The following is a 115343-nucleotide window of genomic DNA, read 5'->3' as shown; positions in this document are numbered from 1 at the left end:
AAGTAAGCCTATAATAGATGATAGAAAATACGATGAAATGTTCAATAGGTTGCTGGAGATTGAAAAGAAACATCCTGAAATAAAAGCCCCTGACTCTCCTTCAAATAGAGTAGGTGGATTGAAAAATGAAGGGTTTGAAAAAGTAAACCATTCAATCCCCATGCTTTCTTTAGATAATACATATTCAGAAGAAGAAATAATAGAATTTGATAAAAGAATAAAAAAGAATATAAAAAGCGATTATAATTATTCTGGAGAGCTTAAAATTGACGGTGTATCAATTTCTTTAATTTATGAAAGTGGCGTATTAAAGAGAGCCATAACCAGGGGAAATGGAATAACTGGTGAAGATATAACTCAAAACGTAAAAACTATAAGAACTATACCCCTTAAAATTTCAAAAGATATAGATATCGAAGTTAGAGGGGAAATTTTTATGCCCAACAAAGAATTTGAGAGAATAAACGAAGAAAGAGAGAATTCTGGAAAAGATGTTTTTGCAAATCCAAGAAATTCAACAGCTGGCACTTTAAAACTTCTTGACACAAAAGAAGTTGCAAAAAGAAGGCTTGATAACTTTATTTATTATCTAATCAATCCAGAAAAATATGGAATTAAAACTCAAACAGAAGCTTTAGATTTCTTAAAAGAAATCGGGTTCAAGATAAACAAACACAATAAAATGTTAAGAGATGTGGATGAGGTAATAAACTATTGGAAATATTGGAATAAAAATAGGAAAGAACTTGAATATGATACAGATGGAATTGTGCTCAAAATAAACGATTTTGAAATACAAAAAAAGTTAGGAACCACTGTGAGATCACCACGATGGGCTATAGCATTCAAATTTGAAGCCGAACAAAAGGAAACAAAGATAAAAGAAATAAAATTGCAGGTAGGTAGCTCAGGAATTATAACTCCAGTTGCGATATTGGAACCTGTAAACCTAGAAGGAAGTACTGTTCAAAGGGCATCTTTGCACAACTTTGACTATATAGACCAAAGGGACATAAGAGATAAGGACTATGTTTTGATACAGAAAGCTGGGGGAATTATCCCTCAAATATTAGAACCTATAAAAGAAAAAAGAACAGGTGAAGAAATAAAAATCCACCCTCCATCTAAATGTCCTATATGTGATAGTGAAACAGGTAAATTAGATGAAGAAGAAGTTGCCATAAGATGTTTAAATCCACTATGTCCAGCAAAATTAAAAAGAACATTAGAAAAATTTGCTTCCAATTCAGGTATGAATATAGAAGGTTTAGGTCCAAAACTTATTGAAAGGCTATTTGATTCTGGATTGATAGAAGATTTGGGAGATATTTATAAGCTTGATAAACAAAAAATTCTTTCTTTAGGAGAAGGGATAGGTGAAAAAACAGCTAATAATCTTATCAAACAGATAGAACAATCAAAAAATAGGCCTTTAGAAAATATAATTTATGCCATTGGTGTTCCAGGAGTAGGGAAAAAAATAGCCAAAGATTTGTCTAACAAATTTAAAAATATAGATAATTTATTAAAAGCCGCCAAAGAAGAACTAACAAATATAGATGGTATTGGAAAAGAATTAGCTGAATCTATAAAATCATTTTTTGAAGAAGAAATGACTAAAAGAGTTCTTGAAAAAATGAAAAAATATGGAGTTCAATTTTCTAAAAAAGAAGTTAGCTTTAAAAACAATGTTCTGCAAGATAAGATAATATCTCAAACGGGTAGCCTTAAAAGCATGACGAGAAAAGATTTTTCTGACTATGTGGAAAAAAGAGGTGGAGAATTTTCTTCAAATGTCACAAAAAATACAGACATTTTGGTTATAGGAGAAAATCCTGGTTCCAAGTTGCAAAAAGCTGAAAAATACGGAATTAAAATTTTAGAGGAAGACGACTTTTTTACTCAATTCAAATAGGAGGGACTTATATGAAAAAGCAATTGATTGAAGATATGAAAAAATATATGAAAGATAAGAACAAATTAGCACTTAATACAATAAAAATGGTCAATGCTGAAATAAAAAACCAAGAAATAGACAAACAAAAAGATCTTACTGACGAAGAAATAATAGCTGTTATAGAAAAACAAATTAAAAACAGGAGAGATTCTGTAGAACAATATAAAAATGCAGGTAGAGATGATTTAGCAGAACAAGAGAGCCAAGAAATCAAAATATTAGAAAAATATTTACCAGAGCAATTATCAGAAGAAGAAATAGAAAAAATTGTTGATGAAGTGATTGAGCAAGTAGGAGCAAAAGATAAAAGAGACTTTGGGAAGGTTATGGGGAAAATAATGCCAAAAGTAAAAGGAAAAGCAGATGGAAATATCGTAAAAAAATTAGTACAAAAAAAGTTGGATTAAAATGAAAAAAGTGTACCTTATATTATTTTTTTTGTTAATAAATATATTTATTTTTTCTTTTCAAAAGAGTGACATGATAATTGAATACAACAGATCAAACTGGTACCAAAACAGTGTGGTTGAAAAAATCACTCGTTTGGGAAGTTATTTCTATGATTTTGAAATTATAGATTCTAAAAAAACAGTTTATTTGACAAATCAATATGATTTTGAAGATTCCATGAGTTACGATGTAGATGTTTTTCTAAGAATAACAAATAATTCCACTAAAACTATAAATACTTATTATGAAATCGAAGGGAAAAGTTTTTATAAAAAAAGTGAATTAAAAGATTCCTCAGATTGGGTAGAACAATTTTCTGTGAATTTATTAGAGGAAATTTCTTTAAATAGGTTGAAATATGATAATACATGGGAAACACTTCAGATGACTTTTTATGAAGGTGTGGATGAATATCCAATAAAAAGAAACAGCACAATAGCTTTTATAAGTGATAGGTACAAGGGTAATAGAGAGGTATTTTTCTATGATTTGAATAAAGTAAAAATTAACAAAATACCATTAGAATTATCTTCAGAGTATTTCCCAGATATATCACCTAATGGAAATTATTTTGTTTTTCAATCAACGCTTTTTGGAAACTGGGACATTGTAATTTATGATAGGATTAAAAATGATTTTAAAAAAATAACAGATAAAACATATGGTTATTCACCATATTTTATTGATGATTATAAAATAATATATTCAGAGGAAATTGAAAATGAAGTAAAATACAATCAAATAGTTGAGTATGATCTAATCTCAGAAGAAAAAAAAGTTTTAACAGATGATAAAGAATTTTTAAAATATAGACCTTCATTGTATAAAAATAAAATTATATATTATGGAATAAATCCAGAAACTGCAGAGGTAAGAATTTACTTAAACGATGAAAAGCCTATTAGATTATTTGATTTATCAAGAAATCAAATGGATTCATGGTCAGATAACTCTGATAAAATTGTATTTTCTTACAATTTAGATGCATCTTATGATATTTTCTTCTTGTATGAAAACAATTTACTGAATTTAACAAAAGAAATTGATAGTGATTCATATTATCCAACATTCTCGGATAATGGCAAATACGTTTTTTTCTCATTATATTATAAGAATAAAGAACCCGATATATTCATAAAAAAAATATTTTAGTTGAGGTGAATTTAGTGAGAAGTATTTTTAATGACATAACGAAAGACTATTTTGAATTACTTTCTTATCCGCAAGAAAACTGGGATAAATGGTTTTATTATTTCAGTAATAAAACTAATGGACTATTTGAAAAAGTAATTTTTAGTATTGGTTATGATAAAAATTCATATATAAAATATTTAAAAGATAGTTTAGGCAGAAGGAAATTAGACAAAATAAATTGGTTTAGAGAAGAAACAATTGCCGAAGAAAAGTCAAATATTATAAATATGATAACTCAAAACTCAGAAAATTTTAATCTAAAAAGGGCTGATTTTTCAGTACTTATTTTAAATTTAGATGGTGAAAAACCTTACGTAGTTTTTGAAACATACAAGAAAAATATCATAATCTTAGATTATATATGGTACTACGATCATAAAAGCGAAATTAATTTAAAAGAACTTTTTAAAAAATCTGTGAAAGAATACAACGATAAATATGAACCTAATCAAAAAAAAGCTTTATTTTGGGTGGTTTATGATGAAGCAAAAAAGATAATAAATGGTAAAGACCTTGAATTCACCAAAGCTCTATATAAAATATGTGAATTATTAGATAAAAAGATAGATTATTATAATTGGACTGGATTTTATCTTGTTGACGGGAATAATAAACTCAAGGTAGGACCATATATTGGAGAAAAAACTGAACATGTAGAGATTGAATTTGGTCAGGGAATATGTGGCCAAGCAGCGAGTACAGAAAAAACATTCGTCATATCTGATGTGTCTAAAGAAGACAATTATTTGTCGTGTAGTCCAAAAACAAAATCTGAAATTGTAGTACCTTTATTTGATAAAAATGGGAAAATAGCTGGTGAGATAGACATAGATAGCCATGAAGTTAATCCTTTTGATGAAAAAGATAGTGAATTGTTAGAAGATATATGCCAGCTAATAACCGAAAGGTATTTGTAAATGGATTTAGAAAAATTAAAGAGAAAATTAGCGAAACATGAGCCAAGGTCATTGGGAATTAAAAATATATATTCAGTATTGATCCCCTTAATATACGTTGATGGGGAATTATCTTTATTATACGAAACAAGAGCACTTTCATTAAGTAAACAGCCGGGAGAAGTGTCTTTCCCTGGTGGAATGGTAGAAAAAGGTGAAAGCTATTTGGAGGCAGCTATAAGGGAAACTATAGAAGAGCTGAACATATATTCAGAAGAAATAGAGGTAATAAAAAAAGGCGATTATTTCATATCGCCTTATAATTTCATTATTAATTCTTACATTGGTTTTATAGATAGAGAACTACACACTATAGAATTTTCAAGAGACGAAGTCGATAGTTTATTTACCGTTCCGATAGAGTTCTTGAAAAATAACAGCCCTGCTATTCACTATGCGGAAATCATAACTAGTACAGAAGATGGATTCCCTTATGAATTAATCCCAAATGGGAAAAATTACAAATGGAGAAAAGGGAAATACCCAATCTATTTTTATCAATATAAAAAAAATATAATTTGGGGACTAACTGCAAGGTTAACTAAAGAGTTTATAGACTTATTGTGAGTTTATAAGCTCTTTTGTTTTTTTTAAAATTTCGTCATTGATTGTTTCAATAGGTTTAAGTCTATTTCCAGATACACAATTTATTATCTCCCATTTGTATTTCTTTGCTACATATAAAGCATTTTTATATGTATTTAAAAGATATTGTGCGTTATCTTCATGAATATCTTTTTTAGCTGACCCATTTATTTTATTTTTTCTATTTTTCATTAAAATAGATGAAATATCAGGTGGGACATCGAGAAAAAAGACTATATCAGGTTCTGGTATACAAATTTTATTGAATTCAAAATCATATAGCCAATCAAGAAAAAAATCTTTTTCTTCCTTGTTTTCAATTTTTGACGCTTGGTGAACCATGTTTGATGTCGTATATCTATCAGCTATTATGAGCCCTCCATTTTCATAAAAATTTTGCCATTTTGTTTTAAAAGAGGCGTATCTATCAACTGCAAAAAAAGATGAAGCTGCGAAAGGATTAACAGAATAAGGGTCCTTACCAAAGTCTCCGTTTAAATACATTTTAATTAAAGAAGAAGAATCACTCATATAATCAGGATATTCCACTTTTAAAACATTTATTTTTTTTTCTTTTAATCTTTTAAATAATAAATTTGTTTGTGTTTCTTTACCACTGGAATCTGTGCCAGATTCCAAAACAATAAGTTTTCCATTACTCAAAAAAATCACTCCTAATTTTTAAGTTATATAATATAAGGCCTTTTAAAATTTAAATTTTTCCCACCATTTTTTCTAACTTTGATATTAATTAATTGAATGTTTTTACTTTTTTCTCCCAATGCAGGAATGATTTCATAAGGTTCTAAATTATTTTTAATAGAATGATAAAAAAACGACCTAAAAGTATTATTATGTACGACATAACTTATGGTTTTTTTATTTTTAATCATTTTCCAAGAGTTTAAAACAAAAGATATAATATCGTCTTCACCAAATGTTCTCGCTATTTTTCTATCGTTTTTTAAACTTTCCCTTCCAGAAGTATAATGTGGAGGATTTGATATAATCAAATCAAAACTTTCATGTTCAAAATAACTGCTTATGTTTGCAATATTGTCGTTTATGAACTTTACATTTTCACACTTGTTAATGATTCGATTTCTTTTTGATAGTTCGTAAAGCTCTTTTTGTATTTCAATTCCAGTGAAATGGCAGTTTTTAAATAGTTTTGAAAGAACTAAACTCACATGTCCAATCCCTGATCCTATTTCAAGAATTTTCATTTTATCTTTTATAAGATTTAAACTAGAATTTGCCAAAAATACAGATGCCGAATTAGGAAGATGAGTATTAGAATTAGTTTCCAAAATTAAATTTCTAAATAAGTTCTCAACAGAACTAATCAACGGAATCATCTTCCAAATAAAGAGAGAAATTTATGTTATTAACATTTTCAACTATACTATTTATTGAATTAAAATAACTAAAATTCTGATTATAAAGTTCATTTACCATACTGTTTTCTATTACAGTTCTAGTTCTAAAATTTTGTTGAAAACTATTAATATTGCTATTATAAATCATAGTTTCATATGAATTTTTTATATTTAAATCAGAAAATTCACTATTAAGTATATAAATACCAGAAATATTTTCTAAATTGTTGCTTCCTTGATTTTTTATCACATTATAAAACTGAACCCTTGATATATTATTTAAATTAATTCTTGAATCAGTAGAAAATTTCGTATTTTCAAGAAATATTAGATTCCCTCTTTTCCCACTGATATTAATGTTTTCAATATCAGAGTCAGAAATAATTAAATTTCCTCCATCCATTACTATGATACCCCTACCTATGAGATTGCTGTTTACCAAACCTGGCATTATAAAAAGATTTCCTCTCACGATTAATCTTGAATCTGCAAAAAATCTTAAAGTAGTTCCAGATTCTATAAACAATGTTGTTCCTTCTTCTATCAAGATATCTGAAGCTATAATAAAAGGTGAATTTATCTGATTTAAGATAGAATTTTGTTTTATATTGTCTAAAATACCTGATTCATAGGGTTTTAAAGTATCGGTAAATTTTATAATTGGAGGCGAAGGGAGCCCTTTAGTATTGTTTTTTGAAACTTTTCTCACAAACGACAAATTTTCATCTTTAATTTCAAAAAAAGTTGAATTAGTTTTATATTTAGGGTACCAACCAAAATTATTTTCAAAAACTTCTATAATATATTGTGTTGATTCACCTTCAGGATTCCATGAGAAAAATCCAGAGTCAGAAGAAATCAACCTTGAATTAACGTTTGGACTTAAAGGGATATTAAGATCTTTAGATATTTTTAGAACTTTAGTATCAAAATTATTGGATGAATCAAAAGCATTAATTGTAGATGTTGATAGGTTAGATTCTAACAAATTATACGGATAAAAATAACTATCATCTTCATTATTTGCTACGAATATATTCAATTCTTTATCCCAATCATCATAAAATTTTAGTTTATATTCAGAAAATAAATTTATTTTTATCTCTTCTGAAATAATTTTTGGTGGTCTATCTATATTTGTATTGATAATGGTTGAAAAATTAGTTGTGTTCATAGTATTATCATAAAGGATAACAGATAAATTAATATCGCCGCTATCTTTATTAATGTTTTTAGAGAAAGAAGTGTTTACCGAAGACGCGACCAATGTGTCCCCTATTTTAAGTTCTGAATAATTATAATCATCAGAGTTTGTTTCGAAATTTATATTCAAAACACTTTTTTCTATAAAAATATTATTTTTGGTTATATTTGGGCCTTCATTATCAAAAAAAACAGTTGTAGAATATTGGGTTATTAATTCTTCATCGTCGTTAAAAAATTCTAATTTAAGATTTTTATTACCATACTCCAAATTTTTTATAAAAAATGACCCCGGTGAACTTTGAAAATTCACCGGAGATTCATTTATATAAACATTATAATAGTCATAATCAAAATTAGTGTTAAATTTCAAACTTTGATTAGGAGATATTCTTGTTGTTTCAATCATGACTAATTTTTCCTTGGTTTCGTTAGAACAGGAAGTAAATACTAATAGAGTTAAAATAATTAATAACCCCATTATTTTTTTCATTATTCCACCTCGTAAAAATATCTCATTAATGGAGAATCTAAAGGAATTGATATTACAGAATTATTCAATGATTCTTTATAAATAGTTGTAAGTCTTTGTAATTCATAAAAATCTGAATCTTCGTTGTAAGCATCAGCATAAATATTTAAAGCGCTTGCGTCTGCAGTACCCATTATAATTTTTGCATCCCTGTTTGCTTGGGATAAAATGATCTCTTTTTCCTTGTCTGCTTCAGCTCTTATTTTTTGACCTTCTTTTTCACCTTCAGCTCTAATTTGTGCTGCAATTGAATATCTTTCTGCATTCATTCTTTCATAAACAGCTTTTCTGTTGTCATCTGGAAGATCAGTTCTTTTAACTCTGACGTCAACAATATTTATTCCGTATGTTTTTAGAGATTCTTCACTTCTAACCTTGATCTCTTCTAAAAGTTCTAATCTTTTTTTTGATAAAATTTCTTCAAAAGTATATTTTGCAATAACATCACGTACATGAGAATAAACAACGTCATCAATTCTTGTTAATGCATTATTTATGGTTCTCATACTTTCAATAAAGGTTTGTGGGTTTGAAATTCTCCAAATAGAATAAGTGTCTACAACTATGGTTTTTTTATCCTGAGTTATAACTCTCTCAGTATCAATATCATAAAGCATTATTCTTTTCTCAAATTTTAAAACATTATCTACAAATGGAGTTTTAAAATAAATGCCTGGTTCAGTTATTATTTTTTTTATATCACCAAATCTTACAATAGCCCCTTGTTGAGTTTCATCTAAAATAACCAATGATGTAGAAAGGAAAACTATTACTAAAATGGCGATAATTCCCAAAGTTATCCAAGTTCCTATTTTTTTCATTTAGAATCACCACCTAAGATTTGATCTAAGTTTAAAAGTTTTAGAGTGCTGTCATTTTCTGAAATAACTTTAATTTTTGAACTCTGAAGCATATCGTTTATAGCGTCAAGGATTAATCTTTTTCTTGTAACGTCCTCAGAATTTTTATATTCATCAAGTATTGCAAGGAACCTCTGTGTTTCACCTTCAGCATCTGCGACTTGCTCAAAAGCATAGCTTTCTGCTTGCCTCAAAATCTGTTCTGCTTCACCTTCAGCTCTTGGTAAAATGTCATTAGAATATCTATTTGCTTCATTTATGATTTTTTCTCTGTCTTGCTTAGCATTGTTGACATCGTCAAAGGCTGCAACTACAGAATCTGGAGGAGTTACATCTTGCAAGAAAACACTTTCAACCATGATTCCTGAGTCATATAAGTCGAGCGTTTCTTGAACCAATTCAGCAGTTTTCATCGCTATTGAATCTCTTTCAGCTGTTAAAACATCATCTATATTGGATAATGCAACTCTTTCTCTTAAAATACTTTCTGTCGTGAATTTAACAAGATTATAATCATCAATAATTCTAAAAGCGGCCTTTTCAGGATCCCTTATTCTATATTGAACTACTGCTTCAATATGTAAAATATTTTCATCACCAGTTATCATATTTGATTCTTGATCTAATGTTGAATAAGTGGGGTTAGAACCACCTCTTGTTGTTCTGAAACCTATTTCAACCTTTTTAACACTTCTTGTATCAACAATTACATGTGATTGAAAAGGAATTGGAGCATGAATGTGTATGCCTGGTCCTTGTGTAGTTTGATATTTACCAAATGTTTTTACCAAAGCCACTTCAGATGAACCAACTTGGTAAACTCCTGTGGATAAATAAATGCCAATTAAAATTATGATAATTATACTCACAATAGTTTTTATATGTGGAGTTTGCCTACGTTTTGGCTCCTGATTTTTGTTTTCCTCAGGATTAAAAACTTCATATTCTGCCATTTTCACACCTCCCGGTATTATAAGACTATTATAACATACATATTTGAAAGAAATAATACATTATTAATTCATATTTATATATTATAATATTATTATACCGATATACATAGGAGGGGTATAAATGAAATTCAGATATTTTAAGCATGATGACTGTGGAGTTTGTAAAGCAATACTTCCAAAAGTTGAGAATGTAGCGAAAAAATATGATATAGAAATTGAAATAATAGATACAAAGAAACACCCCGATATTGCAGCTCAAAAACTTATCTTTACTGTTCCTGTTCTAATCGTAGAACATGAAAATAAAGAGTTAAACAGATGGGTAAGAAATTTTTCAATTCAAGATTTAGAAGAAGAAACAAAATATTATTTGGAGAGAATATAATCTCTCCTTTTTTTTAATTAATTTTATGATACTATTGTTATATAAGTGATTAGAAAAAAGGGGAGAGTATTTTGAAAAGCAATAATCCTTTGTCAGAAATTCTTAGACCAAAAAAAATTGAAGATATAATAGGGAACGAAAAATTAAAAAATATCTTTAGAAAATGGTTAGATAATGATTCTATAAAATCATTTGTAGTTTACGGTCCTCCGGGATCTGGCAAATCTACATTTATAAAAGCTATAATAAATGAAATAGAAAATGATTATGAAATTTATCAAATATCTGGAGCTTTAGAAGGGGCAAAGACTTTAAAAAGTATAGTCAATAAAGAGGATAATCTATTTTCTAAACAAAAAATACTTTTTATTGATGAAATTCATAGGCTGAATAGAGCTGAACAGGACACTCTACTCTTGAGTGTAGAGAATGGAGATGTAATTCTATTTGGAGCTACAACAGAAAATCCCGCAGTTAGATTAAATCCTGCTCTATTATCGAGAGTAAACGTTTTCAAAATAAAGGAGTTCAATGAAGAAGAATATGAAATAGTTTTTGATAGAATAGAAAATTTTTATAAAGATGTTAAAATAGATGAAAAAGCAAAGAAAGAAATAATTAATTACGCCAATGGCGATCTTAGAAGAATAATAAACTTCGTGGAAGCTTTAGTTGAAAGTGGAACAAAAAAAATCACAACACAAGAAGTTGATGACTTTACCGGAAAAACAATGCATTATGATGTTGATGATAAATATTCGTATATATCAGCATTCATAAAAAGTGTCAGAGGAAGTGATCCAGATGCAGCAATATTGTATTTGAGTTATATGCTTGAAAACGGAGAAGACCCAATGTACCTTGCAAGAAGAATAGTTATACTTGCGAGTGAAGATATAGGGCTTGCTGATCCTAATGCTTTAAATATTGCTGTTTCGGCAATGACAGCCACTGAACAAATAGGTTATCCGGAATGTGTTATTCCATTATCTGAAGCAACTGTTTATCTTGCCGCTGCACCAAAATCTAACCGGTCTTATAATGCATATTTAAATGCAAAAGAATTTATACATAAAAATAATTTTTCAGTTCCAAAGCATTTAATGAATGCAATAAACAAAAATATGAAAAAACAGGGTTATGGAAAAAATTATAAATATCCGCACGATTTCGGTGGATTTGTAAAAGAAAAATATATGCCCGAAAAATATGAAAAAGATATATTTTATTACCCGAGTAATAATGGTATAGAGAAAAAGATAGGGGAAAGAATAAAGAAAATATGGGATTGGTTGAAAGATTATTGAAAATTAAAGGGGATCAATCCCCTTTAATAAATTTTTCTTCAATAATCTCAAAATCATAATCATCAATTACCTTAATACTTAAAACTTTCTTTCCAAAATTTAAGGTGATTAAATCTCCATCTTTTACATCGTAACCTGGTTTTAATTCTCTGTTTTCTTTTAAAACCATTCCATTAACACATAAATCGTGGGCAATTACCCTTCTTTTAACTATTTTATTTTTCTTTAAAAACTTGTCTAAACGCATTATACAGCCTCCTCAATGAAATAATTTTCGTAAAAAAGATTAAAATTTAAAATACTGAAATATTTTTCAATAAAAGCAATTATTCGCAGTTTAAAACGTATATTTAAGTTTAACAAATAATTTAACACTTGACATTTAATCTTCATATTTATTATAATATATCTTAGATGAATTTAATACATTGGGGTGAGAATATTGAACGAACCAGTTTTGATTGTAAAAGATCTTAAAACTTACTTCGATATAGCTGAGGGAACTGTAAAAGCTGTAAACGGGGTTTCTTTTGAGCTCAATATGAATGAAGCACTTGGGGTAGTTGGAGAAACAGGTTCGGGTAAGTCAGTAACTATGAAGTCCGTAATGGGTATGATTAAGAAACCTGGTTATTTGGCGGAAGGTACACAAATTCTTTTTAATACAGATGAATTTTCTAAAAACGGGGAAAAAGAATATGTGAATCTTGCAAAACTCAATAAAAAAGCTTTTACAAGGATCAGAGGTAAACATATAGGTATGGTTTTCCAAGATCCGATGGCATCTTTGAATCCTATGTATACAGTAGCCGATCAAATGATCGAAACTATAGTATATCATCAAGATGTTACAATAGAAGAAGCAAGAAAAAGAGCAATTGATTTGCTCACAACAGTGGGTTTGCCAAACGCCGAAGAAAGAATAGACGATTATCCTTTCCAATTCTCTGGAGGACAAAGGCAGAGAATTATTATAGCTATTAGTCTATCCTGTAGCCCAGAAGTATTAATCGCTGATGAACCGACAACCGCTTTAGACGTTACCATACAAGCGCAAATTCTTGAATTGATGAAAGATTTGCAGAATGAATTTAACACAGCCATGGTTTACATCACTCATGATTTATCTGTTGTTGCAGAAATTGCAGATAAAGTATTGGTAATGTATGGTGGAAACCAAATGGAAATGGCAGATGTTTATACTATCTTTGATAGACCAATGCACCCATATACAAATGCATTGTTGTCATGTATTCCAAGGCATGACGTTAAAAAGGATGAGTTGAACCCTATAAAAGGTCAACCTCCAATAATGTTAAATCCTCCAGCATTATGTCCATTTTTACCAAGATGTCCGAAGGCCACTGAAAGATGTAGAAAAGAATGGCCAGAACTTGTAGAAGTAGAAAAAGGTCATTTTTTGAGATGTTTCAACCCTTATAAAACTGATAAAGTAGATAGTGGGGATAAAGTTGCAAAAACGGAGGATGATAAATAATGTTATTAAGAGTTAAGAACTTGAAAAAATATTTTCCCGTTAAGCACGGTTTTGTTATAGAAAGAACAGTTGGTCACGTAAAAGCTGTCGACAATGTAAATTTGCACCTTGAAAGAGGAGAAACTTACGGATTGGTTGGTGAATCGGGATGTGGTAAAACAACAATAGGTAAAACCATATTGCGACTTCATGACCCTTCAGCAGGTAAGATAATGGTTGATGACAAAGAAACATCTCATTTTTTCATGAAAAAAAGAGAAGCAAAAGAATTTTTAAAAAGAGAATATGTTGACAAAGCTGAAGGTTTAAAAAAACAGTACAAATCTGTAGATGGTGTAATGGCAAATACAGAAGAATACGAAAATCAATATTATAAATACTATTTTGATAATGGTGAAGAAAAGTTCTATGATTTTATGATGAAAGACATAAAAAAGAAAAGAATGAACTTCAGAAGAAATGTACAAATTGTTTTCCAAGATCCAACTTCGTCTTTAAATCCAAGAATGACAGTTGGGCAGGCACTCATGGAGCCTCTTTTATTTCATGGCGTTGTAAAAAATAAATTGCAGGCTAAAGAAAGAATATTAGAAATGCTTAGAACAGTTGGTCTTAAAGCTTACCACGCTGATAGATATCCTCATCAGTTTTCTGGTGGGCAAAGACAGAGAGTAGCTGTTGCAAGAGCTATAGTCTTAGATCCAAATTTAATTATTCTTGACGAACCAACAAGTGCTCTTGATGTATCAGTTCAAGCTCAAATAATAAGGCTGTTAAAAGAACTTCAAGATAAATTGAACGCAGGATACTTGTTTATATCACATGATTTAGGTGTTGTAAGATACATATCCAATTATGTTGGTGTAATGTATTTGGGTAGAATGGTTGAATATGGTGTTGGAGACGAAGTATTCGATAAACCCGAACATCCATACGCTCAAGCATTGTTAAATGCTGCACCAGTACCGGATCCAAATAAAAGAAGAGATAGAAAGCAATTTATAATAACTGGACAAGTACCTAGTCCTATGAACAGGCCAAAAGGTTGTTTCTTTAATCCAAGATGTAAATTTGCAATGGATGAATGTAAACAAAAATATCCACCATACTACGCCATAAACGATAAACATTTTGTAGCTTGTTACTTATATAAAGAAAATGAAGTAGTTAAGGGAGATTGATTTATAATTTTAAGGAATTTTGGATCAATTGAATAAAAAGTAATGTCAGTTAAATCACTTTTTGAAAATTACTCAGAGGGGAGGGCTTTTTATGAAAAAGCTTTTGGTATTTACACTTGTTTTATTAACATCTTTGTTCTTATTTGCAGAGCCTGAATGGCTCATTGAAAATGTAGAAGGTGGACAAAAAGGAGGTACTTTATATTTAAGTACAACTTCTGGTCCTAAAACATTGAACGAATATTGGGCTCAAGAAACATCATCTACAGATATTACAGATTATTTTAGGGAAACATTGTTACACACTGACAACAGAGCCCGATGGTCTGAACCAGGTTTGGCAAAAGAACACTGGATGGAAGAAACTGAAGACGGCGGAACAGCTTATCATTTTATAGTAAGAGAAGGTTTAAGCTGGTCAGATGGTACACCTTTTACCATTGATGACATTGTATTCACTTGGAATAATGTAATTGTTCCTGAAGGTATGCAAGCAGATGGAAATGATGTTTACAAAGATGAAGCTGGAAACTTACCTGAATTAACAGTAGACGGAAATCACTTGATTTTTACATATCCTACAAAATTCAGATTTGGTTTCGAAGCTTTGGGTGGACAATTTGCTATATTACCAGAACACAAATTCAAAGACAGAGTTTCAGATCCAGACACATTTGCACAAACATGGACAGTTGAACAAATTGATGACATTGTAGGTTTGGGTGCTTTCATCGTTACTGATTACGTAGAAGGTGTAAGAGTTGTATTAGAAAGGAACCCTTACTACTTTGCAAAATCAAAAGACGGAGTACAATTACCATACTTAGACAAAGTTATTTATCAAATCGTTCAAGATTTAAACACAGAAAGACTTAAATTCGAAGCTGGAGAAATTGATGTATTTGCACCAACAGCAGAAAATTTCCCATCAATCAGAGCACAAGCTTCAGAAAAAGGTTGGAAAACAATAGTTGGTGGACCAGTAAACAGTTCACAATTTATCGCATTCAACTTTAATGCTGAAGACCCAGTTCATAGAAAATGGTTTAGAAATACAAGCTTTAGGCAAGCAGTTGCATATGCTTTTGATAGACAATCAATAATAGACACATTGATGAATGGACTTGGAGAGCCTATGTACGGGCCAAGATCAAGATCATCAGCATTCTATAATCCTGAAATAGAAGAAATTGGTTACAGATATTCACTTGCCACAGCAAGAAGAAAATTACAAGAAGGCGGTTTCAGTTGGAACAATGAGGGTAAATTAATTGATTCAGAAGGTAACGTAGTTGCATTCTCATTAAGTACTAACTCAGGAAATAACACAAGAGAAGAAATTGCTAATATATTAGTTGATTCATTATCAAAATTGGGTATTGAAGTAACATTTAGACCAGTACAATTTAACACATTGGTTGGACAAATGTTTTCTGCAAATTGGGATGCTATAATTATTGGATTAACAGGTGGAGACGATCCTGCTTGGGGTTCAAATGTATGGGCTCTTGATGGCGGATTGCATTTCTGGAACTGGAGTCCTGAAGTTCAAGATTGGGTAGACCCAGAAGACTATTATGTTTCTGAAGCTGAAAGAAGAATAGACGAAATAATGAGAGTTAACAAATCAATTTTTGATGAAGAAAAATTACAAGCACTTTGGGATGAATGGCAAATGTTGATTGCTGAAAATCAAATACTTGTTTACACAGTTTCCCAAAACGTATTATTTGCTCACGTAGAAGAGTTACACATATATAACCCAGAACCAAATCCATTAGCAGGAGTATTATGGAGACCTTGGGGAATATGGAAAGAACAATAATATTAATATAAGTTAAGGGAGGGCGGGAGCTTTTTCCTGCCCTTTTAATTAATAAAAGGAGGTAGCTCATCTTGCTAAAGTACATCATTAGAAGGCTGATTATGGCAATTCCTGTTTTGATTGGGGTGTCAATTGTTGCTTTTTTTGTAATTCAAGCAGCTCCAGGAGATTTCTTAGATCAGTACAGACTGAATCCAAGTATATCAAAAGAACAAATTGACCTTTTGGAAACACAGTTTGGGCTAGACAAAGATCCTGTTACTCAATATTTCATTTGGTTAGGAAATATTGTTCAAGGAGACTGGGGATACTCATTTACATATAAAGTCCCAGTTTGGAATATTTTGTTTAGAAGGTTAGAAGCAACATTACTTCTGAGTATAACGACATTCATTTTTACCTGGGGGATAGGTATCCCGCTGGGTATTGTTGGCGCGCTAAAACAATATACATTTACAGACCAAGCATTATCTACATTTGGATTTATTGGAATATCAATACCTAATTTCTTTTTTGCCCTGTTGTGGCTGTTTATGGCAGCAGCGACGGGACTATTTCCGATTGGAGGTATTATTTCCTTAGGTTTTGATGATATGAATTGGTTCCAACAGATGGTAGATTATTTCTGGCATGTTATAGGGCCTATGGTAACGCTTGGTACAGCTGGCCTTGCTGGTACTATGAGGGTTATGAGAGGTCAATTATTGGATGAAATGAATAAAGATTATGTAGAATTTGCCAGAGCGAAAGGAATGCCAGATAGAATTGTTACCTACAAACATGCAATGAGAAATGCCATAAATCCCGTTGTTACTTCATTAGGTTTTAACATTGCAACGTTGCTTGGTGGAGCGGTATTAACCGAAAGAGTTTTTTCATGGCCAGGAATGGGAAGTTTGATAATTGAAGCCTTAGAACAACAAGACATATTTTTGGTTATGGCAAACTTGATGCTTAGTGCATTGTTATTAGTTGTTGGTAATTTGATTGCAGATATATTACTTGCAGCAGTTGATCCGAGAGTAAGAATAAGATTAGGCTAATGGAGGGATAATTTATGGCGAAGAAAAAGAAAGAACAAGAAAAGAACATTGAAAATAAGTCTAATGAAGAAATTTTTGAAAATGAATTTCTCTCTCAGCCTCAGCTGGTTTGGAGAATATTAAAACGACATAGACTTGGTTTAACGGCAATGTTTATTTTAATAGTGTTATATTTATTAGCAATTTTTGCTGACTTCTTTTCACCCATGGATCCATACAACAACCACATTAAATATAGATATATGCAACCAATGGATACTTATACAACTGATCAAATAACTGGTGAAAAGGTAGACAGACATGTTTATTTATATACATTGACAAGAGATCCTATAACAAGAAAAGGTTCTTTTGTAGAGGCTACTCACTTTGATAAATTTAGAGCATATGATCCTTTTGAGGATGTTACAGCTACTCTTGAATTAGGAAAATACAACGAAACTTATGGCGCAACAGTCACAAATATTCAATATTCTTTTAAAGAAATAATTAGGGCAAAAACCTCAGATGGAGAATTAATTGATCTAACTACATCAACAGATCCTCTTAAAAGTTTGATACCATTAACTTATTTCAAATCTGAAAATGTCAGTGGCAATCTTGAAAAAATTGATGGTATGTATGATGCTGATTTATTAAAAATGATGAGAGGTTCAGAAGTATTAGTAAATACTGACACAAGAGATTACGCTATAGAAGAATACAAAAATCACTGGCAATATGGTCCTAAAATTGCTGATAAAGAAATTGAAGAAATAGTTACTTATAAACAGCTTAATTTTGTTGAAGTTCAATTTTCTGATTTTACTGTATTTCCCCTTGAAATATATCCTGAAGATATAGAAGCGGTTAGCTTTAAGAGATATGATTTAGAATGGTTTGTAAGATCATGGGATTACAAATTATTAGGTTTTATCCCTACTGATTTGCATTTATTTGGTGTTGAAAAGAGTTTACTACCTGAATATAGTGATCATCTTTCTGATGATGGAATTTATTATCCATGGGGAGCAGATAAATACGGTAGAGATATGTTTAGTAGGATTCTATTTGGATCAAGAATATCTCTAACAATAGGTCTTATAGGTATAGCTATTACATTTACTATTGGATTATTTCTTGGTGGTGTTGCCGGTTTTTATGGTGGGTGGACAGATGAGATACTCATGAGATTAACCGAAATACTTATGTCTATCCCCGGATTCTATTTGATTATTTCGTTAGCAGCTGTTCTGCCTACGGGAATAAGTCCTGCACTGAGATATCTGTTTATCATCGTCATTCTTTCATTCATTGGATGGCCAGGAATGACAAGGGTAATCAGAGGCATGACTTTAGGATTAAAACAGTCTGAGTTTGTTGAGGCAGCTATAGCTTTGGGTTATCCACCAAGTAAGGTAATTTCAAGACATTTATTACCAAACACAGCAACTTATGTTATAGTTTCTGCTACACTACAAGTTCCTCAATATATTCTCGGTGAAGCCGGTTTGAGCTTCTTAGGAATAGGTATAACAGAACCTTCGGCTTCTTGGGGTCTTATGTTATCTCAAGCCCAAAACATAGAAGCGTTGACAAATTATCCTTGGTTATTATTGCCTGGTTTATTTATATTTTTAACAGTTATTTCATATAACTTGTTTGGCGATGCAATTAGGGATGCTTTAGATCCAAGATCATTAGGAAATTAATAACAAAATATAAATGTTTCAAATAGGAATTATACTTAAATTATTAGAATTTTGTAAAGAACACTAATTAAAAGTTAATAGGGTGGGATATTATCCCATCCTTTATTTTTAACTTCTATAAATATTTCTCAGGGGGTTGAGAAAAAATTTATAGGAGGGATTAGATGAGAAAGCTACTAACCTTATTAACGGTATTAGTATTGTCTCTAACGGTATTCTCAGTTGATTGGTTAAAAACTGATGTGAATGGTGAAAGAGGGGGAAGCCTTTATGTATCCACAACAACGGGCCCTAAAACATTAAACCCTTATTGGTATAGTGATCAAAATTCAGACGATTTTATCAGTTTATTTGCAGGAATGATGTTAAGTCAAGATGAAAATGGTTTTTTTACACATCCTTATTTAGCAAAAGACTACAACGAAAAGATCACTGAAGAAGGCAAAATGGAAATCACATTTGAACTAAGAGAAGGAATTAAATGGACTGATGGTGAAGATTTCAATGCTGACGATGTTGTTTTTTCATTTACCAAGTTGGCTTTTGATAGTAGTATGTCATACAACGGAAATAATAGTTATTTAGATTCAGAAGATAACTTACCAGAAGTGGTAAAAGTAGATGATTATACAGTTAAATTTATCTATGAGACACCATTAAGAACAGTTACAGAATCAATTGGATCAACTTATATTTTGCCTGAGCATGTTTTTTCTGGAATTGTTGGGGACCCTGAAAAATTTGCTCAAATGTGGACGGTTGAGCAAATAGATAAAATAGTTGGTATAGGCCCATTTATCATTGACGACTACAGAGAAGGCGTAAGGGTAATATTAAAAAGAAATCCAAATTTCTTTGCAGTAGATAACAATGGAACTCAATTACCTTATTTAGATCAAATTGTATATCAAATTGTTCAAAACAACGAAACAGAAGTTCTTAAGTTCCAAGCTGGTGAATTAGATTTATTATCATTATCGGCATCTAACTATGTTTCAATGAAAGAAAAAGAATCAGAAAGTAACTACTCAACCGTAATAGGCGGTTTAGTTCCTGGACCAAGTATTATTGGATTTAATTGGAATTCTCCAATAAAAGAACAAAGAGTTTGGTTTAGAAGCGATAACTTTAGAAGAGCTGTTTCTTATGCTCTAAACAGACAAGCAATTGTTGATAACAACTTAAACGGTTTAGGTGCAGCCGTATACACTGAACAAGTACCGGGTTCTATTTATTATGATGAAGAATACATAAATTCATTAGGATATAGATATTCATTGGCAAGTGCGAGAAGAGAATTACAACAAGGTGGGTTCACATGGGATAACAAAGGTAAGTTATATGGTCCAGAAGGGAACCACGTTAAATTTGATTTGACCACAAATGTTTCAACAACTGTATGGGTTGAAATTGGAAATATTTTATCTGATGCTTTAGGAAAATTGGGTATGACAGTTAATTTTAGACCTTTGCAGTTTAATACATTGGTTACAGAGTTATCTTCTGGTGAATACCAAAGTATGATTATTAGATTTTCTGGAGATTCTCCAGATCCACACAATGGATGGAACATGTGGCAGTTAGACGAAGCTTGGCATTTCTGGAACTTTTCACCAGAGACTTTAGCTGAGAAAGGTAATCCAGATTTATTAGATCCAGAAGATTATTATGTTCCTGACTTTGAAAGAAGAATTGACGAAATTTATCAATTAGAAAAAGTTACCCTTGACGAAGATAAAGTTATAGAATTGTTTACTGAAATGAACAACTTAATAGCAAAGCATCAACCACTTATATACACTTTTGCTCAGAACATTTTAATTGCAAAATCAGATGATTTACACCTTATGATAGAAGAACCAAAACCATATGTTGGAACATTATGGAGAATATGGGGTGTATGGAAAGAACAATAAAAACAAATTAGCCTCCCTCATAGGGAGGCTTTTTTAGTAGGAGGAATAATATGAAAAGAATATTTATTTTTTCTGATTCCCATGTTCCTACAAGAGCGAATAGTGAATTATTCCAAAAATTTGATTTTAATAGCTTTGATTATATAATCTCTGCTGGGGATATTGTAGATGACAACACATATTTTGAATTAATAAATCAAAAACCAGGATTCATAGGTGTTCATGGAAACATGGATGAATATTTTATTAAGAAAAAATTACCCCAGAAAAGAACCCTTCAAATTGAAGGTATAAGAATTGGAATCATTCATGGTCATCAAACTGGAATTGCCAATGCAGATAAACTAATAAAAATGTTTGACAAAAAAATTGATATTATGATCTTTGGCCATTCACACAAAAGATTTGATAAAAATATAAGCGATATAAGAGTAATTAATCCAGGAGCATTGTGCGACGGATATTATATAGTTATGGAAATGAAAGTAAAAGAATATAAAATAAATTTTGAAAAAATAGATATATAAGATATAATTTAAATAGGAAGTATTAAACTAAAAGTAAAAAATAGTTTTAAAATTATGGAGGTGTTCATATGTCAGGTAAAATCTTAGGTATTTTAGAATATGCTTTATCAAAAGAAATGGAAGGTATGAGTTTTTATGAATCAAAGTCCAAAACAGTTCACAATGAAGAAGTTAAAAAAACATTTTTAGAACTTAGTAAAATGGAATCCGATCATGTTGATTATATAAACAATTTAATAAATAAAATCAATGAAGACGAACCTTTGAGATATAACGGAGAAGATATAGGAGATGCTTTCAGAGATAGGCAAAAAAAAGAAATTGTAAATCAAGGTGATTTCAAAAAGTTAAAAACAGACATTCCCGTTTTGAGAATGGCATATTTAATAGAACAAGATTTTATGGAATTTTACAATAAAGCTTCAGAAAGTGTTGAAGGAAAAGAAATAAAAGAAATATTAAGACATTTAGCTCAATGGGAAAAAGTACATAGAGATAGAATTTACGATTTATATCAAAAATTATCAAAAGATTTTTGGGAACATATGGAAACAGATCCAATTTTTTGATTGATTAAAAAAAATACGAGCTTAAGCTCGTATTTTTTTTAACTAAATAATTTGTTTTTTAATATTGAGGTTCCTTCATCTTCTATTTTATTTAAATTGATGAATTTTTCGTCACCGTCAAGAGATTTAATCCTTATTTTTTTCTTTTTTAAGTCATGGTATGTTGTAATCCTTCTAACAGTTTCAGAAGAGGTTCTCATAACTATAGATTCTGTTATTGCTTTTCCCTTTATATATTTTACACCCTTGAGAAAATCTCCGTCTGTTACACCAGTAGCAGCGAATATAACGTGTTCACCACCAACTAACTCTTCCGTTATATATATTCTATTCAAATCCCATTCTTCCAAATTAATTTTCTTTCTTTCTTCTTCATCTCTTGGCCAGATTTTTAGTTGCATTTCACCGCCTAAAGTTCTTAAAGCTGCTGCAGCTAATATAGCTTCAGGAGATCCTCCTATGCCAACATACATATTGACACCACTTTCAGGCATGCACGTAGCAATTGCTCCAGCAATATCCCCATCACCTATAAGCTTAATTCTTGCTCCTATTTCTCTTATTTCATCAATTATTTTTCTATGTCTTTCTCTATTTAAAACTACAACTGTTAATTCAGAAATTGGTAAACCTAAAATTGCAGCGGCTACTTTTATGTTTTCCTTCAAAGAAGCATTCAAATCAAGTTTTCCTTTTAATTCGGGTCCTACTGCAAGCTTGTAAGAATAAAATGTCGGTAAACATAAAATCTTATCGTTCTCAGCTCCGACCATTACACTCAAAGCATTTGGAAGGCCATAAGCAACCAATCTTGTCCCATCTATGGGATCGACGGCTATATCCATTTCTATTGATTCATCATCCCACATACCTACTTTTTCGCCATAGTACAACATAGGCGCTTCATCCTTTTCACCTTCACCTATAACAACTCTTCCTTTAATATCAATATAATCAAGCATTCCCCTCATTGCATCAACAGCAGCGCCATCTACAGCTTCTTTATTACCAAAACCTAAATACAAACTGCTCATCAAAGAAGCAGCTTCTGTAACCCTTACTAAATCTAAAGTTATTTCAGGATATAACTCTTTAGCCATTGAACTTCCCCCTTCAATTATGATATAATATAGTTAGTCAAGTTAACTATAATATATTATTTTCATAATGAAAATAATATATTTGTTATTACAACTATATTATAGCGTAAAAATATAAAAAATGAAAATATTATTGTAATTATTTTATGTTAAATATGATAAAATATATTTGGAGGTGAGATTATGGATTTCAAAGAACTACAAAAAAAATTAACCATAAACCGAAAAAACGTATGGGAAAAGAATTCAAAGGAACAAGTTTTTGAATATGCAGAATCTTATAAGAAATTCATGGATATTTCAAAAACCGAGAGGAAAGCAGTAAAAAACTCTATAGAAATTTTAAAAAAAGAAGGTTTTAAACCTCTTGATTTTTATGAAAATGAAGGAAAAATAAAGAAAGGGGATAAAGTTTATTATATAAACCGGGGTAAATCAATCTTTGCTTTAGTTTATAATGATGAAATTTCAAAGGGTATTAATGTTGTTGGAAGTCACTTAGATGCTCCAAGAATAGATTTTAAACCTCAACCTTTTTATGAAGATACTGAAATAGCTATGGCAAAAACACATTATTATGGAGGAATTAAAAAATATCATTGGTTTAATATTCCTTTAGAATTGCATGGTGTTGTTATAAACTCGAAAGGCGAAGAAGTTGAAGTATCTATAGGAGATGATGAAAAAGATCCTATTTTTATAATTTCTGATTTATTACCACATTTAGATAGAAATAAGAAATCTTTACCAGAAGCTTTTGAAGCTGAAAAAATGAATATGATTTTGGGAACAATTGCTATTTCTTACGAAGATGAAGATAAAATTAAAGATCCAGTGAAACTAAACGTATTGAATATCTTAAATGAAAAATATGGACTAACTGAAGAAGATTTTATTTCAGCAGAACTCGAAATTGTTCCAGCATTTAATTCAAGAGATGTAGGCTTGGATAGAAGCCTTATTGCAGCTTATGGTCATGATGATAGAATATGTGCTTATACTTCATTAACGGCAATTAGTGAAGTGAAACCAAAAGGGAAATCCCCAGCTATTCTATTAGTTGATAAGGAAGAAATTGGTTCAGACAGTAATACAGGTGCAAAAAACCATTTTTGGATTCCTATTTTGAAAAGATTGCTTAAGTTAGAAGGTAAAGATGTTTCAGTTGCAATTGAAGAAGCGTTAGTAAATTCAACTATGTTGTCATCAGATGTATCTGCAGCACTAGACCCAAATTATAAGGACGCTCATGACTCTTATAATGCTCCTAAACTAAATTATGGAATAGTATTGACAAAATATACAGGCGTGAGAGGAAAAGGTGGCACAAACGATGCTAATGCCGAGGTAGTAGGTAGAATTAGAAAAATATGGAATGACAATGAAATTCTATGGCAAACTGGAGAATTGGGAAGAACAGATCTTGGAGGTGGAGGAACAATAGCAAAATTTTTCGCTGAAAAAAATATGGATGTAATAGACGCAGGGGTTCCTTTGTTAGGAATGCATGCCCCTCTTGAAATTGCTTCAAAAGGAGATTTATACGAAACACACAAAGCGTATAAGGCATTTATGGAGAATAACTAATGAAAATCTTTGCAGGTAATCCTGTAAACAGCTTAGAATTTGATCAAATTACTTATACTATATCAACAGAATCTTGGTCCTTTTCGGACTGGGATTCTGTTTGTACAGTTTTAGATAAGGATAATTTGTACTTATACTTCAAGGATAAGAAATACGAAATTAACAACGAAAATTTTTTATTCAATATAAATGGTACAAAAATAATATATGGTAAATTTTATGAGTCATTAAATAACAATTTTTATTTATATTCAAGCTTGATAAGAACTGATTTAGTCGTTTTACACTTAAAAATCCTCAACGCTGATAACATATTGAAAATGTTAGAAACAATAAAAAGTTATGTTTATTTTTATAAATTACCAACACTTGTTTTAATGAGAAATGGTCTAAATATAAAACTTTATAATTATTATATAAAAGAAAATAAAGTAAGTTATGAAAGTGAACATTATTTTGTTTTGGACATTGACAAAAATAACAAATTTGTTGTACTCAACAAGGAAAAAGAAATTTTAATAAAAAAATACAGTAGATACATTAAAGAAGTTGAGAGAAATGTTGATAAAAAAGTTTAAGATTATCTATGAGGAATATAAGCTAAAAAAATATGTGAAATTGTTGAAAACTAATTCTATTGAAATGCCAAAAAAAATAAAAAGAGACGTTTTATTTTTAGAAAATTATAAGGATAATTCTTCTCTAATTAAAAGTGTACAAAAAAACCTGGAAAAAGGGATTTTTTACTACGTTTTTTTTATCAAAAAAAAGAATTTAAAAAGTTTTGATGTTAAATTGATATCTCAGATTGTTGATTTTTTTGGGATTCATTTGTTTTTTATAGGTAAAGATTATTATTATTTATATCAAAATATGGTTTATAAAAAGGGATTACAAGTACATTTACAGAAAAATATTGATAAACGCTTTGTTTTTTTAGAAGAGAAAAAATTACTTGATATTACAGCTTTGAGTATATGTAATTTAACTGAAAATTCTATTGTATTTACAAATAGTTTAGATGAAGAATTGATGCAAAATTTTTCAAATGCTACTTTTTCAATAGTAATTAATGTTAATGGCAAAATTTTTAAACCCATTGCTTTTAACAACATAATAGAACTAAAAAGCAATTATTTAAAATTAAATTTTGAAGAATTAGAAAGTTTGAAAAACAAATTAAAGCAAAAAGATGTATTTGGAGAAAAAGTATTGAAATTAATAAATAAGTAAAAAAATCGGTGATTTTAAATCACCGATTTTTTATTTTGTTTTTTTTGCTATATTTACTTTTGTCATGTTTTTTTCGATATATGCTTTGATCTTTGTCCTTTGAATTTTATCATCTTCATTTTTTAATCTTTCTTCAGCTTGTTTAACAGCCTTCATAGCGTTATCCACATCAATATCTTCAGGTTTTTCAGCATCAGTTGAAATAATTGTTAAATTATCGCCATCCATATCAACTAACCCACCCAAAACTGCATAATATACTTCATTATCGTTTTCTTCAACAATCTTAAGTGGAGCTAATTTTAGTTTTGCAACTATTGGGAGTCTATTCTGCAAAACTCCCATACCACCGTCTACTGTATCATATTCTACATATTTTGCTTTACCTTGATATTTTATTCCGGAGGGAGTTACTAATTTAACGTTAAACATTAAAAACCCCCCTTTTAATTTTCTTCATTCATTTTTTTCGCTTTCTCAATTGCCTGTTCAATAGTTCCTACCATAAAAAATGCATTTTCAGGTAAATCATCGTATTTTCCAGATAATATTTCTTTAAATCCTTTTATTGTATCTTCAACTTTTACATATTCTCCAGGTATATTTGAAAATTTTTCAGCAACAAAAGTAGGTTGAGTTAAGAACCTTTCAACTTTTCTTGCTCTTTGAACTGTTAACTTATCTTCTTCAGATAATTCTTCTATACCCAAAATTGCTATAATATCTTGTAAGTCATTATATTTTTGAAGAACTTCTTGAACTTCTCTTGCCACATTGTAGTGATCTTCACCTACAACAGCAGGATCTAAAATTTTTGAAGTAGAATCCAATGGATCAACTGCTGGATAAAGACCTTTTTCTGCCCTACTTCTTGAAAGGTTTACATTAGCTTCAAGATGAGAAAAAACAGTTGCAGGAGCAGGATCAGTTAAGTCATCTGCAGGAACATATACAGCTTGAACAGACGTTATAGAACCATCTTTCGTTGAAGTGATTCTTTCTTCAAGTTGGCCCATATCTGTCGCAAGAGTAGGTTGGTATCCAACAGCAGATGGCATTCTACCTAAAAGTGCAGAAACTTCAGAACCAGCTTGTACAAATCTAAATATGTTATCTATAAATAAAAGAACATCTTTTTTTTGTTGATCTCTAAAATATTCAGACATTGTTAAAGCAGTTAATGGGACTCTGAATCTAGCACCTGGTGGTTCGTTCATTTGGCCAAAAACCAAAGCAGTGTTTTCGATAACTCCTGAATCATTCATATCCAACCAAAGATCATTACCTTCTCTGGTCCTTTCTCCAACACCAGCAAAAACAGAGATACCTTGATGTTCTTTTGCTATACTTCTTATTAATTCCATAACTAATACAGTCTTACCTACACCAGCTCCCCCAAAAAATCCAATTTTACCTCCTTTAGGGAAAGGGGCTAATAAGTCTATACATTTTAATCCTGTTTCTAAAATTTCTATGTCTGTATTTTGTTCATCTAAACTTGGTGATTCTCTATGGATAGAGTTATATTCTACATTTTTAACTTCACCTTGTTCATCAATAGGGTTACCTAACAAGTTAAACATACGACCTAAAGTACCATTACCAACAGGTACTTGTATTGAATCTCCAGTGTCTATAGCATCAAGGCCTCTTTTAAGGCCATCAGTAGAATCCATAGCAATACATCTTGCAGTGTCATCTCCTATTAATTGTGAGACTTCAAGGATAAGTTCTGAATCAGTGTAAGGGTTATTTATTTTAAGAGAGTTATTAATTTCAGGTAATTCACCTTCATTAAATTTAACATCAACGATTGGCCCTATAACGCTGACGACTTTACCTACTATGTTAGACAAATTATTTCACCTCCGTTCATCAGCTATCTTGCAATGCTTGAGCTCCGTTAACAATTTCTATTAATTCTTGTGTTATAGAAGCTTGTCTCATTTTGTTATATTCTAAGTTTAGTTCTTCAATTAAATTTTCAGCATTTTCTGTTGCATTTTTCATTGCATTTTGCCTTGCATATAGTTCTGATAATTTTGTTTCGTAAATATACAAAAAAACTTGTGATAACAAATAAAGATAAGATGCTTCTTCGAACAAAACTGTTGAATCTGGTTCATATTCATATCTTGAATCGATTTCAGCTTCATATTTTATGGGTAAAAGATCTACAGTTTTTGGTAATTGTATTAATGGGTTTTTCAATTCACCATAAACTACTTTTATGTCTGAAATACTTTCATCTTTTAAAAAATCTAAAATATCATCAAGTATATATTCAGCATTTACTTCGTTAGGAATCTCATATAAGTTTGTTCTTGATAATAAAACTTTGTTAGTCCCTTTTAATTCAATGTTACCTCGAGTACCTACTACATAATACCCTTTAAAGTTGTCTATTTTTTCTGCTTCTTTTTTAGCTCTGTTGGCTAAATCAGAAGCAAAGGATCCACCAAGTCCCATGTCAGGAGTTATTGTAACTATAACCGTTTCACCATTTTTTCTATTATAAATAGAATCATCTTGAGGCGAAATTTTCTGAATAATTTTTCGAGCTTCTTTAGCGTATTCCCTAATAGGGTCTATACCTTTTTTTATTTTATTTAACCTTGCCGAAGCAACCATTTGCATAGCTCTTGTTATTTGTTTTGTAGAATTGGTAGATGCTATCCTTCTTTTTATAACACGTAATTTTCCTCTACTCAATTAAATCACCGCCATTAGGCATTGAAAGATTTCATAAATTGTTTAATAGAAGAATTAAGCTCTTCTTTAATATCATCTGTTAGTTCTTTCTTTTCAGCTAATTTATTCATTAAATTTGATTTTTCTGTTTTCATAAAAGACAAAATTGATTTTTCAAAATTGCTTATATTTTCTGTTTCAATTTCCATAAGGTAGCCTTCGTTAGCCGCATAAAGTAGCACAACTTGTTCTTCAACTGATAATGGAGAATATTGTTTTTGTTTTAGTAATTCCATCAACTTTTCACCTTTTAACAACTGTTTCTTAGTTGACTCATCTAAATCTGAAGAAAATTGAGAAAAAGACTCAAGTTCTCTATATTGAGCTAAATCAAGCTTCAAAGATCCAGAAACTTTTTTGATAGCTTTTGTTTGAGCAGAACCACCAACTCTTGAAACAGATAACCCTATGTTTATAGCAGGTCTAAATCCGGAATAAAATAAACTTGGTTCAAGGTAAATCTGGCCGTCTGTTATTGAAATAACATTTGTAGGAATATAAGCTGATATATCATTTGCTTGAGTCTCAATAATTGGTAATGCAGTTAAAGACCCACCACCAAAATCATCATTTAATCTTGCCGCTCTTTCTAATAACTTTGAATGCAAATAAAAAATGTCTCCTGGATAAGCTTCTCTACCAGGTGGTCTTCTTAACAACAATGAAATTTCTCTATAAGCAGATGCATGTTTTGATAAATCATCATAAACAACTAAAGCATCCTCTCCCTTGAACATAAAATATTCTCCAAGAGCTGCACCTGCATATGGAGCCAAATATTGTAATGAGGCGGGATCAGAAGCTGAAGCAGAAACTATAGTTGTATATTCCATAGCCCCATGTTTTTCTAATTGGGCTATATTTCTTGCTACAGCAGATGATTTTTGACCTATTGCAACATATATACACTTAACATTTTGACCTTTTTGATTGATAATAGTATCTATTGCAATTGCTGATTTACCAGTTTGTCTGTCACCTATTATCAGTTCTCTTTGACCTCTACCAATAGGTATTATAGCGTCAATGATCTTTAAACCAGTTTGTAGAGGAGTATCAACAGGCTTTCTTGTAATAACCCCTTGTGCTTTTCTTTCTATTGGGAAAAAATCATTTTCTTTTATTTCACCTTTGCCATCTAAAGGTATACCCAAAGGATTAACTACTCTTCCAAGTAGATTTTCTCCAACTGGAATTTCGATAACTCTATTGGTTCTTAAAACCTTATCCCCTTCTTTAATTTCTTTGAAATCATCAAGGGCAATAATACCTATATTATCCTCTTCTAAATTCATTGCAAGCCCATAAACAGTTTTATCAGACTGAGTATGTATTTCAACTAATTCGTTGGCCATTGTTTCTTTCATTCCGTAAGCTCTAACTATTCCATCACTTACTTGCATAACCCAGCCAACTTCTTTTATTTCGCCGCTTTCATAGCTTTTAATTCTTTCTTCAATAACCTTTGTTAATTCATCAGGATTAATTCGCAAAATCAATCACCCCCATTTACGGCATAAATTTCTTTGACACTATTCAAATATCCTTTAACAGAATAATCAAACAGTTTATCATCGAGGTAAATTTGGATTCCTCCTATTAGGCTCTCGTCAATAGTCAAATCCAAATTAACATTTCTGCCAGTTTTAGATTTAAGGTTATTTTTAATTGTATCGATAGTTGACTCTTCTAATTCTTTAGCTGAAATTAAATCTACTAAAACTATGTTTTTCAGTTCATAAGAAAAATTAATCAATAATTTTGAAACTAGAGGCAAAAGATTCTGCCTCTTTTTTATTACAATGAAATTTAAAAATTTTTTAAATACTTCATCTTCTGTGTTAGCTTTTTCTACAATTTTTTTTGTAATCAAATCATCTGGAAGTAAAGGGCTATTGATTAAATCATAAAAAACCTGATTCTCATTCATCTCGCTAATGATATTCTGAAGGTTTGATATATAAGTATCCAATTCATTTAATTTTTTATTTTCAGAAAGTAAGTTAATTAGTGCGTCAGAATATCTTTTAGCTACTGAATATGAGTTTCTCATAAATTATCACCTTGATTATTCAAGGTTTTTAATGCCCTACTTACAAGCTCTTCGTTTGTTTTTCTGTCTATTTTTTCTTTTAAAATCATAGAAGAAACATTTAAAGCCATTTGAACAACTTTAGCTTGAACATCTTGCATTGCTTTTTCTTTCAGTTCTACAGCTTCTTTTTCTGCAGAAGCAATAATTCTTTTCTTTTCAGTTTCTGCTTCTTCTTTTGCTTTTTTTGTTATATTTTTAGCATTTTCTTCGGCGTTTTTTATTATCTCGTCTTTTTTGTCTCTCACTTCAGACATTTCTTTTTCATTTTTTTCTTTTAAATTTTGAGCTTCTACTCTCAATCTTTCAGCTTCATTTAGGTTTTTTTCGACTTCTTCTTTTCTTTTATCAGTCATATCAAAATAAGGTTTATATAATAGTTTATACATAAATAGCATGAAAACTAAAAAACCCAATAAGTTTATTATTGAAGTCAAATTAAATGATAACAATATACTTCACCCCTTTTTTGGGTTTTAATCTTGAATCTTACGGAAGAACAAATAATAATACTAATGAAACAACAAGTGAGTAAAGACCTGTTGACTCTGTAACAGCCATAGCTAAAAGCATTCTGGTTGTTATAGTACCTGACATTTCAGGTTGTCTTGCAATTGAATCCATGGCGTGAGCTCCAACGTTACCTTCTCCTATACCAGGTCCAATAGCTCCAATACCCATAGCCAATCCTGCGCCTAACAATTTACCTAAGTAATACAATCCCCAACCGATTGCTCCGCCTTCTGTAATTAAACTTTGAAGCATTTGTTGTAAATCCATATAAATACTCCTCCTTTTTAGGTTTTATTCTAATAATGATCCTATATAAGCAATAGCCAATAATGCAAAAACAAAAGCCTGAATAAGGCCAACAAACCAACCAAAAAATCCCCATAAAAATACAGGGAGAACAAAATATTTAAGCATATAAGAAATAATCAATACCAATATGCTTCCACCCATGATATTGCCAAAAAGCCTTAATGAGTGAGAAATTGGTTTTGCAAGTTCACTGATTAAATTCATTGGAAACATAATAGGAGTTGGTTCGAAAAATGATTTAAGCCATTTTCCAAATCCTTTTGACCTTATTGCAAAAAAATGGCTAATAACAAAAACCATTAAAGCAAAAGTCAAATTAGTGTTTAAATCAGATGTAGGAGTATACCAAGTGTTAGTAAATAGCTCGATACTTAGTCCTCCATCACCAGTAGGAACTACATCTATACCGGGAATTCCACTTATTACATTTGCGAAAGCAATAAAAAGAAATAAACTCATAGAAATAATGAAAGTAGATTTTCTAAATTTTTTGTCAGGAACTGAATCTTCTACCAACTCCCAAAAATAATCGAACATTAATTCTATTAAGCTTTGTTTTCTACCAGGGATTCTTTCGAATTTAACAGTTCTTGCAAAGAATATTAAAATCAAAATAATCAGTCCAGACATAATTAAAGTCATTGGATTTATCTGTGTCCAGATACTGCTACTCTCTCCAAGATTAACACTCCATCTCTGGGCTACGCCTGTTAATTCTTGGTCATAAATAAAAAAATTAACAATACCCAAAGCTACATAAAGAATAAAAAAAACTAAAATACTACGGTTTAAACGCTTTTCTTTTACCAATTAAAACACCCCCGGGTATTTCCATATTATTTTTCGAAAAAAGGAACAATTTTCAAATTAAATATTCCAACTATAACAGGCACAATTGATTTTTCTGAAAATATAGCTGGTATGAATAATATTATACCATATAAAATATACCTAAAAATATAACCTTTATCTAACTTTTTCTTTTTTTTAACGTCAATATTATAAACCATTTTTTTTATGTCACTACCGATTAACCAAAATCCCAAAATAGCTCCCAAGGATCCCCAAAATATCCAAAAAGAATATAAACCATAAAAAATCAATAAAATTAAAAATTCAATTATCGAAATTATTATCGTTTTTATCGTCAGTCTTCTTAGAAGTTCTTTCAGCTTTGTCATATTTATCAGCCTCTCTGATAAGATCTTTAATCCCAAAATATAATCCTGATGCGATTCCTAAAAACATAAAAATGATCTTAAAAAAATTTTGGTTGAAAAATTCATCAAAAATCCAGCCAAGACCTAACCCTACAAATATATTTGATAAAACAGTTATACCAAACATCAAAATCATATTTAACTGATTAAAACCATTTAAATCAAGTTTCATATTATTTTCCACCCTTTGAATTTGGTTTCAATAAAAATTATACATTTTTTTGCCTATAAATTCAAACCATACCTACATAGAAATATATTTCATGTTATAATATAGGGGGTGATATTATGCATAAATATGTAAAATTAGCTTTCGAGGTAATCAAATCACAGTTTGAAAAAGAGAGTGTTTCTGATTTCAGTATTTATAAAAATGATGAAGATTTTAAGATTAAAAGAGGATGTTTTGTAACCATTCATAATAATGACGATTCTTTGAGAGGCTGTATAGGAACTATTGAGCCTTATTATGAGAATCTTTATGAAGAAATTTATCATAATGCGATTTCAGCAGCTTTTAAAGATCCTCGTTTTGATGAACTGAGAGAAAAAGAATTAAAAAATATAAAGATAAGTGTAGATGTTTTAGGAGATTTGAAAAAAGTAAACAAAAAAGATGAACTAAACCCGCAAAAATTTGGGATTGTATTACAAAAAGGATTTCATAGAGGTGTTCTTCTTCCTAATTTGGAAGGAGTGGATACTGTCGAAAAACAAATTTATATAACAAAGATGAAAGCTGGTATAAATTCTGATGATTTTGATATTTTTAAATTTGAGGTAAACAGGTATGAATAAAGGAGCTGAATAAAATGATAGAAGCTAAATTTTATGAAAGTGAAGATGATATAGTAGTTTGCAATTTGTGTCCGCATCATTGTAGAATTCAAGATGGGAAAACAGGAATTTGCGATGTAAGAAAAAATCAGGACGGCAAATTAATTTCATTAAACTATTCAGAAATAACAGCTTTTGGATTGGATCCTATTGAAAAAAAGCCTCTTTTTCATTTTAAACCTGGTGAAGAAATTTTGTCTTTAGGTACCTGGGGCTGCAACTTGAGTTGTCCGTTCTGCCAAAATTTTGAGATTTCAAAAACCTCTCCTCAAGAAAAAAAGATAATTCAACCATTCGAGATCGTAGGCTTAATGAAAAAATATAAGGTTAATGGTGTTGCTTATACATATTCAGAGCCAGTTGTCTGGTATGAATATGTTTTAGAAACATCAAAATTAGTAAAACAAGAAAATGAAAAAAATTACAATGTTATGATTACTAATGGGTTTATAGAAAAAGAACCATTAAAAGAATTGTTGCCTTATATTGATGCTTTTAATATTGACTTAAAAACATTTGACGAAAAAATATATAAAAAGGAATTAAAAGGTGAACTAGAAAATATCAAAAATAACATTGAGTTTTTATATAAACAGGGAAAACATGTAGAAATAACCACTCTTATAGTTCCTGGTATCAGCAACGATCTAAAATTGTTAGAAAATGAATTCAAATTCATATCGAGTGTTTCTCAAAAAATACCATTGCATTTAAGCAGATATTTCCCAAGATATAAGTACGATCAAATGCCAACAGATATAGGCATTATGAAAGAATTTTATCATTTAGCAAAAAAATATCTTGACCATGTTTATTTGGGAAATGTTTGGAACAAGAATTATGAATCTACATATTGTTCAAAATGTGGAGAAACTTTAATAGAAAGAAGTGGATACAATATAAAGTTTAAAAATTTAGATAAAAATGGAGGTTGTATTAAGTGCGGGTTAAAGGAGATAGAAATCTAACAATATTCGTTTATATTGGTATACTAATAGTAGGTATAGGCTTAATAATATTTTTAGTTACATCAAAGCCGACTCCTACTTATTCTGATAGAATGTATGATGTCCTTGGAACTGTTGTAAATATTAGGGTAGCTGGAGATAAGGTAAGTTCTGAAACTCTTTTGGATATAGCTGGTAAAGAATTAGATAGAATTCACAATAAGTTTTCAACTAATGTAGAATCCAGCGTTGTGAATCAACTTAACAAAAATGGTAGTTTAAAATTAGATGAAGAAAGTTTGTTTTTGTTTCAATCCTCTCTAAATTTAGCTCAAATAACAGGAGGGGCTTTTGACCCTACAATCAGGCCAATAATAAAAATTTGGGGATTTGATGACACTAAGGCTCAAAAACAAGTTCCGACACAGAAACAAATAGAAAAAAATCTTGAAAAAGTTAGCTATAAGCTTGTAGAAATAAATGAAGAAAAAAGCACTATAAAGTTTTTAAAAGAAGGGATGGAAGTAGATCTTGGGGGTATAGCAAAAGGTTATGCAGTAGATAGGGTGATTAAAAGGATTAAACAAATAGATCCCTATGCGAGTGGTTTTGTTGAAGCGGGAGGAGATGTTGGGGTTATAGGTCCAAAGAACAATAACTTGTCATGGGTTATTGGCTTAAGAAACCCTTTTTCTTCGAATCCATATGATAGTGTTGAAAAAATATATCTAAAATCTGGTGCCGTTGTGACCTCTGGGAATTATGAAAGATATTTTGTTGAAGATGACGTGAGATATCATCATCTTATAGACCCAAAAACTGGTTATCCTGCAAGAGGATTGGCAAGTGTAACTGTCATATCTGAAAGTGCTATGATAGCTGATGCTTATTCTACTGCTCTATTCATTATGGGGTTCGATAACCCAGCGTTGGACTATTATGAGGAGGAATTTGGAGTACAATCTTACCTTATTTCAACAGATAATGATATAAGAATGAGTGATGGATTTGATTACTTTTTAAATAAAGGAAGATGATGTATGCAAAAATCTAAAAAAATATCTTATTTAGCTATACTTACAGGTCTTGCGTCAGCTATATATTATTTTGAGGCTTTTTTACCTCTTCCTGTACCAGTTCCAGGGGCAAAATGGGGTTTTTCAAATTTTCCTGTTTTGATGGCGACAGTGAATGGTTATGGATATTCCAACACAATATTTATTGCCTTTTTGAAAACTATGATTGGGTCCTTGCTTTCTGGGAAGATACTTTCTCCAACTTTTTTATTAGGATTTACTGGTAGTATAGTGAGTTCTTTTATTATGGTATTTGCTTATAAGAACATAAAAAAAATAGGCGTATTAGGTGTTTCGGAGTTAGGAGCTTTTTTCAGTAATGTATCTCAAGTTATAGTAGCTGCTATATTTGTGGTAAAATCATCTGGTATATTTTGGTATTTACCTTACATGGTTATTTTTGGAGCAATTAGTGCCTTTATAAATTCCTCTATAGTATCTGTTATTAAAAGGAGTTTAGATGGATGATTAAAGGTAAAAAGATTGTTTTAGGTTCGTCTTCGCCAAGAAGGCAAGAGCTATTGAAAATGATAGTTAAAGAGTTTAAAATTAAGAAAAAAGAAACCGACGAGTCATATACAAGCTCAACTCCCGAAAAAATAGTGAAAGAGATAGCAGAAAAAAAGCTAAATGAAATAGAAATAGATGACGATGAAATTTTAATAACAGCAGATACGATAGTATATTTTGATGGGGAAATATTACTCAAGCCAAAGTCAAAAGAAAATGCGATAGATACTTTAAAAAAGATGAAGAATAATTGGCATCAAGTTTATACTGGAGTATGTATTAAAAAATATGACACTATTTATGATTTCATTGTAAAAACAGATGTTCATTTTAGATCTTTTTCAGATGAAACAGTCCTTTATTACGTAGAAAATTATAATGTTTATGACAAAGCTGGAGCATATGGAATACAAGATTTTGGTGCAGTTTTAATAGATGAGATAAGAGGGGATTATTATAATATTATGGGGCTACCAATATCAGAACTTTACCAGAGGCTAAAAACTTTATAAACTAATGGGGGGATAAAATTGGGGGAAAATCTTCTTCCAAGAGAAAAATTGTTAATTTATGGTGAAGAATCTTTGGAAGACAAGGAATTATTGGCAATAATTCTAAGAAGAGGGATAAAAGAAAAAAATGTTTTCGAATTATCAGAAGAAATACTTGATAAGTATGGAGATTTTGTCAAACTACAGAAATTAGATTTAAACGATTTAGTGAAAATAAAAGGCATAGGAGAAGTCGCTGCTATAAACTTGAAGGCTGCTTTGGAAATGGGTAAAAGATACCATCTTCAGAAATTAAAAGTAACATATAAAAAAATTAAATCACCACAAGATGCATACGAGATTTCGCAGGATATGATCTACTATGAAAAAGAGTTTGTAAGAGTTTACTTGTTAGATTCAAAGCTCAATGTAATTCATTCAGAAAATATAAGTGAAGGAACTGCAAATAGCTCTATAGCACACCCAAGAGATATATTTAAAATTGCTATTAAACTAAATGCTGTATCAATTATATTGGTGCATAATCATCCTTCAGGTGACAGTTCTCCAAGTATTCAAGATATAGAGTTAACTGATAAGATTAAAGAAGCGGGCAAAATATTGGGTATAAAACTAAACGATCATATCATTATAGGAAATAACCAGTATTATAGCTTTAATCTTTCAAGAAAGGTGGAAAAAGATGCCTAATGAAAACGATAAATTAAAAAATATTTATAAATTAAGAAACCAATTTAAAAAAGATTTGAGTAAAAAAGGGATTAACTACGAATCAAACGAAGAAATGAAAAAAAAGAAAACAACGATATATAACTATGATTTAGAGAGTAATACATTAAATATTCCTATTATTAAGTTAAAAACATGGATGGATTTTGTTATTTATGATATTAACATATCAGATGAAAAACTCTCTCTCTATTTTGAAAACAGGCTTTCTTCAAAGTCACCAAGTGAGTATAACAATCAGTTTGGATTGATGCACCTTCTTAGAAATGATTTTGAAAAAGCTGAAAACTTTTTTTTATCAGGAAGAGATATAGAATCACTTTTCAATTTAGGGGTGTTAAAAGTTTTTAGAGGTGACCAAGATAAGCTTAAATTTGCCAAAAGTTTAGTTGAAAAAAAGAAAAATAGCTATTATCCTTACTTTTTGATGGGGTTAATTTTTTTGAAGGAAAATAAATTTGAATATGCCTATAAATTTATTAAAATAGCGGGAGAATTGTCTAATTATACTTTTGTTAATATGGCGATCAATTTGTATAATAAAAATTTTAAAGAAGTTGGATCTTTAATTTCAAAAGCATTTTTAGAGGGTAGAGCCAAAAAGACTGTATCTCTATTTATTTATTATAACTCTCAGTTTACAAAAGATGTTGACAAATCAACATCAGCTTTATCAGCAGTGAAAAAAGACGAATTTCCTTGCACAAAATGTATTCAAGCGTTTAATTCTAATAAAAGTGACTACTCTATAGAAAATTATTGTTTGTTTTCAAATAAAATATTTTCATACGTAGACCAAAATAAAATAAAAATTGGGGTAGCTGATAACTTTGAAAATAATTTTTTGAAATTTTACAACATGAAAAATTACAAAGGGGCAGATTCTATTTTTGATAAAATGGTTGAAATGTTTGGTAGTTTAGATATAGTGTTATTTAAAACTAAAGTCAATTTAGTTAAAAAAGGATTGAAAACAAATGGTTTTTTCAACGAAGATTCAGGTTATAGAATTAGGTTAAAAGGGCCTAATTACTCTGAAGAATTGAACAAGATTATAGATGGTTTTTCAAGAAAATACAGAAGTTATTTTGATTTTATAATAGATATTCCTTTTTATGAAAGTTTGAGGTTATTATATGGGTGGAAAACTTGTAAGAGAATATACAAATAAGGAGTGAAAAACATTGAATTTAAAAGATTTGAATGCGGCTATATCTAAAGAAGTAGAAAGAGTAGAAAATGAATATAAACATGAGTACAGAAATATAGAAGTAAAACCTGAAGATATTGCAAATATGATTGATCACACATTGCTACATGCATATGCAACTGAAAAAGACGTTATAAAACTTTGTGAAGAAGCAAAAGATAATAAATTTTTCTCAGTTTGTGTAAATCCAGGTATGGTCAAAATTTCAAAAGAAAACCTTGAAGGTTCAGAGGTTAAAATAGCAACGGTTATAGGGTTTCCTTTAGGAGCCACGTCTTCAAAATCAAAAGCTGAAGAATCAAAAATAGCCGTTTCTGATGGAGCAGATGAATTAGATATGGTTATCAATATAGGGTGGTTAAAAGCAAGACAGTATGACAAAGTATTAGAAGATATAAAAGCGGTAGTTAAAGCTTCTGGAGACAAATTGGTAAAAGTTATAATAGAAACCTGCTATTTAGATAAAACTGAAAAGATAGCTGCTTGTGTATTATCTAAAATGGCTGGAGCTGAATTTGTTAAAACATCAACAGGATTTGGAACCGCTGGAGCAACTGAAGAAGATGTTTCTTTGATGAAGTTTGTCGTTGGTGAAGATATGGAAGTTAAAGCTTCTGGCGGAATACGAGATTTTGAAAAAGCTTCAAAGATGGTCAAATCAGGGGCTACAAGAATTGGAGCAAGTTCTGGAATAAAAATAATTAAAGGCTAACATATAAAATATTAAGGGTTGCTGTAAAAACAGCAACCCTTATTTAAGCCTTAATAGGCGGATTATGGTTAGATTTATCTAACTGTTACGTTTGAAGCTTGTGGACCTTTTTCGCCTTCAACAATTTCAAAATCTACTTCTTGGTTTTCTTCTAATTTCTTATATCCATCCATATCTACTGCTGAGAAATGAACAAATACGTCTTTACCATCTTCTCCTGTGATGAAACCATAACCTTTTTTTGCGTCAAACCATTTAACTGTACCTTTCACGTGAATACCTCCATTTTTTACAACCGCGCTACCAAATGTAGCATGCAGTTAGTTACTTATTTATATTATAGCAAATAAAAAATCTAAAATCAAGTGATAAATGTTTAAATTTTATGCATATTATGTTTCATTTCTATCAATCAATTATAGCAATTGAAAACTCTGTTATTAGATAGGCTTTCAAAATTTTATACTTATCTATTTTTTCTAAATCCAAGTGATTTTCATAGAATTGTTCAATAGAATCATAATTTTTTGGTTTCAATTTTACAACCATATTAAATTCCCTGATATCTTTAATTTCAAAATCTTCTTCAAACCCAAAAGATTCAAGATATTTATTAGTAGTATTTCTCAAATAAGACATTATGTCTTCTCTGAATTCTAAAAAGTCTGGATAATTCTTTCTAATTAGGAGACCTATTTTCATAGCTACGTTTTTTTTGATAGATATCAATTCATATATATTGTTGTAGTTAAAATTAACTTTTTTACCAAAAAACTCACCTTTCAAATATCCCTCTTCTGATTTATCTTCTAATATATCCTCACCTACTGCCAAGGCAAACGGAAAGATCATAATAGTTTTCAAATAGTTATCATAATCAATAGACAGCTCTTTCTTTTCAAAGGATAATTTCTCATTAACTTTTTGTTTTACTTTATCTTCAGCTTTTTGAAATTTCATAGAAGCTTCTTTTAGCTTTGATATTATTTCTTCTAAATCGTCGGGATTGATATCTTTTAAAAAGTCTAAATTAAAATTCCTTAATTCAGGGTTGTTCTCTAAAATTTTCTTTATCATTTCGTTATAATCATCATTATCATACATAATTAATACTCCTTATTCAAAAGATTGTTAAAGTTTTCTACAAACAAAACCCCAATGATAAACAGTATCACCATCAACAATAAAAGGCTCAGATTCACCATATTTAGTTGCTTTCCCTAAAAAACTTACCTCCTGTTCATTGAATCCATTTTTAGAAAAAGATTTTTTTATAAAATCTGATTTGTATTTTTCTCTAGCTTTTTTATTTATAGTATTCAGTGTTTTTGAATTATCGTTGAAATGTATATAGGTACCGTACCATACACCGTTTTTCTTTAACAAGTGTTTGGTGTCTCTAATTGGATAAAAATCTTTATCCAAGGAATCATCAGCAGTACCGTAAACATCCAAGAGTATATCTGCCATATCGTTTTTTAGTGGTATATCTTTAAAATCACATGCAATAAAAATAATGTTTGCTTTTTTACCAATTGCTTGAAGGTACTTCTTGGTTGATTTTAGAAATTCCAAATTATTGTCTATAGCTATGTAAACTGATCTTTCATCTAAAGAATCTATAAGCTTTTTTAAAAAAAAGCCTGAGCCTGTACCTATTTCAAGAATTATTTTATCACTTAGATCAGTTTGGTTTAATCTCTTGTAAATCCAAGACATACCCTTATAAATCAAATTTGCAAAAGACATATTTGTTTTTTTAACAAAAATATTTCCTGGGTTATCTTTTTCAAGATTTTTAGGGGTAGAAGTTTCTGCGGTACCTGTAACCAAAATTCCATCTATTACTTCAGCTTTATATCCACATTCACAATTAAACTCTCCATTAAATAATTGGTTGTTTTCAATATTACCTTTGACCAAATTCAATTGTTTATTACAATTTGGACAAGAAAAATTTTGGATAAAAATGACAGGGATTCCAAACTCAACATTTTTTTCTTTATAATTGTTTTTAATTTCAACAATTTTATTTTCAATATTTTTAATTGATTTATCTATTTCCTTCTTCTCTTTTAACAACTCATTCTTTTTATTTTCAAAAAAAGACACATAATAATTCAATTCATCATCGTTTATAATTTTTGTGAATCTTCTAACTGAAAAAATACTTTGGATTTGTGAAATAGAAAACCTCATGTTTTTTAAACTGATAATTTCTTCCAGATCTTTCTGACATTTTTCATCGAAAGAAAATTGGTTGTTGACTTTTTCAGGTAGTAATAAACCCAATTCAACATAATACCTGACCGTGTCAATTGTCAAATTATTATTTTTTGCGAATTTTCCAATTTTCATATTCCACCCCCAAAGATTCATCAGCACTTAATAAATATTATATCATTTTAAAATTAAATAAAAAATAATAAGAATACTTAAATATTAACCTTTCTTGATTTTTATATTATTATTAATTAAAATAGTAGTAAGACAAAAATACTGGGAGGGATAAAAATGAACATAAATTTTGATGTAGTGAATTTAAAAATACCTGAAGACACAAATATCATAGTTGGACAGTCTCATTTTATAAAAACTGTGGAAGATGTATACGAAGTACTATCAACAGTTAACCCTAATTTAGAATTTGGGTTTGCATTTAATGAAGCATCTGGGCCTTGCTTAATAAGATACGAAGGAAATAACGATCATCTAATTGATACAGCAGTAGAAAATGCAAAAAAAATTGCTGCAGGCCATGTTTTTGTTTTGATTATAAAAAATGGATTTCCTATAAGTATAAAAAATCAGCTAATGAATGTGCAGGAAATTTTAAACATATTTGCAGCAACAGCTAATCCTTTACAAGTTGTAGTTGCAGAAACAGAACAAGGTAGAGGTGTTTTAGGAGTTATCGATGGATATGTTCCTAAAGGGATTGAAGAAGAAGAAGACAAAAAGAAAAGGTATGATTTCTTGAGAAATATAACAGGTTATAAGAGGTGATAAAGTGAACCTATTTGATTTGGAAAAACATATAAATGAAATACTTAAGGTTGAACAGTTTGATGATTATTGTAAAAATGGAATACAAGTTGAAGGTAGACATGAAGTAAAAAAAATAGCTATTGGGGTTTCTTATAACAACACTTTTTTTGAAAGTGTAAAGTCTTGGGGACCAGATGCCATATTGGTTCACCACGGTTTGTTTGGAAAAGGGGTTATAGATATAACTGGATACAAAAAGAAAAGAATAGAAAATCTTATTAAAAATGATATATCATTGTTGGGATACCATCTACCTCTTGATGCAAGCTTTGAATACGGAAATAATTCAGAATTTTTAAGAAAATTGGGAATAGAAATAGTTGAAGAATTTACATTTGGGTACAAAGGTAAATTAAAGGAGAAAGTTGAATTTCAAAATTTAATAAAACAAGTAAAAGAAATTATTAACAATCAAAAACTTATATATTATGAAAATAAAAAATATTCAAAAAATATTACAGTTGTATCTGGTAGCGGAGCTAATTTCATAGAAAAACTCGACCCCGAAGTTGACACATATATTACTGGCTCAGTGGAAGAGCATACAAGAGATATTGCAAAAGACATGGGAGTTAATTTCATAAATGCTGGTCATTATTCTACCGAAACTTTTGGTATAAAGAGATTGGGGAAATATTTGGAAGAAAAATTTGACTTAGAGGTAAAATATTTCGAATATTACAACGAAGTTTAAATAGACGAATTTATGTCTTATCCCAATTTAAATGCATAAAGCAAGGGGATTAAACCCCTTGCTTTACTTTTGTCTATAAGACTTAAAGTATTTGTCTCTCAACATTTTCAAATCTTCATCGTTAATATAATGTATACCTTTACCAAGTTTCAAAGCTTCAATGTAGATCATGATATTCTTTTCTACTATATGAGCTGCAGAAATGACTTCATTGAAAGAGTTTCCGACTGTAACCAGTCCGTGATTTCTCATAACAACTGCGTTATTATCTCCTATCTTATTAACAGTTTCAACTGCTAAATCCCTTGTTCCTGGTAATTTATAATCGGTAACTTTTATATAAGGCCCTAAAATCATTGCACTATCTTCTATTAAAGAAGGGATTTCATCCATAGTCACAGATGCAATTGAAGAATATTTTGGATGTGTGTGTAAAATGATGTCCACGTCCTTTCTTTTTTTATAAATTTCAGAATGCATCATCCATTCAGAAGACGGAACTCTATCGCCTTCCAGAATATTTCCTTCTAAATTAATTATAACCAAATCGTTTGGAGTCATCAACTCATAAGAATATCCAGATGGGGTTATGATAATTTTATCTTTAACTTTAATTGAAAAATTCCCCCAAGTTCCTTTTACTAAGTTATCATTTGCAATTTTTTTACAGGCGTTGGTTAATTCTAATCTTTCATCCAAAAAACTTTTCATTAAAAATTCCTCCCATATTAAATCATACTAAATAATTATGGTATAATTTTAATTACGATACAATTATAAATCAAATACAATTTAAGTCAAATTTATAAAATTATATGAATAAAATTAATGTCTTTTGGAGGCATATTATGAATAAAAAGAATGTTTTATGGATGATTTTTATAGTTATCATATTATTAATAACTGTATTTATTTTTACTTTAAATGGGAATCAAGAGAATTTAAATTTAGAAAATTCCCAAGAAAATGGAAATACAGCTGAGACTATTTTTGAAGATGATTATAACCCAGAAAATGAAGCAACAACAGACATTTCAACTCAATCAACAATTATTGACAAACTGAAATTTACTGAAAACAGTACTATTACAACTGATCTTGTTAATGAAGCAACAACAGACAGTTCAATGCAATCAAAGGTTGATAAACAAGAGCCAACAGAAAATAGTACTAAGATTACAGATGTATCTGATGAAAATGTTTTTCTAAACATGTATTTCACTTCAAATATAAAAGGAGACTTTACAACATATGACTATGAATACGATAAAAAAGATTACGATGGAAGCTTTTCTCAATTGGCGAAATTAATAGAAGAACAGGTTGAAGAAGAAGATATTCTTATAAATTTGGGTGATACTTTTTCAAAAAATAGCGACAAAGAAATGGTAAACGCTATTTTTGAATCTTTTGAAGATCTAAACTACGATTTGTGGATAACTTCTAAAAATGATTTTAATGTTATAAAAGGTTTTGATTTAAAATTAGATTTATTGTTAACCCCACATGCTACAAAATCTTTTAAAAACATTGTTTTTGGAAATGAAGTAGAAGAGATTATCTCTTCGGAAGATATTCAAATTTTAGTTGAAAGGTTTGAGGACAAAAATAGATTCATTATAAATAACAAGTATACTGATTCATCAAGAGAATTTATTATAAATAACTCTTCTGAAACACTTTTTAATATATATTACAACATAAAAAAAGATGAAGCAACAATTAACAAGATCCCTGTAAAAAATGACGATAGAGTTATACTACCATTACATAGAATAGAAGAAATTTTTATTCAATATCATGAAAATTCTTTAGAGAGCTTAACGAAAATTATAGGGGAAGTTGTTAATCAAGACTTTTTTTATGAAAAAGGGTTAGATCAAATAGATAGTTATTGGTTAAAACCAACAAAAATTACCGATTTTATCAATGAAGTTCAGCTATACTATGCAAATCAAATCTTTGAAAAAGAAATAAAAATATCTTCAACCCCTATATATACTGAAAATTTAGAAATAAATAACGAGATATCTAAAAGGTACATAAACAAATTCTACCCAAAGAAAAATACTTTATATATAGTTGAAATGACTGGTAAACAGCTAAAAGATTATTTAGAATGGTCTGTTGAATTTTACGACACCTATAAAAAAGAGCATTTAACAATAACTCGCTCAAGTAAAGATCATGAGCTTTACGATATTTTCAAAGGAATAAATTATAGAATAGATATTAGTAAAGAATATGGAAACAGAATTGTAGATTTGACAGATTATGGAAGCAACACTATATATGATCAAGAAAAATACTTATTGGTTACTAATTCAGAAAGAGCAGAAAACGAATTTAGTAAGAATGGAGAAATATTCACTGAAGAATTACCTAAGGTGGTTTTGAGCTCTAAAGATGTTGAAAAATACAAAAATTATTATATACCAGATTTTATAGAGGATTATATAATAAACGTTAAAAATGGTATATTAAAAGAGTTCCCAGATCAAAATTGGGAAATCATTGGAACAAACTGGAATAAGATTCACAGAATTAAAGCGGAAAAGATATTCAATGATGGCAGCTTAACTATAGACAACACAGTACCTTTAACTTACAATGATATAAAAGATATGGCAGAACAAATTACTCTGAAATATTCTGTAGAGTCTGGTGATTGGCTTTTAAAGATATCAAGAATATACGGGGTAGATTATAAGTCTATTGCTGAGAAAAACAACATAGAAAATCCTGATTTGATATTTCCAAACCAAGTGTTTGTAATTCCAGAAAATTGAATTTTAACAATAAGTTTATTTTTAGTTAATTTTAAAATGTTATTTTAAATATAAGTAAATAGTTAGTATTACGAACGGAGGCGCAACTGAAAAGAGTAACATATCTGAGCTTGAGGAAGCTATGAAGATATGTGAAAGGTAAAGTTGCCGAAGGAAAGAGAAACTCAAAACTCTTTTCTGGGAGTACAGATAATACCTGTACTACTGTCACGTTTTACGTGGAGAGCCGTCAAAATGATAATAAATATAATTTATTATAAACTCTCCTTTTTAATAGGGGAGTTTTTTATTTTTCGGAGGTGTAACTATGAAAGTAGCAGTAGTAGGTGCAACAGGAGAAGTTGGTAGAAAAATAGTAGATGAGTTATCAGATCTGAATTTAAAGGACTTAGATTTGTATGCAAGCAAAAAAAGTGAGGGAGAAATTCTTGAATACAATGATAGAGAATTAGTAGTTAAAGAACTGAAAGAAGAATCCATGAAAAAAGAATATGATTATGTTCTTTTTTCGGCTGGTGGAGACATATCAAGTCGCTTTGCTCCAATTGCTGCAGATAGCGGTAGCGTGGTTATAGATAATTCATCAGCATTTAGGATGGAAAAGGAAATCCCTCTGGTTGTACCAGAGATAAACAGTCATAAGTTAAAAGGTTATGGAGGGATTATAGCAAACCCAAACTGTTCGACAATTCAAATGCTTTTGGCTTTGAATAACGTTCAGAGAGAGTTAAAAATAGAGGAAATCAATGTTTCTACTTACCAAGCTGTATCTGGAGCTGGAAACAAAGGAATTCAAGAATTAATTTCTCAAGAAAAAGGACACAAAGTTTCAAAACATTTTGAAAAGGAAATTCATAGAAACGTAATTCCAAAAATTGGTGATTATGAAGAAAATGGATTCACAACAGAAGAAATGAAAATGGTTAATGAAACTATAAAAATATACGAAGACGATGAAATAATAGTCATTCCAACCGCAGTTAGAGTTCCGGTAGTTTATGGTCATTCAGAATCCATAACTTTTAAGACAAAAAAAAGTACAAATATTCAATTAGTTGAGGATTTAATAGCAAATTCAGAAAATGTTGTGTTTAATAATGAAATTATAACTCCACTGGAAATTGAAAACGATAAAATGACTTATGTATCACGGTTGAGACAGTTAAACGAAAGAACATTTTTAATTTGGGTCATGGCGAACAACGTTAGAGTTGGTGCAGCAACAAATGCTGTAAGAATAATGAAAAAACACATTGAAATAAATGGAGTAGATTTATGAAAGATGTAAGCATCCCAAAAGATGTTCTGTCTGAAATAGCAAATAAAAATGGAACACCTTTCAACATTTACGATGAAAGTACTATATTAAGTAAAATAGATAAGCTAAAAAATGCTTTTGTTTGGGCTGATTACAAGCAATTTTTTGCCATTAAAGCGAATCCTAACCCACACATACTAAAAATAATGAAAGAAAATAAATGTGGAGTCGACGCAGCATCTATTAATGAGATAAAATTAGCAATAGATTCAGGGTTTGAAGGTAAAGACATCATGTTCACTTCAAACCTTACAACATTGGAAGAATACGAATTTGCAATTAAAAACAACTGTATAATAAATATCGATTGGTATGAAGATATTTTTGAACTTTTTGAAAAAAAGATGACCCCAAAAAAAATAAGTTTTAGATTAAATCCAGGTGGCGTTAAAAACAAGATAATAGGAGATTCTACAGAATCAAAATTTGGATCAACAAAAGAGCAAATTAAAAAGGCAGTAAATTTTCTTTATAAAAAAGGTTTTGAAAAAATCGGGTTACACACAATGGTAGTTTCAAATGAAAAAAATCCCAAGATGTTTTCAAACTATACAGAATCAATATTCGAGTTTGCAAAAGATATTCAAGATGAATGTGGAATAATAATTGACTTTGTAAATATAGGTGGTGGAATTGGAATTCCTTACAAGCCAGAAGAAAAAATAGACTTGGAAGAAATTTCCTTAAGCATAAAAGAAAACTACGAAAAATTTTTTAAACATACTGATAAAAAACCAAAAATATTTACAGAATCCGGAAGATATGTAACAGGTGATTCAGGATACTTAGTAACAAAGGTGATAAAGAAAAAGAAAACTTTTAAAAATTTTTTGGGGGTTGACGCTACAATGGCAGATCTCATGAGGCCTGGGATGTATGGTAGTTATCACCATATAACCAATCTATCCTTTGAAACTAATGAAGAAGAGAAATACGATGTTGTCGGGTCACTTTGTGAAAACAACGATAAATTTGCTGTAAGTAGGGTTCTTCCATTTACTTCAGAAGGAAATTTACTGGCAATACACGATACAGGTGCACATGGACATTCCATGGGGTTTAACTATAATGGGAAACTCAGGCACGCGGAATATCTATATACCAAAGATAAAAAGATAAAAAAAATAAGAAGAGACGAAACTTACGAGGATTATACAAAAACAATTATAGGAGGTCTTTAATATGTTTAGAGGTGTTGGAACAGCTTTAATAACCCCTTTTAAAGACAATGGGGAAATAGATTACAAAAAATACGAAGCTTTGCTTGAATTTCAAATACAGAATGAAATAGATGCTTTGATAGTTTTAGGAACTACTGGAGAATCTCCAACAATTTCAATTGAAGAGAGAAGAGAATTAACTAAGATAGCTGTCAAAATGTCCAATGGTCAAGTACCAGTTATAGTTGGGACAGGTTCAAATGACACCGAAAAAGTACTTAAGCTCAACAAAATAGCTGAGGAAGATGGAGCAGATGGTTTGTTAATTGTAACCCCTTATTACAACAAAACAAATCAAGCAGGACTTGTAAAAAATTATAACTATATAGCAGAAAATACAAGTCTACCAATAATACTCTACAATGTCCCTTCAAGAACAGGGGTTAACATATTGCCTGAAACTGCAAAAGAACTATCCAAAATAGAAAATATAGTGGCAATTAAAGAAGCAAGTGGTGATATGAGCCAGGTTTTGAAGACAATAAATCTTTGTTCTTCCAAAATGAAGGTTTTATCTGGTAACGATGATCAAGCTTTTCCTCTAATTCTTTCAGGAGGAGACGGAGTTATATCAGTATTTTCAAATTTGGCTCCAAAAGCTATGAAACAGATAACAACTAATATATTTGAAAGCGATTATCAAAAAGCAAGAGAAATTTTTTATAAATATTTGAATTTGATGAATTTGATGTTTATAGATGTAAACCCCATTCCAATAAAATTTGCGATGTCAAAAATTGGATTGTCAAACAACAATCTAAGAAAACCTTTATTTAAATTATCAAAAGAAAAAGAAGAGTTAATATTACAAGAAATGAGAAAGTTGGGAATGATATGAAATACGGTCTAATAGGTTATTCTGGGAAAATGGGAAAAGCTATAAAGGAACTGTTTGATAAAAATGGGCATAAATTAGTTTATTGGAAAGATTCTGAAAAGGAAGAAGAAATAGAAAAACCTGAAATAATAATAGATTTTTCGATTAAAAGTGCTTTTTTAGAAACGCTAAGAATTATAGAAGAGAAAGAAGTCCCTCTAATAATTGGGACAACGGGATTAGATGAAAATGATTTTGAAAAACTAAGGGAAATATCAAAAAAAGTACCTGTCATACAGAGCTTTAACTTTTCAATAGGTATAAACATTATGACAGAACTTTTGAAAAAGATGAACGACTTTATTGACGATTCTTATGATATTGAGATTACCGAAACTCATCATAGGTTCAAAAAAGACAAACCATCTGGAACAGCTATTTTGTTAAAAAACATTATAGATAAAGAGGTTGAAGAAATCCATTCTAAAAGACTTGGTTCGGAATTTGGTGAACATGAAATTGAATTTGCAACCACTGGGGAAATAATAAAACTAACACACAGAGCATATTCAAGAGAAGCTTTTACAAAAGGTGTGTTATTAAGTGCCAAAAGAATAAATAATTTAGAAAATGGACTATATACATTCAAAGAAATTTTAATGAGATAAAGGAGAATAATTATGAACTCAAAAGAAATAATAGATTTTATATCAAACTCAGAGAAGAAAACGCCAATAAAACTCTATATAAGAGGAAAAAATTTGGATAAAATATTATCTACATACGAATACTATGGAGATGAAATTTCGGGAGTTGTTTTTTGCGAGTATAAAGATTTGGCAGAAATAAAGGAATCTTTAAAAGATGATTTAGATAGCTATAGAGTTGAAATGGATAGATTGAATTCTGCTATTCCATTGGCCGATTATTCTAAATTTAACGCAAGAATAGAACCTGGAGTACACATAAGAGATATGGTTGAAATTGGTGATGGCTGTGTGATAATGATGGGAGCTGTTTTGAATATTGGTGCTCAAATTGGTAAAAACACTATGATCGATATGAACGTTGTTTTGGGAGGTAGGGCCACTGTAGGGGAAAATTGCCATATAGGAGCCGGAACTGTTTTGGCAGGAGTTATAGAACCTCCCAGCGCTGATCCAGTAGTGGTTGAAGATGATGTTTTGATTGGTGCCAATGCAGTAGTTTTAGAAGGTGTGAAAATAGGTAAAGGTTCTGTTGTGGCAGCGGGATCTGTTGTTGTAAACGATGTTCCAAAAAATACCTTGGTTGCAGGAGTCCCTGCAAAAGAAATAAAAAAAATAGACATGAAAACAAAGGCAAAAACTCAAATGATTTTAAGTTTGAGGCAGTTATAGGGAGTGTTAATTTGAATATATTAGTTCAAAAATATGGTGGAAGCTCACTTTCATCTGCTGATAAAATTAAAGCTATAGCAAAAAAAATATCAAAAAGGTTCGAAGAATACGAAAAAATGATAATTGTTGTTTCTGCCATGGGAAAAACAACTGATGAGTTAACAAATTTAGCTAAAGAAATTTCAGATTCTAAAAACCCCAGAGAAATGGACATGTTGTTAACTACTGGAGAGCAAATAACAGCATCATTAATGTCCATAGCATTATCTGACTTAGGTTTAAAAGCAAAATCTATAAACGCTCATCATGCTGGGATTACCACAAATGAATCATATACAAAGGCTATAATACAAGATTTTGATAAAAATAAAATAGAAAAGCATTTAAAGGATAACGATATTCTTGTTTTGACAGGTTTTCAGGGGGTTACAGATGATGGAGATTACACCACTTTGGGCAGAGGCGGTTCAGATACTTCAGCAGTAGCTGTAGCCTCTATATTTAACACAGATTGTGAGATATACTCTGATTTCCCAGGTATATACACAGTTGATCCAAAAGAATACCCTAAAGCAAAAAAGATATCTGTTATTTCATATGATGAAATGTTGGAAATGTCAAAATTAGGAGCTAAAGTGTTGCATTCAAGAGCAGTTGAATTGGCAAAAAAATACAAAACTAAGATATATTGTGGAGCATCATTTAGCGATGAAAAAGGAAGTGTAATAATGGATGTAGGTTTTGAAGCTCCTGTGGTAACAGGATTGAGCCTTGACGATAACCAAATACAAGTAAATGTTTTGAATTTACCAAATAACTATAAATTTGTAAACGATATTTTCGAATCGGCATCAAAATACAATATAAACATAGATATGATAAGTATCATATACCATGAAAAAAGTATTGATATGTCGTTTTCTGTAGTAGATGAAAGCATAGAAGAAGTAAAAAATTATTTAGATAAATACACATCAGAACATGATAGAATAACAGTGGAATATAAAGATAAACTCACTAAATTATCTATAGTTGGATTGGGAATGAAAAAAGAAAAAGGAGTGGCATATAGGTTCTTTAGTAGACTGAATTCCATTCCAATAAAGTTGGTTACTACTTCGGAAATAAAAATTTCTTGCTTGATAGAAGAAAAATATAAAGAAAAAGCAGTAAAAGAATTAACTGAGGAATTTGAATTATGAGATATTTAGAAATGTACACTCCATATAAAATAAATGTAAAAAGTGCTGAAGGAATATATATATATGATATTAATGGAAATAAATATATAGACACATTCTCCGGAATAGGTGTAATGGCGCTTGGACACACAAACAAAAAAGTTAATGAGGCTATAATAAAAAAACTAAAAAAACATTCTCATTTGTCTAATTTTTTCCTCGATGAAAACACAGAGGAGGTTGCTGAACTTCTCACTGATAAAGATGAAAAGGTGTTTTTTACAAATTCGGGTACAGAGTCAATGGAATTTGCGCTAAAAACTGTTAAAAAGATAATTGGTGATTCAAAAATTCTTTATTTTTCAAACTCTTTTCATGGAAGAACACTGGGGGCATTGTCTGTGAATGGATTTGAAAATTTAACTAAGCCATTTAAACCTTTATTGCCAAACACAATAAAATGTGAGTTCAACAATTTAGAAGAATTGAAAAATATATTTTCTAAAATTAAAGATATAAAGGCTATTGTTTTTGAAGTGATCCAAGGTTCAGGAGGAATAAAACTAATAGATAGAGATTTTATTGATTTAATACGTGAATATTCATTAAAAAATAATTCTATTTTAATTGCAGATGAAATACAATCCGGACTGTACAGAACAGGATACAAGTATGCTTTCGAGGAATTTGATGTAGAACCAGATATAATTACCCTTGCTAAAGCACTTGGTGGGGGGATACCCCTTGGTGCAGTTGTTATGAAAGATAAGATAGCAAAACATCTTGAAAAAGGAGATCACGGTTCTACTTTTGCCCCGAATCCTTTGGCCATCGCAGCTTCAAAAATTGTTTTAGAAGAACTTCAAAAAATAAATGGAGAAATAAATGAAAAAGGGACTTATTTAATTAAAAAATTAGAAACAATTAAATCTGATAAAATTAAAGAAATAAGGGGCAAAGGTTTAATGGTAGGGATAGAGTTAAAAGAGAGTGATGAAGGCTTAATTGAAAAAGGAATAAAAAATGGTCTATTAATAAATGTTTTGCAGAATAAAGTAATTAGACTTCTTCCAGCTTTGAATATAACTTATTCTGAGATAGACAAAATTGTAGAAAGATTGAGGTGTATATTATGATATTATCTCCAAAAGAATTTAGGGAAGAATTGCATAAAATTCCAGAAGTCGCTTTTAACGAATATAAAACAACACAATTTATAGTAGATAACATAAGAAAGGCAAAAGAAAAATACAACTCCAACTTAGAACTATTTCGTCTTCTTGAAACTGGTTTGATATGCGTGTATACACAAAATTTAGGAGAAGAATACACTCTTTTTAGAGCAGATATAGACGCTCTTCCAATAAAAGAAAAAACAGGTGTAGATTTCTCTTCTAAAAACAACAACATGCATGCATGTGGACATGATGTGCATTCATCTATTCTTTATGGAACTATTTTAGAAGTTATGAAGAATGACATTAAAAAGAATCTAATATTTGTTTTTCAGCCTGCTGAAGAGCATGGTGGTGGTGCAGAAAAAATATTAAAAACAGGTTTTCTTGATAAATATAAAATAAAAAACGCTTTTGCGTTGCATGTTACTGATGAATACGACCTTGGTACTATTTCATCCACAAAAGGAACATTGTTTGCTTCTGCCATGGAATTTGATGTTGATTTCAAGGGAGTTGCAGCTCATTGTGCCAGACCAGATAAAGGCAAAAACGCTTTAGACGCAGCAAGAATGTTTTTAGACCAAATAGAAAAAATGCCAAAAAATCCAGAAATTCCTTTGGTTGTTGGTGTTGGTAAAATGCAAGCAGGTAATGTTAGAAACATAATTGCTCCTACGGCTAAAATTGAAGGAACTTTAAGAAGTACAGATTCAAAATCTTGTGAAAAGTATAGAGAAAATATGAAAAATATTCTAAATGGGATAGAAAATATAACAGGTGTTGAAACAACATTTGATATGGGCTCATTTTATAAAGAAGTCATTGTTGATGCGGAATTATATGACAAGGTAGAAGAAATTTTGAAAGACGAATATAAAATAACTGATGTAGGATTCAAATTTACAGGAGAAGATTTTGGATTTTTTACCCAAAAATATCCTTCTTTTATGTTTTGGCTTGGAACAAACGAAGGGCAACAATTTGGTTTACACAATCCACAATTCTTACCTTCTTCAAAAGTGATAAATATTGGCATAGATATATTTCAAAAGATAATAAAAAACATTTGACTGATAAAATTATAAATAAAAAGTAAATATTATGATATAATGTGTTAAAAAAGGGGGTATTTTATGAAAAAAACATTTTTAGTAATTTTTATAGTACTTCTATTAACAATGGTCAGTTTTTCAGCAACGATAATACTCGAAGATGGGATGTATTTTATTGGGGAGATAGAAGAAGAAAATGAGGAAAACATAGTTGCAATTATTGACGGGTTTCGTTATCAAATAGATAGAGACGATATTTTTCAAATATCAGAAAAAGATTTAACTGTAGAAGAAATAAATGCTCTTTTGAATCCCTCTGAACCAGAAGAAAAATCTGAAGTTGTTCAACAAAAGCCAAAAGTAGAACCACAACTCATTCCTCAAGAACTTATAGATGATTTAAAAAGAAGAGGGCTCGAAAGAAGAACTACAGCTATAGCGGTAGATCCATTAGCCTTGTTACTAAACAAGCATGTTAAAATTGATTTGTTGACCTTTTCAAATAGTATGGATAACGGCGGTTGGATGCACGAATTTGAAGTATACGATGATGAATTCAGCTCTACTCATGTAAAACACGCTTTTTATAGAATTGGGGTATTTTATAGTTTTGAAAACATATTCGAAGGGATAATGATAAAAGCTCTTGTTGGTATGGGTAGGGACAACTTAATTGCTTTAGACGTTGAAGAAACCACAAATAATGTTGACCCGGATTCTCAACATGTCATATTTTCTTTAAAACCAGGAATATCATACTATTATTTGATAAACAACAGATTTATAGTAAACGGTGGTTTAGAATATCATTTTAACTGGGTTGCTGAACCAACAGCTCAATTACCAGAAACAATAACAGGTTTAAAATTAGACGTCAATATAGGAGTTGCTTTTTAATACAAAACCCGCATTTATGCGGGTTTTAATTTATATATCGCCTCTTTTTAAATTCTCTTGTCTACTATTACCTCACCAATAGCAAAGTCTTCTGGAGTAGTTAATTTTACATTCATTTTGTCACCTTTAACAGTATAAACGGAATTATATTTATTCAAATATATTGAAGCATCATCAGTGAAATTGTGTAAATTTCCATCTAATTCATCATAAGCCGAAAAAATTTTTTCAAAATTAAAGGCTTGTGGCGTTTGGTGAATCTTGATTTTATTCCTATCGATCATTTTTTTAATTATCCCTTTTTCCACAAAAGATAAAGTTTCAGTAGCATCTATAACAGGAATGGCAGAATCATTTTCTTTAACTCCTCGATATACATTATTCAAAAGTTTTTCACTGATAAAAGGTCTTGCTGAATCGTGAATGAAAACAAATTTTACATTATTATAATTTTCTTTAATGTATTTTAAACCGTTGAATACACTTTCTTGTCTAGTTTTTCCGCCTGTTACTAATTTTATATTTCCCATATTTCTTATCTCTTCTTCTGTTTTTTTGTAAAATTCGTCATTGGTGACTATGATAACTTCATCTATATTTTTGTTGTAAAAAAGTTTTTCTACAGATATTTTTAATATAGATTTATGTTTTATCCTATAAAATTGTTTAGGGTATTTTAAACCCGAACGATCTCCTCTCCCAGCTGACATAATTAATCCGATATTCAACGTTAATACCTCCTTTTTAAAAAAGTTTTTAATAATTAATAAAAATATATTATAATGTATATGATAATTATAACAATTGAGGTGAAAAAATGATAATTGCAGTTTTAGCTTTAAACATATTAGTGGTTTCTTTTTTGGTCATTGCAACTGTTAAAATTTCAAAAATCGAAGATATTTCTCCGTTATATAAGTATATTCCTTCAATAATAGGTTTTGTTTTCACAACCTATTTTTTTACTAAAATGAGTGATCCGCAATCAGAATATATTTTTCAATATTTTGTACAAACAGTTTTGTACTTTTTTTCTTCTTTCATTTCCATAATTATAGCTTTCATAAAAGATTTTAAAAAAACAAGATAATGGATGGTGATAAAGATGAAATTAATAGGAATAGATTTAGGAGGAACAGAAATAAAGGCTGGTCTTGTTGATGAAGATAAAGGCCTTTTAAAGAAAACAAGCAGGCCTACAGAAGTATACAAAGGGCCTGATAAAATTGTTGAAAATATTTATGAAGTAGTAAAAAGTCTTTCTCCTGATCTTGATATAGATGCAATTGGAATAGGATCACCAGGTTCTATAGATAGAAAAAAGGGTATAGTAAGATTCTCTCCAAATTTTCCCGAATGGCATGATTTTAAACTATCCAAAAAACTAAATAAACTAACAAACAAAGATGTGTTTGTTGAAAATGACGCAAATTCATTTACCTTAGGCGAATGGTATTTTGGCAAGGCAAAGGGGATGAAAAACTTTGTTGCTATAACATTAGGAACTGGGGTTGGATCAGGCGTAGTTACTCATGGGGTTTTTATGACAGGAAATGACGGAATTGGTGCAGAATTAGGTCATATTGTAGTTATTCCAAATGGCCCTTTATGTGGTTGTGGAAATAGAGGCTGTCTTGAGTCAATAGCTTCTGCAAAATCCGTAGCAAGACATGCAAAAGAACTTGCTATAAGATACCCAGATTCTTTGGTTCTTAAAATGGCCCAAACAATAGAAAACATTGAATCTAAACATGTTTTTAAAGCTTTTGAACAAGGGGATTATCTTGCAAAAACTGTCGTACAAGATACAATAGATGCTATGGCAAGAGCTTTTGGCGCTTACATACACATATTCAACCCAGAAATGATAGTAGTAGGTGGGGGAATGTCAAAAGCAGGAGAAACGCTTTTTAAGCCTTTAAGAGAAAGGGTAAAGAAATACATTATGAGAAGTTTTATTGATACTTATAGAATTGAACAGTCAGATTTAGTAGAAAATGCAGGAATATTGGGAGCAGCATCTGCAGCTATTTTTCAAACAAGGGAGGAGAAATAATGCAAAGAACCATAACTAATTATTTAATCGGAGCAAATGTATTAATATTTATTTTAATGTTTGTATTCGGAGGTCTTTCAGCGTTCAACGATCCAAGAATTCTTTTGATTTTTGGTGCTCAATACGGTCCGCTGGTAGCAGAAGGGCAATGGATAAGGTTGATAACGAGTATGTTTGTTCACGGTGGATTTTTACATATTTTGTTTAATATGTTTGCTTTATTTTATTTTGGAAATGTAGTGGAAAAAGTATACGGGCCTTATAAATATTTTTCTGTTTTCATTATATCAGGTGTTGTTGGAAATATTTTAACACAATTAATTATACCAGGTAGTTTTTCAGTTGGTGCATCTGGAGCTATATTTGGGTTAATAGGTCTCTTGTTTGGAGCTGGTTTTAGAGATGACACACCGACAATGCTAAGAGGAATGACGGGAACTGCATTATTACCAATAATTTTAATTAATGTTTTTCTTGGATTTACGTCACAAAGTATAAACAATTTTGCCCATATAGGCGGTCTTGCCGCGGGGTTTACTTTTGGGTGGTTGACACCAATAAGATTTTCCACCTCTTCTTGGAGGATTTGGAGATATATACATTATTTGTTAATAGGAGTTGTAGGAGCAAGTTTTATAGCTTTAATAATATTTGATTTTATAACATTTTAATTGGAGATGATCTACAAATTAACGGCATTTTTCATGCTAAAAGTCTATATTTTGCGAGGCATGTACTAAATATTAAACTTGTAAATTTATATAAAGTAATCTTTTATCAATTTTCAAAAATTACATAAAATAAGTAAAAAGAAAAATATAAAAAACAATTTAATCCCTCTAAAATTAGGGAGTTGAATTTACAACGAGGTGGTAAAGTGAATAGAGTTATTCAAGCTGGATTCGCAAATAATAAAGTAAGAGTTGTTGCCGTAGATTCAACAAATATGACAATTCATATGCAGAAAATACATGATTTGTATCCAATGTCAACTGTTATCTTAGGTAGGGTTTCAACTGCTGCCATACTTCTTGGGACTTGGATGAGTGAAAAAGAAAAAGTATCTATATTTTTTGATGGAGATGGTCCAGCTGGTGAAGTAGTTGCAAAATCAGATAACAATTTAAATGTAAAATCTTATATTAAAAATAAAAAAATAGAAGCCATGTTTAAAGAAAACGGCCATTTTGATGTTCAAAAAGCAATAGGCGAAGGGAATCTTCACGTTATTAGGGATATGGAATTAAAGGATCCAGTTACTTCTAATGTGGAGATCATTTCTGGGGAAATAGCAGAAGATATTGCTTATTATATGAATCAAGCAGAACAGATACCTTCTGCAGTCTCCTTGGGGGTTCTTTTGGATAAAGATGGAGTCAGGGCTTCTGGCGGAATAATGCTTCAAATTCTTGATCAATCAATGAACGAAAATGAACTTATAGATTATGAAAAAAGGTTTATGAGTATACCCCCTATTACTTCTTATCTTGATAAAGGCAATGACTTAAGAGATTTGATAAATATTTTTGGAGAATCGGATTACATTGAAGAAAAAAATGCCCAATACAAATGTGATTGTAATGATGAAAGAGTAAAAAATTCTTTGGTAAGTTTTGATATAGAAGAATTAGAAGACATGAAAAAACAAGGTGGAATAAAAGTTAAATGTGAATGGTGTTCAAAAGAATATAATATTGATGAAAAAGATTTAGAAGAAATAATTGTAGGGAAGGGGAGTAAAAATGCTTGAAGAGATAAAGGGAACTAACAAAATAGATGAATACAAAAAAGTTTTAGAACAAAAAAATTCTGAAATAAACGCCTTTATTAGCGATGTTTTTGTTGAGGGAAATAAAGAAGGTCCTTATTATGGAATACCTTTTGCTGTTAAAGACAACATGAATATAGAGGGAACTAAAACAACTTGTGCCTCTAAAATATTGAAAAATTACAACTCGGTTTATACTGCCACAGTTGTTAAAAAGTTATTAGAAAAAGGTTTTTCTGTTATAGGAAAGACAAATTTAGATGAATTTGCAATGGGTAGTTCTAACGAATATTCAGCTTTTGGTCCAGTAAAAAATCCAGTGGATTTAGAAAGAGTACCTGGTGGAAGTTCTGGAGGTTCTGCTGCAGCTGTTGCAGCAGACATGGTGCCGTTTTCTTTGGGTTCAGATACTGGAGGATCTGTTAGACAACCTGCATCTTTTTGTGGTGTTGTTGGTTATAAGCCTTCTTATGGAATTCTTTCAAGATATGGGTTAACAGCCTTTGCTTCCTCATTAGATCAAATAGGAGTATTTAGTAAAAATGTGAAGGATGTTGCTCTAATTACTGATATTATGAAAGGTAAAGATGAAAAAGATTCGACTACAATAGATTTTAACAAGAGTTTATTAGAAAATATTAACGACGAAAAGTTAGAAGGCAAAAAATTTGTAGTACCAAAATTTGTATACAACAAAAATGCAGATAAAAAGATAATAGAACATTTTGATAAGATTATTTCAATGTTAAAATCAAAAGGAGCAATTGTTGATGTAGTGGATTTAAAAGAGTTGGAATACTCTATTTCTGTATATTACATTGTTGCTACCTCTGAAGCCTCATCAAATTTATCAAGGTTTGATGGAGCAAGATATGGTTCAAGAACAGATGCAGAGGGCTTAACTGAAATGTACCAAAAAACAAGGGATGATGGTTTTGGTATAGAGGTAAAAAGAAGAATTATGATGGGGACTTTTAACCTTTCCTCAGCTTATTACGACGCTTATTTTTCTAAAGCTTCAAAAGTAAGGAAAATAATCGAAAAAAAGATGGATGAAATATTGAAAGATTACGATAGTTTTATACTACCAACAGTTCCAGTTTTACCTCCAAAATTAAATGAAAAATTAACTCCTTTGGATTATTATATGATGGATTTATTTACTATACCTGCTAATTTAGCTGGATTACCAGCTATAAGCGTACCAGCAGGGAAAATAGATAATCTACCTTTTGGATTTCAATTTGTTGGAAAAAGATTTGAAGATCAAAAAATGCTTGCTATTGCAAATTCTTTTGAAAAAGAAATCCAAGGAGAGGTGAAATAAAAATGTATAGAACAGTAATTGGACTAGAAATTCATACACAGTTATTAACTAAAACAAAAGCTTTTTGCAACTGTTCAGCTGATCACTTTGAAACTGAAGTAAACAAAAACGTTTGTCCAGTGTGTTCTGGCCAACCAGGTTCACTTCCAGTTTTGAATGAAAGCGCTGTTAAACTTGCTGTTATGGCAGGGGTTGCATTAAATGGTAAAATCAACAAGATTTCTAAATTTGATAGAAAAAATTATTTCTATCCAGATCTTCCAAAAGGATATCAGATAACCCAGTATTTTACTCCAATAATAGAAGACGCTTTTATTGAAATAAATGGCCACAAAATAAGAATAAAGAGAATACATATGGAAGAAGATACTGGTAAAATGTTGCATGAAGGTGATGCCATTTCTTCAGCTTCAGAAAGTTTGATAGATTATAATAGAGCTGGAATACCTTTAATAGAGATCGTTACTGAACCAGATATAAAGTCTCCTTCAGAAGCCAGAGAATTTATGGAAAGACTAAGGAATATTTTGAGATATGCAAACATATCCAGTGGAGATATGGAAAAAGGTGCTCTTAGATGTGATGCGAATATTTCAATAGTTAACGAAGAAACAGGAGAATCAAGCAAAAGGGTTGAGGTAAAAAATATAAATTCTTTTAAATTTGTTGAAAAAGCGCTCGAATACGAAAGAGAAAGGTTAATTGAAATAATGGATAAAAAAGAACCTATGGTTCAAGAAACCAGAGGTTGGGATGCTAACAATAAGAAAACTTTTTCAATGAGAACTAAAGAAGAAGAAGCTGATTATAGATATTTTCCGGAGCCAGATTTACCAATTTTAGAGGTTGATGATGAGTTTATAGAAGAGGTAAAAAAAGATTTACCAGAATTACCAAAGCAAAAACAAGAAAGGTTTGTAGAACAATATGGCATACCTGAATATGATGCAGGGGTATTAGTTTCATCAAAAGAGTTGGCGGATTTCTATGAAGAGTGTGCCAAAAAAGTTCCAGACGGTAAATTTTTAAGTAATTGGTTCATGGGAGATATGACCAGGATAATGAAAGAAAGAGAAGAAGAAGTGGAAGATTTAAAATTGACTCCAGACCATTTTAAGAAACTCTTTGATCTAATAAAAGATGGAAAAATATCAACAAAAATTGCAAAAGATATTTTTGAAGAAGTCTATGATGGAAAAGATCCTGAAGATATTGTAAAAGAAAAAGGATTAGAACAAATAGATGACGATAAAATGCTTGAAGATATGGCCAGAGAAATTTTGGCTAACAATGAAAAGAATGTGGAAAAATATAAAAATGGAAAAACGAATCTTTTGGGATTTTTTGTAGGGCAGGTAATGAAACAAACAAAAGGAAAAGCAAATCCTGCCAAAGTTAATAAAATATTTGTTAAATTACTAAACGAATAAACCGGGTTAAAACACCCGGTTTTCACTTATAATAAATAAATGGAGTGATAAAAATGAAAAAATTTTTTTTATCTTTATTTTTGTTATTTACTTTGCTGGTAAATTCTCAGATTATACTAAATATTAAAGATGATATAACAAAAGAGAATTCCTTAAATTTCAGCCCAGCAATTCAATATAATTATAAAGAGCAGAAATATGATTTTCAAATAAATTTATACGACAATGATTTTTTATACTCTGAAAACCAAATATTTGGTAGAACTATAAAAATAAAAAAAGGGTTCAGATATTTTAATTTTTTCATAAATATCCCGTTAAACAGCGAGCCTTTTGGCATGGGGTATGAAGAAAGAAAGAAAGATAGTTTATTTGGAGTGGTAAACTCTTTAAAATTTACACGAACAGAGGTATTTACTGGTGGATATAGCATTAAAGACTACAATCTCTTAGAATTTTTTGTACCAAGTTATTTAAAAGGTTCGTTTTTTGTGGCAAAAAATGACACGAACTCTTTTATTAAATTGAATTTAGAACTTCAGCGATGGTTTAAAGTTCCATTCAGGATTACAGGATCTGACGATTTTAGCATTGATTTAAAGTTAGTCAATTTTGATAAATATAACAATGAAGGTTTGGGCTTAGGCATTTCATATGACGCTGGTTTCTTTCCAGTATTCTTTACTGATTTTACTTTACCAATATTTAATCAAGATTTTTTAATAGGATTAAAAGCTGAACTTAAACATGATTTTGGATATGAAATTTATGTGGTTAATAAAAATTTAAAGTTCCCAGTTTTATTTTTAATTGATGAAAATTCGGGAGGGTTATTCTTTGAATTTTAGGGATATAGGTATTTATGTTCACGTTCCTTTTTGTTCTAACAAATGTTTTTACTGTGATTACTCCTCTGTTATTACAAAGAATAAGAATATGGGAAAAAATTATTTTGAAGCTTTATTAAAGGAAATTAAATTATATGAAAATCCAGATTTAATGGTTAAAACTATTTACATAGGTGGAGGAACACCAAGCCATGTTAGCTTTGATTATATAGAAGAAATAAAAGAACAATTGGAAAATACTTTTGATCTTTCACATTTAGAAGAATTTACCATCGAGATGAATCCTGAAGATGTTAAAGATGAAATTTTAGCTAATTACAAAAAAATTGGAGTTAATAGAATATCTGTTGGAATACAAAGCCTTGATAATAATATACTGAAAATGGTAAATAGGCAAAATGACGCAAAAACAGCTAAAAATGCAGTAAATAAAATAAAAAAATATTTTGATAATTATAATTTAGATTTCATATTGGGATTACCAGGTGAGACTATCAAATCTGTTGAGAAAAATTTAAATTTCATATCAGAAAAAAATCCTCCACACGTATCTTATTATATTTATGATAACAATCATGAATCTGTACTTAACAGAATGATAAAAAATAAAAAAATATCTCTCCCAAAATATGAAATGGTTGAAGATTTTGCAGATTTGATTTATGATTACTTTGAGAAAAATGATTACAAACGTTATGAGATTTCGAGCTGGGCAATTTTTAACAAAGAGTCGCTTCATAATAAGATTTATTGGCAAAATTTGGAGTATATCGGGTTTGGTGTTTCAGCAGGAGGGTATTATAATAGTAGTAGATATGTAAATACGAAAAATTTTTCATACTATATAAAACAAGTTTCTGAAGGTAAAAAGCCTTATGATTATTATAAAAAAAATGATAAAAAAGAAGATTTAATAGAGACCTTATTCATGGGTTTGAGATTGATAGATGGTATTCCTTTAAAAAAAATCAAAGATAAATATCCTGAGTATTTTGATGTAGTCGTTAACTTTTTAAAAAAAGACAATTTTTTTATAGTTGATGAAAATGTCAGGTTAAGCAAAAAAGGGCTCGATTACTCCACAAGTTCTTTTGTAAAAATATTAGAATTGGAGGATTTGATAACATGAAAATGTCAGAAAGAGTTGAAGATCATTTAAAAAATTTAAAAATAAAAAAAATAAAAAAAAAAACAATCAAACATGGGATGAATACTTCATGGAAGTTGCTTTTCTTGTGAGTCAAAGATCATCTTGTACTCATAGAAAAGTTGGAGCTGTAATAGTCAAAGATAAAAGAATATTGGCTACAGGCTATAATCAACCTCCAAGTAGATTTCCTCATTGTGATGAAATAGGCTGTATAAGAGATGATCTTGGTATTTCAAGTGGAGAACATCAAGAAGTTTGTTATGGTCTGCATGCTGAGCAAAATGCTCTTATGCAAGCTGCTAAATTTGGTATTAGAACAGATAATGCTTCTATTTACGTGACACATCAGCCTTGTTCAGTTTGTGCAAGATTAGTTATAAACGCTGGAATAAAAAAAGTTATATATAGGAACCCTTATCCAGATTCTTTGACAAAACTTTTTTTTGAAAAATCAAAAATTGAAACTTTTATAATGGGATAACTTTTCAATAAATTACGGAGGTGCAGTTAATGCCATCAGCAAAATATTTTAACTATCTAAGAACAGATAGAATGTCGCATGTATGGTGTCCTGGCTGTGGAAATGGAATCATAATGAAATCATTCATAGAAGCAGCTAACAAATTACAACTTGATAAAAATAAAGTCGCAGTTGTTTCTGGAATAGGTTGTTCTTCAAGAGTTACAGGATATTTGGATTTTAACACTATGCATACGTTACACGGAAGAGCAATTGCATTTGCTACTGGTGTAAAATTGGCTCGGCCAGATTTTGATGTCGTTGTTATGGGTGGAGATGGCGATATGTTAGCTATTGGTGGAAATCATTTTATTCATGCATGTAGAAGAAATATGGATATTACAGTGATACTTTTTAACAACTCTATTTATGGTATGACAGGAGGTCAATATTCTCCAATGACTCCAAGTGATTCAATGGCTTCAACCGCCCCATATGGTAATTTAGAAAATCAATTTGATCCAGTAGAACTTGCAATAACCTCAGGAGCAACATATGTTGCAAGATCAACTGTATATCATTTTATGCAATCGGCAAAATATATTGAAAATGCGTTGAAACACAAAGGAATGTCTGTAGTAGAAATAGCTACAAACTGTCATACATATTTTGGTAGATATAATAATATGCCAAAACCATATCAAATGCAGGAATACTTTAAAAACAATAGTATTACATTGAATAAAGCCAAAGACATGTCAGAAGAAGAACTTCAAGATAAAATAGTGATTGGAGAGTTTGTAAACAAAGAAAAAAGAGACTATATTTCAGAATATCAAAAACTTCAGAAAAGGTTTTCTGAAGGAGGCGATGAGGAATGAATTTATCAATATCTAATCCTAGAGCTATAAGAATATCAGGAGAAGCCGGACAAGGGAACATCTTAATGGGGATGGTCTTGGCTCAAGCTTTGGTAAAAGAAGGCTATTGGGTAGTGCAGACACAACATTATGGTGCTCAGGTTAGAGGTGGATTATCATATTGTGATGTTTTATATGATGAAGAACCTATAGATTACCCTAAAGCTGATATTTTCAACATAATATACATAATGCATGATTTAGGAGTTGAACATATAGAATTTTTGAAAAAAAATGGAATAGTTTTTTATGATGATGAATTTGTAAAAAAGATGCCTCAAACAGTTAACAGAACAACTAAAAAGATTATTAAAGTTTCAGCATCAAAAATAGCTTACAAAGAAATAGGCAGCTTAAACGTTGCAAACATGGTTGGATTGGGGATATTGTCTAAAGTAACAGACATTATTTCTTTAGATACATTAATAGCTACAATGAAAGAAAATGTAAAGTCAAGTTACCATGAAATGGATGAAAAAGCTTTAAGATTAGGATATGAATCATTGGATAAAAAATATAAAATAAAGACCGACAATGTAATCACAAGATTAGGCAGAGGTTATGAATAATTGAAAAAGTTCTACAGGTCTTTTACTTACGCTTTGAAAGGCATAAAAGAATTATATAAATCCCAAAGAAATTTTAGAATTCAAACTAACATTGGGTTATTAGTCATGATAATGGCATTTCTACTTGATTTACCCGGAAATGAAATAATGTGGTTGAGTTTTGCCACTATGATTGTTTTAGTAATGGAAGGGTTAAACACTACAATAGAAAAAATAATGGATTTTATTAATCCGGATTATAATCCTGTTGTAGGGATAATAAAAGATATATCGGCTGCGATGGTTTTGATAGCAGCCGTTTTTTCAGTAGTTATAGGAATAGTTATTTTTGGTAACGCTATTTTCGGTTTGAGTTCGAGATATGGTATAATTATAGCGATAATTTTCCTGGCCTCAATTAAACTATTTTCAAGGGAAAAGGGAGGAAAAGGTAGTGGAAAAGATGATTAAAGTATTAATCGTAGATGACTCTGCATTCATGAGAATGGTATTAAAAGACATAATAGACAAGCAACCAAATATGAAAGTCATAGGTTTGGCCAGGGATGGATTAGAAGCCATAGAAAAAGCAACTAATTTAAAACCTGATGTGATTACTTTAGATGTTGAAATGCCTAAATTAAATGGGCTTGAAGCTCTTAAAATTATTATGAAAAAATCACCTACAAAAGTTCTAATGGTTAGTAGTTTGACTTCAGAAGGAGCTTCAATTACAATAGAATCTTTAGAAAATGGGGCAGTAGATTTTATACAAAAACCAGCTGGAAGTACTTCTTGGACTTTTAGACAAGTTCAAGATGAATTGATAAAAAAGATAAACGAATCATCGGATATAAATATAGATACTTTAAAATTAATGAAATCTGATAAGACTAAAGTAAGAAAACCTGTTAAGTTGTTAGGAGATAAAATTTTATTAGTTGCCAGTTCAACTGGGGGCCCAAGATCTTTAGATAAGGTTATCCCTAAGTTGCCTGGTGAAATAAACGTTCCGATTTTGGTAGTTCAACATATGCCAGCTGGATTCACAAAGTCACTTGCCGATAGGATGAACAGAATATCTGATCTAACTGTGAAAGAAGCAGAAGATGGTGATGTATTACAAAAAAATTATGTTTATGTTGCCCCTGGTAATTATCATATGGGATTGAAAAAAATTAATTCTGGTAAAATACAAATATTTTTGGACTCTTCAGAAAAAATTAATAACGTTAGGCCAGCTGCAGACTTTACTTTTGATCAAGCTGCAGAGATATTTAATTCAGGTTGTGTTGGTGTTATTTTAACAGGTATGGGCAGAGATGGTGCTAAAGGTGCTTTTAAAATTAAGCATTATGGAGGAAAAATAATTGCTGAATCGAAAGAGACATGTGTGGTATATGGAATGCCCAAAGCTGTAGTAGAAGACGGTTATGCTGATTATATATTACCAAATCATAAAATAGCCGAGAAATTAATTGAAGTCTTGGAGGAAAAATAATGCATTCTACAAGAAAGAAAAAAGCAATTATTATAACATTATTGCTTATAATATCATTAAATATTTTTGCCTATGACTATTATGTTCAATCTGGAGATAATCTTACAAAAATTTCAAAAAAAACTGGAATTGATATACAGGTTATAGTTGAAAAAAATGAATTTTTATTAAACCAAAAATATTTGCAAATTGGTCAAAAAATAAATATTCCAGAAGAAAATGTTTTTGAGTATACAATAAAATATGGAGACAATATCTATAAAATTTCAAAATATTTTTTCATTAAACCAGAAGAGATTCTACATGCAAACAACATAAAAAATCCCAATCAAATTTTTTATAATCAAAAACTTAAAATACCATTTGATAAAATTGGTGAATGTTTTAATGTTTCTTCAAATTGGCCGGTTATGGGTTACGTGACATCAAACTATGGATATAGAATTCATCCGGTATATAAAGTTAAAAAATTTCATGAGGGGATAGATATTGCTGCGCCAAAAGGGACACCCATATTTTCCACTGCAAATGGAATTGTAGAGGAAATAAAAGAAGATAGTGGATATGGAAAACATGTTATCATAAAAAGTTTTGATAAAAAATATATTTACGCTCACATGAGTGAATTTAATGTTGTACCTGGTATGGTTGTTAAAAAGGGAGATATGATTGGAAAAGTTGGAAACACAGGATTATCTACAGGTAATCATTTGCATTATCAAATTAACAATATATACAACTCGTCCCTTGATCCATTAAACTTTTTAGGTGATATAAGATATGCTTACATATATGAAGAGAGCTACTTAGCTATGGGTGGAGAATAACATGAAATTAAAAAAAAATATCTTAATCATACTAATGCTTCTTTCTGTGATAACTCTTTTTTCTCAGAATGTTTTTTTTCAATGGAGAAGTTTGGATGAGGATTATTATGTTGAAAAGGATGGAAAGTATTATTATGATTTAGAAATGATGACACATAAAGCTAACAAGAACCTTACAGTAAATAATGATACTCTCTATTATATATCGAATGGCAAATGGAAAGTTTTCATATTCCCAAAGAATAATATGATGATAATAAATTCTCAAGAGTCTTACTCTTTTTCTGAAGAAGACAAACATTACATTGATGGTAAGTTGTATTTATCTGCTGAAATTATTGCAAAGGCACTTAACCTTGAATTAATAAATTCCTCTGCTGGGATATTTTTTAACATTCCATTAGCAAGAGTTGATTCTATTAATACTTATATTAAAAAAGAATCCGCAAGAACAATTATTGAGTTTTCTTCTGAAGTTAATCCAAAAATATATCCTTTGACAAATGAAACAGGATATCTTGTGATAGTTGAAAATGCACAAATTCCAGGTAATTTTATTGAAAAAGAATATAACAATAAAATTGAGTATATAACAGCTTATCATCAAACGTCTACTATTGTTTGGATAAAAATCAAAATTAATGTAAAACATTCTGTAAAAAAAACATTTGAACCTTCGAGATTGATACTGGATTTCGCATTTGAAGAATCGGAATTCCCAGTCGTGGTTTTGGATCCCGGACATGGTGGCTGGGAACCAGGTGCAGTGGGATTAGGAAAAACACTTGAAAAAGATTTGACTTTAAAAGTAGCCAAAAGAGCAAAAGAAATGTTAGCAAATTATTCTATTGAAACGTATCTAACAAGGGATTCTGATCAATATATAGATTTACACGGTAGAGCAAAATTTTCTAACGATAAAAATGCTGATTTATTCATTAGCATACATTTAAACTCATTTCCAACTTATCCTTCAACAAGGGGATCAGAATTATATTATTTTGATTTTTCAAAATCCACTTATGCCAGAATGATAGCTTGGAAAGAAAATTTAGACTTTAACAAAGATAAAGATTTGTTAGAAAGTTGGACCAACATTAAAGAAACTTCAATTTCTGATAGTTTTGATTTTGCTGAGATCTTAGAAAAACACATAGAAAATAAAGGATTTAAAAATAGACGAATTGAGCCAGCCGAGTTTGCAGTGCTTAGGTACACAAGGAGCCCAGCAATACTATTTGAACTTGATTTTTTAAGCAATGAAGCTGTTGAAAAAAAATTCAACGATGGTGATTATGTTGAAGATTTTGCTGAAATAATAAAAGATGCTGTAATTGAATATTTTGATATAAAATAAATAGTGCTAAGATTCATCTTAGCACTATTTATAATATATGTCGATATCAATATCTCCGTAATCCCTTGATTCGTCTAATTTTAAATGTTTAAGAAAATCTACAGAATAATTTTCATGCTTAGATCTTTCAAGAATAAAATATCCACCATCTTTAAGAATCAAATGGTTAACGTCTAAAAACTTAACCAATTCATTGCAAAAGCCTAAGTTAAAAGGGGGGTCTGCAAAAATATAATTAAAACTCATCGCATTATCAATTAATGAGGGAATAACAGATCTAAAATCTCCTTTTATTGCAGAAATTTTGTCTGTAACTTTTAATTTATTTGCATTCTTTTTTATAATTGATATGGATTTCCCATTTACATCTATCAAATGAGAATGATTCAAACCATTACTTATAAACTCAAAAGATACTCCTCCGCTTCCAGAAAATATTTCCAGCATATTAGAACCATTAAAATCAAAAATATTAGTTAAAGTCCTTCTTAGTTGACCAGGAGTATATCTGGTTTTACTGCTTTTAACTGTATCAAAAGTTAAACCTTTCATATAACCAGTTTCAATTTTTAATGACATATACTCACCTCAAAATGCTTTTATCAAGTCGATATTGTTTTTATATCTTCTTTTTATTTCCTTATTAATTTTAGACATATCCAAATCTTTTTCTAATAAATTATCAACTTCTCTTTTCACTTCATCTATAATTTCTAAATCATTTATAATATCTAAAAATTTAAAATCAGGTAACCCATGCTGAAGGGTACCAAAAAATTTACCAGGGCCTCTCCATTTTAAATCTATGTTGGAAACTTCAAAACCATCTAAAGTATTTGAAAAATCAAGTAACCTGTCTTTTGTATCTTGATTCAAATTTCCATTTACAACTAAAAAACAGTAAGCTTGTTTATTAGATCTTCCCACTCTACCTCTCAACTGATGAAGTTGAGATAGGCCGAATCTATCTGGGTGTTCTATAACCATAACGGTTGCATCTGGAATATCAACACCGACCTCAACAACTGTTGTTGAAACTAAAACGTTGAATTCTTTGGAAACAAATTTATCCATAATTTCTGTTTTTTCTTCGGGTTTCATCTTCCCATGCAACAAACCTATATTATAATCAGGAAAAACATTTTTTAAACTTTTATACATGTCAGTTGCATTTTTCAGATCTATTTTTTCAGACTCTTCAACTAAAGGGTAGATGAAAAAAGCTTGATTATTTTTTTTCAATTCTTTTTCAATAAATTCGTATATTTTATTACTTTTGCCATCGGTAGTTAAAACAGTTTTAATTGATTTCCTCCCTTTTGGCATTTCTCTTATAGTACTTACATCCAAGTCACCATACAAAGTCAAAGCAAGGGTTCTTGGTATAGGTGTGGCAGTCATAACAAGAATATCTGGTGAAAATCCTTTAGAAATTAAATCTAATCTTTGATTAACACCGAATCTATGTTGTTCATCTATAACAACAAAACCTAAATTTTTGAAAGTCACATCTTCTTGTATTATAGCGTGTGTTCCAATAATAATGTCTATATCACCATTTGAGAGTTTTTCTTTGATTTCATCTTTTTCTTTATTGCTGGTTTCTCCCAATAATATTTCTACTTTAATACCTAAGGGGTCCATGTGATTTTTTATTTTTTTATATTGTTGTTTTGCTAATACACTTGTAGGAACCATTATAGAAGATTGGAATCCAGCTTCATAATTGTCAATTATAGCAAGCTCAGAAACGACTGTTTTACCAGAACCCACATCCCCTTGCAAAAGTCTATTCATAGGTTTTGGATCTTTCATATCATTTTTGATTTCTTCGTAACAATTTTTTTGAGAATCAGTTAGGACAAAAGATAAAGAACTCATAAATTTTGATGAAAGTGTCCCTTCAAACTGTTTAGGAAATCCTTTTATGTTATTTTCAAACTGTTTTTTTGCCGAAAGAATTGCGACCTCAAAAAGAAATGCTTCATCAAATTTTAAAGACGATAAAGCCCTGTTTTTATGGTAAAAAGACTTTGGAAAATGAAGCCCTTTAATTCTTTTTTTTAGATTTAAAATATTAAACTTATCTAAAAAAAACTTTGGTAAATATTCTTGATAGTTTGTATCATGTAATAATATATTTTGAGTTATTTTTCTCATTACTGCTTGTGAGACGCCATATGTTAAAGGATAAACAGGCATAATCTTAGCCTCAATTTCGTTTATGTTATTTATTATCTGAAATTCAGGCGCTTTCATTTGTTTTTTCCCAAAATTGTTTTCTACTTTTCCAAAAAAAGCTGCTGTGACACCAATTTTAAAGTAAGATTTAACATAATTTTGGTTGAAAAAAGTAACTTCCATAACTCCAGTGTCGTCTTCTACGGCGTAACTATATATTGTTAAACCTTTATTAATTTTATTTTCTTGGAAATTTACTATCTTTCCTAAAACAAAATATTTATAACCATCTTCTAAAGAAATAATTTTTGAAATTTTTCTTCTATCTTCGTAGTCTCTTGGAGGAAAATAAATTGCATCGTAAATGTTTTCTATACCTAATTTTTTCAAATAAGAAGCTCTTTTTGTACCTACATTTTTTACATATTTAATATCGGTGAAAAGAGAATATTTTGATACACTCTCTTCAAAAGAATCTACCAAGTATTTTTCTTTAAGCTTTAATACTGCATCTTTTAAACCTTTTAGTCTTTTGTTCTTTCTTTCTGTATCAAGAATTCCCAAAGGTTTAACATAAGATAGTATCTTTTTAATATCTTCTTCCATATTGTTTATCTTAATAAGTGACGCATTTTTTTTACTTAATGAAATAAAACTGGGATAAATATCATCCCAGCTTTTAATATTTTTATCTTTTTGTCTTAAAATATTTTCAATTTCTTTAATATATGATTCTAAATCTAAATTCATTTTATCTCTTCTTTTTCTCCATATACAGCAAGTCCTATTACTTCGGGACCGCTGTGACAAATAATGGTAGGAGGTAATTGGTCCTCAATAATTTTATAATTATCATATTCCAATTTTTCAAAACTTCTCATGAATTCATCAAACATCTTGTCCATATCTGGTTTGTTATGATCTAATCCCCATGTTTTATAAATTTTTATGTTGTAGGGTCTATCTTTCAAAAATTCTACAGCATTTTTGGCCATTGCTGTGAATACTTTTTTCATCCCTCTAATTTTTGCTAAGGGGTATATTTGTCCTTCATCAACACTTAAAATAGGTTTAATATTCAAAAGAGTCCCTGCTAAACCTTCTGCCTTACCCACTCTTCCATTTTTTATCAAATATTTTATATTTGGTACACTAAACTGAAAACCCACATTTTCTTTTATTCTTGGTAATAGTTCCTCAATTTCTTCAATAGATTTCCCTGAATCTAAAAGTTCTAATATTCTTATTAAAACCATATAAGAACCAATAGAAACAGTTTCTGTATCAATGATTTTAATATTACCATTATTCATCGTATTTTTTGCCATTTGACATGAATCTATCAGCCCAGACATTTTTGAAGAAAAATGTATATCAATTATATTTTCATAACCTTCCTCAAAAATTTTTTCGTAATATTTTTGTATCTCTCCTACCGCTGGTTGAGCAGTATGAAATTCATCTACATTTTCTATTTTACTATAAAATTCACCTTTAGATAATTCTTCATAATCAGTATATGTTTTTTCATCTAATACTATTTTCATTCCCATTACACTCAAATTGTATTTATCTATGATTTCTTGGGTAAGAGAACAGCCAGTATCAGCTATAATTTTTGTTTTATTCACTCGATTCATTCCCCCTTTAAATTTTGGATTTTTTCAATTTTTATTATGTTGTTGATCTTAATAATTTTATACCCATTTAATATTATATCATTAACTTCATCAGATCCAATATAAGGTAATATTTTAGAAATACTATTATACTCTACATAGAAATTTAAAAGGTTAGAATCATTTTTTAAAACTTCTATATTTTTATAAATTGTAAATGTAATCAAGAATATAGATAGACTCATTATTGTTAAAAAAATAGTTATTTTATACATTCATCGCCTCTGAAAATATCTATAACTTTCTAAAAATCTTTCAATTCTATTTTTGTATCTATTGTAAACGTTGCTATCTTTTGATAAATTAACGTAGTAATTATAGACATCTTTGTAAGAATTAACAACATTATCTACTAAAGATTTTTTGATATTTGTATTTTCAATGTTGAAATAAAGATCTTGTAGAATAGATAAAGAGCTATCTGGTATACCTCTATTCAGATTTGCCATGTGATAATTAGCCCAACCATCTCTTTCCATGAAATAAAATATATTTTGCATAATCTTTTCATTATCTATGTATTTTAATAGGTTTATATTCATAGAAATGATTTCTGCGTAGGTATTTTCCCATTCTGGGAACCTATTCCAACCACCAGGTAGTATTTCTATGGTTTTAATGTTCCAGTGATTAAAAGAGTTGTAGTATTTATCCATTAATTCTCTTATTTCTTGATTTTTATCAGGTATTGAATTAATCAATGTATCTAATTGTATTATCATATTATAATATAATTTAGCTATTAGTTTATATGTATTCTTTTCAGTAAAATATGCAAAAGAAGTTTTCAAATAAGTTATTTCATCTAAAATGCCTTGTAAAAGGACTAATTTTGTTTTAACATTTTCGTTGGTTATATTCTCTGAATAAATCATACTCAAATCTTCTCTTAGATATGCTTTTTCAAATGGCATGAGATCTATGCTTCCTTTATATTTTTCAATTACATGCCTATATTCATCCTGTTTCAAGTTAAAAGCATCAGGTAAATCATCATAACTTACGTCATCATATCTATAAGGAGTCTCAACAAAAAGTTGAGCCAAATAAAACATCGATTTACCAAAAGTATGGTTTGAATCAAGAGATTTTAAGAAGAAATCCATAGATTTTTCATATGCATCTCTTGCTTCTAAACTATAATTAGACTGAGCATTTTGCACTTCTTTTGCTCTTTCTTCAATCTCATCAAGCGTTTGAGTGATTTGAGTAAATTGTAAAGATCCTGGTGCATAGTTATTCAGTTCATTTTTGTATTGGCTATATTGTTGCTCAAGATTTTTAAGTAAAGTAGGGAATTGATTTTTTAATGCGTTATCAATTTCATTTAGTTTGTTATATTGATACTGTGCTTTTTTAAAATATGCTTCAGAAGCAGTACTTTGAACTTTCAAAACAGTAACTACAATACCTATTACAACTATAGGTATCAATATATATTTTATATTGGTTTTAATTTTAAATAATTTAGTTTTATCATTAAACTGATCAGAAACTGCTATAGATAAAATAAATAAAACTAATAATAGATTTGGGTGCATATGTAGTGCAAATTCTGTTCCAGCATGAGCGACAGTTACAGTAACGCTCCATCCTAATAAAATAAATAACAACAATTTATTTAAATCTAAATTATTTCTTAAAGTTTTGAAAAAATAGATAATTAAATATATCAATAATAATGAAATTGCCAAAAAGCCTATAATGCCAGTTTCCCCTAAAGCTTGTAAATAATCATTATGAGCTCTTTTGAAATTATTCCAAGCATATAAATACCTTTGCGGTTCTTCTTGCTGTAATTCAGACATATATTCTATTGCGTATAAAGGATAGGTCCCTATTCCTGAACCAATAAATTTATGAATATTATGGTCTGGATCGCTAAACTGCTTTATAGCAGCGTTCCAGGACAAAGATCTTTCATCCCAAGAAGAAATAGAATTCATAGCAGCAAATCTATCAGTAGCAACTACTTCCCCACCTTTATTGAAAGGTGTTTCAAAATTAAACATCATAAATAAAAATATAAAAGCAAAAACTACGATAAAAAACCAGCTTAAAAATTGTTTAGACTTAAAATATTTAAGATCTTCTTTGTTTTTTTTAGCTATAAAGAAAGATATTAATGCAACAATCATTCCTACAACTGTACCTAAATATATTGAACGAGTTTGTGCAAATAAAACAACCCAAATACTCATAAATAAAGTTATAAAAGAATATATTTTTAAGTAAATTGAATTATTTGGTTTTAAAATGAAATAAATGGAAATCGGTATTAATTGTGCTAAGTAATCTGAAACAAAGTTGGGATTACCTATAGTAGTTCTCAAACTTATTCTTGCTGAAGGATCTCCAATATTTCCAAAAAAAAGGTCAAATCCAAAGAACTTGTTCAGTAAACCGTCGAACGCAATAATTGTTCCAGTTATCAAGAAAACTAACAATCCATGTTCAATAAAACTGAAGTCCTTACCAAATTTGTTGGTTACAAGAATTGAAAAAAATACAAGTATAATAGTATATAAAGATACTTCAAGCGAAAACCTAAAATAATGGGGGTTTTCAATATATACTGAAATAAGAGACAAAATTGTAGAGAGACCAAAAACTCCAAACAACAAATGAGGAATTTTGAGTTCTATTTTATTGAGATAACTATTTTTAAAAAGGTAAAATATTAATAACGAAGTGATCATAAAAGCAAAAACAAGATGTTTTTGAGTAGAATATTCATATACCCAATTAGGCACCATTACAAAAGGGACAAGCAAAAAAGTTAAAAATAAAAACAGTATATCTCCAGGTATTTTTTTTGTATTCAAAGTAATCCCTCCTAAAGTGATTTAACACCTTTATATATTACCATATTTAAAGCAAAAAAACAATAAAAAAAGGCCTAAAAAGGCCTTTAATTAAGTGAATAAAATTAATTCACTAAAAAATTTTCCGGGGACAGAAACACTTCAAGAGGGAGGGTAACCATCCAAGCGTTCTGCAATAAAATTATATCTCATTAGAAGTAGCTTACAAAACCCGATTATATTTATTTAAACGTGATTTAAAGTCAAAATATGCTGTTATTAGCAAATAATGAAAAAAATTTCATATTTTAAAAAAATATGAAAAAGATATCATTTTTTAATTATATCCCAAAAAATATCTGTTAAATGAACTGATTTATCGAATTTAATTCCATTAGAAAACAAAGCCACATTATTTATGGTATGTCCAAAAGTTGACCATTTAATACCTGCTAAATCATTATAGTGATTAAAATAATTTTGAACAAAATCATCAAAATAAGAAACATTATTATCGGAAAGAGCCTCATTATAATTTTCTTCATTCAAAAAATAAACATTAGATTTTTTCTGAAAATCATCAAAATCATCACTATTATTAATCATTGATATAAGTTTATCGTAAGATATCTTTTGACTACTCAGGTTGTTTATATTTATAAAACCATCACCCAAAGAAAGACCACCAGTTTCATGATCTGCAGTGAAAAGAATAATTGTATTATCTGGATTTTTATTATAAAAATCTATGGCTGGTTTTAGAGATTTATCAAAAGCAATTATTTCTTCAATCATTGACAATGTATCATGAGCATGAGAAGCGTGATCTATTTTTCCGCCTTCAATAAAAATAAAAAACTTTTCTCCTTCAAATTTTTTTAGAGAATATTTTATAGCTTTCTCATAATAATCTTTTTCATCCTGGTCGAATATAAAAGGATTGTTTGAATAAGAGGTCAGAATTATTTCATTTTTAGGTTCAACAGCTTGGATATCAATTTTTCTTTTATACATATATCCTTTTTTTAATATTTCTTCTTCGGTAAAGAAAGCTCGGCCTCCTCCAATGAAAAGGTCGAACTGGCTTTCTAAAAGTTGATTTGCTATAGATATATAGTTATTCCTGTCATTTGATTTGGCGTATATTCCTGCTGGAGAAGCATCAACAATTGAATTAGAAGTTATAACAGCTATTTTATAATTTGTATCTTTAAAATGGTAAGAAACAGGGTTTAGTTTATTTCCATCTTTATCGATGTTTATTTTATTATTGTTTGTTTTTTCAAAACTCATAAAAGAGGTTATGGCTGCTGCTGAATCAGTAACGCCATCTAAAGATTCTGTATTTAAGATTGATAAATTTTCAAGGGAATTATAATTTAGAGTTTTACCATATTTTTTGATGGAGTATTCGTTCGCTAATTTTAAATGGTTAATGCCCATCCCATCCCCAAGAAAAAAGAAAATATAGTCAGCCGAAAAAACTGTAAGGCTTAAAGTTATCAAAAATATAAATACAATTTTTTTCATAAAATCATCTCCGTGACTATATTGTTAATGAATCTCCTGGATTCATAATTTCGCACTTAATATTTAAAGATTCTACTTTATTTTTAAAAGATTTAACATCAGCTTTTATAATATCCCATGTATCATAATGCATAGGAATAACCATTTTTGGTTCTATCATTTTAACTGCTAAAACTGCATCTTCTACGTCCATAACAAAATTTCCACCTATTGGTATCATTGCAACGTCTATTTCCTCTTTTTTAAGTAGTTCCATGTCTTTTGTCAAACCAGTGTCACCGGCATGATATATTTTTTTGCCTTCTATATTTATTAAAAATCCTCCTGGATTTCCTCCGTCGATAATAGTGTTGTTATTAGTTATTCCAGAACCATGAATTGCGTTGGTCATTTTTAAAGTACCAAAATCAAATTTTGTTCTTCCTCCGACATGCATAGGATGTCCTTTTTCCAAACCATTCATTACCAAATAATTTATGATCTCAGCGTTACTTATTACGGTGGCTCCATATTTTTTTGATATTTCCAAGGTATCTCCCAGATGGTCATCATGTCCATGAGTCACCAAGATATAGTCTAAGTCTTGAAGTTCTTCCTCGTCGTATTTTGCTGCTGGATTTGATTTCAAAAATGGGTCGATAATAAAATTCTTTTCAGATTGAATTTTAAAACAAGAATGCCCAAAAAATTTAATTTTCATTTTAATTCCTCCTCCTTATAGGTTTTTACTAATTGATTGAAAATTTCATCGTTGATATAATCAAAATTTTCTAAAATATTGTTGAAGAAATAACTGTATTTATCTATATCATAGTCAAAAGTTTTTAAAAAATCTAACACATCAGTACTATATGGTGGAATATAGTAATTAATCTGTTTTAATTCTATCTCATTTAAGTATCTGAGATGATTAGTTAATTTTAAATATAGAACTGAGTTAGACTCGGATATAATTTCGGGCCAAATGTCTGAAGTCTCATGATCTATATTTTTATCAATTATAACATGAGTAATTTCATGAATGATATCTTTTTTATCATTTATAAATATTACATTTGGTTTTACATGAAAAGATCTAAAGTTATCTGCCTTCAAAAAATACTTATTTGTAAAAATAAATTCGTTTACGTACATTTCAAAGAATTTAATCGAATTAAAAATAGCTTCTTTCATCCATTTTTCAGTGAAAAAAACATTTTCTTGATTGTAAAAAGAGTTATTTTTGGAATAGAAAAAATAGGCTTGTTTACTGTTAAATTGATCCTGAATTTTGTTTTTACTATAAGTAAATCTGGAAGAATAATTTGAATAGTTCAATATTAAATAATCTTTATATTTAATATTTCTAAAAAATAAAAATTTATCTTCAACAAAATTATTGTTATTCTCGGTTTTAAAATAAATTACGTTGATACCAGTGGAAAAAATCTTTAATTCATTATTTTCGTTTTCAATAACAATATTTATTGGGAAAAATACCAGCAATACAACTATAAGATTAATCGAAAATACTATTTTTTTATTCATTATTTTTTCTTCTTAAATATATAAATAAAGAAAAACCAATTATAAACAAGATTATACTCATTATAACATTAGTTTTTAATCCCATGAAATATAAACTATCTGTTCTTAAAAGTTCAATGAATCCCCTTAATACTGAGTATAGCATCAAATATAAAGCTGTAACTTCACCTTTAATTTTTCTTTTATAGTTAATATAATAAAGTAAAAACAAAAATATAATTGAATTTCCTAATGACTCATACAAAAAGGTCGGATGAAAATATTCAAAATTTTCATATCCAGGCATCCTATGCTCTATTGCAACAAACATTTTCCAAGGTAAATTTGTAGGGGTGCCGTATGCTTCGTGGTTAAAGAAATTCCCCCATCTACCAATGGCTTGTGCTAAAGGTAGTACAAAAGTAAATATATCAAGAGCTTGAAAAAATTTAATTGAAGAATTCTTTTTAAATTTAGTATATAAATATACAGATAATATAGCCCCTAATATGCCACCGTGAATTGCCATTCCTCCATGATTGATCATTATGATTTCAAAAGGATTACTTAAAAAATAATCTAAGTTAAAAACAACATAATAAATTCTTGCGCCAATCACACCAAGAATTACACCAAAAATAACAGCAGAATAAAAATCATCTTGAGAAATGTTTTCTTTTTTTGCTCTGTTTTCAGCAATTAAAGTTGCTATTAATATTGAAAAAGCTATTAAAAATCCATACCATCTTATTTGAAGATTACCAATACTTATTAACACGGGAGAAACGTAAACATCACCAGAAAAAGTTTTTGGAATTACAAATATGCCTAACAATAAGTAAGAGAGCAATATTGAAAGAACATAAACAAAATAATTTTTTTTAATCAAAATAATCACCTTCAAAATATAATTTTTTTCTGGTATAATTATATCATATTGCGGATATAGCTCAGTTGGTAGAGCATCAGCTTCCCAAGCTGAGGGTCGCGAGTTCGAGTCTCGTTATCCGCTCCAATAAAATAAAGCAGCCTTTAAGGCTGCTTTATTTTATTTTTTCATTGTTTATTTCAAAAAAGTTTGTTTTGAATATGGATTCTATTTGTGCTTGTGTATATTCTTTTCGTCCTTTATCTTTATTGGTAGCTTCTATATCTTCAATTAAAGAGATCAAATCGTTAAAATTCTCAGCTTCCCTTAAAATTTCATTTTCTTCTTCATTTATTATTTTGTTATATTTATTTTTTAAATTTTGATCAGGTTTTATTGAGTCAGACGAATCTTCCCAATTTTCTTTTACTTCATCTAAAGTAACCTCTTCTGGGATATATTCGCTTATTTCTTTTTCTGGGGCATCTTTATTATCCTTTTGTTTTTCATCAATATTTATATTATCAACATCTTCTTCATTTTGATCAGAAGCATCAACATTTTCATTTTCTTCAGGAGATTCGTTATCAAAATCGTCCAAAATATTTTCAATTTCGTCTAAGTTTACATCTTTAATTGAATCGTCAATCATTTTTTTAAGTTTATTAGTTTTGCTTTCTTCTTCTGAAGAACCATCAGAATTATAAGACAAATCTTCATCTATTTCACCTAATAGTTTTTTAAGGGCCTTTGATTTTTGCCAAATAGTTTCTAAATTATCAAGTTTAAGATTGATAACTTCTTCCAAACTAATTGGTTCGATAATTTCTTCTGTGCTTTCGGCTTCTTCAATTTCATTATCGACATTTTTTTTGGTTGATGAAAAATCAAATGATGAAAATCTTTTTAATAAGAACCAAACTGCTACCGCACTTAAAATAGATATTATAAAGATAATAATAGTTATTGTAATAAAACTCCCAAAATTAAAACTACTTTCTTCATTTTTTGTAGCTGCATTTGTAGGACTACTTAGTATTAAATTATTAAGATTAAGCTCTTCTGTAAGTGTATTGTTTTCAATATTTCTTATAGATTCTTTAGCTAAAGCATTATCAGGAAAAAGCGACAAATATTGATAAGAAATATCGTAATCTTTATTTTGAAATGCTGAAAGCCCTAAATATAATTTTATTTCAGGTACTTCATCTTCAATTTTTGGGGATTTTTCTAAAGCAGAACTCAAAAAATTTTGAGCGCTTTCATATTCTCCTGATCTATAAGCTTTAAGTCCTGACAAATATAAATTATATGCTTCACTATAAGAAGCGTAGGTAGAAATAAATATAGACAAGAACAGTATTAATAAAACTAAAAGCTTGTTAGATTTCCTTTCCATAATTCAAAGCCCCTTGATGTTTGACGAATACCATAAACAGTATCCCCCATTATAGTGTAATTAAAATTAGAATAATCAAATCTTTGATAATTTCCGGGGAAATTTTTGTTTGGGATGTCTAAATAAGTTAATGTATCACTTCCAAAAACATATAAATTGTCATCGATGGTTATTAAATCTAATCTGCCAACATCTCCATCACCCAAGATTTGATAAAAAGATCTATCCCCTTTAACATATATCAATTTGTAATCATTAGTGGATACATAAAAGTCACCATTTATAATTTCAATGTTTTTTATATAATCAAAATTAGACCCAGTTATATCCACAATACTTTCTTTAGTGATAAAATCATTCAAATTATCCTTTGTTAGTAATGAAATTCTATTTTGAAAAACCAAATAATTTACTCCATTATACTCTTCTATTTCCATAATTTTTGAATTATTTGAAATTATTTCTTTGTCTAAATAAACAGTCGAATTTTGAACATTATGAAAAATCCTTAGTAATCCAAAGTTAGGCAAATAATAAGCTTCATCACTTTCAATTAATGCTTCTTCAATTTTAATAAATTCTTGAGAATTTTGATCTAAGACAAAAACACCTTCTCTTGAAGTCACAATAAATCTATTTTTATATTCGTAGGAATTTATAATTTCTGTATTCAAAAGAACATTTCCATTTATGTCATAAATTCCACTATCTGTACTTATTAATACTTTCGAATCAAATGTATGTAACGAAGGATTTCCATAATTCAATACCTTTTGGAATTCAATATTTTTAATTAAAGAAAATTCAGAATAATTTATTGGTAAATTGAATTCTGGGTTTTGTTGATCTACAATATTATTTTCTTGTGAAACATTAGTTCCATCAGAATTTTGTGAATAAAGCTGTTCATAAGTTTCAATAAATTCATCATCTTTAAATTCTTTAATGTCTGGAGCATCTAAGTTATCTTCTAAAATTTTTTTTATGTTTTCTAAAACATCCGGCTTAGAATAAAGATCATAAAACTTGTAATCATATAATAGTTTAGTCTTTGCTTCAGGGATTAAAGCACTGTTAACAGAAACAATTCCATCACCTTCACCATTTATAAACTCTGGGTAAAGTCTTGATAGGGAAGATTGATTAAGGTCCATTTTAATGCCGCTATTTTTACCGGCTATGGTTATATAGTTAATATCTTCTCTCATACCAAAAGAATTCAATTTATTCAAAAAATCAGAATTAGGAATAAGGTCATAATAATAGCTGTTTATTTGTTCAAGATAGAAATTAGAATTATACTTAATGTTAAATGACGTTTCTTCATCAATTTTTAGTGTTTCCATAAGTAAATTTGAATCTTTCCCATATATCAAATTAAAAAATAAAGGATTTGCTAAATTTGTTCCATCATTTGGTGTAGATAACAAAACTATATTTCTTACATTGTCAATGCTTTTATCTGATTCAATCGCATATCTTGCAATTAGTCCGCCTACTCCGTGAGCTATTATATCAAACTCTCTGTTTGGTAGCCTTTTTAACTCTTGGGCGAATCTTTTAGCTTCAAATTCAATAAAAGATTTTGAGCCAGTTCTCATTAAGAACCCCTGATAAGAATCGTAATAGGTTTTGCTTTTAGTGTTGACTAATGGGTATTTATACTGCCATATTGTTCTTTCCTTAAATAAAACAGACCAAAAATTACTCCCATAAGGATTTTCAGAAGTATTTGTATTTGACAGATAACCGGTAAAATTTACGTCTGTACCTGGTATTAACACCAAATCAGGTTTATAGCTAGCCGGTTTTTCAGTTAAAGTTTTCATCCCATAATCAGATTCTTGAGGGGATTTTACGATTAAACCTATTTTAGAAAAATGAAAAGTTTCAGCTTCTACATAATACGAGTTATCAATTTGAATTATTCTAGAACCAGGTAGTTCACTTATAACTGGCGGTTCATCTTCTGAAGCATAAGCAATTGAAAAGTTGGTAAAGTTATCTCCAAAATATAAATCATTAGGTATCTTATACCTTATTTTCATAGGGACAAGAGAAGATTCTTCAACCCCATCACTTGGTAATACTGAATATATTTTACCTTGAAAATTCGCCATTGAGGTAAGATTTTGATACTCTATGGAATCTTCTGGTATTTCTTTTATTATAAATTGTTTGTTCCCACTATAAGCGCTTTTAGGAATCATAATCTCTAAATCTTTGGCCTTTTGTTCAGTTGAAGAAACATTTTCACTGTTAAAAATCATTGGCACTAATAAAATTCCGCCTATAGCTACAATTATTATTATAGAGGATATAATTATAACCTTTCTATTTATCTTATACCTCAAACGCTTAACTGAAAGTATTAATCTTGATATGATGTTTTTTAATCCGTTTTGTTTTTTTTCTTTATTTTCATTTTGGTTTTCTTCAGCCATTGATAATCACCCTATTTTTTTTCTATATAAGACTTAATATTTGACAATTTTTCATAGAAAGATTTTAAATTATTTTCAATAAAAAGATTCCCGATTTTTTCAAATAAAGAGTCAGCGTATATTTTTGATTTTTCTCTTCCCAATAACTTTATAATTGTTGACTTGTTTTTATCAGCATTAATATCTTTTCCCAATTCCTCTTTTGTAGAATGGATATCTTTTAAATCATCATAAATTTGAAATGCTATTCCAAAATCAACACCAGCTTCAAAATATTGATCAACATGTTTTTTACTGGATAATATAAAAGGCAAAGCAAAACTAAGACCAAATAATTCTCCTGTTTTTTTCCTGTACATATTTATTATTTCCTCTTTTGAAGGAGTTTTTCCTAATTTTTCAAATAAAACATCTTCTGTTTCACCTTCTATAAGGGTTAATGTGGATTTTGAAAAAAGTGAAAAAATTTGGTTTTTTATTGACAGATCAATTATTTTTAAATCTGACACAATCTTTAAGGGAAGAACAAAACCATAATCTCCAGATAACAATGAAAGATAATCTCCGAATACCAAATGATTGGCCTTTTTACCTCTTCTTAAAGTGGCATTATCTATTTCAGGCATATCATCATGAATTAAAGAAGTTGTATGTAAAATTTCGACTGAAAAGCATAATTTTTCTACTGAATCGAAGTCATCTATTTTTAAAATATTAGAAATCTCTGAAATTATCCACGGTCTAAGTCTTTTGCCACCATTTTTTAAACTATAGCTTAAGGAATCTTTAATATCTTTATTGAAATTAATATTTTCAATAAAATAAGATAATTTTTTATCGAAATAATTTTTATAACTGATCAAAAAGTCCATACTTTCCCCCTTAAATAATTATATACATTTATTCATCGCCTTTATTGAAATAATCTTTCATATTGTCTATGTTGAATTCATCTAACATTTTTTTTAGATCATCTCTATCTTCTTCGATATCTCCTAAAAAATCAACTTCTACAGCGTTATTTATAGCTATATCATCATCTAAGAAGATGGAGGTTTCATTTTTTACTGCAAGAATAATAGCGTCAGAAGGTCTTGAATCGATAATAACGCTTTTTTCTTCAGAATTCTTAAGGTAAATGTTGGAATGATAAATGTTTTTTTCAATTTTAGTTATAACAATTTGTGTTATACTGTAGCCCATTTTTTTTAAAGTATTTATATATAAATCATGAGTTAATGGTCTATCAAATTTTTCTTTCTTTAATGCCATAGCCAATATTCCTGCTTCACAAGGTCCTATCCAAATTGGTAAGGCTAAATGTGTTTTTTCCAGGAACAAAAAAATAACTGGAGTATTAGAAACTTTATCCAACCCCATAGTTATTTTACTAATTATTTTCATTTTATCCCTCCTGAAGAGAAGTTGAAATGTTACTTTTTATGTGTTGCCTTAGTTCACTTTCACTAGCAAACTTTTCTGGTTCAATAACATCGAAAATTTTTATTTTAATCTTTGTTGGCTTAAAAAGAAAAGATCCTTTTTTACTAAGGTTGAAAGAACCGTTTATAGATATTGGTAAAATGTTTACTTTATACCTATACGGTACCATTAATGTACCTTTTTTGAATTCGCCCACATCACCTGTTTTAGTACGAGTACCTTCTGGAAAAACCGTTATAATAGAACCATTTTTTAGGTTTTTAGCAAATTTTCTTAATGAAGCAGCCCCAGATTTAGGATCTTTTCTATTTATCAACACACTATCTAAGGCATTAATATACTTTCCTACAATTGGCATTTTTGCCAACTCTATCTTTGCAACAAAACCACTTGGATAGACATAACCAAAAATCAATGGTATATCAAAATAACTTTGGTGATTAGATACTATAACATAAGGACCATTTTTAGGTATTTTATCTTTTCCATCCACTTCAACCTTACAAAAAAAGGATTTCATGATTATCCTACCAAACTTTTCAACAGTTTTTCTTACAAATTCTTTTGATTTCTCTTCTGAAGTTCTCTTTAAAAATCTTGCTTTTAATAAGCCGTAAGATCCATAACCAAATACTAAAACCAATATGACTATATAAAAATATAAGTTTAAGAAAAACAAGCCAATATTTTTTATAAAATTCATAATGTGCCTCCTAAAATATTTTCAAAATCATTTAATTCTTGAACTTCTTCTTTGAAAATTCTGTATCTTTTTGTTTCATTTAATGCCTCTAATTCTAATGAAAATAAATTATCAATTTCATTTTCTATTTTCTCTAAAACTGGTATCTTTGATTTTGTAGCTGGATTAGAAGGGAGAAAAATAGTGCACGAATCAGTTTGAGGTTTGATAGATGTATCATAAAAACCATATGATTTAGATAATTTTATTGTTTCTTCTTTGTCAAATCCTATGAGAGGCCTCAGTATTATTTTTTCTGTAGCATCTGATATAGAACCCAAATTCTCAACTGTTTGAGAAGCTACTTGTCCTAAACTTTCTCCAGTTATCAATAATTTTGTCTGTGTTAAATCTGATATTTTTGTTGCGATTCTCATCATAGATCTTCTTTGTAAAACTACTATGTTTTTACCAGCAATTTCTTTGTAAGCTTTTTGAACCTTTGTTAAAGGAACCATGTACAAGTCAATAGGGTTTGAATTATAATATGATAATTTTTTTGCTAATTCAATTATTTTTTCAACCGTCTTACTTCCTGTGAAAGGAGGACTATGAAAACTAACAGCATTAATCACCATACCCCTTTTCTGCATCAAAGTTCCAGCTACAGGGCTGTCTATTCCTCCTGAAAGAAGCAAAGTTCCTTTTGAAGATGTTCCTGTAGGCAAACCTCCTGCACATTTGATTTTTTCAGAGTATAAATACACACCCTCTTGACGAATGTCTATATATAAAATCATGTCAGGGTTTTTAACATCAACTTTTAACTCTTTAAATTTTTCAAGAACTTTTTCACCAATTAATGCTGCAAATTCTATGCTTGTATATTCGAAAGATTTGTCTGCTCTTTTTACTTCGACTTTGAAAGTTTTAATTGAATGACTTTCTATATAATCATTAACTAATTCATAAGATTTGTTTTTAATATCTTCCATATTCTTATCAACAAGATGAACAAAAGAAATAGAATGAATACCAAAAACTTTATTTAAATTGTCTTTTATTTTGTCTTTGTCATAACTTTTTAAATTTTTTTTAGGAGTTATATAGAACCTATTGTTAATCCTTTTGATCTTAGTTTTTCCCTCAAGCATTTTTTCTATATTTTCTTTAAGTTTATTCATGAAAATTCCCTTATTTTTATTTTTTAAGGAAATTTCATTTGTTCTAATAAGAATAAAATCCAATTTATTAACCTCCATATTTAGTGTCAATAAAATTATAACATAACACTATTAATATCGGTATAGAAAAAGACTATTATCAAAAAAGTAAACATTTAAACACAATATAATTAAAATTATGTTACATATATACTCCTAAATTAATGTTTATTAATAATCTTCTAAACAAAGACTATAAGCTAAAATTGTAAATATAAAGTAATTAAACTGTTTTAAATACGACAAAATATATCAGCGTTGACTAAAAAAATAAAAAGAAGTATAATTTTTGTAAGTGACTGTTCAGTCAATTGTTGTGAGGTGTTAATAATGGATATTTCTAAAGCTAAAAGCAAAAAAGAAATCATAGCTGACAAGACAATAGAAATCATACTTAATAAAGGACTATCCAAATTAACAATGGATGAAGTTGCCAAATCATGTGATTATTCTAAAGGAACTTTATATAATTACTATTCTAATAAAGATAATTTAATTGTATCGGCATTTATTAGATTAATTAATAAATTTACCTATAGAATTGATGATATTGAAGTTGATGAGAATCAAGCCATAGAAAAAAAAGCCGAATTTTATTCAGAAATTTATTCAAAAATATTTACTTCGTTGACAAAAGAAGAAATACTTAGAACATTTGAGATAATTCTTGGTTCTGTAAATAACAAAAAGAATTTTTCATCTTTAAAAAGTACATTTACAAAATATTTTACAGTAGTTTTGGATAAATTTGAAGATTTATTTGATTCAAAAAATAAGGCTTTGATGATTCAATCAATGTTGGTGGGACTGCAATTGTATAAAGTTTTTGGTGTTGATTTTGACAAAGAAACATTAACTAAAGAATTAAAAGATATTATTCTAAAATTATGTGAATAAATTTTTTGTGGAGGTGTAAATAATGAATATTTTAGATTCTATGAAAACTATGATGATGAAACAATCATCAAAACTTGTTGCCAATGTAGTTAGAAAAGCAGATGTAGAGCAATTAGGTAAATTATTTTGGACTCTTTCTAAATTTGCTAAAGAACCTGCAAAAAGCGGTTTAAGGCATTTAGCTGAAGGTGCAGACAGAGGAGATCCAATGATAAAGAATTGGTCTGAACTCTTCCAAAGAGCTAATCCAAAAGTAGTCGAAAAAGTTATTAACAATTTAATAATTAACGAATTTGCAGTTGGTGAAAAAGTTAGGCAAGAAAAAATGCACGAACATAAACTTGTTTTACCAAAATTGGCAATTATATCTCCTACATATGCTTGTAATTTAAGGTGTGTTGGTTGTTATGCCGCATTGTACGGCCACAAATATCAATTATCAAAAGAAGAAATAAGAAGTACAATAAAGCAGTTCAATGATTTGGGAATATACTTCTTTGTTATAACTGGTGGAGAACCTTTTGTTTACCCTCACCTTTTCGAAGTGTTAGAAGAGTTTAACGATTCTTATTTCATGATCTACACAAATGCAACTTTAATAAATGATGAAAATGCTAAGAGATTGGCTGAATTGGGAAATGCAACACTTGCTATATCAGTTGAAGGTTATGAAGAAATGACCGATTGGAGAAGAGGTAAAGGTGTATTTGAAAAAATAAAACATGCTTGGGAATTACTAAACAAACATGGAGTTATCTTTGGTTCTTCAATAACTGCAACAAGAAAAAATCACGAAATGATAATGGACGATTCTTTCTGGGAGTATTTAAAAGATCATGGTGTTGCTTTTGCTTGGGTATTCCAGTTTATGCCAGTTGGAGCGGACGCTTCATTAGAATTAGTTCCAACTCCAGAACAAAGATTAGAAAGGTTTAGGAAAACTGAAGAACTAAGACTTGGAGGCAAATTCTCTTTTGTAGCCGATTTCTGGAATCATGGGTTCTTAACTAATGGTTGTTTAGCAGCAGGTTCTAAATACCTACACATTAATGCAAAAGGATACGCTGAACCATGTGTTTTCCAACAGTTCGCAGTTGACAATATAAGAGAAAAATCAATTTTAGAAATTTTAAAATCTCCATTCTTTGAAGCATATAAAAGAACTATTCCATATTCAGATAACTTGTTTAGACCATGCCCTATTATAGACAATCCTAAAGTATTCAGATCTATGGTAAAGAAATTCAACGCTATTCCACAACATCCAGGTTCTGAAAGAGTTGTTAATGAATTAGGCCCTGAATTAGATGAATTGGCTGCAGAATGGAAAGTCTACGCTGATAAATTGTGGTACGAAGAAGGTTATTCAGAAAAATGGCCATCAAAAAGAGGCGTTTATAACTATGAAACAAGAATGAAAAAATATGAAAAAGACGAAGAAAAATTAGCCTTAGATAAAAAATAATTTTTAAATTATAAAGCCGCTTATGCGGCTTTTTTTTATATATTATATTATTGTTAATATTCATATGATATAATTTAAAGAAGCAAAAATAAGGAGGTTTTTAAATTGGAATACGATCTGCTAGCATTAACACTCAATCCATCGTTAGATAGAGAATTTGTTATAGAAAATTTTGATAGTGGAAATCTTTTTAGAATAAATAATCCCTCAAATTCAGATATGGAAGCAGGAGGTAAAGGTATAAACGTATCTTTAATGATTTCTGACCTCGGAGTTTCTTCTATAAATATGGGATTTCTTGGAGGTTTTATAGGTAACGTAATTCAATCAAAACTTTCTATAGTAAAAAATATAACTACAAATTTTATATATTGTACAGAAGAAACAAGAGAGAATATAGAAATCATAGATCCTTTAAAAAATACAATTACTGAGATAAATTCAATGGGACCTTTTATAAATGAAAATGATTTAGCTCATTTCATGAAAAGATATAAATCTGTTATCTCTTTAGTTGATCATGTATTGGTATCAGGTAGTATTCCGCCCGGGTTACCAATTACAATTTATTCTGATTTAATAAGTTATGCCAAGAAGCAAGGGAAAACAACATACATGGAAGCTAATGGCCCACATTTTGAAGAGACTATTAGAAATAATTGTCCTATGGTAGTAAAACCCGACTTGAGAAAAAGCACAAGAATACTTGGGAAAAATTTAGAGACTATTGAAGACTATCTGGAAGTAGGAGAGAAAATAATAGATTACGGGGCAAGGTTAGTTATAATGAGCTATCATGTTTTTGGAGATATGGTTTTTACAAAAGATGGGACTTGGTTATTCACCGCTACAAAAGAAATTGAAAGATCGCATTTATTTGGTGCCGGGGATGCTTTTATGTCTGGAATAGTTACATATCTTATAAAAAAGGGGTATGACTATTTAGAAGCCGCAAAATTTGGTATGGCGGCAGCTATTTCTTCAACAAATTATATAGGAAAGATTTTAGGGGCTGAAGAAGAAATAGAAATGTGCAAATCAAAATTTAAAGTAGAAAAAATAAGATAAGGAGGGATGATTAATGACTGCGTTAGATATCATGCAAAGAGATTTAACAGCAATCATGAAAGATGAATCAATAGATAGATTTATTATAATATGTAAAAGACATGGTTTATCAGCCTTGCCTGTTGTAGATGATAATTTTAAATTAGTAGGATACCTTAGTGAAAGTGGAATTATAAGTGCATCCCTCCCTGGTTATCTAAGTTTAATGGAGAGTAGTGCTTTTATACCTGATTCACATCAATTTTTTACTGGATTGAACAAAATTCTTTACAAACCAGTATCTGATTTTATGGTGGATAAACCTTTTAAAGTAAATGTCGATGACACTGTTTTGCACGTTGCAGATGTTATTATAAAGAACAAATTAAAAATTATCCCCGTTGTTGATGATCAAAATAGATTGGTTGGAATTATCAGAAGAATAGGGCTACTGAGCCAAGCTGCAAGAGGTGAATTAATACAAGAAAATGAATAAAAAAATATCTTTTATAACTTATGGTTGTAAACTAAATCAGTCTGAAACAGAAAAAATGGCTGAAAAGTTGAATTCTAACTATAATATAACATTTGAAGAAAAAGATGGAAGAAGTGACATATACGTACTAAATACTTGCACCGTAACTGCAGAAGCAGAAAGAAAAATTAGACAAACAATCAGAAGAATAAAAAGGAAAAATTCAAATATAAAAATAATTGCTACTGGATGCTACTCTCATACAGATGCAGAAAAGCTAAAAGAAATTGGGGCAGATCTGGTATTGGGAAACTTAGAAAAAAAATATATTGATCAGAACATTGAAAAAGAAGGAATTTTTGTAGATAAAGCCTATTGGCTAAGGAAACAAGACAAAATAGAAATTCCTAATTTTCCGATGGGAAATAGAACAAGAGTATTTCTTCCAATAGAGGAAGGTTGCTATAACGCATGCACTTATTGTAGAATAATATTTTCAAGAGGTACAAAGATTAGAAGCTTAGATAAAGAAATTATATTCGATAAAATATCAGATTTTATAGATCAAGGGATAAAAGAAATAGTTTTAACAGGAATTAATTTAGGGTATTATGGATATAGAACTGATTATAATTTTAAATGTCTTTTAAAAGATATCGAAAAAAAATTTGGAACTAAAAATATCAGAATAAGGATAAGCTCTTTATATCCAGATATGATAGATGAACAGTTTGCTAAAATAGTTAACGAATCGGATATTTTTGAAAATCATGTACATCTTTCTCTTCAACATGTTTCTAATGATGTTTTAGAAAATATGGGAAGAAAATATAGAAAAAAAGATATAAACAATGCCTTTAAAAATTTAAGAAAATATAATGAAAATTTTTCTATAACAGCAGATATAATAGTTGGATTTCCTGGAGAAACTGAAGAAGACTTCCAGGAATTGATTAACTTTGTGAAAAAAAATAAATTACAAAAAATACATGGGTTCAGATTTTCTGCAAGGCCTAATACAAAAGCAAAGAGACTTGAAAATCAAATTCCAGGGAATATAAAGAAAGAGAGAAACAAAATTCTATTTGAAGCCTCAAAATATTCATCAAAAGATTATATTTTAAATATGATAGGCAAAAAAGTTAAAGTTCTAATAGAGAATAATAACAAAGGTTACGATGAGTATTACATTAGCCATAAAATTAACGGTCAAAACAATGAAGAGAATAATTTTAAAGAAGTTATAATAAAGCAAATAAATACTGAAGGGGTGGCATCAGATGTTTTTTAATGGAAAAGAATGGATAGAATACCCTCTTATAAATGCCGATGACCAAGCTTTTATGAGTGGAATTTCAGTTTATGAAGTTATCAGAACTTATTCAAAAGTTCCATTTGCTATGAAAAAACACTATAAAAGATTGAAAAGATCAGCAGATTTTATGAACTTTGAAATTCCAGAATTTGGTGATTTACTGGAAATAATCAACCAAGCAATTAAGGTTCATAATTATCCAGAATATAGATTTAGAATATACGTAACCCCACAAACTTCTTTAAAAAAGACTGTATATTGTTTTGTAGAGAAATTAGAACATAAAAATGAAGTCTTTGAGGATGGAGTTGTTGTTAATATAGCAAGAGAAAGAAAACCTTTCTCTCCTGTAATACCCTATTACGTAAAATCTCCGCTAAACGGTTTTATGAAGTATATTCACAATAAGTATGATTATTTTTATGAATCTATAATTCTAAACGAGTATGGATATGTTACAGAGTGTACATATTCAAATATTTTTTATGTAAATTCAAATGTATTAATAACTCCCCATATTTCTTCAGGGGTATTGCCTGGAATAACAAGGAGTAATATAATAGGACTTGCAAAAAGTTTAAGCATGGAAGTTGAGGAAAAACAAAATGTTGAAGCATGGGAACTTCTTTCAGCGGATGAAATCTTTTTGACACATACAACAATGGGGGTTGTGCCTGTTAGAAGAATATTCCCAGATTTCACTTTTGCTGTTCCAGGATTAGTAACAGAAACTCTTATGGATAATTGGAAAGAATATATATTAGAAGATCAAACAAATTGGGAAGGTGTTTGACTTGGAAGAAAAAATGGGAGATTTTTTGAAAAGACTTTCAAAAAAAAATCCCATAATAAAAAAGTCATATTCGATAAATGAGATAAAAAAAATCTGGGAAGAAATTGCAGATGAAAATTTAAAAGAAGATACTGAAATAAAAGATTATTTCAGTAGAGATAAATTATTAATTATTTCTTGTAAGAACAACGTTGTTATGCAAGAAATAGTTTTTAATTCTAACGAAATCATTGAAAATATCAACAAAAAATTAAGTCAAGATATAGTAAATGAAATCAAGGTAATTCGGAGGTGTAACGATGCTAAACGATGAATATTCAGGTGAACAAATTAAGGTTTTAAAAGGGTTAGAGCCTGTTAGAATGAGACCAGGAATGTATATAGGTTCTACTTCTCAAGCTGGGCTGAACCATATGGTGTATGAAATTATAGATAATGGTATTGATGAGCATATTAACGGTTATGCTAAAAATCTAAAAGTAGTGTTAAATACTGACGATAGTGTAGAAGTAACAGATGATGGTAGGGGTATTCCTGTAGATATGCATCCTACAGAAAAAAGATCTACTTTAGAGGTAGTTATGACGGTTTTACACGCAGGTGGTAAATTCGATAAAAAAGCTTATAAAGTTTCTGGAGGATTGCATGGTGTTGGTGCTTCAGTGGTTAACGCTTTATCCGAATATATGATTGTAAAAGTATTTCAAAATGGGAAAATATACTATCAAAAATATTTAAAAGGAGTGCCTGAAGAACCGGTAAAAGTTATCGGAGATACAGATAAAAAAGGTACGTATATTAAATTTAAACCTGATGCAGATATTTTTGAAGACAGAGAAATAGCAGTTGACGCACACTCAATTGAAACAAGATTAAGAGAAATAGCCTTTCTAAATCCCGAGCTAACTATAGAATTTGAAGATAAAAAGAAAGAAAAACATCTCACTTTTCATTTTTCTGGGGGTTTAAAAGAGTTTTTAGAATTCAATTTAAAAAAGAAGAAGAAAAATGCAATTTCAGAATCTATCGGTATAAGTGGTGCATATCAAGTAAAAAAAGGCGAACCAGATATGCAACTAGATCTTGAAATGGTTTATACAAATTCAGATGAAACGAGTATAATTTCATTTGTCAACAATATTAGAACCATTGATGGTGGGGAACATGAATCTGGATTTAAATCTGCTTTAACCAGATTATGTAATGATTATGCGAGAAAATATGGAGTTTTGAAAGAAAAAGACGAAAACTTCACTGGCGATGATGTTAGAGAAGGGCTAGTAGCTATTTTGCATTTAAAAATGGCGGAACCCATTTTTGAAGGTCAAACTAAAGGTAAATTGGGTTCAAAAGCTGCAAGAGAAGCAGTCAATCAAATAGTAAATGAATATCTAACAATATATTTTGATTCACACCCAAAAGAATCAAAACAGATATTTGAAAGAATTAAAATCGCTACAAAAAGAAGATTAGCAGCTAAGAGAGCAAGAGATAGTGTTAAAAGAAAATCAATTTTTGAAAACTCAACTCTTCCAGGTAAATTAGCCGACTGTATTTCTAAAGACCTTTCAGAATCAGAAATATTTATAGTCGAAGGAGATTCTGCTGGAGGTAATGCTAAACAAGCAAGAGATAGATACTTCCAAGCTATATTGCCACTAAGGGGTAAAATAGTTAATGCTGAGAAAAAAGATCTTTTAAGACTTTTGAAAAATGACACCATTGTCAACATTACTACAGCTCTTGGAACAAGCATTGGTGATGAGTTTGATATTTCCAAGCTAAGATATGGTAAGATTATCATCATGACAGATGCCGATGTTGATGGTGCTCATATTAGAACTTTATTACTCACTCTCTTTTATAAGTATATGAGAAAATTAATAGAAAATGGGAATGTATATATAGCAGTTCCTCCACTTTATAGAATTGAAGTTGATAGAAAACAAATTTATTTATTTTCAGAAGATGAGTTAGAAGTGATCAAAGAAAAATACAAAGATAAAAAATGGAAATTGCAAAGATATAAAGGTTTAGGAGAAATGAATCCAGAACAACTTTGGGAAACAACCATGGATGTGGATAACAGGAAACTTCTTAGAGTTAAAATAGAAGATCTTGAAATGGCCGATGAAACTATTAATATTTTGATGGGTGATGATCCATCGTTAAGAAGAACTTTTATAGAAGATAATGCATATAAAGTAAAGGAATTAGATATTTAATGAAATTGTCATATTTTATGGCTAAAATTGTTTTTTTACTTTTGTTCATTACAAGTGTGATACTAATCTTATTCCCCCTGAAAAATAGGGGGAATAATTTATATACTACAGAAAGTGAAAGAGCAAATCCCTATTATATAACTGAGTATAAAAATAGGTTTTTTTATCATGACTTTTTTGGTAGGGTAGTTTTCGTAGATGACATCAAAATTCCCAATATTCCAATCATAAATTTTTCAGATGATATAAATAATGAAATTAAAATTGTTCGAAATATAGAAGGGAAAAATAATATTATTAAAATTGATTTTCTCAAAAATGAAATTATTTGTTATAATAAAGTTAGAATAAAATACTATAAAAAAGAAGAATTGACAGAATTTTTCAAAGCAAATTTTGATTTGAGTAATATAGAATCAGGGAACTATCTATTAATAAATGAAGTTTTGATAAAAGAAGACTAAATAGGGGGGGTATAATGCCTAAGAACTATATTATTGGACTTGATATAGGAAGTTATTTTACTAAAGGGGTGTTATTTGAAGAAGAATTTGATAAATACACTCCGTTAGCATATGAAAAAATAAAAACAGACGGAATAATAAATGGAGAAATACAAGACGTTGAAACTATAAGAAAAACAATTCAGAAGATAATTAATAGACTACAACAAGGCCTTCCAAAAAAAGTAAAAGGAATAGATATAGTCGTTGGTTATTCAACGAATTCGTTATACATTACACAAGAGAATTTTACAGTTGAATACAATCAAAAAACTGAAATAAAAGAATCAGATTTGAAGAAAATAAAAAACAACATAATTAGCAAATATGAAGATGACAGTAAACTTATTTTAGATTCCAATTTTATGAAGTTTATAATTGACGATAAAAGTGTTAGAAATCCTATTTCTTTCTTTGCCCAAAGGTCTTTGTCTACTGCTTTAAACGTTGTTTGGGTAACCGAAAATTCATTTGCTTTATTAGTTAACGTATTTAAAAACATTGTTGATGAGTCTGAAATACCATTTTATGACACGACTCTATCTTCTGCTTATGCTGTAACTACTGCAAATGATAGAGATATTGGAGTTACAGTTATAGATTTTGGATACCATATGTGTAGAATAATTATATTTAAAGATGGAATTCCAAAACTATATTATGCTTTCCCTTATGGAATTAAATATGTTTTAAAAGACATCTCAAATGTTCTTAAAACATCTGAAGAAGAAGCACACAGACTATTGATTGAGGAAGGAGTGTGTTTAATAGATACCAAAACAATAAAAAAAGTTGATTTTGAATCCATTTCAGGAAGAGGCGATTCTTATATATCTCAAAACTTGTTGAATAAAATTATTTTTGCAAGAGTTAGAGAGATAATATCAAGATTGAATGGAGAACTATCTAAAATAAGCTATGAAAAAACTTTAGAAGTAGGGACATGGCAAGGCGGAATAGTATTCACTGGCGGGGGAGCTGAAATTAAAAATATAGAACAAACTATAAAAGAACTAATGGGGGACAATTTCAGAAAAGGTGTTTTAACAAACAATAGCCATTTTGAAGTTAATCCAGAATTAAAGGCAAATTCTGAATTCATACCGGTGTTTGGTATTTTAGAAAGATATAGAATTGACAAAAATGAAAGACAAGCAGTTGAAATTTCGTCAAAACAATCATCAAAACAAAAAAATAATGAAAAAAATAGAAAAGAAAAAAACAAGCAAAAAGGCTTTTTCAAAAATTTAATTGATAAGCTAACAGGTGGTGAAGATGATGCCTTTTGAGATGGATGAAATACAAAAAAAAGGACCTTTATTTAGTAAAAAATCCAATTATAAAATAAAAGTAATCGGTGTTGGCGGAGCTGGAAACAATGCAATCCAAAGAATGATTAAAAAAGGTGTTGACGATGTAGAACTTATTGCAGCCAATACAGACGTTCAGGTTCTTGAAAATTTGGATGCAGAAAATAAATTACAACTTGGAAAAGAACTAACCAGAGGGCTTGGAGCTGGAGGAGACCCTGCAAAAGGGAGGGAATCTGCAATTGAAAGTAAAGAAGAAATAAAGGAATGGCTTCAAGAAACTGATTTGCTTTTTATTACAGCTGGATTAGGTGGAGGAACAGGAACAGGAGCTTCGCCCATTATTGCCGAACTTGCCACACAGATGGATATACTAACAGTTGCTATTGTTACCATGCCATTTCATTTTGAAGGGTCGACAAAAGAAAGATTGGCTCTTGACGGGCTTCAAAATTTGAAAAGGTCAGTTGACAGTTTGATAAAAATATCCAATGACAAATTAATAGACAATGGTGAAAATATCCCTATAGATAAAGCTTTTGAAAAAGCTGATGATATTTTATATCAAGCTATAACCGGTATATCTGACCTCATTACTAAACCAGGAATGATAAATCTTGACTTTGCTGATGTGGCATCGGTATTGAAAATTAAAGGTTCTGCTATGCTTGGTATAGGTGTTGCAAAAGGTGAAAGAAGATCAGAAGAAGCTATAAAAAATGCTTTAAATTCTAAATTATTAGAAGACCAAGTAAGAAATGCAACCGCTGCATTGGTTAATATTGCTGGTAAAAACCCAACAACAGAAGATGTTAGAATAATTAACGAAATTTTGAGATCTTATGCCATTGATGATGCCAAATTGAAAATGGGAATATCGACTGTTGAACTTCCCCCTGAAGTAATAAAAGTTACTGTTGTAGCATCAGGTTATGACAAATTACCAGGAGAAGATAATTATTTAGATTTATACGAGCAACCAGCTCTTTACAGACAATTTGGAAAAACAATTGTTGCTGATGAAATAACAAAATTAAACAAATATCTAAATGAAAACAGTGATTATGAATAACGATTTTTATAGTTTATATGAAGAATTAGACACTTATGATTTTAAGGGTGGAATAGATCAATTAGGTTTTAACTTTTCCGATAGAAGAATAACAGATTACCATTTTGAACCATTGAAAGAGAATGTAAGAGTAAAAATAAGATACTCTGGAAAATTGTTGAACTTTAAGACTATAACCAAAGAAAATTATGACGAATTACTCAACTTAATTCTATTACAAACCGGGAAAGATATCATAAACGATACCAAAAACACAGATGGTAGCTTTGAGCATAACGGATTAAACTTCAGAGTTTCATTTATGAAATCCGTAAACGGTATTTCTTTAGTTATTAGAAGACTACAAAATATTAAAGAAGTTGAGGTTAAAATACCTGAGAATTTAGAAGAGAAAATATTGAATTCAATAAAGAGCAAATCAAAAGTAACAATATTTTCAGGGCCTACAGGGGCTGGAAAATCTACTACAATGGCTTATATTATAAACAAGATTAAAGATGATTTTAAAGTTCACTCAATAGAAAGCCCCGTAGAATACATAAACGAAAATATTATTCAAATAAACGTTGAAGAAGAAGATAAAGTTGATGTATTAAAATACATATTAAGACAGGATCCAGAGATCATTCAAATAGGTGAAGTACGCGAAAAATCATTTGCTAAATTGCTTTTCGAATCAGCAGTTACTGGGCATTCTTTGGTTGCGTCTCTCCATTCTCAAAATGTTTTTAAAGCTCTAAGTAGGCTAAAAGGCCTTGGAATAAACGAAGAACAAATATTGAGTAATTGTGATCTTATAATAAATCAAAGATTGATACCTAAAATCTGTCAACAGTGCTCAGGTAGTGGTTGTGAAAATTGCTATCAAACAGGGCAAGATGGTTATGTGACTGTATTTGAATACTTAAGAATTTCTGATGGAATTTTTAAAGATTATAAAAAATTGCCTGACGGTATCTATTATTCTTTTAAAGATCAACTAATAAAATTATTAGAAAAACATCAAATAAGTTATGAGTCATATCAAGAAACAATAGGCTCATATAAAGGATGATAACATGAAATATTATTCAAAAAGTCCTAAAGAATGGGAAGAGTACGATCAAGAAAAGAGAGAAAATAAAAAAGATAGGTACAAAACAATCAGAAAATATACATCTTATTTAATAATATTTATAGCTATTATGGCTCTGATTTTCACATTTTTTGGTCCAAGATTATCGAGATTTAACCTTTCATACAACATAGTTATAGATGGTATAAGTTTTAACTTGGTGACCGAAGATCAGTTTTTATATCCAGAAAAAATAACTTCAAATGTAAATGTTCAAAATACGACAAATAATGATAAAACGATAAAAATAGACAATTTCTATTATGAAATAATTAAATCAGAAAATAACGAAACTATATTCGATTTTGAACATAATGAAACTGTAACTACAATCTTAAGCCCATATCAAACGAGATTAATCTTTGATCTTGAAAAAGAGACAGAGATATCAGAGTTAGAATCAGGAAAATACATAATAAACACAAGCTTTGAGTTTAATGGACAAAAAGTAAATCTAAACAGGGATTTCAATTACAATCAGGATTTTAAACTAAACTTTTATTCAGATAGGAACTTCTATTTAGAAAGTGAAACTCCAAAGTTTGTAGTTACTTTTCAAAATAATTCAAAAGAGATGTACAATAAAGAAGTTTTTGGTAAGCTTATTTACTCAAAAGATGGAGAAAATATATACGAACGCCAGATAAACTTTGGTTCTTTAGAATTGCAGCCATTAGAGTCATCTCAATTTGAAATAACTTCTAATAGGCTATTTGAAAGTGGTATTTATAGAGTAATGTTTGATATAGAGAGTATGGATAAAAAGATAATAACTACTTTAAATATAGCTAATCAAATTAATTCAAACCCAGAAAATATAGCTATTAACGATTTTACACTACAAACTTTTGAACAGGGTCAAAAATTGTATTATAAAGCTTATTTGGATAACAAAGTAAAAAATCCTCAAAGTCTTATTATGAATTCATATGGAATAAGGATTCAATACAACGGAGAAGAATTATACAATTATAGAAATGATGAATCAACAAGGATATATATCTCAGAATACGGTTCTACTGAGATATTTGATCTTGAGAATGTAAAAGAGATAGAGCTAAACAAAAAAGGGAGGTATTTTATAAACTTTTTTGTTGAGGTTCAAGGCAAGATTATAACAACTCAAAATAGTATAGAGGTAAGATAAATGTATGGATATATATCGTTATACTTTCACCCAAGTGATGAAGAGAGAAAAACGTATTTGAACTATTACTGTGGAATTTGCCACAACTTGAAGAAAAACTATGGGAATATTTATAGGCCAACTATAATAAAAGAAGTTGTTTTATTTGCAATGATGCAAAATGAAGCAAAGAATGTAGAGGAATTTAGATGTCCACTGATGAGATTTCAAAAAAGGTATAAACCAAAAGACGATTCTTTTATGGACAAATATAGTGACTTGAATCTTTTGATAGTTTATGGAAAGCTTCTTGATTATAAATTTGAAGGACACAAAATTGCAGATTATTTTTTAAAAGGTATTGAAAGTAAAATTAATGAAAAATATGATGATGATTTTATATTGGATTATTCTAAACTGATAAAGGAACAGTCAGAAATAGAAAAGTATTCAGAGGATATGGATGAATTAGCAAGACCTTCAGAAAAGATATTAGAAAAAATATTAAATCTATACTTTCCAGAAAAAGAGAATTATATACTTGCTAATACTATTGGATATTTAATATATTTGATAGATAGTATTTATGATTTTAAAAAGGACAAAAAGAGGAACAATTTTAATGCTATAAGAAGAGTTTATAAAGTCGATGATTTAAGAGGTTTAAAAAAAGAGGAAATAGAAAAAATTCTAACAACTTTTGATATTTGTGCTAAGATTATTATAGACAATTACGAAGAATTTTCTGATTTTAATCAACATTTGGTGAAAAAACTTTTGGCATTTTCTGTAGCATATCATAGAAAAGAAATAACCAATTTAATAGTTGGGGGTGAAAAATATGAAAAAAATGATGATGGAAGATTTAAAAAAGGGAAAAATAAGCAATTTGTATTCAAATTATAAAAATGATGAAGAATTCAAAGAAGATGTAGAGGATTTCAGATCTGGATACTACACTTATAGAAGTAATGATTGTGGGCAATGTTTGCAATGTTTAGGTGGTGCTGTTTGTGCTGATACTATGTGTGAATGTCTTGGTGGAGATATTTGTAGTTTCTTTTAATCATGAAAATATATCAAATCAATATAGTTAAAACTTCTATTTTTGTTGTAGTATTCTATTTATTGTATTTATCTAGTCAGTATATCAGATTAGCCCCAACAATAATACCAATATTAACACCAATTTCAATATTATACTTAGATAAAAAGTACGGTTTTATTTTTTCAGTATCTTACATGTTTTTGCTTTTTATTTCTGGATTTCAAATTCAATCATTGTCCATATTCTTTTTATTTTTGTTGCCATTGATATTATTTAAAAACCTAAAAAAATTTTTAGTATATGCAATTATTGCTTTAATATTATCGATATTAAATTACTATATAATTTTTGAATTTTTCACTGAATTGATCCCTCAATTCATACTTAATAACGCTTTGTTAAAAATATTTGGTTATATAGCTTATTATGTTTTTCTGTTAGCTTATCCTTTTTTATTGAATAGGTTAAAAATGGAAATAGACAATATTATCAACAAATACATGGGGCAAAAAGGAGATTAAAAATGAAATGAAGTCTCCTTTTTTTTTATGGTATTACCAAATATGTTATAATATAATTGAAAGTAATATACTTCTGTTTAAGGAGGTTTTTATTATGTATCCAGAATATTTGATAAATATTGATAAAGTATCTAAACTTTCCGAAGAAGAAAAAGTTGCTTTAAAAGAAGTAACACAAAAATATAAATTTCGTTCAAATGAATATTATTTATCTCTTGTTGATTGGGAAGATCCTGAAGACCCAATTAGAAAAATTATCATTCCACAGATGGGAGAGCTTGAAGAGTGGGGGAGTTTAGATTCATCATCTGAAAAGAATTATACTGTTCAAAGGGGATTTCAGCATAAGTACAGAGATACCGCTTTGTTATTAGTAAACGATGTTTGTGGGGGATTTTGTAGATTTTGCTTTAGAAAAAGACTTTTTATAAACCCTGGTGAAGAAGTCTCAAGAAATGTAGAAAAAGAAATTGAGTATATAAAAGACCATAAAGAGATAACTAATGTTTTGTTAACTGGAGGAGACCCACTTCTTTTATCAACAAAAAAATTAAAAGATATAATAACAAAAATTAGAGAAATAGATCATGTTAAAATAATAAGAATTGGTTCTAAATTATTTTCATTTAATCCTTATAGAATTATAGAGGACGAATCATTGTTAGATCTCATCGAAGAAAATTCTACAAGAGAAAAAAGAATATATTTTATGATGCATTTTAACCATCCAAAAGAAATCCAAAAACCCTCAATCGAAGCGATTGATAAAGTTTTAAAAAGTGGAGCTATTGCAGTCAATCAAACTCCTTTGGTAAAAGGGATTAACGATAATTCAAAAGTTTTATCAGAATTATTTAAAAAACTAAGTTTTTATGGAGTACCACCTTATTACGTTTTTCAAGGTAGACCTGTTAAAGGTAATAAACCGTTTATTGTTCCAGTTGAAAAAGGATTTACTATATTTTTAAAATCCATAGCTTCTATTTCTGGATTGGCGAAACGGCCCAGATTTGTGATGTCACATAAAACTGGAAAAATAGAAGTGTCTTCAATGACAAAAGAAAATATAATATTTAGATACCATAGAGCAGTCGATGAAGATAATTATAAAAAGTTTTTTGTTTATAAAAGAAACCCAAACGCTTATTGGTATGATGATTATAAAGATTTAAAAGAAATATATCAATTTTAACATAAAGAGGATATCTTATAGATATCCTCTTTGTTTATTTAATTTATGATGATATAATTTATACATATTTAAAGAAAAATTAAAATATTTCATCAATTCTTAAGAAAGGGGAGATCTTATGAAATCCATGGGAGAAATGTTGTTAAGAAATGAAGATTTTTCTGAGATCGTAATTGGGGACACTGCTATAGTAAGGGGAATGGTTGAAGCAGGGACAAGAGTTGTATCAGCTTATCCTGGTTCGCCAACTCCAGAAATTGCAAATGCAATTAGTTCAATAAAGCGTGAAGACAGGCCTTTTTATTTCGAGTTTTCAACAAATGAGAAAGTAGCCTTGGAACTTGCTTTTGGAGCTTCTATTAATGGGCACTTGTCTACAGTATTTTTTAAAAGTGTTGGATTAAACGTAGCTGCAGATTCATTTGTTCAACTATCTCTTTTAGAACTTATTGGAGGGATGGTTGTCGTCATAGGAGACGATCCAGGAGCCAATTCATCTCAAAACGAACAAGACAACAGACATTATGCAAAAATGACATATATGCCTGTTTTAGAGCCATCTAATGTGCAAGAAGTATATGAAATGTACTTAGATGCTGTTGAAATTTCACAAGAAATGAGAATGCCTGTAATTTTAAGATTGACAACTCACACTTGTCACGCAAAAGAAAAAGTCAATTTTCACAAATTTGAAGAAAAATCTTTCGATAAAACCCCAAAATTTGACCCAAAGAATGGGCCTTATGTTCCTATTACTGAAAAAGTACATCCAATGAAAAGAAAAGCCTTAAAAAAAATAAAAGAAGTAAAACCAAAACTAAGTAAACTGAATAAATTATATGATAACGGAAATAAAGAAAAAGGAATAATAACGATGGGTGTCCCTTATTTGTCAGTAATTGACGTGTTAGAACAGGCTGACTACAAACCTGATATTTTAAAATTAGCTGCAATTCATCCACTCGATGAAAAACAGATCATTGATTTTTTGAAAACGCATGATCATGTAAAAATAGTTGAAGAGTTGGATGATGTAATAGAAAAAGAGGTCAAAGTAATTGCATATGAAAACAACATAAGAGTAAAAATAACAGGTAAAAAAGATCTTGAAGAATGGATTGGAGAATACACACCTGAAAAAGTATATGAAGTTCTTCGAAATGAATGGCCAGATATACTTCCAGAAATGAATTATGAGGAAAACGCACCATCAGTTTCAGTAAGACCAGCTCAACTTTGTCCAGGTTGTGGTCATAGATCTGCTTTTTATGCAATCAAAAAAGCTTTAGATAAAGAGGATATTACAGTAGCAGATATTGGGTGTCATACACTCGGATTTTTGCCTCCATATGAAATGGGACAAGTTCTCTTATCGATGGGGCATTCTATGGGAACAGCATCAGGATTGTCTTTATTTAACGACGAAAGAAAAGTTGTTGCTTTTTTGGGTGATTCAACACTATTCCACGCTGGATTACCAGGAATAGTAAACGCCGTATTCAATAACCATAATGTTACCCTTGTTATTATGGAAAATGGAACAACAGCTATGACTGGGCATCAAAACCATCCTGGTACTGGTCATAACTTCAATGAAGTAACAGATAAAATACAGATTAAAAAAATGCTTGAAGGCTTTGGAGTTAAAAACGTCAAAGAAGTTGACGCTTACTCTCAAACAAAATTATATGAAATGGTCAAAGAAGCAACGAAAGAAAAAGGATTTAGCGTGATTATTGCGAAGCACCCTTGTATGTTGAAATTTACAAGAGAACAGAGAAAAAAGGGTACATTCAAAGGAAATAAAGTTTACATTGATCAAGAGATTTGTGATCATTCCTATGTTTGTGTTGAAGACTTTGCATGTCCTTCATTCCAAAAAGATGAAAATGGAGATATTCACGTTCATCCAGATTTATGTATTGGTGATGGATCTTGTATCCAAACTTGTCCAGTAACCGCTATTAAATATGAAAAAATGTAATTGAGGGGGATAAAAATATGAATGATGTATTCAACGTATATATGATTGGTGTGGGTGGCCAAGGGATAGGCCTTTTAAGTGAAATATTAATTCGCTCAGCAGATTATGCCGGATTAAATGCAAAAGGTGTTGATACTCATGGTTTGGCTCAAAGAGGGGGTACAGTTCAATCTCATTTGAGAATAGGTGATAAAGTACATGCCTCTTTAATTAGAAAAGGAACTGCTGACCTCGTAATATCATTGGAAAAAACTGAAGCGTTAAGAGGGATGAATAATTTTTCTAAAAATGGTGGCTCCTTGATATATTATGATACTTCTTGGCAAACTGTTTTTGTAAGGTTAGGTAAAGACAAAGAAACAACACATGAAGAAATAGAAAATGAGGCAAAAAAAAGAAACATTAAATTATACAGGATATTTGATAAAGATCTAAAAGATGCAAGAATGCAAAATATAGTTATTTTAAAAAACATATCAAAAAATGAACTAATTCCTGGTATAAAAGAAGAGCACTATTTAAAAGCCATGGAAGATCTAATGGGGGGAAACAAATTAGAAAAAAATAAAAAAATTTTTCAAAAATAAAAATTAAAAAAGAAAGCCTCGATTTTTAAAAATCGAGGCTTTCTTATTTATCCTCTTATTATATCAATAATTATATCTCTTGCTTTTCTCATTGAATCAATAGGAATATATTCAAATTTTCCGTGATAATTGTGTCCACCAGTAAAAATATTTGGGCAGGGTAATCCCATATAAGAAAGTCTAGCTCCGTCTGTGCCACCTCTTATAGGGATTTGTTTGAATTCAACATCATTTTTTTCATAAGCTTTTTTAGCCAAATCTATAATATTTTTATTCTTAAGAACTATATTTTTCATGTTGTAATAAGAATCTGTAATGTTTATCTTCAAAACATCTCCATATTTTTTGTTTATAAAGTCCGCATGTTTTAAAGTCTCTTTTTTTCTATGTTCAAAAAAATCTTGATCATGATCTCTAATAATCATAGTTAAAGAACTGTGTTCTGCTTTACCTTCAAAATTAACAAAATGATAAAAACCTTCGTAATTCTCAGTGTGTTCAGGTTTTTCAAATTCAGGAAACATATTTATAAATTCATTTGCCACTAAAATAGCGTTGATCATCTTGTCTTTCGCTGTTCCAGGATGAACGCTATTCCCAAAAACTTCTATTTTTGCAGTGGCTGCGTTAAAATTTTCAATACTGAACTCGCCAATAGGTCCTCCATCTATTGTGTAGGCAAAATCAGCACCAAATTTTTCAACATCAAATTTATCAGCACCTTTCCCAATTTCTTCGTCTGGAGTGAAGCATATCCTTATCTTTCCATGTTTTTCATCAGGATTTTCTAAAAAATATTCTAATGCAGACAAAATTTCTACAATACCTGCTTTATCATCCGCTCCTAAAAGAGAAAGCCCATCAGTAATTATCAGTTTTTGTCCAATATAATTTTTTATTTCTGGATAATCGACTTCTTTTAAAACAATATCTTTTTCTTCGTTTAAAACTATGTCTCCGCCTTTGTAATCGATAATTTTAGGATTAACATTTTTTGCTGACATATCTGGGGAAGTGTCCATGTGGGATATAAAACCTATTACATCAGTTGCATTTGGATTATTAGAAGGTAAAGTAGCCATCAAATATCCGTTATTATCCAAATCTATATCTTCCAAACCAATCTCTTCTAAATACTTTTTCAATATTTTGGCAAAAGCTATTTGAGAACTGGTGCTTGGAAAAGAATTTGAATAATCATCAGATGTGGTTTCAATTTGTACAAATTTTAAAAAATTATCGATCAATTTTTCCATTTTTATCATCCTCCAAAATAAATTTCTAATTATAAATAAGTTAAAACATTAAAATTATACCTTAAAATAGTTTTATAAACAAACTAATGTAAATGTCAAAATATTGTCAAACTACTGTTTTTATGTTAAAATATAGAGAGGATTATTAAATATTTATTAAAAAATTTTTGGGGGTGAAAAAGTGTTTCAAAAACAGATAATGATGAGAAGAGTAATCTACTCATTAATACCAATTTATCTATTTGCAATTTATCTGTATGGGATAAGGCTCTTATGGTTATCTGCTTTTGTCTTTGGGGCAGGTATTTTCACAGAATGGATCATGGAAAAAAGAAGAAATAAAAAAGTCTCAGAAGCAGTTTTAGTAACATGTTTTTTAATAGTGTTATCTTTACCTCCACTTACACCTTGGTGGATTGCTGTAATAGGCACTGTATTTGGTGTTTTATTTGGTAAAGAAGTTTATGGTGGATTTGGAAGAAACATTTTTAATCCAGCAATTACAGCCAGAATTTTTATTTACATTACATTTGCAAATGTAATGGCATCTGGTTGGATAAAACCAGGAAACTTTGGAGTTGATGCAGTAACTTCTGCAACACCTTTATCTTTGTTAAGGGCTGGAGAACAGGTTTCAAATATGGATTTGTTTTTTGGAATAAGAGCCGGTTCTTTTGGTGAGAGTTCGATATTGCTAATTGCTTTAGCTGCAATATACTTAATATGGACAAAAACAGCGAGTTGGAGAATCATACTATCTACGTTCTTATCAGCAGCAGTATTAACTGGTGCTCTTTATTGGGCAGGAGTAGATAGTGCATTACCGCCTATTCAGGCTTTAATGTCTGGCTCATTAATTTTTGTAACAGTTTTTATGGCTACAGATCCTGTTTCGGCTCCAAAAAAATCTTCATCTCAGTGGTTTTATGGAATGATAATTGGGGTTACAACTGTTCTTGTTAGAACATTTTCTCTATTTCCAGAAGGGACAAGTTTTGGCATTTTAATGGGAAACACTTTCGCTTCTCTTTTAGACCAAATTAATCTAAAAAAGAAGGTGAAGTCATGAATAAACAAGGAAAACTATACACAATAATATTTACTTTCATAGTGAGTTTTGTATTTGTTTTTGTTTTGGCTTTTGCTAACGATGTAACGAAAGAAAGGGTTGAAATTAATGAAAAACTTTTTGAGGTTAGGGCTTTTTTGAACGCTATGGATATTGTTTATGGTACGGATGAAGAAGCATTAGACATTTTTGAAGGGTTAACCGAAGAAAAAATAAAAGAAACAACCCTCTATTCAACTACAGTTGAAAATGAAAAAATATATGCATACCGATTTAGCGGTAATGCTCTTTGGGGAACTGTTAATGGAGTATTAGCCGTAAATGAGGACGTCACACGAGTCATTGGGCTGGATATTATTTCTCATAATGAAACACCTGGATTAGGTGGAAGAATAGAAGAAAAATGGTTTAGGGATCAGTTTAGAAATGAGAAAATCTCTGAAAATGGAATATCAATAAACATTGGTGGAGATGGAGATTATAATCATGAAAATTCAGAATTCGACTCTATAACTGGTGCAACTAACACGTCTCAATCAATGAAAACTATAATAAACAATGCAATAAAAAAATTGAAGGATCTTCTTGGGAGTGATGAATGATGGCTAATAATACTGCAAGAGGAATTTTAAAAGATAATTTGTGGACAAATAATGCGATATTTGTTCAGATTTTAGGAATATGTAGTACTTTAGCTGTTACCAACAAATTGGAAAATACACTAATAATGGCAATTGGAGTTATATTGGTAATGGGCTTCACAAACCTTACAGTATCCATTATAAAATCTTTGATTCCAAGGAAGGTAAGAATGATCGTTCAAACTTTGATTATATCTTTTTACGTTATAATTGTAGACATAATTTTAAAGGCCTATCTCCCTGAAATAAGTAGAGCTTTAGGTCCTTATGTTGGGTTGATTATAACTAACTGTATTATCATGGGTAGAGCAGAAGCTTTTGCACAATCAAACAAACCTGTTATATCGTTCTGGGATGGAATAACTTCTGGAGCAGGTTACATGTATGTTTTATTGATTATAGCTTTTGTAAGGGAACTTTTAGGATTTGGAACCATCTTTGGGATGAATGTTTTACCAGAAAGTTTCATAAAATGGACAATAATGGTAATGCCACCAAGCGCATTTTTCATGCTGGCTATTTTGATTTGGGTTTTCAAAGGCATTATGGAAAAAAAGGAGGCTAAATAATGGCACCTGATATTAGTCCTTTTATACTATTTTTTGCTTCTATATTCACAAGTAATATATTATTAGCTAACTTTTTGGGAATGTGTTCTTTTATATCTGTGTCTAAAGACTACAATTCATCAAATGGTTTAGGAATGGCCGTTACATTTGTTTTGACAATTACAACCGCTATTAACTGGTTGGTTTATAATTACATATTAGTTCCTTTTGAAATAGAATATTTGAGATATATTGTATTCATAATTGTCATTGCTGCAACTGTGCAAGTATTAGAAATGATAATAGAAAGAGTTTCAATGAATTTATATATGGCATTGGGAATATTTCTACCATTGATCACAGTTAATTGTGCAATACTTGGTGTTGCATTATTCATGCAATTAAGAGACTATAATTTTATTCAATCAATAATATTTGGATTTGGTTCAGGCCTTGGTTGGTGGTTAGCAATAATGGCTCTTGCCGCTATAAGGAAAAAGACAGACAGAGCACCAGTTCCAGCAGGGTTAAAAGGACCTGGAATAACTTTAATTACAATTGGTTTTATGGCAATTGCTTTTATGGGATTTTCAGGCATGTTAGCAGTTCAGTGAGGTGATAATATATGGGATATTTTGCAGCTCCATTAATAGTTGCCATACTTACTGCAATATTGGCTGCTATTATAACTGTTGTTGACTCCTTAGTAAACAATTATGGAGAAGTTGAATTAGATATAAACGAAGGTTCAAAAAAAATAAAAGTCGATGGGGGTAATCCTCTTTTAACTACACTTAGTGAACAAGGAATATTTATACCTTCAGCTTGTGGAGGTAGGGGTAGTTGCGGTGCATGTAAAGTGAAAGTGCTTTCTGATATTGGGCCAATACTTCCAACAGAAGCCCCATTGCTTGAAGAAAATGAAAAAAAAGAGGGAATAAGACTTTCGTGTCAGATAAAAGTGAAAGAAGATATAAAAATAGAAATACCAGAAGAATTATTCAATGTTAGAGAATTTAAAACTAAAATTGAATCTATAAAAGATATGACACACGATATAAAAGAAGTTAGACTCGAACTTTTAGAACCAGAATCAATTGATTTTAAAGCTGGGCAATATTCACAATTGATAATTCCAAAATACGGGAAAATAAAAGAACAAACTCAGAGAGCATACTCTATATCTTCGGTACCGTCAGATAAAAGCCATCTGGAATTTTTGATAAGATTGGTACCGGGTGGAATTGCTACAACATATGTTCATGAACATTTAGAAGAAGGCCAGAATCTAAACATAGTTGGTCCCTTTGGAGATTTTTACAGAAGAGATACAGACGCTACAATGGTTTGTGTTGCAGGAGGTTCTGGTATGGCTCCTATAAAATCTATAATTGAAGACATGTATGAAAAAGAAATGTTTGATAGAGAAATTTGGTATTTTTTTGGGGCTCGTTCAAAAAAAGATCTCTACTATGTTGAATATTTTGAAGAAATGGAGAAAAAAATGAAAAATCTTCACTTTATCCCTGCATTATCAGACCCTGAACCAGAAGATAAATGGGAAGGAGAAACAGGCCTAATAACTGATGTTTTGGATAAATACCTTAAAAATCAAATTGATAATGAAAAAGAGAAAGAAGGATATCTTTGTGGTAGCCCTGGAATGCTGAACGCTTGTATAAATGTGATGAAAGATAACCAAATGAAAGAAGATAAAATTTATTACGATAAGTTTGCATAATTTGGAGGGATAATTATGAAAATGACTCCTGAACTAAAAAAAGCAAAAGATAACATGCAGCCTGGTGAAATTACTTCAGAAGGATTTCTTGGAGATGATCAGAGAGAATTAGTAGATATCATTGAAAAAGATGAAGAAATTATGGAATCTATGGGTATAGATTATACAGACCTCGTTGAAAAAATGCATTATGTTATGAACGAAGGAAGAAAAGGCCTTGGAGAATCAATAAAAGTAGATGAAAAATGGGATGTCAGAGTTGATGAATCAAGGGGCTTTTTGGCATGCCCCTTTGAAGACGGAATTTTTAGAAAGATAAATGTGATAGTAAAAAATATTTCTAATGATGAAGAAATTATTTTTACAGATCTGTCAGTACACCTTCTTGAAAAACACCATTTTCACCAAGGTAAAGGGACGAATTTTAGATTAAACCCAAAAAAATTAAAAAAAGTTTTTTATGAATGAAATAATGTTGTGCTATAATTTTAATAAATAGAAATCAAATTTAAGGAGGTTTTATATATGGCTATGAAAGAAAAATTAATAGATGCATTAAACAAACAATTGAATAAGGAATTATATTCTGCTTATCTTTATCAATCAATGGCAGCATATTTTGTTTCAAAAAATTTAGAAGGATTTGCCAATTGGATGGATGCACAAGTTCAAGAAGAAATGCTTCATGCAAGAAAGATGTACGATTTTATTTTAGATAGAGGTGGTAAAGTAAAACTTCTACCCATTGATGAACCAAAACATGATTGGTCAAATGCTTTTGAAGTGTATAAGGATGCTTTAGAACACGAAGAATTTGTAACTGATTCAATTAATAAATTAGTTGATCTTTCAATTGAAGAAAATGATCATGCGATGGATAACTTTTTACAATGGTTTGTAACTGAACAAGTAGAAGAAGAAAAAACCACAGGAGATATAAAAAATAAATTAGAATTAATTGGAGACAATGTACAAGCTTTATTGGCTTTAGATGAAAAACTTGGGACAAGACAAGCTGTTAGTTCCACTGATCCTCAAGGACAACAATAGAAATATATAAAATAGTGCTGATTTTTTCAGCACTATTTTTAATATCTAACGTGGAAGTCATCATTATTAATTTCATCATTTGAAACATCGTATTCTTCAATGTCTTCTACTCTTGAAAAAGAATTTCCCTTTATCAATTTAGCTTTGAATTGTTCTATCTTTGAATCTTCACCTTTCGCAAAAATTTCTACATTCCCATTCGTAAGATTTTTAACTGTACCTTTTATTCCTAAAGCATTTGCGTTTTTTGTTGCAAAAAATCTGAAACCAACACCTTGCACCCTGCCCTTTAAAATGAATTTTCTGCTAATAGTCATTAAAAATTCACTCCAAAGAATCGTTAGTATTTTTATTGATGTCATCAGTTTTTATTGCTTTTAAAAAAAGTTCATTATTATCTCTTGAAAATAGATAATCTAATTTGAAACCAAGTTGTTCAAATTTTTCCATAAGCAAAAACAAATCACCAACATCGATTGTTTCATATTTTGATTTTTTATAGTATTTTGCTATTTCAGAATTTTTTATAAAGAAGCCCTCTTCTTTTTCCAAAATGTCTTTAACAGATTTTTCTATATTGGTGTTTAGAAATATCTCGCTGTATGGTATTTTGTACTTTGTTTCTTTAAAACTCACATATGCATCAATAATGTGTCTAATATCAATCAATTCGTTTAGGTCTTCAACTATATTTTCCATACAGTCACCCCCTTTTAACACAATTATACATATAAAATTAAAAAATGTCAAGAAAATTTAATATAAAAAGAAATAAATTAACAAGATAGGTTAAATTTAATTCCCAGATAAAAAATAATTAGGTGATTCTTTAGTAATTTTAATATCATGTGCGTGGCTTTCTTTCATCCCAGAAGGAGAAATTTTTACAAATTCCGCTTTTTCTAAAAGTTCATTTAAATTCCCTGCTCCTATGTATCCCATACCAGATTTTACACCACCAAGTAGTTGGTGTATTAAGTCAGCTACTTCTCCCTTGAAAGCAACCATACCCTCGACACCTTCAGGCACTAATTTATCTACTTCTTCTACATCATCTTGGAAATATCTGTCTTTGGATCCTTTTTTCATTGCACTTATAGACCCCATCCCTCGGTATGTTTTAAATTTTCTACCATTATAAATAATGGTTTCTCCTGGGGCTTCCTCAGTACCAGCAAAAATACTTCCCATCATAACAGTAGATGCTCCAGCGGCCAATGCTTTTACTATATCGCCGGAAAATCTTATGCCTCCATCAGCTATTATTGGTATATTATTTTCTTTAGCAACAGAATTAACATTCATTATAGCTGTTAACTGTGGTACACCTATTCCAGCAACGATTCTTGTTGTACAAATTGATCCAGGGCCAATACCTACTTTTAGAGCGTCTGCTCCAACGTTTATTAAATCTATTGCAGCTTCTTTAGTTGCTATATTTCCAACTATTATAGGGGTGTTTTTATCATAATCTTTCAATTTTTTCAAAAGATTAATTATATTACTGGAATGTCCATGTGCAGAATCAAGAACTAAAAAATCCACCCCACTTTCTATTAATTTTTTAGCTCTTTCAAGTCCGTCAGAAACACCGATAGCAGCGCCAACAATCAAACGACCTTTTTTATCTCTTGAAGCAAGAGGTTTTTCTATTACAGCCATTACGTCTTTTATAGTTATCAAACCTATGATTTTGTTGTTTTTGTCTACTATAGGTAACTTTTCTATTTTATTCTCGTGTAATATTTCTTTTGCTTTTTCTAATCCAATTTGAGGTCCAGCAACAACAAGATTTCTATAGTTTGTCATCAATTCTTTAGCTTGTTTAGTAGAATTTCTTTCAAATCTTATATCTCTATTGGTTAGTATACCTAAAAGTTTATTGTATTTATCAACTACGGGTAACCCTCCAATTTTGTATTCTTTCATTAATTGCTCAGCTTCTTTTATTTTTGTATCTGGAGAAATGGTTATAGGATCCGTGATAACTCCATTTTCGGCTCTTTTTACCTTTGAAACTTTGTAAGCTTGTTCTTCAATAGGCATATTTTTGTGTATAACACCAGCAGCGCCTTCCCTTGCAACAGCTTTTGCCATTCTTGTTTCGGTAACTGTATCCATTGCAGCAGATAAAAAAGGAACGTTTAAATATATGTCTTTAACCAATCTCGTCCTTGTATTTACTTGGCTAGGAACTATATCAGAATACTTTGGCAGTAAGAGTACATCATCAAAAGTTAATGCTTCATTAAACAAAATTACCACCCCTTATATTTTTATTATTTATATTTTATATCTATTAACATATTTACAATTTACATAATAAATACATTTTAATTAAGAATAGAAAAAATAAAAAAGAGGCCTCAAAGCCTCTTTAAATATTAATATTATTAAAAATATTCTCTTACAGCGTGTGAAGCGGCAATAGCTCCATCTGCAACAGCAGTTACAACTTGTCTTAAGATAGTATTCCTAACATCTCCGACAGCGTATATTCCTTTTAAATTAGTTTCCATATTTTGGTCAGTTTCAATATAACCCCTTGAATCAGTTTTTAACATATCACCTAAAAATCCCGTTGCTGGAACATGGCCTATAAAAGCAAATGCCCCATCAAAATCTTCATCGTACACTTTATTCTCTTTTTTATCTTTTATTGATAGAGTTTTTAATTTTTTATCTCCTTTAAAAGCAACGACCTCTGAGTCAAATTTAAAAGTGACATTGTCTAATGCCATAGCTCTATCTTGATATAATTTATCTGCTCTAAGTTTATCTCTTCTATGTATTATCACTACTTCTTTGGCTATTTTTGCTAAATATAATGATTCTTCTAAAGCTGTATTACCTCCACCAATTACTGCAACCTTTTGGTCTTTAAAGAAATGTCCATCACAAGATGCACAATAAGAAATTCCCTTTCCAAAGAAATCTTTTTCTCCTTCTGCTCCTAATGGTTTAGGGTTTGCCCCTGTTGCTATAATAATAACTTTTGTATTTATAACCTTTCCATCATCAGTTTTAACAATTTTATTTTCTTCATTATTTACTATTTTCGTTACTGTTGAAAAATGAAAATCAACTCCATAGTGTTTTGCGTGATCGCCAAACTTTTCAGCAATTTCAGAGCCTTCAATTGATTTAAACCCAGGATAATTTTCTACTAATTCTGTGAAGTTCATTTGCCCGCCTTCAACAGTTTTTTCAATAATTAAAGGTTTAAGCCCACCTTGAACGGCATAAATTCCAGCTGAAATACCAGCCGGGCCACCGCCAATGATAACTATGTCGTAATTATCTTTTATCTCTTGTTTTTTGTTTGCAGTACCCATGTCGAAAAACATTTAACGTCCTCCTTTAAAAAAGTGGCCTAAAAAGGCCACCAATTGTTGTTATCTATTATCCTACCGCTTTCATTAATTCATCGATGAATTGTTGCTCTGGATAAGCCCCAATAAATTCACCAGATTTTTCCCATTCATCGCCAT

At 29.7% G+C, this 115343-nt stretch carries 121 protein-coding genes, 1 tRNA gene, 1 pseudogene and 1 riboswitch (2 of these 124 cut by a window edge); of the genes and pseudogenes, 80 read left to right on the top strand and 43 right to left on the bottom strand.

What is annotated here, in order from left to right; genetic code table 11:
- The 5 genes in view from ligA to BLS00_RS07270 are tightly spaced (at most 14 nt apart) and all read left to right on the top strand, a layout consistent with a single transcriptional unit that may run on beyond the window.
- Nucleotides 1-1915: the 3' portion of an NAD-dependent DNA ligase LigA gene (ligA, locus tag BLS00_RS07290; RefSeq protein WP_244885742.1), read on the top strand. 89 nt of this gene lie to the left of the window's left edge; only the last 1915 of its 2004 coding nucleotides appear in the window; its start codon lies beyond the left edge, outside the window; the stop codon is at nt 1913-1915.
- Nucleotides 1916-1926: 11 nt separating this feature from the next.
- Nucleotides 1927-2364, top strand: a complete 438-nt coding sequence (locus tag BLS00_RS07285; protein WP_091404247.1) for a GatB/YqeY domain-containing protein — start codon at nt 1927-1929, stop codon at nt 2362-2364.
- A 1-nt stretch (nt 2365) separates the two neighbouring features.
- A complete protein-coding gene (locus BLS00_RS07280) occupies nt 2366-3559 on the top strand; it encodes a TolB family protein (RefSeq protein ID WP_091404246.1) in 1194 nt (397 codons plus the stop codon).
- A 14-nt stretch (nt 3560-3573) separates the two neighbouring features.
- Complete coding sequence (locus BLS00_RS07275; RefSeq protein ID WP_091404243.1) at nt 3574-4518, top strand: GAF domain-containing protein; 945 nt, start codon at nt 3574-3576, stop codon at nt 4516-4518.
- Nucleotides 4519-5124 (top strand): NUDIX hydrolase, encoded by a 606-nt coding sequence (locus BLS00_RS07270; protein WP_091404240.1) that lies wholly within the window; start codon nt 4519-4521, stop codon nt 5122-5124.
- Here the strand turns inward: BLS00_RS07270 and BLS00_RS07265 are convergent.
- From BLS00_RS07265 to hflK, 5 genes are read right to left on the bottom strand one after another with little or no spacing between them, the layout of a single operon-like run.
- On the bottom strand, nt 5116-5805 hold the full coding sequence (locus BLS00_RS07265) for a dTMP kinase (protein WP_176759866.1): 690 nt from the start codon (nt 5803-5805) through the stop codon (nt 5116-5118). The genes BLS00_RS07270 and BLS00_RS07265 overlap by 9 nt on opposite strands.
- Before the next feature lie 23 nt (nt 5806-5828).
- Nucleotides 5829-6491 (bottom strand): methyltransferase domain-containing protein, encoded by a 663-nt coding sequence (locus BLS00_RS07260; RefSeq protein ID WP_176759865.1) that lies wholly within the window; start codon nt 6489-6491, stop codon nt 5829-5831.
- Complete coding sequence (locus BLS00_RS07255) at nt 6484-8217, bottom strand: hypothetical protein (protein ID WP_091404232.1); 1734 nt, start codon at nt 8215-8217, stop codon at nt 6484-6486. Before BLS00_RS07255 ends, BLS00_RS07260 begins: the two co-directional genes overlap by 8 nt.
- Nucleotides 8217-9077, bottom strand: a complete 861-nt coding sequence (gene hflC / locus BLS00_RS07250) for a protease modulator HflC (RefSeq protein WP_091404229.1) — start codon at nt 9075-9077, stop codon at nt 8217-8219. The genes BLS00_RS07255 and hflC overlap by 1 nt, the downstream gene beginning before the upstream one ends.
- Nucleotides 9074-9997, bottom strand: a complete 924-nt coding sequence (gene hflK / locus BLS00_RS07245) for an FtsH protease activity modulator HflK (protein ID WP_167849033.1) — start codon at nt 9995-9997, stop codon at nt 9074-9076. The genes hflC and hflK overlap by 4 nt, the downstream gene beginning before the upstream one ends.
- A gap of 193 nt (nt 9998-10190) precedes the next feature.
- Here hflK and BLS00_RS07240 point away from each other — a divergent pair, with 193 nt between their 5' ends.
- Both BLS00_RS07240 and BLS00_RS07235 read left to right on the top strand, forming a co-directional pair.
- Nucleotides 10191-10454, top strand: a complete 264-nt coding sequence (locus tag BLS00_RS07240) for a thioredoxin family protein (protein WP_091404225.1) — start codon at nt 10191-10193, stop codon at nt 10452-10454.
- Nucleotides 10455-10525: 71 nt separating this feature from the next.
- Nucleotides 10526-11761 (top strand): replication-associated recombination protein A, encoded by a 1236-nt coding sequence (locus BLS00_RS07235; RefSeq protein ID WP_091404222.1) that lies wholly within the window; start codon nt 10526-10528, stop codon nt 11759-11761.
- A 13-nt stretch (nt 11762-11774) separates the two neighbouring features.
- On the opposite strand, the gene BLS00_RS07230 is transcribed toward BLS00_RS07235, so the two are convergent.
- Complete coding sequence (locus tag BLS00_RS07230) at nt 11775-12008, bottom strand: S4 domain-containing protein (protein WP_091404221.1); 234 nt, start codon at nt 12006-12008, stop codon at nt 11775-11777.
- 195 nt (nt 12009-12203) lie between these two features.
- Here BLS00_RS07230 and BLS00_RS07225 point away from each other — a divergent pair, with 195 nt between their 5' ends.
- From BLS00_RS07225 to BLS00_RS07190, 8 genes are all read left to right on the top strand, one after another.
- Nucleotides 12204-13259: an ABC transporter ATP-binding protein gene (locus tag BLS00_RS07225; RefSeq protein WP_091404217.1), complete on the top strand. Its 1056-nt coding sequence runs from the start codon at nt 12204-12206 to the stop codon at nt 13257-13259.
- Nucleotides 13256-14440 carry an ABC transporter ATP-binding protein gene (locus BLS00_RS07220; RefSeq protein WP_167849034.1) on the top strand — a complete coding sequence of 395 codons (1185 nt, stop codon included), beginning with the start codon at nt 13256-13258 and terminating at the stop codon, nt 14438-14440. The genes BLS00_RS07225 and BLS00_RS07220 overlap by 4 nt, the downstream gene beginning before the upstream one ends.
- 91 nt (nt 14441-14531) lie before the next feature.
- On the top strand, nt 14532-16265 hold the full coding sequence (locus BLS00_RS07215; RefSeq protein WP_091404212.1) for an ABC transporter substrate-binding protein: 1734 nt from the start codon (nt 14532-14534) through the stop codon (nt 16263-16265).
- A gap of 71 nt (nt 16266-16336) precedes the next feature.
- Nucleotides 16337-17308, top strand: coding sequence for an ABC transporter permease (locus BLS00_RS07210; protein WP_091404210.1), 972 nt, complete (start codon nt 16337-16339; stop codon nt 17306-17308).
- A gap of 14 nt (nt 17309-17322) precedes the next feature.
- Nucleotides 17323-18999, top strand: coding sequence for an ABC transporter permease (locus BLS00_RS07205; RefSeq protein ID WP_091404207.1), 1677 nt, complete (start codon nt 17323-17325; stop codon nt 18997-18999).
- Nucleotides 19000-19163: 164 nt separating this feature from the next.
- Nucleotides 19164-20915 carry an ABC transporter substrate-binding protein gene (locus BLS00_RS07200; protein WP_091404205.1) on the top strand — a complete coding sequence of 584 codons (1752 nt, stop codon included), beginning with the start codon at nt 19164-19166 and terminating at the stop codon, nt 20913-20915.
- Nucleotides 20916-20965: 50 nt separating this feature from the next.
- Complete coding sequence (locus BLS00_RS07195; protein WP_091404201.1) at nt 20966-21442, top strand: metallophosphoesterase family protein; 477 nt, start codon at nt 20966-20968, stop codon at nt 21440-21442.
- A gap of 68 nt (nt 21443-21510) precedes the next feature.
- A complete protein-coding gene (locus BLS00_RS07190) occupies nt 21511-22011 on the top strand; it encodes a ferritin family protein (protein WP_091404199.1) in 501 nt (166 codons plus the stop codon).
- Between the two features lie 38 nt (nt 22012-22049).
- On the opposite strand, the gene glpX is transcribed toward BLS00_RS07190, so the two are convergent.
- The gene (gene glpX, locus BLS00_RS07185; protein ID WP_091404197.1) at nt 22050-23111 is read right to left on the bottom strand and encodes a class II fructose-bisphosphatase; all 1062 of its coding nucleotides are present in this window, start codon (nt 23109-23111) and stop codon (nt 22050-22052) included.
- A gap of 183 nt (nt 23112-23294) precedes the next feature.
- On the opposite strand from glpX, the gene BLS00_RS07180 reads away from it, so the two are divergent.
- The 3 genes from BLS00_RS07180 to BLS00_RS07170 are packed head-to-tail and all read left to right on the top strand — an operon-like array spanning nt 23295 to nt 25931.
- On the top strand, nt 23295-24698 hold the full coding sequence (locus BLS00_RS07180; protein ID WP_091404194.1) for an aminopeptidase: 1404 nt from the start codon (nt 23295-23297) through the stop codon (nt 24696-24698).
- Nucleotides 24698-25276, top strand: coding sequence for a hypothetical protein (locus BLS00_RS07175; protein ID WP_091404192.1), 579 nt, complete (start codon nt 24698-24700; stop codon nt 25274-25276). The genes BLS00_RS07180 and BLS00_RS07175 overlap by 1 nt, the downstream gene beginning before the upstream one ends.
- Nucleotides 25257-25931 (top strand): hypothetical protein, encoded by a 675-nt coding sequence (locus BLS00_RS07170; RefSeq protein ID WP_091404190.1) that lies wholly within the window; start codon nt 25257-25259, stop codon nt 25929-25931. Before BLS00_RS07175 ends, BLS00_RS07170 begins: the two co-directional genes overlap by 20 nt.
- A 30-nt stretch (nt 25932-25961) precedes the next feature.
- Here the strand turns inward: BLS00_RS07170 and atpC are convergent, their stop codons facing one another.
- From atpC to BLS00_RS07120, 10 genes are read right to left on the bottom strand one after another with little or no spacing between them, the layout of a single operon-like run.
- The gene (gene atpC / locus BLS00_RS07165; protein ID WP_091404187.1) at nt 25962-26363 is read right to left on the bottom strand and encodes an ATP synthase F1 subunit epsilon; all 402 of its coding nucleotides are present in this window, start codon (nt 26361-26363) and stop codon (nt 25962-25964) included.
- A 14-nt stretch (nt 26364-26377) separates the two neighbouring features.
- Nucleotides 26378-27787 carry a F0F1 ATP synthase subunit beta gene (atpD, locus tag BLS00_RS07160; RefSeq protein ID WP_091404186.1) on the bottom strand — a complete coding sequence of 470 codons (1410 nt, stop codon included), beginning with the start codon at nt 27785-27787 and terminating at the stop codon, nt 26378-26380.
- Between the two features lie 19 nt (nt 27788-27806).
- On the bottom strand, nt 27807-28643 hold the full coding sequence (atpG, locus tag BLS00_RS07155) for an ATP synthase F1 subunit gamma (protein WP_091404184.1): 837 nt from the start codon (nt 28641-28643) through the stop codon (nt 27807-27809).
- A gap of 14 nt (nt 28644-28657) precedes the next feature.
- Entirely contained in the window at nt 28658-30175 is a 1518-nt protein-coding gene (gene atpA / locus BLS00_RS07150; RefSeq protein ID WP_091404182.1) for a F0F1 ATP synthase subunit alpha, read from the bottom strand.
- 2 nt (nt 30176-30177) lie between these two features.
- On the bottom strand, nt 30178-30735 hold the full coding sequence (atpH, locus tag BLS00_RS07145) for an ATP synthase F1 subunit delta (RefSeq protein WP_091404179.1): 558 nt from the start codon (nt 30733-30735) through the stop codon (nt 30178-30180).
- Complete coding sequence (atpF, locus tag BLS00_RS07140; protein WP_091404176.1) at nt 30732-31226, bottom strand: F0F1 ATP synthase subunit B; 495 nt, start codon at nt 31224-31226, stop codon at nt 30732-30734. The genes atpH and atpF overlap by 4 nt, the downstream gene beginning before the upstream one ends.
- A 37-nt stretch (nt 31227-31263) precedes the next feature.
- Complete coding sequence (locus BLS00_RS07135; RefSeq protein WP_167849022.1) at nt 31264-31554, bottom strand: F0F1 ATP synthase subunit C; 291 nt, start codon at nt 31552-31554, stop codon at nt 31264-31266.
- Nucleotides 31555-31578: 24 nt separating this feature from the next.
- On the bottom strand, nt 31579-32406 hold the full coding sequence (gene atpB / locus BLS00_RS07130) for a F0F1 ATP synthase subunit A (protein ID WP_091404173.1): 828 nt from the start codon (nt 32404-32406) through the stop codon (nt 31579-31581).
- 26 nt (nt 32407-32432) lie between these two features.
- A complete protein-coding gene (locus BLS00_RS07125; protein WP_091404171.1) occupies nt 32433-32777 on the bottom strand; it encodes an ATP synthase subunit I in 345 nt (114 codons plus the stop codon).
- Nucleotides 32713-32988 (bottom strand): AtpZ/AtpI family protein, encoded by a 276-nt coding sequence (locus BLS00_RS07120; protein WP_091404168.1) that lies wholly within the window; start codon nt 32986-32988, stop codon nt 32713-32715. Before BLS00_RS07120 ends, BLS00_RS07125 begins: the two co-directional genes overlap by 65 nt.
- A 116-nt stretch (nt 32989-33104) precedes the next feature.
- Here BLS00_RS07120 and amrA point away from each other — a divergent pair, with 116 nt between their 5' ends.
- The 8 genes from amrA to deoC are packed head-to-tail and all read left to right on the top strand — an operon-like array spanning nt 33105 to nt 39349.
- Entirely contained in the window at nt 33105-33614 is a 510-nt protein-coding gene (gene amrA, locus BLS00_RS07115; RefSeq protein WP_091404166.1) for an AmmeMemoRadiSam system protein A, read from the top strand.
- 14 nt (nt 33615-33628) lie between these two features.
- A complete protein-coding gene (gene amrS, locus BLS00_RS07110) occupies nt 33629-34621 on the top strand; it encodes an AmmeMemoRadiSam system radical SAM enzyme (RefSeq protein WP_091404162.1) in 993 nt (330 codons plus the stop codon).
- A complete protein-coding gene (locus BLS00_RS07105; protein WP_091404160.1) occupies nt 34594-35637 on the top strand; it encodes an FAD:protein FMN transferase in 1044 nt (347 codons plus the stop codon). The genes amrS and BLS00_RS07105 overlap by 28 nt, the downstream gene beginning before the upstream one ends.
- A 3-nt stretch (nt 35638-35640) precedes the next feature.
- Nucleotides 35641-36144 carry a Gx transporter family protein gene (locus tag BLS00_RS07100; protein WP_091404156.1) on the top strand — a complete coding sequence of 168 codons (504 nt, stop codon included), beginning with the start codon at nt 35641-35643 and terminating at the stop codon, nt 36142-36144.
- Complete coding sequence (locus BLS00_RS07095) at nt 36141-36698, top strand: Maf family protein (RefSeq protein WP_091404155.1); 558 nt, start codon at nt 36141-36143, stop codon at nt 36696-36698. The genes BLS00_RS07100 and BLS00_RS07095 overlap by 4 nt, the downstream gene beginning before the upstream one ends.
- A gap of 18 nt (nt 36699-36716) precedes the next feature.
- A complete protein-coding gene (gene radC, locus BLS00_RS07090; RefSeq protein WP_091404153.1) occupies nt 36717-37388 on the top strand; it encodes a RadC family protein in 672 nt (223 codons plus the stop codon).
- Complete coding sequence (locus BLS00_RS07085) at nt 37381-38598, top strand: tetratricopeptide repeat protein (protein WP_091404149.1); 1218 nt, start codon at nt 37381-37383, stop codon at nt 38596-38598. The genes radC and BLS00_RS07085 overlap by 8 nt, the downstream gene beginning before the upstream one ends.
- Before the next feature lie 13 nt (nt 38599-38611).
- Entirely contained in the window at nt 38612-39349 is a 738-nt protein-coding gene (gene deoC / locus BLS00_RS07080; protein WP_240724357.1) for a deoxyribose-phosphate aldolase, read from the top strand.
- Nucleotides 39350-39423: 74 nt separating this feature from the next.
- Here deoC and BLS00_RS07075 read toward each other — a convergent pair whose 3' ends face one another.
- From BLS00_RS07075 to BLS00_RS07065, 3 genes are all read right to left on the bottom strand, one after another.
- On the bottom strand, nt 39424-39621 hold the full coding sequence (locus tag BLS00_RS07075; protein WP_091404144.1) for a cold-shock protein: 198 nt from the start codon (nt 39619-39621) through the stop codon (nt 39424-39426).
- A gap of 136 nt (nt 39622-39757) precedes the next feature.
- Nucleotides 39758-40453 carry a hypothetical protein gene (locus BLS00_RS07070; protein ID WP_091404141.1) on the bottom strand — a complete coding sequence of 232 codons (696 nt, stop codon included), beginning with the start codon at nt 40451-40453 and terminating at the stop codon, nt 39758-39760.
- Nucleotides 40454-40480: 27 nt separating this feature from the next.
- Nucleotides 40481-41707 (bottom strand): MerR family transcriptional regulator, encoded by a 1227-nt coding sequence (locus BLS00_RS07065; RefSeq protein ID WP_167849023.1) that lies wholly within the window; start codon nt 41705-41707, stop codon nt 40481-40483.
- Nucleotides 41708-41863: 156 nt separating this feature from the next.
- Between BLS00_RS07065 and BLS00_RS07060 the strand changes: the two genes are divergently transcribed.
- Both BLS00_RS07060 and BLS00_RS07055 read left to right on the top strand, forming a co-directional pair.
- Nucleotides 41864-42355, top strand: coding sequence for an adenosine-specific kinase (locus tag BLS00_RS07060; RefSeq protein WP_091404136.1), 492 nt, complete (start codon nt 41864-41866; stop codon nt 42353-42355).
- A 4-nt stretch (nt 42356-42359) separates the two neighbouring features.
- Nucleotides 42360-43091, top strand: a complete 732-nt coding sequence (locus BLS00_RS07055; RefSeq protein WP_091404134.1) for a Nif3-like dinuclear metal center hexameric protein — start codon at nt 42360-42362, stop codon at nt 43089-43091.
- A gap of 63 nt (nt 43092-43154) precedes the next feature.
- On the opposite strand, the gene BLS00_RS07050 is transcribed toward BLS00_RS07055, so the two are convergent.
- Nucleotides 43155-43802, bottom strand: coding sequence for a class II aldolase/adducin family protein (locus BLS00_RS07050; RefSeq protein ID WP_091404133.1), 648 nt, complete (start codon nt 43800-43802; stop codon nt 43155-43157).
- A 137-nt stretch (nt 43803-43939) separates the two neighbouring features.
- Here BLS00_RS07050 and BLS00_RS07045 point away from each other — a divergent pair, with 137 nt between their 5' ends.
- The 10 genes from BLS00_RS07045 to BLS00_RS07000 all read left to right on the top strand — a co-directional run bounded on the left by BLS00_RS07045 (nt 43940) and on the right by BLS00_RS07000 (nt 54922).
- A complete protein-coding gene (locus BLS00_RS07045) occupies nt 43940-45880 on the top strand; it encodes a 5'-nucleotidase C-terminal domain-containing protein (protein ID WP_176759864.1) in 1941 nt (646 codons plus the stop codon).
- Nucleotides 45881-45947: 67 nt separating this feature from the next.
- A riboswitch (Lysine riboswitch) is annotated at nt 45948-46117 on the top strand.
- Between the two features lie 70 nt (nt 46118-46187).
- Nucleotides 46188-47159 carry an aspartate-semialdehyde dehydrogenase gene (locus tag BLS00_RS07040; protein ID WP_091404129.1) on the top strand — a complete coding sequence of 324 codons (972 nt, stop codon included), beginning with the start codon at nt 46188-46190 and terminating at the stop codon, nt 47157-47159.
- Entirely contained in the window at nt 47156-48379 is a 1224-nt protein-coding gene (gene lysA / locus BLS00_RS07035) for a diaminopimelate decarboxylase (RefSeq protein ID WP_091404127.1), read from the top strand. Before BLS00_RS07040 ends, lysA begins: the two co-directional genes overlap by 4 nt.
- 1 nt (nt 48380) lies before the next feature.
- Nucleotides 48381-49256, top strand: a complete 876-nt coding sequence (gene dapA / locus BLS00_RS07030) for a 4-hydroxy-tetrahydrodipicolinate synthase (protein WP_091404125.1) — start codon at nt 48381-48383, stop codon at nt 49254-49256.
- Entirely contained in the window at nt 49253-49903 is a 651-nt protein-coding gene (locus BLS00_RS07025) for a 4-hydroxy-tetrahydrodipicolinate reductase (RefSeq protein WP_091404122.1), read from the top strand. The genes dapA and BLS00_RS07025 overlap by 4 nt, the downstream gene beginning before the upstream one ends.
- A gap of 12 nt (nt 49904-49915) precedes the next feature.
- A complete protein-coding gene (gene dapD / locus BLS00_RS07020) occupies nt 49916-50614 on the top strand; it encodes a 2,3,4,5-tetrahydropyridine-2,6-dicarboxylate N-acetyltransferase (protein ID WP_091404120.1) in 699 nt (232 codons plus the stop codon).
- Between the two features lie 11 nt (nt 50615-50625).
- A complete protein-coding gene (locus BLS00_RS07015) occupies nt 50626-51816 on the top strand; it encodes an aspartate kinase (RefSeq protein WP_091404118.1) in 1191 nt (396 codons plus the stop codon).
- Nucleotides 51813-52931 (top strand): aspartate aminotransferase family protein, encoded by a 1119-nt coding sequence (locus tag BLS00_RS07010; protein WP_091404116.1) that lies wholly within the window; start codon nt 51813-51815, stop codon nt 52929-52931. Before BLS00_RS07015 ends, BLS00_RS07010 begins: the two co-directional genes overlap by 4 nt.
- On the top strand, nt 52928-54043 hold the full coding sequence (locus BLS00_RS07005; RefSeq protein WP_091404112.1) for an amidohydrolase: 1116 nt from the start codon (nt 52928-52930) through the stop codon (nt 54041-54043). The genes BLS00_RS07010 and BLS00_RS07005 overlap by 4 nt, the downstream gene beginning before the upstream one ends.
- 63 nt (nt 54044-54106) lie before the next feature.
- Nucleotides 54107-54922 carry a hypothetical protein gene (locus BLS00_RS07000; protein ID WP_091404109.1) on the top strand — a complete coding sequence of 272 codons (816 nt, stop codon included), beginning with the start codon at nt 54107-54109 and terminating at the stop codon, nt 54920-54922.
- A 47-nt stretch (nt 54923-54969) separates the two neighbouring features.
- Here BLS00_RS07000 and ispD read toward each other — a convergent pair whose 3' ends face one another.
- Nucleotides 54970-55650 carry a 2-C-methyl-D-erythritol 4-phosphate cytidylyltransferase gene (gene ispD, locus BLS00_RS06995; protein WP_091404107.1) on the bottom strand — a complete coding sequence of 227 codons (681 nt, stop codon included), beginning with the start codon at nt 55648-55650 and terminating at the stop codon, nt 54970-54972.
- An 89-nt stretch (nt 55651-55739) separates the two neighbouring features.
- On the opposite strand from ispD, the gene BLS00_RS06990 reads away from it, so the two are divergent.
- The 15 genes and pseudogenes from BLS00_RS06990 to BLS00_RS06920 all read left to right on the top strand — a co-directional run bounded on the left by BLS00_RS06990 (nt 55740) and on the right by BLS00_RS06920 (nt 69114).
- The gene (locus tag BLS00_RS06990) at nt 55740-56012 is read left to right on the top strand and encodes a hypothetical protein (protein WP_091404105.1); all 273 of its coding nucleotides are present in this window, start codon (nt 55740-55742) and stop codon (nt 56010-56012) included.
- A 15-nt stretch (nt 56013-56027) separates the two neighbouring features.
- A complete protein-coding gene (locus BLS00_RS06985) occupies nt 56028-56978 on the top strand; it encodes an ROK family protein (protein WP_091404102.1) in 951 nt (316 codons plus the stop codon).
- Complete coding sequence (locus tag BLS00_RS06980; protein ID WP_091404100.1) at nt 56978-57649, top strand: rhomboid family intramembrane serine protease; 672 nt, start codon at nt 56978-56980, stop codon at nt 57647-57649. Before BLS00_RS06985 ends, BLS00_RS06980 begins: the two co-directional genes overlap by 1 nt.
- A gap of 206 nt (nt 57650-57855) precedes the next feature.
- Nucleotides 57856-58728 carry an Hsp33 family molecular chaperone HslO gene (gene hslO, locus BLS00_RS06975; protein WP_176759863.1) on the top strand — a complete coding sequence of 291 codons (873 nt, stop codon included), beginning with the start codon at nt 57856-57858 and terminating at the stop codon, nt 58726-58728.
- Nucleotides 58721-60073 (top strand): Asp-tRNA(Asn)/Glu-tRNA(Gln) amidotransferase subunit GatA, encoded by a 1353-nt coding sequence (gene gatA / locus BLS00_RS06970; protein ID WP_091404094.1) that lies wholly within the window; start codon nt 58721-58723, stop codon nt 60071-60073. Before hslO ends, gatA begins: the two co-directional genes overlap by 8 nt.
- Before the next feature lie 2 nt (nt 60074-60075).
- Complete coding sequence (gatB, locus tag BLS00_RS06965) at nt 60076-61503, top strand: Asp-tRNA(Asn)/Glu-tRNA(Gln) amidotransferase subunit GatB (RefSeq protein WP_091404092.1); 1428 nt, start codon at nt 60076-60078, stop codon at nt 61501-61503.
- Nucleotides 61504-61556: 53 nt separating this feature from the next.
- On the top strand, nt 61557-62351 hold the full coding sequence (locus tag BLS00_RS06960; RefSeq protein WP_091404090.1) for a hypothetical protein: 795 nt from the start codon (nt 61557-61559) through the stop codon (nt 62349-62351).
- Entirely contained in the window at nt 62341-63480 is a 1140-nt protein-coding gene (gene hemW / locus BLS00_RS06955) for a radical SAM family heme chaperone HemW (RefSeq protein ID WP_176759862.1), read from the top strand. The genes BLS00_RS06960 and hemW overlap by 11 nt, the downstream gene beginning before the upstream one ends.
- Nucleotides 63481-63482: 2 nt before the next feature.
- Nucleotides 63483-63982, top strand: a pseudogene (locus BLS00_RS06950) (deoxycytidylate deaminase).
- Nucleotides 63983-64011: 29 nt separating this feature from the next.
- Nucleotides 64012-64842 (top strand): 2-oxoacid:ferredoxin oxidoreductase subunit beta, encoded by an 831-nt coding sequence (locus BLS00_RS06945; RefSeq protein ID WP_091404085.1) that lies wholly within the window; start codon nt 64012-64014, stop codon nt 64840-64842.
- Nucleotides 64839-65450 carry a 2-oxoacid:ferredoxin oxidoreductase subunit gamma family protein gene (locus BLS00_RS06940; RefSeq protein ID WP_091404082.1) on the top strand — a complete coding sequence of 204 codons (612 nt, stop codon included), beginning with the start codon at nt 64839-64841 and terminating at the stop codon, nt 65448-65450. Before BLS00_RS06945 ends, BLS00_RS06940 begins: the two co-directional genes overlap by 4 nt.
- A complete protein-coding gene (locus BLS00_RS06935) occupies nt 65451-65900 on the top strand; it encodes a diacylglycerol kinase family protein (RefSeq protein WP_091404079.1) in 450 nt (149 codons plus the stop codon).
- Entirely contained in the window at nt 65893-66930 is a 1038-nt protein-coding gene (locus BLS00_RS06930; RefSeq protein ID WP_091404383.1) for a protein-glutamate methylesterase/protein-glutamine glutaminase, read from the top strand. The genes BLS00_RS06935 and BLS00_RS06930 overlap by 8 nt, the downstream gene beginning before the upstream one ends.
- Nucleotides 66930-67757, top strand: a complete 828-nt coding sequence (locus BLS00_RS06925) for a M23 family metallopeptidase (protein WP_091404076.1) — start codon at nt 66930-66932, stop codon at nt 67755-67757. The genes BLS00_RS06930 and BLS00_RS06925 overlap by 1 nt, the downstream gene beginning before the upstream one ends.
- A gap of 1 nt (nt 67758) precedes the next feature.
- Complete coding sequence (locus BLS00_RS06920) at nt 67759-69114, top strand: N-acetylmuramoyl-L-alanine amidase family protein (protein ID WP_091404069.1); 1356 nt, start codon at nt 67759-67761, stop codon at nt 69112-69114.
- Between the two features lie 24 nt (nt 69115-69138).
- On the opposite strand, the gene BLS00_RS06915 is transcribed toward BLS00_RS06920, so the two are convergent.
- From BLS00_RS06915 to lgt, 9 genes are all read right to left on the bottom strand, one after another.
- Nucleotides 69139-69693, bottom strand: coding sequence for an RsmD family RNA methyltransferase (locus BLS00_RS06915; protein WP_091404066.1), 555 nt, complete (start codon nt 69691-69693; stop codon nt 69139-69141).
- A gap of 9 nt (nt 69694-69702) precedes the next feature.
- The gene (recG, locus tag BLS00_RS06910) at nt 69703-72045 is read right to left on the bottom strand and encodes an ATP-dependent DNA helicase RecG (RefSeq protein WP_091404064.1); all 2343 of its coding nucleotides are present in this window, start codon (nt 72043-72045) and stop codon (nt 69703-69705) included.
- Nucleotides 72042-72926 (bottom strand): DegV family protein, encoded by an 885-nt coding sequence (locus BLS00_RS06905; protein ID WP_240724358.1) that lies wholly within the window; start codon nt 72924-72926, stop codon nt 72042-72044. The genes recG and BLS00_RS06905 overlap by 4 nt, the downstream gene beginning before the upstream one ends.
- A 5-nt stretch (nt 72927-72931) precedes the next feature.
- Nucleotides 72932-73189, bottom strand: a complete 258-nt coding sequence (locus BLS00_RS06900; protein WP_091404060.1) for a hypothetical protein — start codon at nt 73187-73189, stop codon at nt 72932-72934.
- On the bottom strand, nt 73190-75799 hold the full coding sequence (locus tag BLS00_RS06895; RefSeq protein WP_091404056.1) for an O-antigen ligase family protein: 2610 nt from the start codon (nt 75797-75799) through the stop codon (nt 73190-73192).
- A 309-nt stretch (nt 75800-76108) separates the two neighbouring features.
- Nucleotides 76109-77308 carry an alkaline phosphatase gene (locus BLS00_RS06890; RefSeq protein WP_091404053.1) on the bottom strand — a complete coding sequence of 400 codons (1200 nt, stop codon included), beginning with the start codon at nt 77306-77308 and terminating at the stop codon, nt 76109-76111.
- Nucleotides 77309-77324: 16 nt separating this feature from the next.
- Nucleotides 77325-78008 carry a metal-dependent hydrolase gene (locus BLS00_RS06885; protein ID WP_091404052.1) on the bottom strand — a complete coding sequence of 228 codons (684 nt, stop codon included), beginning with the start codon at nt 78006-78008 and terminating at the stop codon, nt 77325-77327.
- Nucleotides 78005-78835, bottom strand: coding sequence for a hypothetical protein (locus BLS00_RS06880; protein ID WP_091404050.1), 831 nt, complete (start codon nt 78833-78835; stop codon nt 78005-78007). The genes BLS00_RS06885 and BLS00_RS06880 overlap by 4 nt, the downstream gene beginning before the upstream one ends.
- Nucleotides 78828-79703: a prolipoprotein diacylglyceryl transferase gene (lgt, locus tag BLS00_RS06875; RefSeq protein ID WP_167849028.1), complete on the bottom strand. Its 876-nt coding sequence runs from the start codon at nt 79701-79703 to the stop codon at nt 78828-78830. Before lgt ends, BLS00_RS06880 begins: the two co-directional genes overlap by 8 nt.
- 50 nt (nt 79704-79753) lie before the next feature.
- Here lgt and BLS00_RS06870 point away from each other — a divergent pair.
- Nucleotides 79754-79829: transfer RNA gene (locus BLS00_RS06870), tRNA-Gly, on the top strand.
- A gap of 28 nt (nt 79830-79857) precedes the next feature.
- Here the strand turns inward: BLS00_RS06870 and BLS00_RS06865 are convergent.
- Genes BLS00_RS06865 through thiI form a run of 6 tightly spaced genes read right to left on the bottom strand, consistent with a single transcriptional unit; the run spans nt 79858 to nt 86897 of the window.
- Nucleotides 79858-81081, bottom strand: a complete 1224-nt coding sequence (locus BLS00_RS06865) for a hypothetical protein (RefSeq protein WP_091404044.1) — start codon at nt 81079-81081, stop codon at nt 79858-79860.
- The gene (locus tag BLS00_RS06860; RefSeq protein ID WP_091404041.1) at nt 81054-83525 is read right to left on the bottom strand and encodes a lipase family alpha/beta hydrolase; all 2472 of its coding nucleotides are present in this window, start codon (nt 83523-83525) and stop codon (nt 81054-81056) included. The genes BLS00_RS06865 and BLS00_RS06860 overlap by 28 nt, the downstream gene beginning before the upstream one ends.
- Nucleotides 83526-83536: 11 nt before the next feature.
- On the bottom strand, nt 83537-84397 hold the full coding sequence (locus BLS00_RS06855) for a polyprenyl synthetase family protein (protein ID WP_091404038.1): 861 nt from the start codon (nt 84395-84397) through the stop codon (nt 83537-83539).
- Nucleotides 84398-84425: 28 nt separating this feature from the next.
- On the bottom strand, nt 84426-84929 hold the full coding sequence (locus BLS00_RS06850) for a bifunctional nuclease family protein (RefSeq protein WP_091404035.1): 504 nt from the start codon (nt 84927-84929) through the stop codon (nt 84426-84428).
- Between the two features lies 1 nt (nt 84930).
- Nucleotides 84931-85671 carry a lysophospholipid acyltransferase family protein gene (locus tag BLS00_RS06845; RefSeq protein ID WP_091404032.1) on the bottom strand — a complete coding sequence of 247 codons (741 nt, stop codon included), beginning with the start codon at nt 85669-85671 and terminating at the stop codon, nt 84931-84933.
- Nucleotides 85668-86897, bottom strand: coding sequence for a tRNA uracil 4-sulfurtransferase ThiI (thiI, locus tag BLS00_RS06840; protein ID WP_167849029.1), 1230 nt, complete (start codon nt 86895-86897; stop codon nt 85668-85670). Before thiI ends, BLS00_RS06845 begins: the two co-directional genes overlap by 4 nt.
- Before the next feature lie 306 nt (nt 86898-87203).
- Between thiI and BLS00_RS06835 the strand changes: the two genes are divergently transcribed.
- From BLS00_RS06835 to BLS00_RS06745, 19 genes are all read left to right on the top strand, one after another.
- A complete protein-coding gene (locus BLS00_RS06835) occupies nt 87204-87770 on the top strand; it encodes a TetR/AcrR family transcriptional regulator (protein ID WP_091404026.1) in 567 nt (188 codons plus the stop codon).
- Between the two features lie 22 nt (nt 87771-87792).
- Nucleotides 87793-89235 carry a radical SAM/SPASM domain-containing protein gene (locus BLS00_RS06830; protein WP_091404023.1) on the top strand — a complete coding sequence of 481 codons (1443 nt, stop codon included), beginning with the start codon at nt 87793-87795 and terminating at the stop codon, nt 89233-89235.
- Nucleotides 89236-89340: 105 nt separating this feature from the next.
- Nucleotides 89341-90303, top strand: coding sequence for a 1-phosphofructokinase family hexose kinase (locus BLS00_RS06825; RefSeq protein WP_091404019.1), 963 nt, complete (start codon nt 89341-89343; stop codon nt 90301-90303).
- A 13-nt stretch (nt 90304-90316) separates the two neighbouring features.
- The gene (locus BLS00_RS06820) at nt 90317-90778 is read left to right on the top strand and encodes a CBS domain-containing protein (protein WP_091404017.1); all 462 of its coding nucleotides are present in this window, start codon (nt 90317-90319) and stop codon (nt 90776-90778) included.
- A complete protein-coding gene (mtaB, locus tag BLS00_RS06815; protein ID WP_091404013.1) occupies nt 90771-92048 on the top strand; it encodes a tRNA (N(6)-L-threonylcarbamoyladenosine(37)-C(2))-methylthiotransferase MtaB in 1278 nt (425 codons plus the stop codon). Before BLS00_RS06820 ends, mtaB begins: the two co-directional genes overlap by 8 nt.
- Nucleotides 92038-92865: an aminotransferase class IV gene (locus BLS00_RS06810; RefSeq protein WP_091404008.1), complete on the top strand. Its 828-nt coding sequence runs from the start codon at nt 92038-92040 to the stop codon at nt 92863-92865. Before mtaB ends, BLS00_RS06810 begins: the two co-directional genes overlap by 11 nt.
- Before the next feature lies 1 nt (nt 92866).
- Complete coding sequence (locus BLS00_RS06805) at nt 92867-93178, top strand: DciA family protein (protein ID WP_091404003.1); 312 nt, start codon at nt 92867-92869, stop codon at nt 93176-93178.
- Nucleotides 93165-95090 carry a DNA gyrase/topoisomerase IV subunit B gene (locus BLS00_RS06800; RefSeq protein ID WP_091404000.1) on the top strand — a complete coding sequence of 642 codons (1926 nt, stop codon included), beginning with the start codon at nt 93165-93167 and terminating at the stop codon, nt 95088-95090. Before BLS00_RS06805 ends, BLS00_RS06800 begins: the two co-directional genes overlap by 14 nt.
- A gap of 17 nt (nt 95091-95107) precedes the next feature.
- Complete coding sequence (locus BLS00_RS06795) at nt 95108-95554, top strand: hypothetical protein (RefSeq protein ID WP_135403097.1); 447 nt, start codon at nt 95108-95110, stop codon at nt 95552-95554.
- A gap of 14 nt (nt 95555-95568) precedes the next feature.
- On the top strand, nt 95569-96882 hold the full coding sequence (locus tag BLS00_RS06790; protein ID WP_091403994.1) for a cell division protein FtsA: 1314 nt from the start codon (nt 95569-95571) through the stop codon (nt 96880-96882).
- Nucleotides 96872-97975 (top strand): cell division protein FtsZ, encoded by a 1104-nt coding sequence (gene ftsZ, locus BLS00_RS06785; RefSeq protein WP_176759860.1) that lies wholly within the window; start codon nt 96872-96874, stop codon nt 97973-97975. The genes BLS00_RS06790 and ftsZ overlap by 11 nt, the downstream gene beginning before the upstream one ends.
- Complete coding sequence (locus tag BLS00_RS06780) at nt 97953-99029, top strand: ATPase, T2SS/T4P/T4SS family (protein WP_091403990.1); 1077 nt, start codon at nt 97953-97955, stop codon at nt 99027-99029. The genes ftsZ and BLS00_RS06780 overlap by 23 nt, the downstream gene beginning before the upstream one ends.
- 4 nt (nt 99030-99033) lie before the next feature.
- Entirely contained in the window at nt 99034-100236 is a 1203-nt protein-coding gene (locus BLS00_RS06775) for a hypothetical protein (RefSeq protein ID WP_091403989.1), read from the top strand.
- Complete coding sequence (locus BLS00_RS06770; protein ID WP_091403986.1) at nt 100237-101121, top strand: DUF5685 family protein; 885 nt, start codon at nt 100237-100239, stop codon at nt 101119-101121.
- On the top strand, nt 101057-101281 hold the full coding sequence (locus tag BLS00_RS06765; RefSeq protein ID WP_091403984.1) for a hypothetical protein: 225 nt from the start codon (nt 101057-101059) through the stop codon (nt 101279-101281). Before BLS00_RS06770 ends, BLS00_RS06765 begins: the two co-directional genes overlap by 65 nt.
- A 2-nt stretch (nt 101282-101283) precedes the next feature.
- Nucleotides 101284-101784 (top strand): hypothetical protein, encoded by a 501-nt coding sequence (locus BLS00_RS06760; protein WP_091403982.1) that lies wholly within the window; start codon nt 101284-101286, stop codon nt 101782-101784.
- 94 nt (nt 101785-101878) lie between these two features.
- Nucleotides 101879-102976 carry a KamA family radical SAM protein gene (locus BLS00_RS06755; protein WP_091403980.1) on the top strand — a complete coding sequence of 366 codons (1098 nt, stop codon included), beginning with the start codon at nt 101879-101881 and terminating at the stop codon, nt 102974-102976.
- 118 nt (nt 102977-103094) lie between these two features.
- Nucleotides 103095-104960 (top strand): thiamine pyrophosphate-dependent enzyme, encoded by a 1866-nt coding sequence (locus tag BLS00_RS06750; RefSeq protein WP_091403977.1) that lies wholly within the window; start codon nt 103095-103097, stop codon nt 104958-104960.
- A gap of 17 nt (nt 104961-104977) precedes the next feature.
- The gene (locus BLS00_RS06745) at nt 104978-105547 is read left to right on the top strand and encodes a 2-oxoacid:acceptor oxidoreductase family protein (RefSeq protein WP_091403975.1); all 570 of its coding nucleotides are present in this window, start codon (nt 104978-104980) and stop codon (nt 105545-105547) included.
- Nucleotides 105548-105594: 47 nt separating this feature from the next.
- Here the strand turns inward: BLS00_RS06745 and pepT are convergent, their stop codons facing one another.
- Nucleotides 105595-106803, bottom strand: a complete 1209-nt coding sequence (gene pepT / locus BLS00_RS06740) for a peptidase T (protein ID WP_091403972.1) — start codon at nt 106801-106803, stop codon at nt 105595-105597.
- A gap of 199 nt (nt 106804-107002) precedes the next feature.
- Between pepT and BLS00_RS06735 the strand changes: the two genes are divergently transcribed.
- The 7 genes from BLS00_RS06735 to BLS00_RS06705 are packed head-to-tail and all read left to right on the top strand — an operon-like array spanning nt 107003 to nt 111852.
- The gene (locus BLS00_RS06735) at nt 107003-107872 is read left to right on the top strand and encodes an RnfABCDGE type electron transport complex subunit D (protein ID WP_091404380.1); all 870 of its coding nucleotides are present in this window, start codon (nt 107003-107005) and stop codon (nt 107870-107872) included.
- A complete protein-coding gene (locus BLS00_RS06730) occupies nt 107869-108474 on the top strand; it encodes an RnfABCDGE type electron transport complex subunit G (RefSeq protein WP_091403971.1) in 606 nt (201 codons plus the stop codon). The genes BLS00_RS06735 and BLS00_RS06730 overlap by 4 nt, the downstream gene beginning before the upstream one ends.
- Complete coding sequence (locus BLS00_RS06725; RefSeq protein ID WP_091403968.1) at nt 108474-109082, top strand: NADH:ubiquinone reductase (Na(+)-transporting) subunit D; 609 nt, start codon at nt 108474-108476, stop codon at nt 109080-109082. Before BLS00_RS06730 ends, BLS00_RS06725 begins: the two co-directional genes overlap by 1 nt.
- The gene (locus BLS00_RS06720) at nt 109082-109675 is read left to right on the top strand and encodes an NADH:ubiquinone reductase (Na(+)-transporting) subunit E (protein WP_091403965.1); all 594 of its coding nucleotides are present in this window, start codon (nt 109082-109084) and stop codon (nt 109673-109675) included. Before BLS00_RS06725 ends, BLS00_RS06720 begins: the two co-directional genes overlap by 1 nt.
- A gap of 11 nt (nt 109676-109686) precedes the next feature.
- Entirely contained in the window at nt 109687-110802 is a 1116-nt protein-coding gene (locus BLS00_RS06715; protein WP_091403963.1) for an NADH:ubiquinone reductase (Na(+)-transporting) subunit F, read from the top strand.
- A gap of 15 nt (nt 110803-110817) precedes the next feature.
- On the top strand, nt 110818-111270 hold the full coding sequence (locus tag BLS00_RS06710) for a hypothetical protein (RefSeq protein WP_091403962.1): 453 nt from the start codon (nt 110818-110820) through the stop codon (nt 111268-111270).
- 57 nt (nt 111271-111327) lie between these two features.
- A complete protein-coding gene (locus BLS00_RS06705) occupies nt 111328-111852 on the top strand; it encodes a ferritin (protein WP_091403960.1) in 525 nt (174 codons plus the stop codon).
- A gap of 38 nt (nt 111853-111890) precedes the next feature.
- Here BLS00_RS06705 and BLS00_RS06700 read toward each other — a convergent pair whose 3' ends face one another.
- The 5 genes from BLS00_RS06700 to pdo form a co-directional block, all read right to left on the bottom strand.
- Entirely contained in the window at nt 111891-112169 is a 279-nt protein-coding gene (locus BLS00_RS06700; protein WP_091403957.1) for an acylphosphatase, read from the bottom strand.
- Between the two features lie 7 nt (nt 112170-112176).
- Entirely contained in the window at nt 112177-112551 is a 375-nt protein-coding gene (locus tag BLS00_RS06695; RefSeq protein WP_091403956.1) for a hypothetical protein, read from the bottom strand.
- A 96-nt stretch (nt 112552-112647) separates the two neighbouring features.
- Nucleotides 112648-114108 (bottom strand): IMP dehydrogenase, encoded by a 1461-nt coding sequence (gene guaB, locus BLS00_RS06690; RefSeq protein WP_091403954.1) that lies wholly within the window; start codon nt 114106-114108, stop codon nt 112648-112650.
- Between the two features lie 137 nt (nt 114109-114245).
- Nucleotides 114246-115199 (bottom strand): thioredoxin-disulfide reductase, encoded by a 954-nt coding sequence (trxB, locus tag BLS00_RS06685; RefSeq protein ID WP_091403951.1) that lies wholly within the window; start codon nt 115197-115199, stop codon nt 114246-114248.
- A 55-nt stretch (nt 115200-115254) separates the two neighbouring features.
- On the bottom strand, nt 115255-115343 hold the end of the coding sequence (gene pdo, locus BLS00_RS06680) for a protein disulfide oxidoreductase (RefSeq protein ID WP_091403949.1). 580 nt of this gene lie beyond the right edge of the window; only the last 89 of its 669 coding nucleotides appear in the window; the start codon falls outside the window, past its right edge — the gene reads right to left on this strand; its stop codon occupies nt 115255-115257.

This window comes from Geotoga petraea (assembly GCF_900102615.1).
GTDB lineage: Bacteria > Thermotogota > Thermotogae > Petrotogales > Petrotogaceae > Geotoga > Geotoga petraea.
The sequence above is the reverse complement of the archived record's forward strand: the minus strand, read 5'-3'. Positions and strand labels throughout refer to the sequence as shown.

Excerpts from the sequence above, each read along its gene's own strand:
- BLS00_RS07285 (WP_091404247.1), top strand. The coding sequence starts at position 1,927 with ATGAAAAAGCAATTGATTGAAGATATGAAAAAATATATGAAAGATAAG.
- BLS00_RS07280 (WP_091404246.1), top strand. The coding sequence starts at position 2,366 with ATGAAAAAAGTGTACCTTATATTATTTTTTTTGTTAATAAATATATTT.
- BLS00_RS07270 (WP_091404240.1), top strand. The coding sequence starts at position 4,519 with ATGGATTTAGAAAAATTAAAGAGAAAATTAGCGAAACATGAGCCAAGG.
- BLS00_RS07255 (WP_091404232.1), bottom strand. The coding sequence starts at position 8,217 with ATGAAAAAAATAATGGGGTTATTAATTATTTTAACTCTATTAGTATTT.
- hflC (WP_091404229.1), bottom strand. The coding sequence starts at position 9,077 with ATGAAAAAAATAGGAACTTGGATAACTTTGGGAATTATCGCCATTTTA.
- BLS00_RS07240 (WP_091404225.1), top strand. The coding sequence starts at position 10,191 with ATGAAATTCAGATATTTTAAGCATGATGACTGTGGAGTTTGTAAAGCA.
- BLS00_RS07230 (WP_091404221.1), bottom strand. The coding sequence starts at position 12,008 with ATGCGTTTAGACAAGTTTTTAAAGAAAAATAAAATAGTTAAAAGAAGG.
- BLS00_RS07215 (WP_091404212.1), top strand. The coding sequence starts at position 14,532 with ATGAAAAAGCTTTTGGTATTTACACTTGTTTTATTAACATCTTTGTTC.
- BLS00_RS07205 (WP_091404207.1), top strand. The coding sequence starts at position 17,323 with ATGGCGAAGAAAAAGAAAGAACAAGAAAAGAACATTGAAAATAAGTCT.
- BLS00_RS07200 (WP_091404205.1), top strand. The coding sequence starts at position 19,164 with ATGAGAAAGCTACTAACCTTATTAACGGTATTAGTATTGTCTCTAACG.
- BLS00_RS07195 (WP_091404201.1), top strand. The coding sequence starts at position 20,966 with ATGAAAAGAATATTTATTTTTTCTGATTCCCATGTTCCTACAAGAGCG.
- BLS00_RS07190 (WP_091404199.1), top strand. The coding sequence starts at position 21,511 with ATGTCAGGTAAAATCTTAGGTATTTTAGAATATGCTTTATCAAAAGAA.
- glpX (WP_091404197.1), bottom strand. The coding sequence starts at position 23,111 with ATGGCTAAAGAGTTATATCCTGAAATAACTTTAGATTTAGTAAGGGTT.
- BLS00_RS07180 (WP_091404194.1), top strand. The coding sequence starts at position 23,295 with ATGGATTTCAAAGAACTACAAAAAAAATTAACCATAAACCGAAAAAAC.
- BLS00_RS07175 (WP_091404192.1), top strand. The coding sequence starts at position 24,698 with ATGAAAATCTTTGCAGGTAATCCTGTAAACAGCTTAGAATTTGATCAA.
- BLS00_RS07170 (WP_091404190.1), top strand. The coding sequence starts at position 25,257 with ATGTTGATAAAAAAGTTTAAGATTATCTATGAGGAATATAAGCTAAAA.
- atpC (WP_091404187.1), bottom strand. The coding sequence starts at position 26,363 with ATGTTTAACGTTAAATTAGTAACTCCCTCCGGAATAAAATATCAAGGT.
- atpH (WP_091404179.1), bottom strand. The coding sequence starts at position 30,735 with ATGAGAAACTCATATTCAGTAGCTAAAAGATATTCTGACGCACTAATT.
- BLS00_RS07135 (WP_167849022.1), bottom strand. The coding sequence starts at position 31,554 with ATGGATTTACAACAAATGCTTCAAAGTTTAATTACAGAAGGCGGAGCA.
- BLS00_RS07125 (WP_091404171.1), bottom strand. The coding sequence starts at position 32,777 with ATGACAAAGCTGAAAGAACTTCTAAGAAGACTGACGATAAAAACGATA.
- BLS00_RS07120 (WP_091404168.1), bottom strand. The coding sequence starts at position 32,988 with ATGAAACTTGATTTAAATGGTTTTAATCAGTTAAATATGATTTTGATG.
- amrA (WP_091404166.1), top strand. The coding sequence starts at position 33,105 with ATGCATAAATATGTAAAATTAGCTTTCGAGGTAATCAAATCACAGTTT.
- amrS (WP_091404162.1), top strand. The coding sequence starts at position 33,629 with ATGATAGAAGCTAAATTTTATGAAAGTGAAGATGATATAGTAGTTTGC.
- BLS00_RS07100 (WP_091404156.1), top strand. The coding sequence starts at position 35,641 with ATGCAAAAATCTAAAAAAATATCTTATTTAGCTATACTTACAGGTCTT.
- BLS00_RS07095 (WP_091404155.1), top strand. The coding sequence starts at position 36,141 with ATGATTAAAGGTAAAAAGATTGTTTTAGGTTCGTCTTCGCCAAGAAGG.
- BLS00_RS07085 (WP_091404149.1), top strand. The coding sequence starts at position 37,381 with ATGCCTAATGAAAACGATAAATTAAAAAATATTTATAAATTAAGAAAC.
- BLS00_RS07070 (WP_091404141.1), bottom strand. The coding sequence starts at position 40,453 with ATGTATGATAATGATGATTATAACGAAATGATAAAGAAAATTTTAGAG.
- BLS00_RS07065 (WP_167849023.1), bottom strand. The coding sequence starts at position 41,707 with ATGAAAATTGGAAAATTCGCAAAAAATAATAATTTGACAATTGACACG.
- BLS00_RS07060 (WP_091404136.1), top strand. The coding sequence starts at position 41,864 with ATGAACATAAATTTTGATGTAGTGAATTTAAAAATACCTGAAGACACA.
- BLS00_RS07050 (WP_091404133.1), bottom strand. The coding sequence starts at position 43,802 with ATGAAAAGTTTTTTGGATGAAAGATTAGAATTAACCAACGCCTGTAAA.
- BLS00_RS07045 (WP_176759864.1), top strand. The coding sequence starts at position 43,940 with ATGAATAAAAAGAATGTTTTATGGATGATTTTTATAGTTATCATATTA.
- BLS00_RS07040 (WP_091404129.1), top strand. The coding sequence starts at position 46,188 with ATGAAAGTAGCAGTAGTAGGTGCAACAGGAGAAGTTGGTAGAAAAATA.
- lysA (WP_091404127.1), top strand. The coding sequence starts at position 47,156 with ATGAAAGATGTAAGCATCCCAAAAGATGTTCTGTCTGAAATAGCAAAT.
- dapA (WP_091404125.1), top strand. The coding sequence starts at position 48,381 with ATGTTTAGAGGTGTTGGAACAGCTTTAATAACCCCTTTTAAAGACAAT.
- BLS00_RS07025 (WP_091404122.1), top strand. The coding sequence starts at position 49,253 with ATGAAATACGGTCTAATAGGTTATTCTGGGAAAATGGGAAAAGCTATA.
- dapD (WP_091404120.1), top strand. The coding sequence starts at position 49,916 with ATGAACTCAAAAGAAATAATAGATTTTATATCAAACTCAGAGAAGAAA.
- BLS00_RS07010 (WP_091404116.1), top strand. The coding sequence starts at position 51,813 with ATGAGATATTTAGAAATGTACACTCCATATAAAATAAATGTAAAAAGT.
- BLS00_RS07005 (WP_091404112.1), top strand. The coding sequence starts at position 52,928 with ATGATATTATCTCCAAAAGAATTTAGGGAAGAATTGCATAAAATTCCA.
- BLS00_RS07000 (WP_091404109.1), top strand. The coding sequence starts at position 54,107 with ATGAAAAAAACATTTTTAGTAATTTTTATAGTACTTCTATTAACAATG.
- BLS00_RS06990 (WP_091404105.1), top strand. The coding sequence starts at position 55,740 with ATGATAATTGCAGTTTTAGCTTTAAACATATTAGTGGTTTCTTTTTTG.
- BLS00_RS06985 (WP_091404102.1), top strand. The coding sequence starts at position 56,028 with ATGAAATTAATAGGAATAGATTTAGGAGGAACAGAAATAAAGGCTGGT.
- BLS00_RS06980 (WP_091404100.1), top strand. The coding sequence starts at position 56,978 with ATGCAAAGAACCATAACTAATTATTTAATCGGAGCAAATGTATTAATA.
- gatA (WP_091404094.1), top strand. The coding sequence starts at position 58,721 with ATGCTTGAAGAGATAAAGGGAACTAACAAAATAGATGAATACAAAAAA.
- gatB (WP_091404092.1), top strand. The coding sequence starts at position 60,076 with ATGTATAGAACAGTAATTGGACTAGAAATTCATACACAGTTATTAACT.
- BLS00_RS06960 (WP_091404090.1), top strand. The coding sequence starts at position 61,557 with ATGAAAAAATTTTTTTTATCTTTATTTTTGTTATTTACTTTGCTGGTA.
- BLS00_RS06945 (WP_091404085.1), top strand. The coding sequence starts at position 64,012 with ATGCCATCAGCAAAATATTTTAACTATCTAAGAACAGATAGAATGTCG.
- BLS00_RS06940 (WP_091404082.1), top strand. The coding sequence starts at position 64,839 with ATGAATTTATCAATATCTAATCCTAGAGCTATAAGAATATCAGGAGAA.
- BLS00_RS06930 (WP_091404383.1), top strand. The coding sequence starts at position 65,893 with ATGATTAAAGTATTAATCGTAGATGACTCTGCATTCATGAGAATGGTA.
- BLS00_RS06925 (WP_091404076.1), top strand. The coding sequence starts at position 66,930 with ATGCATTCTACAAGAAAGAAAAAAGCAATTATTATAACATTATTGCTT.
- BLS00_RS06920 (WP_091404069.1), top strand. The coding sequence starts at position 67,759 with ATGAAATTAAAAAAAAATATCTTAATCATACTAATGCTTCTTTCTGTG.
- BLS00_RS06915 (WP_091404066.1), bottom strand. The coding sequence starts at position 69,693 with ATGTCATTAAAAATTGAAACTGGTTATATGAAAGGTTTAACTTTTGAT.
- recG (WP_091404064.1), bottom strand. The coding sequence starts at position 72,045 with ATGAATTTAGATTTAGAATCATATATTAAAGAAATTGAAAATATTTTA.
- BLS00_RS06900 (WP_091404060.1), bottom strand. The coding sequence starts at position 73,189 with ATGTATAAAATAACTATTTTTTTAACAATAATGAGTCTATCTATATTC.
- BLS00_RS06890 (WP_091404053.1), bottom strand. The coding sequence starts at position 77,308 with ATGAAAAAAATTGTATTTATATTTTTGATAACTTTAAGCCTTACAGTT.
- BLS00_RS06885 (WP_091404052.1), bottom strand. The coding sequence starts at position 78,008 with ATGAAAATTAAATTTTTTGGGCATTCTTGTTTTAAAATTCAATCTGAA.
- BLS00_RS06880 (WP_091404050.1), bottom strand. The coding sequence starts at position 78,835 with ATGAATAAAAAAATAGTATTTTCGATTAATCTTATAGTTGTATTGCTG.
- BLS00_RS06865 (WP_091404044.1), bottom strand. The coding sequence starts at position 81,081 with ATGGAAAGGAAATCTAACAAGCTTTTAGTTTTATTAATACTGTTCTTG.
- BLS00_RS06860 (WP_091404041.1), bottom strand. The coding sequence starts at position 83,525 with ATGGCTGAAGAAAACCAAAATGAAAATAAAGAAAAAAAACAAAACGGA.
- BLS00_RS06855 (WP_091404038.1), bottom strand. The coding sequence starts at position 84,397 with ATGGACTTTTTGATCAGTTATAAAAATTATTTCGATAAAAAATTATCT.
- BLS00_RS06850 (WP_091404035.1), bottom strand. The coding sequence starts at position 84,929 with ATGAAAATAATTAGTAAAATAACTATGGGGTTGGATAAAGTTTCTAAT.
- BLS00_RS06845 (WP_091404032.1), bottom strand. The coding sequence starts at position 85,671 with ATGAATTTTATAAAAAATATTGGCTTGTTTTTCTTAAACTTATATTTT.
- BLS00_RS06835 (WP_091404026.1), top strand. The coding sequence starts at position 87,204 with ATGGATATTTCTAAAGCTAAAAGCAAAAAAGAAATCATAGCTGACAAG.
- BLS00_RS06830 (WP_091404023.1), top strand. The coding sequence starts at position 87,793 with ATGAATATTTTAGATTCTATGAAAACTATGATGATGAAACAATCATCA.
- BLS00_RS06820 (WP_091404017.1), top strand. The coding sequence starts at position 90,317 with ATGACTGCGTTAGATATCATGCAAAGAGATTTAACAGCAATCATGAAA.
- mtaB (WP_091404013.1), top strand. The coding sequence starts at position 90,771 with ATGAATAAAAAAATATCTTTTATAACTTATGGTTGTAAACTAAATCAG.
- BLS00_RS06810 (WP_091404008.1), top strand. The coding sequence starts at position 92,038 with ATGTTTTTTAATGGAAAAGAATGGATAGAATACCCTCTTATAAATGCC.
- BLS00_RS06800 (WP_091404000.1), top strand. The coding sequence starts at position 93,165 with ATGCTAAACGATGAATATTCAGGTGAACAAATTAAGGTTTTAAAAGGG.
- BLS00_RS06795 (WP_135403097.1), top strand. The coding sequence starts at position 95,108 with ATGGCTAAAATTGTTTTTTTACTTTTGTTCATTACAAGTGTGATACTA.
- BLS00_RS06790 (WP_091403994.1), top strand. The coding sequence starts at position 95,569 with ATGCCTAAGAACTATATTATTGGACTTGATATAGGAAGTTATTTTACT.
- ftsZ (WP_176759860.1), top strand. The coding sequence starts at position 96,872 with ATGCCTTTTGAGATGGATGAAATACAAAAAAAAGGACCTTTATTTAGT.
- BLS00_RS06780 (WP_091403990.1), top strand. The coding sequence starts at position 97,953 with ATGAAAACAGTGATTATGAATAACGATTTTTATAGTTTATATGAAGAA.
- BLS00_RS06775 (WP_091403989.1), top strand. The coding sequence starts at position 99,034 with ATGAAATATTATTCAAAAAGTCCTAAAGAATGGGAAGAGTACGATCAA.
- BLS00_RS06770 (WP_091403986.1), top strand. The coding sequence starts at position 100,237 with ATGTATGGATATATATCGTTATACTTTCACCCAAGTGATGAAGAGAGA.
- BLS00_RS06765 (WP_091403984.1), top strand. The coding sequence starts at position 101,057 with ATGAAAAAAATGATGATGGAAGATTTAAAAAAGGGAAAAATAAGCAAT.
- BLS00_RS06760 (WP_091403982.1), top strand. The coding sequence starts at position 101,284 with ATGAAAATATATCAAATCAATATAGTTAAAACTTCTATTTTTGTTGTA.
- BLS00_RS06755 (WP_091403980.1), top strand. The coding sequence starts at position 101,879 with ATGTATCCAGAATATTTGATAAATATTGATAAAGTATCTAAACTTTCC.
- BLS00_RS06750 (WP_091403977.1), top strand. The coding sequence starts at position 103,095 with ATGAAATCCATGGGAGAAATGTTGTTAAGAAATGAAGATTTTTCTGAG.
- BLS00_RS06745 (WP_091403975.1), top strand. The coding sequence starts at position 104,978 with ATGAATGATGTATTCAACGTATATATGATTGGTGTGGGTGGCCAAGGG.
- pepT (WP_091403972.1), bottom strand. The coding sequence starts at position 106,803 with ATGGAAAAATTGATCGATAATTTTTTAAAATTTGTACAAATTGAAACC.
- BLS00_RS06735 (WP_091404380.1), top strand. The coding sequence starts at position 107,003 with ATGATGAGAAGAGTAATCTACTCATTAATACCAATTTATCTATTTGCA.
- BLS00_RS06730 (WP_091403971.1), top strand. The coding sequence starts at position 107,869 with ATGAATAAACAAGGAAAACTATACACAATAATATTTACTTTCATAGTG.
- BLS00_RS06725 (WP_091403968.1), top strand. The coding sequence starts at position 108,474 with ATGGCTAATAATACTGCAAGAGGAATTTTAAAAGATAATTTGTGGACA.
- BLS00_RS06720 (WP_091403965.1), top strand. The coding sequence starts at position 109,082 with ATGGCACCTGATATTAGTCCTTTTATACTATTTTTTGCTTCTATATTC.
- BLS00_RS06715 (WP_091403963.1), top strand. The coding sequence starts at position 109,687 with ATGGGATATTTTGCAGCTCCATTAATAGTTGCCATACTTACTGCAATA.
- BLS00_RS06710 (WP_091403962.1), top strand. The coding sequence starts at position 110,818 with ATGAAAATGACTCCTGAACTAAAAAAAGCAAAAGATAACATGCAGCCT.
- BLS00_RS06705 (WP_091403960.1), top strand. The coding sequence starts at position 111,328 with ATGGCTATGAAAGAAAAATTAATAGATGCATTAAACAAACAATTGAAT.
- BLS00_RS06700 (WP_091403957.1), bottom strand. The coding sequence starts at position 112,169 with ATGACTATTAGCAGAAAATTCATTTTAAAGGGCAGGGTGCAAGGTGTT.
- BLS00_RS06695 (WP_091403956.1), bottom strand. The coding sequence starts at position 112,551 with ATGGAAAATATAGTTGAAGACCTAAACGAATTGATTGATATTAGACAC.
- trxB (WP_091403951.1), bottom strand. The coding sequence starts at position 115,199 with ATGTTTTTCGACATGGGTACTGCAAACAAAAAACAAGAGATAAAAGAT.